Origin of the sequence: Candidatus Poriferisodalis sp., assembly GCF_965221945.1 — a bacterium.
GTDB lineage: Bacteria > Actinomycetota > Acidimicrobiia > Acidimicrobiales > Poriferisodalaceae > Poriferisodalis.
In genome coordinates this window covers 113867-229209 of the sequence record NZ_OZ244925.1, presented here as the reverse complement: position 1 = coordinate 229209, position 115343 = coordinate 113867, and the positions used below count along the sequence as shown (strand labels likewise).

General features: G+C 66.3%; 105 protein-coding genes, 2 pseudogenes and 1 riboswitch (2 of these 108 running past the window's edge). Of the genes and pseudogenes, 55 read left to right on the top strand and 52 right to left on the bottom strand.

Annotated elements, in window-relative coordinates:
* Both ACOQPH_RS01070 and thiD read right to left on the bottom strand, forming a co-directional pair.
* Positions 1-585 carry the 5' portion of an acyl-CoA mutase large subunit family protein gene (locus ACOQPH_RS01070; RefSeq protein WP_420622921.1) on the bottom strand. Its footprint begins 1059 nt before the window's first position, so 585 of the gene's 1644 nt are visible here — the first part of the coding sequence; its start codon is at positions 583-585; its stop codon lies beyond the left edge, outside the window.
* A gap of 107 nt (positions 586-692) precedes the next feature.
* Positions 693-1535 carry a bifunctional hydroxymethylpyrimidine kinase/phosphomethylpyrimidine kinase gene (thiD, locus tag ACOQPH_RS01065; RefSeq protein ID WP_420622920.1) on the bottom strand — a complete coding sequence of 281 codons (843 nt, stop codon included), beginning with the start codon at positions 1533-1535 and terminating at the stop codon, positions 693-695.
* A 69-nt stretch (positions 1536-1604) separates the two neighbouring features.
* Between thiD and ACOQPH_RS01060 the strand changes: the two genes are divergently transcribed.
* Positions 1605-2831 (top strand): NAD(+)/NADH kinase, encoded by a 1227-nt coding sequence (locus ACOQPH_RS01060; RefSeq protein WP_420622919.1) that lies wholly within the window; start codon positions 1605-1607, stop codon positions 2829-2831.
* A gap of 141 nt (positions 2832-2972) precedes the next feature.
* A complete protein-coding gene (locus ACOQPH_RS01055; protein WP_420622918.1) occupies positions 2973-3635 on the top strand; it encodes a peroxiredoxin in 663 nt (220 codons plus the stop codon).
* A 126-nt stretch (positions 3636-3761) separates the two neighbouring features.
* On the opposite strand, the gene pncB is transcribed toward ACOQPH_RS01055, so the two are convergent.
* Entirely contained in the window at positions 3762-5072 is a 1311-nt protein-coding gene (pncB, locus tag ACOQPH_RS01050; protein ID WP_420622917.1) for a nicotinate phosphoribosyltransferase, read from the bottom strand.
* A gap of 72 nt (positions 5073-5144) precedes the next feature.
* Between pncB and ACOQPH_RS01045 the strand changes: the two genes are divergently transcribed.
* The 7 genes from ACOQPH_RS01045 (at position 5145) to ACOQPH_RS01015 (ending at position 11136) form a co-directional block, all read left to right on the top strand.
* Complete coding sequence (locus ACOQPH_RS01045) at positions 5145-5549, top strand: DUF2784 domain-containing protein (protein WP_420622916.1); 405 nt, start codon at positions 5145-5147, stop codon at positions 5547-5549.
* A 31-nt stretch (positions 5550-5580) separates the two neighbouring features.
* Positions 5581-5724, top strand: a riboswitch (adenosylcobalamin (AdoCbl) riboswitch).
* Between the two features lie 64 nt (positions 5725-5788).
* Positions 5789-6673 (top strand): ABC transporter substrate-binding protein, encoded by an 885-nt coding sequence (locus tag ACOQPH_RS01040; RefSeq protein ID WP_420622915.1) that lies wholly within the window; start codon positions 5789-5791, stop codon positions 6671-6673.
* Positions 6674-6685: 12 nt separating this feature from the next.
* Positions 6686-7765 (top strand): FecCD family ABC transporter permease, encoded by a 1080-nt coding sequence (locus ACOQPH_RS01035; RefSeq protein WP_420622914.1) that lies wholly within the window; start codon positions 6686-6688, stop codon positions 7763-7765.
* Positions 7765-8712 carry an ABC transporter ATP-binding protein gene (locus tag ACOQPH_RS01030; RefSeq protein WP_420622913.1) on the top strand — a complete coding sequence of 316 codons (948 nt, stop codon included), beginning with the start codon at positions 7765-7767 and terminating at the stop codon, positions 8710-8712. Before ACOQPH_RS01035 ends, ACOQPH_RS01030 begins: the two co-directional genes overlap by 1 nt.
* Complete coding sequence (gene cobO / locus ACOQPH_RS01025) at positions 8709-9293, top strand: cob(I)yrinic acid a,c-diamide adenosyltransferase (RefSeq protein ID WP_420622912.1); 585 nt, start codon at positions 8709-8711, stop codon at positions 9291-9293. The genes ACOQPH_RS01030 and cobO overlap by 4 nt, the downstream gene beginning before the upstream one ends.
* A 284-nt stretch (positions 9294-9577) precedes the next feature.
* On the top strand, positions 9578-10735 hold the full coding sequence (locus ACOQPH_RS01020) for a pyridoxal phosphate-dependent aminotransferase (protein ID WP_420622911.1): 1158 nt from the start codon (positions 9578-9580) through the stop codon (positions 10733-10735).
* A 38-nt stretch (positions 10736-10773) separates the two neighbouring features.
* Complete coding sequence (locus tag ACOQPH_RS01015; protein ID WP_420622910.1) at positions 10774-11136, top strand: enoyl-CoA hydratase/isomerase family protein; 363 nt, start codon at positions 10774-10776, stop codon at positions 11134-11136.
* A 27-nt stretch (positions 11137-11163) separates the two neighbouring features.
* Here the strand turns inward: ACOQPH_RS01015 and ACOQPH_RS01010 are convergent, their stop codons facing one another.
* From ACOQPH_RS01010 to cysS, 10 genes are all read right to left on the bottom strand, one after another.
* Entirely contained in the window at positions 11164-12366 is a 1203-nt protein-coding gene (locus ACOQPH_RS01010) for an acyl-CoA dehydrogenase family protein (protein WP_420622909.1), read from the bottom strand.
* A gap of 304 nt (positions 12367-12670) precedes the next feature.
* Positions 12671-13591 (bottom strand): P1 family peptidase, encoded by a 921-nt coding sequence (locus ACOQPH_RS01005; protein ID WP_420622908.1) that lies wholly within the window; start codon positions 13589-13591, stop codon positions 12671-12673.
* Positions 13592-13666: 75 nt separating this feature from the next.
* Complete coding sequence (locus tag ACOQPH_RS01000) at positions 13667-14623, bottom strand: SPFH domain-containing protein (RefSeq protein ID WP_420622907.1); 957 nt, start codon at positions 14621-14623, stop codon at positions 13667-13669.
* Positions 14623-15201 (bottom strand): NfeD family protein, encoded by a 579-nt coding sequence (locus tag ACOQPH_RS00995; RefSeq protein WP_420622906.1) that lies wholly within the window; start codon positions 15199-15201, stop codon positions 14623-14625. Before ACOQPH_RS00995 ends, ACOQPH_RS01000 begins: the two co-directional genes overlap by 1 nt.
* A gap of 67 nt (positions 15202-15268) precedes the next feature.
* A complete protein-coding gene (gene mutM, locus ACOQPH_RS00990; RefSeq protein ID WP_420622905.1) occupies positions 15269-16207 on the bottom strand; it encodes a bifunctional DNA-formamidopyrimidine glycosylase/DNA-(apurinic or apyrimidinic site) lyase in 939 nt (312 codons plus the stop codon).
* A gap of 58 nt (positions 16208-16265) precedes the next feature.
* Entirely contained in the window at positions 16266-17069 is an 804-nt protein-coding gene (locus ACOQPH_RS00985; protein WP_420622904.1) for an enoyl-CoA hydratase/isomerase family protein, read from the bottom strand.
* 94 nt (positions 17070-17163) lie between these two features.
* Entirely contained in the window at positions 17164-18021 is an 858-nt protein-coding gene (locus ACOQPH_RS00980) for a RecB family exonuclease (RefSeq protein WP_420622903.1), read from the bottom strand.
* Between the two features lie 45 nt (positions 18022-18066).
* Complete coding sequence (locus tag ACOQPH_RS00975; protein WP_420622902.1) at positions 18067-18360, bottom strand: hypothetical protein; 294 nt, start codon at positions 18358-18360, stop codon at positions 18067-18069.
* Positions 18361-18395: 35 nt separating this feature from the next.
* A complete protein-coding gene (locus ACOQPH_RS00970) occupies positions 18396-19166 on the bottom strand; it encodes a ParA family protein (protein ID WP_420622901.1) in 771 nt (256 codons plus the stop codon).
* Between the two features lie 60 nt (positions 19167-19226).
* Entirely contained in the window at positions 19227-20459 is a 1233-nt protein-coding gene (gene cysS / locus ACOQPH_RS00965; RefSeq protein ID WP_420622900.1) for a cysteine--tRNA ligase, read from the bottom strand.
* A 212-nt stretch (positions 20460-20671) separates the two neighbouring features.
* Between cysS and ACOQPH_RS00960 the strand changes: the two genes are divergently transcribed.
* The 3 genes from ACOQPH_RS00960 to ACOQPH_RS00950 are packed head-to-tail and all read left to right on the top strand — an operon-like array spanning position 20672 to position 23612.
* Positions 20672-21850, top strand: a complete 1179-nt coding sequence (locus tag ACOQPH_RS00960; protein ID WP_420622899.1) for a hypothetical protein — start codon at positions 20672-20674, stop codon at positions 21848-21850.
* Between the two features lie 50 nt (positions 21851-21900).
* On the top strand, positions 21901-23082 hold the full coding sequence (locus ACOQPH_RS00955; protein WP_420622898.1) for a hypothetical protein: 1182 nt from the start codon (positions 21901-21903) through the stop codon (positions 23080-23082).
* A gap of 8 nt (positions 23083-23090) precedes the next feature.
* Entirely contained in the window at positions 23091-23612 is a 522-nt protein-coding gene (locus ACOQPH_RS00950) for a protein-tyrosine phosphatase family protein (RefSeq protein ID WP_420622897.1), read from the top strand.
* 7 nt (positions 23613-23619) lie between these two features.
* Here ACOQPH_RS00950 and ACOQPH_RS00945 read toward each other — a convergent pair whose 3' ends face one another.
* Both ACOQPH_RS00945 and ACOQPH_RS00940 read right to left on the bottom strand, forming a co-directional pair.
* The gene (locus ACOQPH_RS00945) at positions 23620-24417 is read right to left on the bottom strand and encodes an NUDIX hydrolase (protein WP_420622896.1); all 798 of its coding nucleotides are present in this window, start codon (positions 24415-24417) and stop codon (positions 23620-23622) included.
* 23 nt (positions 24418-24440) lie between these two features.
* The gene (locus ACOQPH_RS00940) at positions 24441-25091 is read right to left on the bottom strand and encodes a 5' nucleotidase, NT5C type (RefSeq protein WP_420622895.1); all 651 of its coding nucleotides are present in this window, start codon (positions 25089-25091) and stop codon (positions 24441-24443) included.
* Positions 25092-25216: 125 nt separating this feature from the next.
* Between ACOQPH_RS00940 and nthB the strand changes: the two genes are divergently transcribed.
* The 7 genes from nthB (at position 25217) to ACOQPH_RS00905 (ending at position 30272) form a co-directional block, all read left to right on the top strand.
* Entirely contained in the window at positions 25217-25969 is a 753-nt protein-coding gene (gene nthB, locus ACOQPH_RS00935; RefSeq protein ID WP_420622894.1) for a nitrile hydratase subunit beta, read from the top strand.
* Positions 25970-25990: 21 nt separating this feature from the next.
* Positions 25991-26623: a nitrile hydratase subunit alpha gene (gene nthA, locus ACOQPH_RS00930; RefSeq protein WP_420622893.1), complete on the top strand. Its 633-nt coding sequence runs from the start codon at positions 25991-25993 to the stop codon at positions 26621-26623.
* Positions 26624-26633: 10 nt separating this feature from the next.
* Positions 26634-26975, top strand: coding sequence for a nitrile hydratase accessory protein (locus ACOQPH_RS00925; protein WP_420622892.1), 342 nt, complete (start codon positions 26634-26636; stop codon positions 26973-26975).
* Between the two features lie 45 nt (positions 26976-27020).
* A complete protein-coding gene (locus ACOQPH_RS00920) occupies positions 27021-27560 on the top strand; it encodes a UGSC family (seleno)protein (protein ID WP_420622891.1) in 540 nt (179 codons plus the stop codon).
* A 7-nt stretch (positions 27561-27567) separates the two neighbouring features.
* Positions 27568-28695: a hypothetical protein gene (locus tag ACOQPH_RS00915; protein WP_420622890.1), complete on the top strand. Its 1128-nt coding sequence runs from the start codon at positions 27568-27570 to the stop codon at positions 28693-28695.
* Positions 28695-29186: a MaoC family dehydratase gene (locus ACOQPH_RS00910; protein WP_420622889.1), complete on the top strand. Its 492-nt coding sequence runs from the start codon at positions 28695-28697 to the stop codon at positions 29184-29186. The genes ACOQPH_RS00915 and ACOQPH_RS00910 overlap by 1 nt, the downstream gene beginning before the upstream one ends.
* Before the next feature lie 66 nt (positions 29187-29252).
* A complete protein-coding gene (locus ACOQPH_RS00905) occupies positions 29253-30272 on the top strand; it encodes an acyl-CoA dehydrogenase family protein (protein WP_420622888.1) in 1020 nt (339 codons plus the stop codon).
* A 10-nt stretch (positions 30273-30282) separates the two neighbouring features.
* Here ACOQPH_RS00905 and ACOQPH_RS00900 read toward each other — a convergent pair whose 3' ends face one another.
* Positions 30283-31125: an SMP-30/gluconolactonase/LRE family protein gene (locus ACOQPH_RS00900; RefSeq protein WP_420622887.1), complete on the bottom strand. Its 843-nt coding sequence runs from the start codon at positions 31123-31125 to the stop codon at positions 30283-30285.
* Positions 31126-31214: 89 nt separating this feature from the next.
* Positions 31215-32534, bottom strand: a complete 1320-nt coding sequence (locus ACOQPH_RS00895) for a cytochrome P450 (protein WP_420622886.1) — start codon at positions 32532-32534, stop codon at positions 31215-31217.
* A gap of 127 nt (positions 32535-32661) precedes the next feature.
* Between ACOQPH_RS00895 and ACOQPH_RS00890 the strand changes: the two genes are divergently transcribed.
* Together ACOQPH_RS00890 and ACOQPH_RS00885 are read left to right on the top strand one after the other, a co-directional pair.
* Positions 32662-33645, top strand: coding sequence for an NAD(P)-dependent oxidoreductase (locus tag ACOQPH_RS00890; RefSeq protein WP_420622885.1), 984 nt, complete (start codon positions 32662-32664; stop codon positions 33643-33645).
* 60 nt (positions 33646-33705) lie between these two features.
* A pseudogene (locus ACOQPH_RS00885) lies at positions 33706-35826 on the top strand (DEAD/DEAH box helicase); the annotation flags it as partial.
* A gap of 14 nt (positions 35827-35840) precedes the next feature.
* Here the strand turns inward: ACOQPH_RS00885 and guaB are convergent.
* Positions 35841-37352: an IMP dehydrogenase gene (gene guaB / locus ACOQPH_RS00880; RefSeq protein ID WP_420624389.1), complete on the bottom strand. Its 1512-nt coding sequence runs from the start codon at positions 37350-37352 to the stop codon at positions 35841-35843.
* An 89-nt stretch (positions 37353-37441) separates the two neighbouring features.
* Here guaB and ACOQPH_RS00875 point away from each other — a divergent pair, with 89 nt between their 5' ends.
* The 6 genes from ACOQPH_RS00875 (at position 37442) to ACOQPH_RS00850 (ending at position 41858) form a co-directional block, all read left to right on the top strand.
* Positions 37442-38683: a glycosyl transferase gene (locus tag ACOQPH_RS00875; RefSeq protein ID WP_420622883.1), complete on the top strand. Its 1242-nt coding sequence runs from the start codon at positions 37442-37444 to the stop codon at positions 38681-38683.
* A 177-nt stretch (positions 38684-38860) separates the two neighbouring features.
* Entirely contained in the window at positions 38861-40156 is a 1296-nt protein-coding gene (locus ACOQPH_RS00870) for an ATP-binding protein (protein WP_420622882.1), read from the top strand.
* A 113-nt stretch (positions 40157-40269) separates the two neighbouring features.
* Positions 40270-40524, top strand: a complete 255-nt coding sequence (locus ACOQPH_RS00865; protein WP_420622881.1) for a hypothetical protein — start codon at positions 40270-40272, stop codon at positions 40522-40524.
* Complete coding sequence (locus ACOQPH_RS00860; RefSeq protein ID WP_420622880.1) at positions 40518-40835, top strand: type II toxin-antitoxin system PemK/MazF family toxin; 318 nt, start codon at positions 40518-40520, stop codon at positions 40833-40835. The genes ACOQPH_RS00865 and ACOQPH_RS00860 overlap by 7 nt, the downstream gene beginning before the upstream one ends.
* Before the next feature lie 460 nt (positions 40836-41295).
* A complete protein-coding gene (locus tag ACOQPH_RS00855; protein WP_420622879.1) occupies positions 41296-41580 on the top strand; it encodes a hypothetical protein in 285 nt (94 codons plus the stop codon).
* Between the two features lie 95 nt (positions 41581-41675).
* The gene (locus ACOQPH_RS00850) at positions 41676-41858 is read left to right on the top strand and encodes a hypothetical protein (protein ID WP_420622878.1); all 183 of its coding nucleotides are present in this window, start codon (positions 41676-41678) and stop codon (positions 41856-41858) included.
* Here the strand turns inward: ACOQPH_RS00850 and ACOQPH_RS00845 are convergent.
* From ACOQPH_RS00845 to ACOQPH_RS00835, 3 genes are all read right to left on the bottom strand, one after another.
* On the bottom strand, positions 41842-42096 hold the full coding sequence (locus ACOQPH_RS00845) for a hypothetical protein (protein WP_420622877.1): 255 nt from the start codon (positions 42094-42096) through the stop codon (positions 41842-41844). The two genes, ACOQPH_RS00850 and ACOQPH_RS00845, sit on opposite strands and share 17 nt — an antisense overlap.
* 286 nt (positions 42097-42382) lie before the next feature.
* Positions 42383-43357, bottom strand: coding sequence for a tyrosine-type recombinase/integrase (locus ACOQPH_RS00840; RefSeq protein ID WP_420622876.1), 975 nt, complete (start codon positions 43355-43357; stop codon positions 42383-42385).
* Positions 43358-43528: 171 nt separating this feature from the next.
* Positions 43529-45355 (bottom strand): alpha-amylase family glycosyl hydrolase, encoded by a 1827-nt coding sequence (locus ACOQPH_RS00835; RefSeq protein ID WP_420622875.1) that lies wholly within the window; start codon positions 45353-45355, stop codon positions 43529-43531.
* A 123-nt stretch (positions 45356-45478) separates the two neighbouring features.
* Between ACOQPH_RS00835 and ACOQPH_RS00830 the strand changes: the two genes are divergently transcribed.
* From ACOQPH_RS00830 to ACOQPH_RS00800, 7 genes are all read left to right on the top strand, one after another.
* Positions 45479-47422: a primary-amine oxidase gene (locus ACOQPH_RS00830; protein ID WP_420622874.1), complete on the top strand. Its 1944-nt coding sequence runs from the start codon at positions 45479-45481 to the stop codon at positions 47420-47422.
* 41 nt (positions 47423-47463) lie between these two features.
* Positions 47464-48720, top strand: coding sequence for an acyl-CoA dehydrogenase family protein (locus ACOQPH_RS00825; RefSeq protein WP_420622873.1), 1257 nt, complete (start codon positions 47464-47466; stop codon positions 48718-48720).
* A 109-nt stretch (positions 48721-48829) separates the two neighbouring features.
* Positions 48830-49924: a BMP family ABC transporter substrate-binding protein gene (locus ACOQPH_RS00820; RefSeq protein ID WP_420622872.1), complete on the top strand. Its 1095-nt coding sequence runs from the start codon at positions 48830-48832 to the stop codon at positions 49922-49924.
* 126 nt (positions 49925-50050) lie between these two features.
* Positions 50051-51604, top strand: coding sequence for an ABC transporter ATP-binding protein (locus ACOQPH_RS00815; protein ID WP_420622871.1), 1554 nt, complete (start codon positions 50051-50053; stop codon positions 51602-51604).
* Positions 51601-52788, top strand: coding sequence for an ABC transporter permease (locus ACOQPH_RS00810; protein ID WP_420622870.1), 1188 nt, complete (start codon positions 51601-51603; stop codon positions 52786-52788). Before ACOQPH_RS00815 ends, ACOQPH_RS00810 begins: the two co-directional genes overlap by 4 nt.
* Positions 52781-53737 carry an ABC transporter permease gene (locus ACOQPH_RS00805; protein ID WP_420622869.1) on the top strand — a complete coding sequence of 319 codons (957 nt, stop codon included), beginning with the start codon at positions 52781-52783 and terminating at the stop codon, positions 53735-53737. Before ACOQPH_RS00810 ends, ACOQPH_RS00805 begins: the two co-directional genes overlap by 8 nt.
* Positions 53738-53804: 67 nt before the next feature.
* On the top strand, positions 53805-54131 hold the full coding sequence (locus tag ACOQPH_RS00800) for a DUF3467 domain-containing protein (RefSeq protein ID WP_420622868.1): 327 nt from the start codon (positions 53805-53807) through the stop codon (positions 54129-54131).
* A 6-nt stretch (positions 54132-54137) separates the two neighbouring features.
* Here ACOQPH_RS00800 and ACOQPH_RS00795 read toward each other — a convergent pair whose 3' ends face one another.
* The 7 genes from ACOQPH_RS00795 to ACOQPH_RS00765 form a co-directional block, all read right to left on the bottom strand.
* A complete protein-coding gene (locus ACOQPH_RS00795; protein WP_420622867.1) occupies positions 54138-55526 on the bottom strand; it encodes a DEAD/DEAH box helicase in 1389 nt (462 codons plus the stop codon).
* Between the two features lie 358 nt (positions 55527-55884).
* Positions 55885-56082, bottom strand: a complete 198-nt coding sequence (locus tag ACOQPH_RS00790) for a cold shock domain-containing protein (protein ID WP_419552062.1) — start codon at positions 56080-56082, stop codon at positions 55885-55887.
* Positions 56083-56147: 65 nt separating this feature from the next.
* A complete protein-coding gene (locus ACOQPH_RS00785; RefSeq protein WP_420622866.1) occupies positions 56148-56660 on the bottom strand; it encodes an alpha/beta fold hydrolase in 513 nt (170 codons plus the stop codon).
* A gap of 20 nt (positions 56661-56680) precedes the next feature.
* On the bottom strand, positions 56681-57142 hold the full coding sequence (locus ACOQPH_RS00780; RefSeq protein ID WP_420622865.1) for an alpha/beta fold hydrolase: 462 nt from the start codon (positions 57140-57142) through the stop codon (positions 56681-56683).
* Positions 57143-57199: 57 nt separating this feature from the next.
* Positions 57200-57580: a hypothetical protein gene (locus ACOQPH_RS00775; RefSeq protein WP_420622864.1), complete on the bottom strand. Its 381-nt coding sequence runs from the start codon at positions 57578-57580 to the stop codon at positions 57200-57202.
* Positions 57581-57598: 18 nt separating this feature from the next.
* The gene (locus ACOQPH_RS00770; RefSeq protein WP_420622863.1) at positions 57599-58135 is read right to left on the bottom strand and encodes a hypothetical protein; all 537 of its coding nucleotides are present in this window, start codon (positions 58133-58135) and stop codon (positions 57599-57601) included.
* A 115-nt stretch (positions 58136-58250) separates the two neighbouring features.
* The gene (locus ACOQPH_RS00765) at positions 58251-59228 is read right to left on the bottom strand and encodes an LLM class flavin-dependent oxidoreductase (protein ID WP_420622862.1); all 978 of its coding nucleotides are present in this window, start codon (positions 59226-59228) and stop codon (positions 58251-58253) included.
* 40 nt (positions 59229-59268) lie between these two features.
* On the opposite strand from ACOQPH_RS00765, the gene ACOQPH_RS00760 reads away from it, so the two are divergent.
* A complete protein-coding gene (locus ACOQPH_RS00760; RefSeq protein ID WP_420622861.1) occupies positions 59269-59760 on the top strand; it encodes a globin in 492 nt (163 codons plus the stop codon).
* Positions 59761-59789: 29 nt separating this feature from the next.
* Here the strand turns inward: ACOQPH_RS00760 and ACOQPH_RS00755 are convergent, their stop codons facing one another.
* Together ACOQPH_RS00755 and ACOQPH_RS00750 are read right to left on the bottom strand one after the other, a co-directional pair.
* Entirely contained in the window at positions 59790-60134 is a 345-nt protein-coding gene (locus ACOQPH_RS00755) for a type II toxin-antitoxin system PemK/MazF family toxin (RefSeq protein WP_420622860.1), read from the bottom strand.
* Positions 60131-60325: a hypothetical protein gene (locus ACOQPH_RS00750; protein WP_420622859.1), complete on the bottom strand. Its 195-nt coding sequence runs from the start codon at positions 60323-60325 to the stop codon at positions 60131-60133. Before ACOQPH_RS00750 ends, ACOQPH_RS00755 begins: the two co-directional genes overlap by 4 nt.
* Before the next feature lie 157 nt (positions 60326-60482).
* Between ACOQPH_RS00750 and ACOQPH_RS00745 the strand changes: the two genes are divergently transcribed.
* Together ACOQPH_RS00745 and ACOQPH_RS00740 are read left to right on the top strand one after the other, a co-directional pair.
* The gene (locus ACOQPH_RS00745) at positions 60483-61358 is read left to right on the top strand and encodes an SCO6745 family protein (protein ID WP_420622858.1); all 876 of its coding nucleotides are present in this window, start codon (positions 60483-60485) and stop codon (positions 61356-61358) included.
* A 66-nt stretch (positions 61359-61424) separates the two neighbouring features.
* Positions 61425-61925 (top strand): SRPBCC family protein, encoded by a 501-nt coding sequence (locus ACOQPH_RS00740; RefSeq protein ID WP_420622857.1) that lies wholly within the window; start codon positions 61425-61427, stop codon positions 61923-61925.
* Here the strand turns inward: ACOQPH_RS00740 and ACOQPH_RS00735 are convergent.
* Together ACOQPH_RS00735 and ACOQPH_RS00730 are read right to left on the bottom strand one after the other, a co-directional pair.
* Positions 61922-62659 carry an EthD domain-containing protein gene (locus ACOQPH_RS00735; protein WP_420622856.1) on the bottom strand — a complete coding sequence of 246 codons (738 nt, stop codon included), beginning with the start codon at positions 62657-62659 and terminating at the stop codon, positions 61922-61924. The two genes, ACOQPH_RS00740 and ACOQPH_RS00735, sit on opposite strands and share 4 nt — an antisense overlap.
* A gap of 107 nt (positions 62660-62766) precedes the next feature.
* Positions 62767-63939 (bottom strand): aminotransferase class V-fold PLP-dependent enzyme, encoded by a 1173-nt coding sequence (locus tag ACOQPH_RS00730; RefSeq protein ID WP_420622855.1) that lies wholly within the window; start codon positions 63937-63939, stop codon positions 62767-62769.
* A gap of 175 nt (positions 63940-64114) precedes the next feature.
* On the opposite strand from ACOQPH_RS00730, the gene ACOQPH_RS00725 reads away from it, so the two are divergent.
* The 5 genes and pseudogenes from ACOQPH_RS00725 to ACOQPH_RS00705 all read left to right on the top strand — a co-directional run bounded on the left by ACOQPH_RS00725 (position 64115) and on the right by ACOQPH_RS00705 (position 74448).
* The gene (locus ACOQPH_RS00725; RefSeq protein ID WP_420622854.1) at positions 64115-67534 is read left to right on the top strand and encodes a pyruvate carboxylase; all 3420 of its coding nucleotides are present in this window, start codon (positions 64115-64117) and stop codon (positions 67532-67534) included.
* A gap of 29 nt (positions 67535-67563) precedes the next feature.
* A complete protein-coding gene (locus tag ACOQPH_RS00720; RefSeq protein WP_420622853.1) occupies positions 67564-69153 on the top strand; it encodes a class I adenylate-forming enzyme family protein in 1590 nt (529 codons plus the stop codon).
* A 52-nt stretch (positions 69154-69205) separates the two neighbouring features.
* The gene (locus tag ACOQPH_RS00715) at positions 69206-70528 is read left to right on the top strand and encodes an aromatic ring-hydroxylating oxygenase subunit alpha (protein ID WP_420622852.1); all 1323 of its coding nucleotides are present in this window, start codon (positions 69206-69208) and stop codon (positions 70526-70528) included.
* Positions 70525-72979: pseudogene (locus tag ACOQPH_RS00710) on the top strand (FAD-dependent oxidoreductase). The gene ACOQPH_RS00715 and the pseudogene ACOQPH_RS00710 overlap by 4 nt, the downstream one beginning before the upstream one ends.
* A 560-nt stretch (positions 72980-73539) precedes the next feature.
* Positions 73540-74448: a LysR family transcriptional regulator gene (locus tag ACOQPH_RS00705; RefSeq protein ID WP_420622851.1), complete on the top strand. Its 909-nt coding sequence runs from the start codon at positions 73540-73542 to the stop codon at positions 74446-74448.
* Positions 74449-74560: 112 nt separating this feature from the next.
* Here ACOQPH_RS00705 and ACOQPH_RS00700 read toward each other — a convergent pair whose 3' ends face one another.
* The 3 genes from ACOQPH_RS00700 to ACOQPH_RS00690 all read right to left on the bottom strand — a co-directional run bounded on the left by ACOQPH_RS00700 (position 74561) and on the right by ACOQPH_RS00690 (position 78074).
* Positions 74561-75754, bottom strand: a complete 1194-nt coding sequence (locus ACOQPH_RS00700) for a M24 family metallopeptidase (RefSeq protein WP_420622850.1) — start codon at positions 75752-75754, stop codon at positions 74561-74563.
* Complete coding sequence (locus tag ACOQPH_RS00695) at positions 75751-76662, bottom strand: HalD/BesD family halogenase (protein WP_420622849.1); 912 nt, start codon at positions 76660-76662, stop codon at positions 75751-75753. Before ACOQPH_RS00695 ends, ACOQPH_RS00700 begins: the two co-directional genes overlap by 4 nt.
* A gap of 203 nt (positions 76663-76865) precedes the next feature.
* On the bottom strand, positions 76866-78074 hold the full coding sequence (locus ACOQPH_RS00690; RefSeq protein ID WP_420622848.1) for an acyl-CoA dehydrogenase family protein: 1209 nt from the start codon (positions 78072-78074) through the stop codon (positions 76866-76868).
* 106 nt (positions 78075-78180) lie between these two features.
* On the opposite strand from ACOQPH_RS00690, the gene ACOQPH_RS00685 reads away from it, so the two are divergent.
* Positions 78181-79485, top strand: coding sequence for an acetyl-CoA hydrolase/transferase family protein (locus ACOQPH_RS00685; protein ID WP_420622847.1), 1305 nt, complete (start codon positions 78181-78183; stop codon positions 79483-79485).
* 16 nt (positions 79486-79501) lie between these two features.
* Here the strand turns inward: ACOQPH_RS00685 and ACOQPH_RS00680 are convergent, their stop codons facing one another.
* Positions 79502-80389 carry an SDR family NAD(P)-dependent oxidoreductase gene (locus ACOQPH_RS00680; protein ID WP_420622846.1) on the bottom strand — a complete coding sequence of 296 codons (888 nt, stop codon included), beginning with the start codon at positions 80387-80389 and terminating at the stop codon, positions 79502-79504.
* Positions 80390-80565: 176 nt separating this feature from the next.
* On the opposite strand from ACOQPH_RS00680, the gene ACOQPH_RS00675 reads away from it, so the two are divergent.
* Positions 80566-81780: an amidohydrolase family protein gene (locus tag ACOQPH_RS00675; protein WP_420622845.1), complete on the top strand. Its 1215-nt coding sequence runs from the start codon at positions 80566-80568 to the stop codon at positions 81778-81780.
* Between the two features lie 54 nt (positions 81781-81834).
* Here the strand turns inward: ACOQPH_RS00675 and ACOQPH_RS00670 are convergent, their stop codons facing one another.
* The 4 genes from ACOQPH_RS00670 to ACOQPH_RS00655 all read right to left on the bottom strand — a co-directional run bounded on the left by ACOQPH_RS00670 (position 81835) and on the right by ACOQPH_RS00655 (position 87284).
* A complete protein-coding gene (locus ACOQPH_RS00670; protein ID WP_420622844.1) occupies positions 81835-83010 on the bottom strand; it encodes a DUF1015 family protein in 1176 nt (391 codons plus the stop codon).
* A gap of 119 nt (positions 83011-83129) precedes the next feature.
* Complete coding sequence (locus ACOQPH_RS00665; RefSeq protein ID WP_420622843.1) at positions 83130-84326, bottom strand: CaiB/BaiF CoA transferase family protein; 1197 nt, start codon at positions 84324-84326, stop codon at positions 83130-83132.
* Positions 84327-84412: 86 nt separating this feature from the next.
* Entirely contained in the window at positions 84413-85663 is a 1251-nt protein-coding gene (locus ACOQPH_RS00660; protein WP_420622842.1) for an amidohydrolase family protein, read from the bottom strand.
* Between the two features lie 46 nt (positions 85664-85709).
* A complete protein-coding gene (locus ACOQPH_RS00655; protein WP_420622841.1) occupies positions 85710-87284 on the bottom strand; it encodes a class I adenylate-forming enzyme family protein in 1575 nt (524 codons plus the stop codon).
* A gap of 176 nt (positions 87285-87460) precedes the next feature.
* Between ACOQPH_RS00655 and ACOQPH_RS00650 the strand changes: the two genes are divergently transcribed.
* From ACOQPH_RS00650 to ACOQPH_RS00635, 4 genes are all read left to right on the top strand, one after another.
* A complete protein-coding gene (locus ACOQPH_RS00650) occupies positions 87461-88834 on the top strand; it encodes a serine hydrolase domain-containing protein (protein WP_420622840.1) in 1374 nt (457 codons plus the stop codon).
* 89 nt (positions 88835-88923) lie between these two features.
* On the top strand, positions 88924-91593 hold the full coding sequence (locus ACOQPH_RS00645) for a CaiB/BaiF CoA transferase family protein (RefSeq protein WP_420622839.1): 2670 nt from the start codon (positions 88924-88926) through the stop codon (positions 91591-91593).
* A gap of 150 nt (positions 91594-91743) precedes the next feature.
* The gene (locus ACOQPH_RS00640; protein ID WP_420622838.1) at positions 91744-92334 is read left to right on the top strand and encodes a disulfide bond formation protein DsbA; all 591 of its coding nucleotides are present in this window, start codon (positions 91744-91746) and stop codon (positions 92332-92334) included.
* A gap of 28 nt (positions 92335-92362) precedes the next feature.
* Positions 92363-93535, top strand: a complete 1173-nt coding sequence (locus ACOQPH_RS00635) for an amidohydrolase family protein (RefSeq protein ID WP_420622837.1) — start codon at positions 92363-92365, stop codon at positions 93533-93535.
* 73 nt (positions 93536-93608) lie between these two features.
* Here ACOQPH_RS00635 and ACOQPH_RS00630 read toward each other — a convergent pair whose 3' ends face one another.
* On the bottom strand, positions 93609-98762 hold the full coding sequence (locus tag ACOQPH_RS00630) for a cadherin-like beta sandwich domain-containing protein (protein ID WP_420622836.1): 5154 nt from the start codon (positions 98760-98762) through the stop codon (positions 93609-93611).
* Between the two features lie 199 nt (positions 98763-98961).
* Positions 98962-99465, bottom strand: a complete 504-nt coding sequence (locus tag ACOQPH_RS00625; protein WP_420622835.1) for a hypothetical protein — start codon at positions 99463-99465, stop codon at positions 98962-98964.
* A 68-nt stretch (positions 99466-99533) separates the two neighbouring features.
* On the opposite strand from ACOQPH_RS00625, the gene ACOQPH_RS00620 reads away from it, so the two are divergent.
* The 3 genes from ACOQPH_RS00620 to ACOQPH_RS00610 are packed head-to-tail and all read left to right on the top strand — an operon-like array spanning position 99534 to position 101949.
* Positions 99534-100739: an LLM class flavin-dependent oxidoreductase gene (locus ACOQPH_RS00620; protein ID WP_420622834.1), complete on the top strand. Its 1206-nt coding sequence runs from the start codon at positions 99534-99536 to the stop codon at positions 100737-100739.
* Positions 100736-101509, top strand: coding sequence for a hypothetical protein (locus ACOQPH_RS00615; RefSeq protein ID WP_420622833.1), 774 nt, complete (start codon positions 100736-100738; stop codon positions 101507-101509). The genes ACOQPH_RS00620 and ACOQPH_RS00615 overlap by 4 nt, the downstream gene beginning before the upstream one ends.
* 11 nt (positions 101510-101520) lie before the next feature.
* Entirely contained in the window at positions 101521-101949 is a 429-nt protein-coding gene (locus ACOQPH_RS00610; protein WP_420622832.1) for a VOC family protein, read from the top strand.
* A gap of 42 nt (positions 101950-101991) precedes the next feature.
* On the opposite strand, the gene ACOQPH_RS00605 is transcribed toward ACOQPH_RS00610, so the two are convergent.
* The 6 genes from ACOQPH_RS00605 to ACOQPH_RS00580 form a co-directional block, all read right to left on the bottom strand.
* Positions 101992-102390, bottom strand: coding sequence for a type II toxin-antitoxin system death-on-curing family toxin (locus tag ACOQPH_RS00605; protein ID WP_420622831.1), 399 nt, complete (start codon positions 102388-102390; stop codon positions 101992-101994).
* Positions 102387-102596 (bottom strand): hypothetical protein, encoded by a 210-nt coding sequence (locus ACOQPH_RS00600; protein WP_419551964.1) that lies wholly within the window; start codon positions 102594-102596, stop codon positions 102387-102389. Before ACOQPH_RS00600 ends, ACOQPH_RS00605 begins: the two co-directional genes overlap by 4 nt.
* 134 nt (positions 102597-102730) lie before the next feature.
* Positions 102731-103453, bottom strand: a complete 723-nt coding sequence (locus tag ACOQPH_RS00595; protein ID WP_420622830.1) for an enoyl-CoA hydratase/isomerase family protein — start codon at positions 103451-103453, stop codon at positions 102731-102733.
* Positions 103446-104441 carry a CoA transferase gene (locus ACOQPH_RS00590; RefSeq protein WP_420622829.1) on the bottom strand — a complete coding sequence of 332 codons (996 nt, stop codon included), beginning with the start codon at positions 104439-104441 and terminating at the stop codon, positions 103446-103448. Before ACOQPH_RS00590 ends, ACOQPH_RS00595 begins: the two co-directional genes overlap by 8 nt.
* A 136-nt stretch (positions 104442-104577) precedes the next feature.
* On the bottom strand, positions 104578-105252 hold the full coding sequence (locus tag ACOQPH_RS00585; RefSeq protein ID WP_420622828.1) for an enoyl-CoA hydratase/isomerase family protein: 675 nt from the start codon (positions 105250-105252) through the stop codon (positions 104578-104580).
* Between the two features lie 108 nt (positions 105253-105360).
* The gene (locus tag ACOQPH_RS00580) at positions 105361-105603 is read right to left on the bottom strand and encodes a hypothetical protein (RefSeq protein ID WP_420622827.1); all 243 of its coding nucleotides are present in this window, start codon (positions 105601-105603) and stop codon (positions 105361-105363) included.
* Positions 105604-105821: 218 nt separating this feature from the next.
* Between ACOQPH_RS00580 and ACOQPH_RS00575 the strand changes: the two genes are divergently transcribed.
* Positions 105822-106985, top strand: coding sequence for a hypothetical protein (locus ACOQPH_RS00575; protein WP_420622826.1), 1164 nt, complete (start codon positions 105822-105824; stop codon positions 106983-106985).
* Positions 106986-107002: 17 nt separating this feature from the next.
* On the opposite strand, the gene ACOQPH_RS00570 is transcribed toward ACOQPH_RS00575, so the two are convergent.
* Positions 107003-108721 (bottom strand): N-acyl-D-amino-acid deacylase family protein, encoded by a 1719-nt coding sequence (locus ACOQPH_RS00570; RefSeq protein ID WP_420622825.1) that lies wholly within the window; start codon positions 108719-108721, stop codon positions 107003-107005.
* A 141-nt stretch (positions 108722-108862) separates the two neighbouring features.
* On the opposite strand from ACOQPH_RS00570, the gene ACOQPH_RS00565 reads away from it, so the two are divergent.
* Positions 108863-109843 (top strand): alpha/beta hydrolase, encoded by a 981-nt coding sequence (locus ACOQPH_RS00565; protein WP_420622824.1) that lies wholly within the window; start codon positions 108863-108865, stop codon positions 109841-109843.
* A 4-nt stretch (positions 109844-109847) separates the two neighbouring features.
* Positions 109848-110642 (top strand): VOC family protein, encoded by a 795-nt coding sequence (locus ACOQPH_RS00560; RefSeq protein ID WP_420622823.1) that lies wholly within the window; start codon positions 109848-109850, stop codon positions 110640-110642.
* 54 nt (positions 110643-110696) lie between these two features.
* On the opposite strand, the gene ACOQPH_RS00555 is transcribed toward ACOQPH_RS00560, so the two are convergent.
* The 3 genes from ACOQPH_RS00555 to ACOQPH_RS00545 all read right to left on the bottom strand — a co-directional run bounded on the left by ACOQPH_RS00555 (position 110697) and on the right by ACOQPH_RS00545 (position 114876).
* A complete protein-coding gene (locus ACOQPH_RS00555; RefSeq protein WP_420622822.1) occupies positions 110697-111941 on the bottom strand; it encodes an ATP-binding protein in 1245 nt (414 codons plus the stop codon).
* Between the two features lie 192 nt (positions 111942-112133).
* Entirely contained in the window at positions 112134-114566 is a 2433-nt protein-coding gene (locus ACOQPH_RS00550; protein WP_420622821.1) for a CaiB/BaiF CoA transferase family protein, read from the bottom strand.
* Between the two features lie 100 nt (positions 114567-114666).
* Complete coding sequence (locus tag ACOQPH_RS00545; RefSeq protein WP_420622820.1) at positions 114667-114876, bottom strand: dodecin family protein; 210 nt, start codon at positions 114874-114876, stop codon at positions 114667-114669.
* 203 nt (positions 114877-115079) lie between these two features.
* On the opposite strand from ACOQPH_RS00545, the gene ACOQPH_RS00540 reads away from it, so the two are divergent.
* Positions 115080-115343, top strand: the 5' end (the start) of a protein-coding gene (locus ACOQPH_RS00540; RefSeq protein WP_420622819.1) for a dodecin family protein. 501 nt of this gene lie beyond the right edge of the window; only the first 264 of its 765 coding nucleotides appear in the window; it begins with the start codon at positions 115080-115082; the stop codon falls past the right edge of the window.

Below are 115343 nucleotides of genomic sequence, written 5' to 3'. Positions count from 1 at the left end.
TGGCGGATACACCCATTCCTTCTGGGCTTGATACTCCTTGAGAATGTCGTTCTGCAGCGTCCCGCCGAGATTGCGGCGGTGCGCGCCGTGTTCTTCGGCGTTGGCCACGAACATCGCCCAGATGGTGGCGGCCGGTGCGTTGATGGTCATCGACGTGGTGGTCGCCTCGAGATCGATGCCGTCGTAGAGGGTCGCCATGTCTTCGATGGTGTCGACGGCGACGCCGCAGCGACCCACCTCGCCCAGCGACATCACGTCGTCGGAGTCGAGGCCCATGAGGGTGGGCATGTCGAATGCCGTGGACAGTCCTCCTCCGCCTGCGGCCAGGATTTCGTGGAATCGCTTGTTCGTGTCCTCCGGAGTGCCGAAGCCTGCGAACATGCGCATCGTCCAGAGCCGGCCGCGGTAGCCGCTGGCATGCACGCCGCGCGTGTAGGGGAACTGGCCAGGCCAGCCGACGTCTGAATCGGGTTCGTCGTTCGCAGGCCCGTAGAGCGGCTCGAGTTCGATACCGCTCATCGTCTCGAAGTCGGCGTCGCGCACCTGCGTGGCCTCGAACTCCGTTTGCCAGCGCTCGCGTGTCACCGGGTGCCTCCTGGGGTGTGCGGCCTCGCCGCCGCTGAGACGAGCTCAAGAACGACGTCACGTACAGCGTTCGCAGTGTACGCAGACGGGTCTGAACCGGTCCGGCCTCACACAGCGAACGGGTCGACAGGTCCTTGGCCGCCGCCGAGCTGGCGAGTCGCTGAAGCTGCGATAGCGCGTGTCGTCAGGGTGTGAGCGCGATCGATAGCTGAATCAAGGTCAGTACCCTTCGCCAGCTCAGCGCAGATTGCGGCCGAGAAGATGTCGCCCGACCCTCGGACATTGCGGGTCTCGATGCGCGGGGCCGACAGCAGCCGGACGCTGCCGTTGAGGACCACAACGTCGGTGACGGTGGCCCCATCTCGGAGACGGCCGCCGGTGACGATGACGGCTTCGGGACCCGCAGCCGCGAGCTCGTGGGCCGCTTCGATCCACGCCTCAGGCTCGCCGGGAAGATCTTTCCCCACCAGCCGCCCCGCCTCGAGATGGTTGGGTGTCACAACACGCGCGCACGGCAGGAGCCGAGTTACCACCGATCGTTCAGCATCGGGGGTGAGCATCGGCTCGCCGGCCCCATTGACGAGCACCGGATCCACTACCAATTGAGGTAGGCGCCGGGCGGCGATTGATGCCACAACCGCGATCGTCTCGGCAGTGAGCAAGAGGCCCGTCTTGGACGCCGCTATCGGCATGTCGTCGAGCACTGTGTGAATCTGCGTCGCCACCAACTCGGCATCGACGGGCTGTGCCGCTCGAAACTCTGCGGTGTTCTGTGCCGAGACCAGCGTCAGGGCGAACGCTCCGTGCACGCCCGACGCCGCGAACGCCCGCAGATCGGCCGCGAGGCCCGCACCGCCGGAGGAATCTGCACCCGCGATGGTCAGTGCTGCGGGCGACCACGTGCGCTGTCCGGGTGGACTGTGGCTCTCATTCTCGATTCCACCGGCCATGACCCAAGTACAACAGTTCGGAGCGCCGCGCGGCAGTCAGGCAGCGCGGGTGGTTAGCGTCGGCAGGCGATGGCGCCCGAACCCGACCTCGAACGCTTCACCCTGCCGATCCCCTTCGCCACCGGCGCCGACGGGGAGCGGCTCGCTCGCGCGTGGGAGGAAGTAGACCGGACCGGCGACATCACCCCGGTCCTAGAGCACTATGCCCGCAGGGGCCGAGGCTCGGTTAACGGCACGGTCGGGATCATCGCAAACCCGGTTTCGGGGCGCGACGTTCGCCGCGTGGCGGCGCGCGGGGCCGTGTCGACGACCGAGGACAAGCGCAACCGGATCGCCCGGGCGGTGATCGGCGCAGTGACCGCCGGGGCCACGCGCATCGTGGCCATGGCCGAGCCGTTCGGAATCGCCACCGGGGCCCTCGCTGACCTGCGCATCGATGCCGAAATCGAGATCGTGGACGTGGGCGCGACCGTCTCGCCGTCCGACACCGTGCGTGCCGTCGAGGCAATGCGAGCCCGCGACGTCGGCGTGCTGGTGACGCTGGGCGGTGACGGGACGAATCGCACCGTCTCGGCGGTGTGGCCCGAGGCAACGCTCGTGCCGATGTCCACCGGCACCAACAATGTGTTCCCCAGCCTCACCGAGCCGACGGTCGCTGGGGCCGCCGCGGGGCTCGTCGCGAGCGGCGTCGTGGATGCCGCCGACTGTGCCCCCCGCTCAAAGCTCATTGCCATCGAACTCTCGGGAAGCTCGACGGACATCGCGCTCATTGACGCGGTGACGCTGGCCGACGACTTCGTCGGCAACCGGATGCCCGCCGACGGAGCGCTGATCCGGCAGGTGCTGGTGTCGCGTGCCCACCCTGCGAGCATCGGCCTGAGCTCGCTCGCAGGGCTGCTGCGGCCGTGTTCATTTGATGAAGACGCCGGCGTGCTGGTGGAGTGCGGTCCAGGTGGACAGCCGATGCGGGTGGCGCTGGCGCCCGGGCTGTACCGCACGGTTTCTGTGCTCGACCATCGTGAGGTCCCCCTGGGAGTTCCGGTGGAGCTTCGCGGGCCGACCGTCCTTTCGCTCGACGGCGACCGGGAGCACACGATCGACGCCGATGACGTTGCATCTGCGGAGGTGCGGCGCTGCGGGCCCCGGGTCGTGGACGTGGAACGCGCACTGGAACTGGGTGCAGCCGCCGGGGTCTTCACAACGACGCAAGCGCCGACAGGCAACCGGGCGCTCAACGAACGACCCACTGTCCACTACCACCACGCCGACGGCACCCCGATACGGGACTGCTGCTGAGCGGAGGCACTCGGGTCGACGGCGGACGGCTGATCGCCCGATGAATTCCTGACTAATCAGGTCGGATTTGTCGCCTAAGACGGCTAACCTGTGCCCAACGGTTCGTGCCGTCGGAGGCACGCCTTTTGCCGGAGGAAAAACATGGCACTACGCCTCAATGACACTGCTCCTGATTTCACCGCCAGCACCACCGATGGGGAGATCAAATTCCACGACTGGATCGGCGATGGATGGGCGCTGCTCTTTTCCCATCCGAAGGACTTCACCCCGGTGTGCACAACCGAGTTGGGCGCCGTCGCCGGCCTGAACGACGACTTCGCCGCACGCAACTGCAAGATCATCGGCATCAGCGTCGACGGTGTGAGCGATCACCAGGGTTGGAAGGCCGACATCGCATCGGCCACTGGCCACGAGGTCAACTACCCGCTGATCGGCGATCCCGAGCTCAGTGTGGTGAAGCTCTATGACATGCTTCCCGCCGATTCCGGCGATACCTCCAAGGGCCGCACGGCTGCCGACAACGCCACGGCTCGCACGGTGTTCATCATCGGTCCGGACAAGAAGATCAAGGCGTCGCTCACCTACCCGATGACGACCGGTCGCAACTTCGCTGAGATCCTGCGTCTGCTCGACTCGTGCCAGCTCACTGCTGCCGAGCAGGTCGCCACGCCTGCCAACTGGCAGCAGGGCGAGAACGTCATCATCGTTCCCGCTGTATCGAACGAAGCCGCCGCCGAGAAGTACCCCGACGGCTGGGAGGCACCGCTTCCGTACCTGCGCCTGGTGCCGCAGCCAGGCACCTGACCTGGGGGACGCTCCTTCTTTGCGCAGATTTGCCGTCTGAGGCGGCATTTCTGCGCACAGAATCGAGACCGACCGGCTCGGTCAGCAGATTCGCTGCCTGCTCGCTTGGTCCGTGAGGTCTCGCCGCTAGTTCAGGCCCGTTTCGGCGACGACTTCGGCCTCGAAAGCTGGAGCGCCGTCGAGGCTGCGCATCGATTCCGGCAGTTCGGCACGCACTCGCTGGTGGAAGGGGCGGTCCCGACTGAGCGAGTAGGGATAGACAGCCCGCCCATCCCGCACGAGCGGCACATGCAATGGCCGGCTGTCGGCCGGGCCCGGACGGTCACGCTCAACCAGTACCTCAGCTGTCGCAATGCCGTCCTGCAGCACGCGGTACGGCCGCACCACCCCGCCGCGGGTGGCCTTTCCCTCTGACTCCTTGTGCACCGGCACGACCGGTTCGAAGGTACCCGAGTGCCGAGCAATGGCGACCGCCTTGTACACCATGCCGGCGGTGGCATGTCCGGAACCCACCACGAGCTGGGTGCCTACGCCGTAGCCGTCAACCGGCAGATCCGCCAGGGCGGCGATGCGGTACTCGTCGAGGTCGCCCGAGACCACGATGCGGGTCGCTTCGGCACCTGCATCGTCAAGCCAGTGCCGGACTCGCGGCACCTCCACGGTCAGGTCGCCCGAGTCGATCCGCACGGCACCGGGCACCCCGCCGAGCCGTTTCGCCGCAGCCAGACCACGCTCCAGGCCTGTGCGCAGGTCATAGGTGTCGATGAGCAGCGTTGTCTCGAGTCCGTGAGCGCGCATCTGCGCATCGAATGCGGCTTCCTCGTCGTGGTGCGCAAGAGTGAAAGCGTGCGCCGCCGTGCCAGCGGTCGGGATACCGAACTGCGTGCCGGCCAACAGGTTGGAGGTGGCGTCGAAGCCGACCAGCCAGGCGGCGCGTGCAGCCGCCACCGCTGCCAGCTCGTGCGTACGGCGGCCACCCATCTCGATGAGGTGACGTCCGACCGCTGCATCGTGCATCCGGGCCGCCGCCGAGGCCACAGCGCAGTCGTGATTCAGCACCGACAGCACCAGCGTCTCCACCAACAACGCTGCACCGAAAGAAGCGTCCACCCGCAGCACCGGGCTGCCGGGCACGTAGAAGTCGCCCTCGCGGTAGCTCCAGACGTCGCCATCGAAGCGGAGAGTGGCGAGGTGGTTGAGCAGGCCGTCGCTGAAGCGTCCCAGGCCCGCCAGGTAGTCCAGATCGTCAGGCTCGAATCGGTAGTCGGCCAGCAGCTTGGCCAGGCGCCCCGGGCCAGCCACAACACCGTAGCCACGGCCGGGGGGCAGTCGCCGGGCGAATACTTCAAAGCACGCGCGTCGTGACGCAACCCCCGACTGCAGGGCCGCATCGAGCATGGTCAGCTCGTACAGGTCGGTCATCATTGCCGTGCCCATTCGGTAAGTCTGCCTTCTCGAGCCCCAGCCGCACTCGCTGACACTGCGCGGCCGGCTGCGAGGCGCGAGAGCATGCGGGGTAGCGTCGCGGTGATGGTCGCTGTCGGGCTGGCGCGCCTCGTGGCCTCGTCGCACTTGGCCTACATCGTGTTCTTGCTGGTCGGCGGGTTGGGGGCCAGGCGCTGGCCAAAGCTGATGAAGTGGCACCTGGGGGCAATCGGCGCGGCGAGCGTGGTCAATATCACCGGCTCGGAATGCCCGTTGACCGCGTGGGAGAAATGGTTCCTGCGCCGAGCCGGACGGGAGCCGTACGAGACCGGCTTCATCTCGCACTATCTCGTGGAGCCGGTGTACCCGTCTGGCATCGACGGCCGTGTCAACTTCGTGATGCTGCTGGCCTTGACGGTCCCGAATGCGGTGAGTTACTGGCGTCTGTTGCGCTCCACGCCGCCGAAGTCGCCGAGCCCGTCCCGCTAGTCCGACCCTCAAGCCAGCGCCCCGGCGGGCGCTAGGCTTCCGCCTGGTTGTCGTGAGCGAAGCCGGTGAGATCCCGGCACTGTCCCGCAACGGTGATGCCCCTTCGGGGGACGAGTCCGATCGCCTCCCGACCGCCATCTCGCGAACCGATTCCTCGAGGAAGGAGCGGCTCGTGCGGTGGGTGCTCCCGCTGCTCGGCGCCGAACTCGAGCAGAAGGGAGAACACCTTGAACCGCCCTGTGACCAAACGAGCCTCGCTGCCGCGGAGGCTGTTGTCGGCAGTGCTCGCGCTCGCCACCGTTGCGGCCGCTTGCACCGGCAGCGACACGGAATCTGAAGAGGACCGCGAATTCCTGCGAATCGTCTCGATCTCGCCCGTGGGCACCGAGATCCTGTTTGCCATCGGCGCCGGCGACCGCGTCGTGGCCGTCGACCAGTTCTCGTACTACCCGCCTGAGGCCCCGGTGACCGACCTGGATGGCTGGAACCCGAACGTCGAGGCCATTGCCGCGTACGAGCCTGATCTCGTGGTGCTGCAGACCAACGGCGATCTCATCGCCGGTCTCGAAGCGCTGGGCATTGCCGTGCTCGCGCATGACGCGCCGTTCGTATTCGACGACGTGTACGCCCAGATTGCCGAGTTCGGCGAAGTCACCGGTCAGGTCGACGAGGCGGCTCAGCTCGCCGCCGACATGGGGGCTCAGATCGCAGACTTGGTTGCAGCTGCGCCTGACGCATCGGGTCTGAGCTACTACCACGAGCTCGACAACACCCTCTACACCGTCACGAGCGGCACGTTCATCGGCCAGGTCTATGGATTGTTCGGGCTTGAGAACGTCGCCGATCGGGCAGACGCCGACGGCACCTCCTACGGCTACCCACAGCTCAGCGACGAGTACCTGGTGGATGCCAACCCCGACGTGATCTTCCTGGCCGACACGCTGTGCTGCGACCAGAACGCTGCGACCGTCGCTGCACGCCCCGGCTGGGACGAACTCACAGCCGTGCAGACGGGCAGGGTTGTGGAACTCAGCGACGACATTGCCTCGAGGTGGGGACCCCGCCTGGTGGACTTCATCGCCGCCATCTCCGACGTGCTCCGAGATATCGGCGCGGCGAGCTGATTGGTACTGGACATGGCCGGCTCACCCATGTCGCTCGCCCCTGAGGTGACCGAGGCAACGCTTCGGCCGTCGGGTCTGCGGCCCGCAGCGCTCATCGCGGGGCTTGCGGCGGTTGCGATTGCCGTGACCGCGGGACTGACGATTGGCCCGGCCGGAATCCCTGTTCACCGGGCGGTACTGGAGCTGTTCGACGCGCTGCCCGGCCTCACGTTCGACTCTGGGCTGAGCTCGGCACACGCAGCGATCGTGCGGGAGATTCGCCTTCCCCGTGTTGTGCTCGGCCTGCTCGTAGGCGCCACGCTTTCGATGAGCGGCGCGACCTACCAGGCCGCGTTCCGCAACCCGCTCGCTGACCCGTACCTGCTGGGCATCGCTGCAGGCGCTGGCCTCGGCGCGACCATTGCCATCACCAACAACCTCGGCGACGGCGCCGGCGCTCTGGACCCAGTGCCGCTCGCCGCATTCGCCGGAGGGCTCATCGCCGTGACGGTGTCCTACGCCGCAGGACACCTCGGCGGCCGCTCGACGGCGTCGCTGATCCTGGCCGGAATCGCCGTAGCCAGCTTCCTGACGGCATGCCAGACCTACGTCTTGCAGGCCAACAGCGATGCCTTTCGCAAGATCTTCGCCTGGATCCTGGGCCGCATCGCGACCTCGGGATGGTCGGAACCGGCACTGATGCTCCCGTACTTCGTGCTGACCACCGCGGTCGTGCTCCGTTACCGCCGGGCGCTCGACGTGCTCGCGGTCGGGGACGAGGAGGCTGCCGCACTCGGCATCGAACCCCGAAAGGTGCGCTTGATCGTGGTGCTCGCGGCCTCACTGGCCGCAGCTGCGGCTGTGTCGGTCAGCGGCTTGATCGGATTCGTCGGCATCATCGTGCCCCACACGGTGCGGCTCGCGTTCGGGGCCAGCAACCGCGTCGTACTGCCGCTCTCGGTGCTGTTCGGAGGGGCGTTCATGGTGCTCGCCGACCTGGGGGCACGCACGGTGCTGTCGCCGTCGGAATTGCCGATCGGGGTCGTCACTGCCTTCCTGGGAGCGCCGTTCTTCGTGCTCGTCTTGCGCACGACGCGTCGGGAGGTCTGGTGATGGACGCCGCTGCTGCGCCTCCCGCTACTGCGCCAGCCACGGCACCCGTCGCCGCGGCCCCCGCCGACGGTGCCGTACCCACTGCTGCACCGGGCCCCGCCGAGGGCGTCGTGGGTGATGCTGCACCGGGCCACGCCGTCAGGATCCAAGCGCTGGAAGTCAACCTCGATGGCGCGCAGGTGCTCGACGGTGTCGATCTGACCGTTACAGCAGGCGAGTGGGTGAACATCATCGGGCCCAATGGCGCCGGCAAGACCACGATGCTTCGAGCGGTGTTGGGCCTGGTGCCGTTCCGCGGGAAGATCCAGATCAACGGAATTGGAGAACGTCGCCGCGCCGCGCGTGCTCGCCATGTGGCTTACGTTCCCCAGACGCCGGTGATCCCTCCGGGAATGCTCGTCGCCGATTACGTACTCCTCGGACGCACACCTCACCGAAGCGTGTTCTCCGCGGAGACCGCCGGCGACCGCCGGATCGTTGCCGAAGTCCTGGAACGGCTCGATCTAGGTGGCTTCGGCGAGCGCACTGTCCAGTCGCTCTCGGGAGGTGAACGTCAGCGGGCCGTGCTTGCGAGGGCGCTCGCCCAGCAGACCGGCGTTCTGCTGCTGGACGAACCGACCACAGCGTTGGACCTCGGACATCAGCAGGACGTGCTCGAACTCGTCGAGGCGTTGCGGTGCGAGCACGGGCTGACCGTCATTGCAACGCTGCACGACCTCACGCTCGCAGCCCGATACGGCGACCGGGTCGCGATCCTCTCGGACGGCCGGATCGCGCAGTGCGGATCACCGGCCGAGGTGCTTACCGTTGCGAACATCTCCGAGCACTTCAATGCGAAGGTTCGCATCCTCGACGACCCTGACGGCCCCGTGATCGTCCCGAGCGCGACCAACTCGACCCCGAACTCGACGATCGAAGGGGTACCCACCAATGGAGGCACCCGATGACCGATTCCCCGACATCCGCCGACACGCCGCCCACCGACGACCCCCGGCCCGATGGCCTGCGCACCGCTCGCAGTCTCGTTGTGGTGAATACCGGCAACGGCAAGGGCAAGTCCTCGGCCGCGTTCGGCACAGCAATGAGAGCTCGCGCCCGTGGCTGGCCAGTCGCTGTGGTGCAGTTCCTCAAGTCCGATGACTGGGTGACCGGAGAGCAGATGATGGCCGAACCGCTCGGCATCGACTTCTGGTCGCTAGGTGAGGGATTCACCTGGGACAGCGACGACCTCACCCGCGATGAGGCTGAGGCTCGCGAGGCGTGGCAGCACGGCAAGGCGCTTGTGGCAGCGGGCGATCACCGGCTGGTCGTCTTCGACGAAATCACCTACCCGCTCAACTGGGGCTGGATCGACGCAGCCGACGTGGAGGCCACGTTCCGCAGCCGGCCCACCCACGTGTCCCTGGTGCTGACGGGGCGCGACGCGCCCAGCTGGATGATTGACCTCGCCGACACCGTGACCGAGATGCGCAAGACCAAGCACGCCTACGACGCAGGGATCCGGGCCAAGAAGGGCATCGACTACTGAACTACGAGTGGTGCCCGCTGCAGCATCTGTACCCATCGTCTCCGGCTCTTGGAGGCTGCGCGGATAGGTGGCATCTCTGAAAGCTGCTGCCACGCGTTCTTTGTGCAAATTTGCCGTCTGTGGCGGCATTTCTGCACAAAGTCCGATGCCAAGCAATTCTCTGTGCAAAATTGCCGCCTGCAGCGGCATTTCTGCGCAAAATCCAGGCCGTCGGAGCTGCCGGGCATCTGTGCCCAACCTCTCGGGCTCTTAGCATCTGGCGCCATGCGGGGACAGACCCGAGCGTGAGTGGACTCAAGGTTTCCGGGCGCGCAGACATTGCGCCGTTCTTCGTCATGGAGATGATGCGCGCCGCCGCGCAGCGAGAAGCTGCGGGCGGCGACGTGGTGCACATGGAGGTCGGCCAGCCATCCACGCCCGCGCCGGCAGGAGCGCGTGCGGCCGCAAAGGCCGCCATCGACAACGACGTACTGGGCTACACCGCAGCGGTCGGGATCGAGCCCCTGCGTGCCCGGCTGGTCCAGCACTACGCCGATTGGTACGACCACGAGGCCGACCCTGGCCGCATCGTCATCACCCAGGGCGCTAGCGGTGCGTTCACGCTCGCGTTCCTCTCGTGTTTCGAGGCGGGCGACCGCGTGGCAGTGACGGCTCCGGGTTATCCGTGCTACCGCAACACGCTCGAAGCGCTGGACATTGACGTCGTCGAGATCGCAGTCACACCCGAGACGGGATTCCGGCTCACGGCCGACATGGTTGAAGGTGCCGGCCCGCTCGATGGATTGGTGGTGGCCAGCCCCGCCAATCCGACCGGCACCATGCTCATCGCCGACGAGTTGGGTCGGCTCGCTCGTTGGTGCCACAGCGCCGGCGTGCGGCTCATCTCCGATGAGATCTACCACGGCATCTCCTACGGCAGCGAAGCAGCCACTGCGACGGCGTACAGCCCAAGCGCTGTCGTGGTGAACAGCTTCTCCAAGTACTTCTCGATGACCGGCTGGCGCCTCGGCTGGCTGCTGCTGCCAGCCGAACTGGCTGCGCCCGTCGAGCGCCTCGCCCAGAACGCCACCATCGCCGCTGCCACGGTCTCTCAGCACGCAGCGTTGGGGGCCTTCGACAGCATCGGTGAGCTCGAAGCCAACGTGGCCCGCTACGCCGCAAACCGACAGATCCTGCTCGACGGTCTGCCGGGCGCCGGGATTGATCGCATCGCTCCACCCGACGGGGCGTTCTACATCTACGCCAACGTCGATCACCTCACCGACGACAGCGCCGAGCTGGCAGCTGTCTGGCTTGGGGAACTGGGCATCGCCACCACACCCGGCATCGACTTCGACCCGGCTGAAGGCCACCGCTACATTCGCTTCTCGTTTGCCGGCAGCAATGACGACATGGAACAGACCGTCGAGCGGCTCACCGCCTGGGCCACACAGCGAAGCTGAGCCATCGGGCGCAGCGCGAGACCCACCGCGGCCTCTCGGTGAACTTCGGAGGCACGTGGATGCTGCCTCGGCTCATCGGCCTGCACCGCGTCAAAGAGCTGACCTTCTTCGCAGACGTCATCGACGCCAAGCAGGCGGAGGACTTCGGCATCGTCAACAAGGTGCTGCCCCACGGCGAGCTCGACGCCTTCGTCGACGACTGGGCCGACCGCCTCGCCGCGGGACCGCCCATCGCCGTCGCGATGACCAAGCGTCTGCTCACGCTCAACGCCAGCGCCGACTTCGCCACCGCGCTCGAAGATGAGGGCATGGCGCAGTCGCTCAACTTCACCACCGAGGACACCAAAGAGGCCGTCAAAGCCTTCCTCGAGAAGCGGCCCCCGACGTTCGCTGGTCGATAGCTGCGGCCCGCCCGTCAGGGGGGCGGATCAGGCGAGCGACGCGCGGGACTCCGCCCAGGTCTTGCCGGACTCCACGTCGACATCGTGAGGGAGGCCCAGCACTCGCTCGGCGATGATGTTTCGCTGCACCTCCGAGGTGCCGCCGCCGATCGTCAACGCAGGGCTGAACAGGTAGCCGCCGTGCCAGCCGTTCCAGCCTTCCACGACGGCTTGAGCCTTCGGGAACTCCGGCGACGTGCCGAGCGGGCCCGTGTGCGCCAGCAGCCCATGGGTCCCGGCGAGATCCTTCGCCAGCGTCATCACGTGTTGGCCGTGATCGTCGGCGAGCGCCTTGCGCACGCTGGCCTCGGGACCAGGCTGGCGCCCGTGCAGGCGCGCGCTCAGCGTCCGCAGCCGGATGAGACGCAGCACCTCACCCTCGATATGCAACTGCGCTGCGCGGTCACGCATGACCGGGTCGGTTAGGCCACCAGCGGAACGGACGATGTCGAGCAGGTCGGCAGCACTGGGACCGCTGCCCCACAGCGCGCCCTCGCCCGAGAGCGACACCCGTTCATTGCCGAGGGTGATCTTCGCGAGGCGCCACCCGTCGTTCTCGTCCCCGATGCGGTTCTCGACCGGCAATTCCATGTCGGTGAAGAACGTCTGGTTGAACGAGTAGGCCGTCGTCATGTCGATGATCGGGCGCAGCTCGAGGCCCGGCGCGTCCATCGGGCAGATGAAATACGACACGCCGCGGTGCTTGGGCACGTCGGGATCGGTGCGGGCAATGAGGATGCCGAACTTGCTGCGGTGCGCTCCTGACGACCAGATCTTCGAGCCGTTTACGATGTAGCGATCGCCGTCGCGCACAGCTCGCGTGGCCAGGTTGGCGAGATCCGAGCCGCTGTCTGGCTCGGAGAACAGCTGGCACCACACCTCCGCGCCGGTCAGGATCGGCCACAGGTAGCGCTCCTTTTGCGCATCCGTACCGCCGTACAGAATCGTCGGGCCGGCCCAGCCCAGACCGATGCCACCGGCCAGGCGGCGGATACCAGCGCTGGCCAGCTCCTCGTCGATCAGCAGCTGGGTGATTGGGTCGGCTTCGAGGCCGTAAGGCTTGGGCCAGTGCGGTGCCACGTAGCCGGCGTGCGCCAGTGCCTCCTGGCTGGGCGCACGGTCGTGGTCGTCGAGCCAGTCGCGCACTGCAACACGGCGAGGATCATCATCGTCCGGCCAGTCGAAATCCATGAGCGGACCCTAGTAGTGGCTCGTCAGGCGCGAACAGGCCCCGGCATCTCTGCCGGGGCCTGTGCTTACCCGAAGATCGTTGTCGCGCCTCCGCTGCTTGGCGGGGCTGCAGCCGCGTGAGGACCAACACGCGGATCTTGTGGGGTTCGGTGGTCCGGGTTGGAGTCGCCACCTGAAGGAAGCGGCCCCTCTTCGGAAGCGGGCCGCCTCAGCGCCCGGCCACCTCCAGAGTCCTCTTGCGTTTCGCCATTGTGTGGACCACCCCCTTTCACTGGTGCGCCCAGATTGCCACAGCCGCAAGCCCTTAGGTGGCAATGGCGACTCTGATGGCTGAAGCCACCGCCCGCGCGCCGAGCATTGCGATCAGGTCGGCTCTGGTCTCGACCTCGCCAGTTGCCAGCAGGAAGAGGGCATCGCCGTCGAAATTGGTGTGCGGCGGCTCGATGGCTCGTGCGATGCCAGTGTGTGCCAAGTCGGCCGCTCGGCACGCCTCGGGCTTGGTGAGCCGGGCATTGGTGACCAAGCAGCCGATCGTGGTATTGCATCGCTCGAGCTGTTCGGGCTCTTCGGAGCCGCGACCGGTGAAGCCCGGAATCGCTTCGATGGCGGCATCCGGGTAGCGCGCCGCCGACGACGGTGCCGTGCAGCCAGCCAGCACGGAGCCATCGTGGTCGATGACATCACCCAGGGCATTCACAGCCACGACCGCACCGACGATCACGTCGCCGGAGCGTTCGACGGCGCTACCCAGCCCTCCAGGCACGGAATGGTCCCGCCCTGCCGTCTTGCCGATCGTGCAGCCTCGCCCCACACCGATCCGGCCCGTGGCGGGCTCGTCGACGGAGGCAGCCTCGCAGGCAGCCCATCCCGCTTCCGCGGTGGGTCGTGTGCTCTGGGGTGAGGCGATGTCGTACACCACAGCGGCGCCCACGACCGGAACGATGCTGTCTCGGATGTTCAGGCCGCGGCCCTGCTCGGCGCACCACCTCACGACGCCGTCGGCAGCGGCAAGACCGAACACGCTGTTGCCGCACAGCACGATGCCGTGGCATTCGGTTCCCGCGCCGGTTGGTCCCAGCGCCGCTGCCTCACGAGTGCCCGGCGCGCCGCCGCGCACTGCAATCGCGCCCAAGGTTCCCGCCGGCGGCAACACCACCGTCACGCCGGTGCCGGCGTCATCGTCCGTCCAGGAGCCCACCAGCACCGACGGCAGCCCCAACGCCATAGCCGCGCACCCTACGCGCTGCGTTGCCCACCCGCCGGGTCGCCGGCGGGGGCTTGGCAGCGGTGAGACTGGGTACTACTCGTCGGCCTGGGCGCCGTTCGAACCGCTTGCCGACGTGCTGCTCTCGCGGAACATCTCGCCCATGGCTGCGACGGCGCCGAGCACTCCGCTGGTGTCGAGCGGCAGGAAGATCTTGGTGGCTTGACCGTCGGCGATGCCCTGCAGTGCTTCCAGGTACTTGATGGCGATCAGGTCGTCGGTCGGATCGCCATTGTGAATGGCCAAGAACACGCGCTCGATGGCTTGGCCCTCGCCTTCGGCGACGGTGAGCTTCTGGTACTTGTCAGCGTCCGCCACCCGCATGATGGCCTCAGCCTCGCCCTCGGCACGCAGGATCTGGGACTGCTTGACGCCCTCGGCCTGCAGGATCGCAGAGCGCTTCTCGCCCTCGGCCTCGGTTACCACGGCACGGCGGTCGCGTTCCGCCTTCATCTGGCGGTGCATCGCTTGGGTGACGTCGGGCGGTGGCTCGATCCGCTGGATCTCGACGCGCACCACCCGGGTGCCCCACTTGTCGGTGGCGTCGTCGAGGATCTGGCGCAGCTTGGAGTTGATGACCTCGCGTGACACCAGCGCATCGTCAAGCTGCAGGTCACCAATCACGTTGCGGAGATTGGTCTGCGCCAGCTTCGTCACGGCGACGATGAAGCTGCCCACTGCGTACTTCAGCTTCACCGGGTCGGTCGGCTCGTAGTAGATAACAGCGTCGACGGTCACCGCCACGTTGTCCTTGGTGATGACCTCCTGGGGCGGCACGTCCACCACTTGCTCGCGCATATCCACCTTGAGCATGCGCTGGATGAATGGGATCACGAAGCGCAGACCGGGATCGACCGTCGTGCGGTACTTGCCAAGATTCTCGATGAGACCCTGTTCGAATGGCCGCACGATGCGCAGGCCCTTCGCAGCAATGACGAATATCGCCAGTGCGACAATTGCCAGGAGGATCACTCCTGCGTCGATATTGTCCATCACTCGCTCCTTGGAGACGGGGTGTCGTCGTCTTGTGTGCCTTCGGCGGCGTCTACATCACTCACGTCGCCTTCCGAAGCTGGCTCGGCAACCGAAGCCGGCTCCGGGGGCGCACCGTGCGGCACATAGCCGGGCGGCGGTGACTCGGCGAATTCGACCAGGAGCTTGGTGCCTCGAACCGCGGTGACTCGCACCAGGGATCCCTCTTTCACCGGGCCGGAATCGGTGACCGCTCGCCATTCGTCGGACTCGACTCGGACGCGGCCCGTGTTCTCGACGATGTCGATGTCTTCGATGACCCGAGCCTCCATGCCGACATAGCGGTACGCGCCGACCGGAAGATCGTCAGGGCTGTCCTGGTGGCCCATGAATCGTCGCAGCACCAGCATCGCCACACCGGTGCCGCCGAAGAAGAGCACCCACTGAACAGCACCGGGAAGATCGAGCCACGCTGCGGCTGCAGCCAGCATGCCGCCGAACGCGAACGGCAGCAGAAAGAAGCCGGCGGTAAAGATCTCGCCGATGCCCATGACCATCGCCACCGCGACCCAGACCCATCGCCACAGTTCGTTGTCCACGCTGACCCCCGATCGCACGATGGGCGTGCCGCCAGTATGCACCTAAGACGCAGCCCTGCATGGCGCGTCAGCGGCGCTGGCAGCTGGGGCACCAGGTGCTGGAGCGCTGATCCAGCACCCGGCGGCGCATTTCGGTGCCGCAGCGCACGCACGGTTCGCCTGCTCGGCCGTAGCAGACGAAGTACTTCTGATTGTCGCCAGCGCCGTCGAGGCTGTAGTAGTCGCGCAACGTGCTGCCGCCGCGCTCGATGCTGGCGACGAGCACGTCCCGCAGTGCCGCCAGCAGCCGTCCGGCTTGCGGCTTCGAAATCGTGCGCGCTGAGGGGTTGATGCGGGCCAGAAACAGCGCTTCGTCGGCGTAGATGTTGCCGATGCCGGCGACCAGCCGCTGGTTCAGCAGTTGCGTCTTGATGCGCAGGCTGGATCGCCTGCTGGCCCGCCAGAACGCTCCCGCATCGAAGCTAGGATCGAGTGGCTCGGGACCCATCGCCGCAAGCGTGGGCAGATCGCGGTAGTCGCCCCGGTCGCAGACCGCTACCCGGCCGAATCGCCGGACGTCGTGCAGGCACAGGACCTCGCCGTTGTCGAGGCGCCACCAGGCGCGCACATGCGGATCGCTCCGACCGATGGCGTATCGCTCCGCGAGCTTGCCGGCTGCCGTGACGTCGCCGATGGCATCGCCCATCACGTCGGCTGCAGGCCCATCGAGGGGGCGGACCGCCAAGGTCTGAGGGGAACTGTCGTGTGGGGCACCCGCAGCGTCGGCGCGCCAGGCGAAACAGAGCCGGCCCGTCATGCCGAGATGCACGACCAGGTCGCGCCCGCAGTCCAGCTCTGCGATCAGGTACTTGCCGCGCCGTCGCAGCGCCTCCACCTCGCTGCCGACCGCATCGGGACCGGAGACGAACTTGGGCGATGGGTGTGCCCAGGCCTCGGCGATCTGACGCCCGAGCAGCGGCCGTTCCAGCTGTCGCCGGACGACCTCGACCTCCGGCAGCTCAGGCATAGGTCTGGAGGCTCAGCGTTCCGGTACTGCTGGGGGCCGGAGACCTGTCAATGTCGGCTCACCGGAATTTGGGCGGGCGCTTCTCGAGGAACGCAGCGACGGCCTCACGATGGTCGTCAGACGCGCGAGCCACGTTGAGCGCCTCCAGCTCCCGCCGCTGCACCGCATGCAGATCGGTGTCGGATCCGTTGTCGGAGAGCAGCTGCTTCGTCAACTGCAGCATGGTGGGCGGATTCTCCGCGTAGCTGCGCGCACGTGCGAGCGCCGCGTCAAACACATCTCCATCGGTGACTTCGTCGACAAGGCCCATCTCGGCAGCCTCGGCTCCGGTGACAATCCGACCGGACAAAGCGAGATCTGACGCCGCGCCCCAGCCGCAGCGCTGAATGAGGATGTGCGACGACGCCAGCTCAGGCGTGACGCCCATCTTCACGAACCGGCACGACAGCTTTGCCTCGCTGTGAGCAACCAGGAAATCCATCGACAGGACCATGGTGAGGCCGATACCGATTGAGGCGCCGTTGATGGCCGCCACCATGGGCTTGGATGCGCGCACCAGCTGGACCCAGTCGTCGGCAGCGGCATCACCTTCGGCAGCTGCTTCACCCACGCTGCTGCCGGCTTCGTCGGCGGCATCGATCCGGGCGGCAAAGACCTCAGCGATGTCCGCGCCGGCACAGAAGCCGCGACCTGCTCCCGTGACGACGAACGCGCCGACAGACGGGTCGTCGTTGCCGGCCTGCACGGCGTGGGTCAGCTCGGCATGCATGCGCGGTGTCCACGCGTTCAGCTTCTCGGGCCGATTCAGCGTCAGCACCCGCACGTCGTCGCGGTCGGTGACGGTGATCTGCTCGTAATCCATCTCGATGCTCCCCGGTTCGCAAGGTCCGCCTACAGCATGGCGCGAACGAACCGGGCGTGGCTCACGCAGCCAGCCGAGCTTGATGCGGGCTGGCTCACGCAGCCAGCCCGTGCCTCCGCTGATGCTCGAGTTGGCCTTCGGGGCAGTCGTCGCGGTAGGGGCACCAACTACACAGCGGGCCCGGAGTGGGTTCGAAGCGGCCGGAGGCTGTGGCCTCGGCGATCCGATCCCAGGTGCTGCTGTGCTCGTTGACGGCCGCTGAGACTGCATCCGGATCAAATGGACGAGCGATCTCGGTGGGCTTCCGGTCGTCGCGGCCCGAGCCTGTCTCACCCAGGTAGAGAAGCCGCACCTCACTGACGTCGTTGCCCACTGTCTCAAGCGCAGCTGCATACAGCCAGACCTGCGACAGCCGGCTGTCGACGAAGCGCTGCCCGGGCGGACGGCCCGTCTTGTAGTCGGTGACGCGCACCCCATCGGGCACCCGGTCCACGAGATCCACGATGCCCCGGAAGGGCACCCCTTCCAGCGACGTCTGGACGTCGCGCTCGCGATCCACCACGTCGACCTGTGTGGGATCGACCAGCTGGAAGTAGCCCTCGATATCGCGCCACGCATTCCACCGAAAAGCGCGTTCGTTCTCCGCCGGCAGTTCCAGCGCCGCAAAGTCGGGGTCGTCTGCCAACTGTGGCCACAGGTCCCGGCAGATGGCACGCGCGCGTTCGAGCGTGCGCTGCAAGGGTGCGGCCGCGAGCAACTCCTCAAGCACGTGATGCACGAAGGTGCCGCGCAGCGCTGGCTCGCCGGGCGGGTCCGGCAGCTTGTCGATGTAGCGGAGCTTCCAGCGCCTCGCGCACTGCCGAAACGTCGACGCGCCTGAAGGGCTCAAGCTGTGGGGAGCCTCGACGTCACGGGCAACATCGGCAGTGACGCTGCCTGCGTGGGGTTCCACATTCACAGCGTGGCCCATCTGATCATTGCGAGCGTGGATGGTTTCTCAGCGTCGACGCCAGCGTCGCCACAGCCACCATGCGACAACCGCTGTGATCAGCCATCCAACTGCAACAGCGCCTCCGAAGGCCGCAAGCAGGCGGCGGTCGACGGGCTCGGCGTGCCGCGGCAGGAGGTGCGACGCAGGGGCGGGAGCCGGATCAGCATCGGAATCGGTGTCAAGGGGGTGCGCAGACGCAGCCGGCGGCATCTCTTGAGCCTCATCGGGCAGTGCGTCGCCTGGAAGCGCGGCCGACCCGTCAATGCTCGGCCGCGGTCGGTTCGGGTCATAGTTGGCCATGGTGAAGCCTCACGCCTGAGCGTACCGTTGGCCCCTCAGCCCAACCGGCGCTGGAGGTCTGCCCACAATTCGTCAAATGCCTGCACCGCCTCGGGCGCGCCGGGCCGGCGTCCGAGCGCCCGCAGCGGTCGTGATTGCCCCGAGGCCTCGGCAATGGCGGCTCGCTGCGGGATCGGTGGCATGAGCTCGGTGACGAAGCGCTCGGCAAGCTGCTGAGCCCAGTACGCGTTGTCGCGTGTGCGCCCCACTCGGTTCAACACGACGCCGGCGACCGTCGGAGTGCCCTGACGCTGGGCAACCCGATTGATCGTGGACCGCATCAGGTCGACGCCATCGGCCGCCCAGGCTGCCGGTTCGGTCACGACGAGAGCCCGATCGGCTGCGAACAGCCCATTGATGCACAGCAGTCCCAGCGACGGGGGGCAGTCGATGAGCACGAGATCATGGTTCACGCCAGCCAGGGCAATCCGCAGACGATCCTGAGCACCGACAAGGTCGGCGGCCATCTGAGGCTCGCGGCTTGCCAGCGCGTAGCTGCCAGGCACCAGCTGCGGGCACGGCCCATCGGGCGGCCAACTACTGCTCACGACTGTCGCCAGAGCCGCACCGGGCGTCGCGTCCGCCAGCACGCCGTCGATGTTCGGGGAGGCATTCCACACACCGAGGCCGGCAGATGCGTTGGACTGAGGATCCAGATCGACGACGAGCACGCTGTGGCCCGCAGCGCAAGCGGCTTCAGCGATGCCGAGTGCGACCGTTGTCTTGCCCACGCCGCCCTTTTGGTTGACCACAGCCAGCGTCACCATCGCTACTGCCTTACACCGGATTTGGGGCGCACTGTGTCATGGCGCTGCGGTTGCATCGTGTCACTTCGCTGCAGTTGCAGGCGGCCTGTTGAGGTCGATGCCACACAGCGCCGCAGCAGCCACCAACTCGCCCCGCAGCGCAGCGCCCCCAGCCCCACGTTCGACCGCTGCAGCGGCACCGAGCAACGCATCGCGGGCCGTCGGAGCATTGAGATCGTCATCGAGCACAGCCTGCACCTCAGCGAACAGGCCCGATGACCCGCCGGCTGAACCGGTGGCTGTTGCTGCCCCACCCGCCGCACCAACCAATGTGTCGAGGTCGCGCTGAGCAGTGAGGCCTTCCGAATCGAACCACTCCCATTCGGTTCGATAATGGTGCGCCATCAGCGCCAGCCTGATGGCCCTCGGGTCGATGCGGGCGCGCAGATCCGAGATGAACACGAGGTTGCCGAGCGATTTCGACATCTTGTGGCCCCGGTAGGAGACGAGGCCCGCGTGCACCCAGTAGCGGGAAAGCGGTGCGCTGTGAATCGCCTCGCTCTGGGCGATCTCGCACTCGTGGTGCGGGAAGACCAAGTCATCGCCTCCCCCATGAATATCGATGGTCTCGCCGAGCGCTGCGTGGCCCATCGCGGAGCACTCGATGTGCCAGCCGGGCCGCCCCGGACCGAACGGAGACGGCCACGAGGGCTCGCCATCTGCGCTGGCCTGCCACAGCACGAAATCAAGAGGGTTGCGCTGGCGGGGATCGTCGGGAGTGCCCCCACGCTCGGCCGCAAGCGCCGTCATGTGCTCGGCGCTATAGCCCGACAGCTTCCCGAAACCGGGAAAGGTTGCCACGTCAAAGAGGACTCGATCGGCCGAGACGTAGGCGTGACCGGCGTCAAGCAGCTTGGCGATCATGGTGATCATGGCGTCGATAGATCGAGTGGCCCGAGGCTCGTACGCAGCAGGCCGCGTCCCCAGCGCCGCCATGTCTGCTGCAAAGCGGTCGATCTCGCGCTCGGCCAGCGACAGGTAGTGCTCGCCCAGCTCGGACGCCTTGGGCAGGATGCTGTCGTCGACATCGGTGTAGTTGCGCACCAGCGTGACGGTGTGGCCCATGTCTTCGAGCCGGCGGATGATCAGGTCGTATGCCAGGTAGGTGGCGGCGTGTCCGAGGTGTGTGGCGTCATAGGGCGTGATGCCGCACACGTACATGCCGACGTGATCGCCGAGCTCCAGCTCGACGACCGTCTTCTGCGCGGTGTCGTACAGGCGCATTCCCACGTCGGTGTCGCGCTCCCGTCTCATTTCTGCGCCTGCGGCGCGGATTCGTCGCCGTGCTCGCACCCAGATTCAAGCGGGCTCGGATCGGCGACCACCATACGCGGCGTTGCCGCGGCCAACCCGTCTCGGTGAGTCCTGCGCCGTTCGACGTCGGTCCTCAGCCTCTCTGCGACGGCACTGGCTCCGGAGTTCCAAAGGCTGGTTCGACGATCACCTGCCCGGTACTGTCGGAGCGGGTGGACGAGCGTCGAGGTGACCGCGCGCTGCTCGAGCGAATTGCCCTGTACCGGAACCGCCGCGAGCTGCCGCCGATACAGCCAGTGCTGATCGACGAGCTTGCCGACTGGCTGAGAGCCCACGGCACCGACCCGCTCACCTATGTGAGCGATCTCTTCGAACGTCACCAGGTCGTGTTCGTGGGTCACCACACCCCGACGCGACGTGCCGGATTGTTCCTGCAAGACCTCGTTGCCGCTGCATACCGATCCGGCGTGGGCATCGTGGCAATCGAGTACGCATGCGTCGACGACCAAGCGCGGCTCGATGCGGTGGTCACTGGCACGACCTTCGACGAGCCACTCGCACGCGAGGCGTTACTGCGCTGGGGTATCCGGCACAACTTCGCCTACCGCGAGTACCTGGACGTGCTGAGCGCGGTCTGGGAAGTGAACCGCCGCTTCGTCGGCAGCGGTGCGCCGATGCGCGTGCTGGGGCTCGACTACGACTTGGACCTCGATGCCGTCACCGACACAGCAGACCTGCGCACGTCGTACGCATGGCCGCACCTGCGCAGTCGCGGCCCGGTGTCTGCCCACATGTGCGAGGTGCTGCTCGCAGAGGTGATCGAGCCGGGACATCGTGCACTCGTGCTGACACGCACAGCCCATGCGCTCACGCGAGCGCGACGGCTACCGCACCGGGTGTGGGATGCCATCGATGCCGAGGTCGTCGGCGGGTACGTGGTCGGCGCGGCGAACCGTCTGTACGAGGTGGTGGCTGACCGTGCGGTCACGGTGCTGATCCACGAGCCGCTCCCCGCCGATGGCGAGCTGTGCGACTACGCGCTGGTTGCCGACGGCGTACTCGACGCGACGTTCGCCATGAACGACGACCTCGCCGTGCCGCTTGCCTTCGACGTTGACCGGGGTCCGCCGGCACGGCTCGGGTGCACCACGAGTCTCGACCGCGAGCCGCTCGGCAGCCTTGCCACCGGCTGGATCTATCTCGAACGGGACTTCGAGCGTCGGGCGCCCACGCCGCTGCCCGAACCCGTGCCAGCGGTACACGTGGAGCACGCTCGGCGGTACGCCCTCGACCCGGTGCTGCGGGACCGCCAGTCGACCGCAGGCGACTTCGCTGCGGCGGTGTCCGAATCGGCCTCGGCGGCCGAGCTGGCCTGGACACAGGTGCTCTAGGGCAACCGTACTGTCAGGTTCCGGTCGGATTCCGGGCAGACTCATTGGCAGTGCCGCCCGATGCCCCCACCGACGACGAGCGGCCGCCTTCCGCGATCGCATCGCCCGAGGAGTACCTCGGCGACATTTGCGGTCGACACCAGGTCGTCCTGCTGGGCGACCAGATCGGGGTTCGCCAGCATCTGCGCTTCTTGGCGGGCACGCTCGGCGAGCTGGCCGACAACGGAGTCTCCAACCTCGCCTGGGAGTTCACCAATTCGCGCCGTCAGGCCGAACTCGATGCCCTGACCGAAGCGTCAGCTTGGGACGATCGCGCCTGCGTCGACCTCTTTGTCGACCTGCTCGGCGCTGGATTCGGCTACCAGGAGTACGCCGACGTGCTACACGCCGTCTGGAAACACAATCAAGCAGAACGCCGTCGAGACTCGGACCGGCGGCCCATCCGTGTGATCGCGCTCGGCCTGCCGACCTACGTGGAAGACCCGGATCTGCTTGACGGTCGCTCAGCCGCCGAGCTCGGGCTTCGCAATTGGTGGCTCGGCGGGCACTACCGCGACATGTCGGCGTTCCATGCCGCCAGCGTGCTCACCGCGGAGGTGCTGCGCCGGGGAGAGCGGGCGATCGTGTACATGAACATCGCCTCCACCACCACTGGCCTCGTCGAGTGGGCTGACGGCACACCCACAACCTCCGCGGGAAACCTCCTGTGGCGCTGGATGAGCGACGGCTGTCGGCGAGTCGTCTTCCACGGAGCAGTGGCCGACTCCACTGCGACGGAGCGCGTTGAGGAGCTGGTCTCTCGCTCTCCCGAGGGGCGTGGCAGCACCGACATCCGCTTCGGATTGGATCTCGTGGCCTCGTCGCTCGGCAGCGTCGCGATGACTGAGGTACGCGGCTCGGTCGACGGTGCCGAGACCTCGCTGCGGCTGCGCGATGTTGCTGATGGGTACGTGTATCTCGGACCTCGCGCCGACTGGGAGCCGTGCACGCTAATCGACGACCTGCTCACCGAGGTGAACTTTGCGAGCGCCGAGGCTCGCTACCGGGCACTCGATCCCCGGCCAGAGCCCTACAGCCGCGACGAGCTCGAAGAGTTGCGCCGCACCGGCCAGCAGGAGCTGTCTGATGCGTGGCCGCCGTTGCCAGAGCCTCCCGAAGAGCCGAAGCCCCGCTTTGCGCGCTTCTCGAAGCGCGACAGCAGCTCAGTCCGATTCCGCAAGAACGACGCGTAGCGGGCGCCGTGCTGCACCGCATTGACGAGATCCCGCTCAAGGCCGCCCAGGACACGGGCCGGTTGTTCGTGACGAACTTCTCCGCGGTCGGGCCGGACGCGCAGGCGGCGCTCGACCGCGTAGGTGCATCGGTTTTGGTGTGCATGCTGACAAGCCGCGAGATCGAGCTGCGCTATCCGGAGTACGGCGTGTGGCTTGAATCGCACAGCGACGAAACCGGCAACCCTCGTGCCCTATGGCTGCCGACGCCGGACGGCAGCGTGACGAGTGATGAGCCGGTCCTCAAGGTTGTGGCCTCCGTCGTCGCAGCAATGGAGCGCGGCGACAGCGTGCTCGTGCACTGCGGCGCAGGTATGGCCCGCACGGCGGTCATCGGCATTCTGACGATGGTCGCATTCGGCGCCGATCCGGCGACAGCCGCCTTCGACTTCCGGGCTGCCCGCCCCGGCGGCGGCCCCGACGGCCCGCCCCAAGAACACCAAATCGCCCGCCTCAGGGGCGCCGCCCGGCAATTGCAAGCGAGCAGCTGAGGCGGCTTCAGCGTGTGGCGGCGGCGGTGCCGTCGTGTTCTTCCCAGCGCCAGCCAGAACGGACCATGGTGCAGCGACGACGCGGACCGGGCGTGTCGAGGTCGCCGTCGGGAAAGGCAACGTCGCCGACATAGACCGCGACATGGCCCGGGTCGGACTCGGGTGACTGGATGATCTCGGTGTGGAAGCAGGTATGTCCGCTCACGGAGGCCAGAACGTCTGCGGTGCGGCTGAAGCCCGACAGCCACGTCAAGGTCACAAACGTGGGCGTGACGAACTCGATCTCTCCCCCTGCCCTGCGGGCGAGCGCAGCAGCAGGCGAGACCCAAGCGTGGTCGAGGATCTCGCTGCCGTCGACGGTCACGGCGTCCAGTTCGGCGGGGGCCGCGCAGATGAAGAACTGGGTCGAGAAGCGCTTGGGCCGGATTGGCGGCGGCAGCCAGTGGGCCAAATGCACCAAACCGGCACTTGAGAGGTCGATGCCTGCCTCCTCGTGCGCCTCTCGGATCGCCGCCGTGCAAAAGCCGCGGGCGTCGCCGTTGTGAAGTCCTGCTGCACCATCCACCGTGCGGGGATCGCAGGGACTCACGATGTCGCCGGGACTTTCCCTGTCGGGCGGATCGACCCGGCCCCCGGGAAACACCCACATGCCGCCGAAGAAACCGCGTGAGTTTCGGCGCAGCATGAGCACTTCGATGTGCGCGCCGACGTCGCTCGCCGCAAGGTCGAAGCCGTGCCCGGGCGCCGCAGCCGGCTCAGCGTCTCGCAAGACGACCACCGTTGCCGCGTCGATCGGTGGCGACATTGCTGATGCACTTGGAGTGCTGCTCATGTCGTGTCCCGGGTGCGCAACTCGAGCCGGTCCGAGCCCGCATCCATGCCAGGCAGCGGGCGCGCCACAGCACTTCCGGCCGCCGCCATCAGCTCCACGATCATCTCCTCCACCTCGGTCCAGTCGTGGGCACGTGGGCCGTCAACGTGAGCGTTGTACGGCTGGTCGAATGCGATGACATGACCGCCGGCAGCTCGGATGGCCTCGATGTTGTGCGGCGCATCCTCGATGTGAGCGTCGGCGTTCACCACCGACTTGTCGGCGAGGAAGCAGATATCCCGGTAGGGAATGCGCTGCCGGTCAAGCCATTCCACCGTGTCGCTCACGGTGACCCGGTGGCCCCAGCTGGTGTATAGCCGGTGCGTCACGATTCGGATCCAGACCCCGGCATCGGACAGCCGCCACAGCGCCTCCGAGCATCCTGCCATTGGCTCGATGTCGCGAAACATGCGGTACTCGAGGACCGCCACCTTGTGCAGCTCTTCGAAGTCGCCCTCACTGAAGCCCCACTCGGAGAAGCTCCAGCTGCGCACCAGTGGCAAGGTGTCTTCACTGACGTTCCGCTCTCGCGCGACAACTCGCCGGAACGCCTCGGTGTGCTGCGCGCACACCCCGTCGAGGTCGACTGCCAGCACGAATTCAGGCATTCACGCAACCTAACAACACGGCCCCCCCCAGACACCGGCGATATCGCCCAACTGCAGCGAACGCCGAATGACCGCCGTTGTCTCAAACTGCGGCGACGATCGCCGCAGGTGCGAAGCTGTGGCCGATGCAACCCAATTCCCATGAGCGCCGTGTTCACGACCTCGGCGGCGCCCCCGGATACGGACCGGTGCCCCACGATCTGCACGAGCCGCCGTTTCACGCCGACTGGGAACGGCGCGTCTTCGGTCTGCTCGGCACCGTGACTGCCTCCACGGCTCGCCGGCCCGGGGAGTTCCGTTACGTACTGGAACGTCTGGGGCCCGATGACTACTTCAGCCACGGCTACTACGGACGCTGGCTCGCGGGCTTCGAGGTGCTGCTCGCTGAGTACGGCGTGATCAGTCCTGATGAGATGGCGAGCCGGGTGGCCGAACGCACCGATCTGCCCGCTGCAGAGGCCACTGCGTCATCCCCGGTCCAGCGCGTGGCCCTGGTCGCCGCTCTGGACCCGGATCTGCTGCCAGCGGATCGGCTCACGCCGGCACCGGAACGCCGCACGGTTCGGCGCGAACTTGACGATGCTCCCCGTTTCAGCGTCGGAGATCGGGTGGTGGCACCGGCACCGGCACCGGCACCGGCACAAATTGGCCATACTCGGCTGCCGGGGTACGTCGTGGGCAAGCGGGGCACGGTTGTCAAGCTGCATCCCGCCGAGGTGCTGCCCGACAGCACGGCGCATGACATGGGCGAACGGCCCCAGCACGTGTACTGCGTGGGCTACGACTCCCAAACGCTCTGGGGCGAAGACGCTGAGCAGGACGCCACCATTCACGTCGACCTCTACGAGTGCTATTTCACGGCAGCAGACGACGACTGAGGCGCGGCGACGGGGGAACAAATGCACGACGAACACGGCCACGGCCACGATCACGGCCACGATCATCACGACGCCTCATCGCCGGAGATCCGCGTCGAGGCGCTCGAAGACCTGTTGGTCGAGAAGGGTCTGGCCGATCGGGAGAGGATCGACGCGACGATCCGACGATTCGAGCACGACATCGGCCCGATGATCGGCGCCGATCTGGTGGCCCGCGCCTGGGCCGACCCGGCACTGCGCAAGCGCCTGCTCGACGACGCCGACGCAGTCGTGGCCGAGATGGGTATGCGCGGTCCCGAGATCGAACACATCGAGGTGAAGGCCAACGAGCCCGGAGTGCACAATGTTGTGGTCTGCACGCTGTGCTCGTGCTACCCGTGGGCGCTGCTGGGGCTGCCGCCGAACTGGTACAAGAGCCCCGAGTACCGGGCCCGCGTGGTGCGCGAACCGCGGGCGGTTCTTGCCGAAATGGGCCTGGAACTTGAGCCCGAGACGAAGGTGCGCATCTGGGATTCCAGCTCAGAGACCCGGTTCTTGGTGCTGCCCGAGCGGCCATCGGGCACTGACGGCTGGCTGGTCGAGCGCTTGGCGGACCTGGTGACACGGGACTCGATGATCGGTGTGGCTCGAGCTACCGATCCCGACCCTCAGTGACGCTTCGCTCATGACTATCGAGCTGCTGGAAGGCACCGATGCCGCGCCGCCGCGTGACAACGGCGAACTGGTCTTCTCCGAGCCCTGGCAAGCCCGGGCATTCGGTCTCGCGGCCGACCTCGTCGACGGTGGTCATTTCACGTGGGATGAGTTCCGGGAGCACCTCATCGAGACCATCGCCACATGGGAGGCGAGCTCTCACAGCGACGAGACACCCGAGGCCTGGAACTACTACCGCTGCTGGCTGATTGCACTCGAACATGCAGTAGCCGACCACGGGCTGTTGGCCGCTCGGGCGCTCGCCAACCGCGCCGAGCGGTACGCGGCCCGGCCGCCCGGTCACGACCACTGATCCCCACAGCACGCGCGCCTGCGGCGCGGGTGTCAGACTGGACCCATGAGCACCCTCACCTTCCATGATCCGCGGGGCGAGGCCAAGACTGCGCCCGAGCCGTACAGCTTGAGCACACGGCTCGATCAGCCGATCACCATCGGCCTGGTCGCCAATGGCTTCCCTGACAGCGTCCGCTTCCTCGACCATGTTGAGAAGGCGCTTGCCGAGCGGCTTCCGGCTGCGTCGTTCTACCGCTACGACAAGGGCGACGCCTCGTCGGTTGTCGGCGAAGGAATGCTCGCCGACATCCGCTCCGAATGCGGTGCGATGATCGCGGCGTACGGCCATTGAGGCAGTTGCACTTCTGGCACCGTGCGTGACAGCATCTCCGTCGCCCGGCAGGGCATTCCCGCCATCGCACTCGTCACCGATGCTTTCTGGCCCCAAGGCGACTTCGTGGCCGCCGCCACCGGCATGCCGGCTGTTCCCCGCATCCGGCTGCCGCATCCGGTCGCCGGCAGCGGCGAGGACAACATGGCTCGGGTGGCAGCCGACATCGCGCCACAGATCGTGGCGATCCTGAGCGGCGCCGTCACGAACTGATCAGGCCGTGACGCTCTTGGAGGCCCGGAGCGAGGCCGACGCACTCGAAGAACTGCACGCGCTCGGGCTCACTGACGGTCTGCCGGTCGTCATCCCGACTCCTGAACGAGTGGCCGCGATGGTGCTCGCGACTGGGCTCGATACCGACGTTGAGTTGGGTGTCATGGGTCCCGCGCACGGCGTGGCGAGCGTTGAGAAGGTGGCCACGGCGGCCGTCATGGCGGGCTGCTTGACCGACCACGTGCCGGTTGTCGTCGCCGCAGTGCGAGCCGTGTGCAAACCCGAGTTCGACCTGACCGAGATGCAGAGCACCACCCACTGCACCGCGCCGCTCATCGTGGTGTGCGGGCCCGCTCGGCACCAATGCGGAGAGGTTGCCTCGGGTTTCGGGGCGCTGGGTCCGGGTCACCGGGCCAATGCCTCCATCGGTCGGGCGCTGAGACTGGCGATGATGAATATCGGCGGCGCTCGCCCCGGCGTCTCCGACATGGCACTGCACGGCCATCCGGGCAAGTTCACCTACTGCATTGCAGAGGACACCGAGAATAGTCCGTTCGCGCCACTGCATACGTCGTTCGGCTACGAACCCGACCAGAGCGCCGTGATCGTGACAGGCGCCGAGGCGCCCCACTCGACGTTCTTCACCGGCGACGCCGACGATCCCGAGTCGGCCAACCGCCTGCTGAACGTGATCGCCACCGTGATGGCGAATCCAGGCAGCAACAACGCACACCTTCGCCACGGCTCGCTCGTGGTGATCATGAATCCGGACCACACGGCCGTGCTGGCCCAGGCAGGATTGAGCCGTGAGGACGTCCAGGCCGAACTCGCTGCTCGGGCCGCCAACTCGACGTCCATGCTCGTCCGCATGGGGTCCGTGTTCCATCTTGGGAACGACTCGCCGCCCGACGAGATGGTGCCGATTCTCAAGGACCCGAGTCGGATCGTGGTGTTCCAAGCGGGCGGCAAGGGCCTGTACACGATGGTGATGCCCTCGTGGTGCGCCGGCCCGCACCAGAACCCGGTGGTCCACACCGAGATCGAACTCGACCAGGCCTGCGAGGTGCCCGGCATCGCCGACGCTCTCGGCGTCGGCGCATCGGACACTTCAACTAAAGGACAAGGAGCTGCCTGATGAGCAATGCTCCACGCCCGCACGGCGGCTTGTGGTTCGAAGAACTGACACCGGGGCTGGTGATCCACCATCGGCTGCGGCGGTCCATCACCGAAGCCGACAACGTCATGTTCACGACCATGACGATGAACCCGGCAGCCCTGCACCTCGACTTCGAGTACGCCCGCACGGAGACCCAGTTCGGCAAGCCGCTCGTGAACTCGATGTTCACTGCCGCAGTCGTCGTCGGCATTTCGGTGCACGAGACCACGCACGGCACCACCGTCGCCAACCTGGGCTTCGAACGCATGGACTTCCCCGCACCGGTGTTCCACGGCGACACGCTGCGTGTCGAGAGCGAGGTCGTGTCAGCTCGGGGTTCGAAGAGCAAGCCCGATCAGGGCATCGTGCTGTTCGAGCACCGCGCCTACAACCAGGACGACACCCTCGTCGCCATCATGCGGCGCAATGCCCTCATGTGGCGCAAGCCTGCCGAGGGGACAGACGCCTGAGAGCGCTGGTTCGTCGTTCCGATTGACCCGAGGCATGTTGCTGTCGCCGGTGCATCCTTGAGCTACATGGATCCCGAGGCACCGCCTGACGCAAACGCGTTGCTGCACACAGCACGGCAGCTCGCGGACGACGTACTTCTGGGTCGCTCGCTCGATGTGGACGCAGCCGGAACGGTGCCCGAAGACAATCTGGACTTGCTGCGCGACGCCGGTTTCTACGGCTTGTGGACCCCACGCGAGGTCGGTGGCTGCGGCTTCGATGAACTCGAACGGCTCGCGATTCTCGAGGCTCTCGCTGGTGGCTGCCTCACCACGGCATTCGTCTGGGCGCAGCACGGCGGCGGGTCGGCGGCCGCTGCGCGTATGTCTGCGGGTTCGCCGCTACACGATCACTGGGCCCGTGCCCTTGCTACCGGCAAGTCCCGCAGCGGCGTGGCGTTCGCGCATGTGCTGCGGCCTGAGCCTTGCCTGTTCGCGGAACGTTCCGGCGACGGCTGGTCACTGCGTGGCGTGGCGCCCTTCGTGACCGGGTGGGGCCACATCGACGCCGTGCTGACCGCTGCCCACACCGCGGACCGTCTGGTTTGGATGCTGATCCCGGCGACCGAGGCGCCCACGTTGCAGTCGCGCCGTCTGAGTCTGGCCGCGGTGGACTCGTCGGTCACCGTGGAGCTGCATTGCGACGGCCACATCGTCGGCGACGACTCTGTCGTCGAGGTGATTGGTTACGACGAGTGGCTGGCTGGCTACCGCCTGGGACTGCGAACCAACGGGGCGCTCATGCTGGGGGTTGCCTCGCGAGCCTTGGCATTGCTAGGTCCATCACCGCTTGACGCGGAACTCGACACGGCCCGCCGGGCCCTGCACGCCGCCGAGGTGGACGACATGCCAGAACGCCGTGCACAGGTCGGTTACGTGGGCATCCGCGCGACGAGCGCGCTCGTGTCATCGGTCGGTGGGCGTGCCATCACGCTCGGCCATCACGCGCAACGCCTCGCCCGCGAGGCCTTGTTCCTGCTCGTCCAAGGCCAGACCGCCGAGATCCGTGCCGGGCACCTGCGCCGCCTCGGCGCTGCAGACGGCTAGAGAACGCTGGCTAGGGCAGGCCAGCTCCGGGAATGTCGACCCGCACGGTCTCGATGCGACCCCGCGGGGGTTGATCTGCGGGTGGCCGCGATGTCGGTGCGGTGACCATGTAGAGGGTGTGTCGATCGTCGTCGCCGAGCATGCAGGCGAAGCAGTTCAGCTCTAGCTCAATGACGTCGGTGACCTCGCCGCCGTCCACCACCCGGAAGCAGCTCGCATTCAGGGGATCTGCCACCCAGATGCCCCCGGCCTCGTCCAAGCAGATGCCGTCGGGCACCCGTTCGCCGAGCTCGGCGAATGTGCGCCGGCCGCTGAGCGAGCCATCGGGCTCGATGTCGAATGCGGTCATGCGGCGGCCGTAGCTCTCGGCAACCACCATGTGTCGCCCCGTGGGATCGATGACCGTGCCGTTGGGGAAGTCGAAGCCATCTGGTCCTGGCCGCGCCGTCCCGTCAGGGGCCACGATGGCCAAGGTGGCCTGCGCAAAAGTCTCCCCCGCGCTGTCGTCAAAGCCGAAGTTGCCGACATACGCGGTGCCGTCGGCAGCTACCACCATGTCGTTGCAGGGCCCGCCGGCGATGTGCGACAGGTCGGCATGAAGCGACTCATTGCCACCGGCGTCGAGTCGCCGGAGCTGCCGGTCGAGCATCGACACGAACAGCAGGTCCCCGTTCGGCAGCCAGCCCAGTCCCGATGGCTGGGTCGGCACGCTGTGCACCAACTCCTCGTGGCCGTCGGGCGTCACGGTGAAGATGCCGTGGCGGTAGAAGTCGCTGTACCACAGCTTGCGGTCTCGCCAGCGGGGGCCTTCACCGAACCTGAGTCCGGTCACCACTACGTCGGTCGTCGTCATGCGTGCCGACGCTAGTGCCGGACCTCGCGCCGGACTCTGGTAGATCGGCGGTCCTACGTGCGCGGCGAGGCGTTCACAAACCCGGACCCTCAGGTGCGCGGAACGACCATCTGGTGCTTGATCGGGCCGACGTGGAGGTGGCCGATGCGCGACTGGCCGCCCTCGAGCTTCAACCCGTCGAGCAGCGGCGCCACCACGCGGAAGAACGCCCGCAGCTCCCAGCGGGCCAGGTGCACGCCCAAGCAGAAGTGGGCGCCGTGGCCGAACGCGAGGTGGTCGTTCGGGGTGCGCTGAATGTCGAAGCAGTACGGATCGGGGAATTGGCGCTCGTCACGGTTAGCTGACGGATACCACACGCCGACGTGCTCGCCCGCTTTGATCTTCTGGCCTCCCAATTCAGTGTCGACCGTGCAGGTGCGTGCGAACTGGATCACCGGTGACGTCCAGCGCAGGATCTCCTCCACCGCTGCCTCGACCGCCCCGCCGGCGTCGCCGGCGTCAGTACGCCGGTCGTCGTCGATCCGCTCGTTGAGCAGGTCGAGCTGGTCGCGATGCTCCAGCAGTGCGATCGTCCCGCCGCTGGCGGCGTTGCGGGTCGTCTCATTCCCGGCGGCGATCATCAGACGCAGGTAGCCGACGAGCTGCTGGGGCGTGAGCGGGCACGACTCGATCTCCGAGCGCAACAGGATGCTCACCAGATCCCGGCCGCCCGCGCCAACGCTGCGTCGTTGCCTGATCAGGTCGCCGATCCACGTGTCGAACTCGCGGATCATGCGTGCCCGCATGTCGTCGTGAGCCTCGCCGGGCTGGCAGAACCGGTCCAGATCGGGATCGTCGAACAGCACGGCAGTCCAAGCGTGCACCTGGGACCAATCGTCGGCGGAGACGCCAACCATCTCGCAGATCGCTGCCAGCGGCAGCTTTACTGCCAAGTCTTCGACCAAGTCCGCTGTGCCCTCAGTCGCGACGCGGGCCATGAACTCATCGGCGAATCGCTGGGCGTGGCGCTCCAAGGACTCGGACCGGCTGCGCATCGCCTTCGGCGTGAACTCCGGCACCACCAGGCGACGCAGATCCCAATGGTCGGGACGGTCCTTGAAAATGAAGTCCGGCGGCTCGTCGGGGTCCCAGCCGATCTCGATCATCCGTTGGCGGTACTTCGTCCAGAAACGCAGGTCGCGGTCGGCGTCAGCCAGACGCAGGCGCCCGCCTCCGTTGATGAACGTGCGGTTCTGACCCGAGACCCACTTCACGTCGGAGTAGCGGGTGATCGCCCAGAACGGGACGATGTTGTCGCGCACATACCAGTAGACCGGAGCCTCCTCGCGCAGCAGGTCCCACTCGGCCCACGGATAGCCCTCGGCCGCATATTGCTCGGTGTCGTGAATCACCACGTCGTCGACTTGCATGGGGTTCGCCTCACTCGGGTGCGGATGCTCGCCAGCAACAACCGGGACAACGGTAGCGAGCCGCTCAGCGGCGTCGCTGAGTTGGATGGGCCTGCTGCCGCCGCAGATGCAGCGCAATACTGGCGCCATGGAACACGAGTCGGCCGAGCTGCCGATTGTCTGGTTTGACCGTCCTGCGGGCGGTCTGCTGCGCGAGCTGCTCGACGGGAAGGCCCGCATTGTTGATGTGCGTGGCGATGACCCGCTGGAGGGCATCGAACGCGCCCACGGCGCCATCGTCGGCGCCGCGATCCGCTACAACCGCAGCGTCTACGAACGTGCGCCGAACCTGCGTGTGATTGCACGTGCGGGGATCGGCTACGACAACTTGGATCTCGACGACGCCACCACTTACGGCATCGCAGCGTGCAACACGCCCGACGGTCCGACCGTCTCCACGGCTGAGCACGCAGTGGCGTTGATCTTCGCCGCAACCAAGGGCGTCCGCGAATCGGTCGATCGGCACGAAGCCGGCGACGGCAACTACTGGGCGCGCCACAGCCACTTGGAACTGGACGGTTCGACGCTCGCGCTGCTCGGGCTCGGACGCATCGGCGGTTACGTCGCCCGCGTGATGTCAGCGGTCGGCATGAACATTGTGGCCTACGACCCCTACGCCAGCGACGAGCGCTTCGCCGAGTTCGGTGTACGGCGCGCGACCGCACCCGCCGCCGCAGTCGCCGATGCTCACGTCGTGTCGGTGCACGCTCCGCTGAGCGACGCGACCCGGCATCTGGTGAATGCCGACTTGCTCGCGGCGATGCGCGAAGGCGTCTACGTCGTCAACACCTCACGCGGCGGCTTAGTGGATCAGGATGCGCTCTTGGCGGCTCTTGACTCGGGACGAGTCCGTGCAGCGGCACTCGATGTCAGCGAGCCCGAGCCGCTGCCGCCCGATCACCCCCTGCTGGGTCGCCCCGACGTGGTGGTCACACCACATGTGGCCTCTGCCACCAATGCCGGTCGTCGCCGCATCTTCACTCACGCAGTGACCGAGGTGATGACAGCCCTTGGAGGCGACCAGCCGCCGAACATGCTCAACCCCGAAGCTTGGCCTGGCCGCAGCGCCTGAAGTGCGGTTACGCCCCCGCACACACCGGCACCACAACCCCGGACATAGCCTCCGATACCAATGACAGACGCGGCATCGGCGGCACGACTGCTGGCGACGTTCCTGCCCCGCGAGCCCGATCCCGACTCGCTGCTGGACGCGTTTCTGGCCTACACCGACGAAATCGGCCTGGAGCTGTATCCGGCTCAGGAAGACGCGATCCTCGAGATCTTCGGCGGCAACCACGTCATCATCACCACGCCAACCGGCTCCGGGAAGTCACTGGTCGGACTTGCGGCGCACTTCGAAGCGGTCGCCCGCGGCCATCGCAGCTATTACACAGCGCCGGTCAAGGCGCTGGTATCGGAGAAGTTCTTCGCCCTGTGCGGTGAGTTGGGTACGGCCAGCGTCGGCATGGTGACCGGCGACGGCGCGGTGAATCCCGACGCGCCGGTGGTGTGCTGCACACAAGAGATCCTTGCCAATCTCGCGCTGAGCCACGGTGCCGACGCCCCGGTCGACAGCGTCGTCATGGACGAGTTTCACTTCTATTCCGATCGGGATCGGGGCTGGGCCTGGCAGGTGCCCTTGCTGGAATTGACCCGCTCACAGATGGTGCTCATGAGCGCGACGCTGGGGCCGACGACACGTTTCGCCAAGGACCTGCGGCGTCGCTCGGGCCGCGAGGTCGCCACGGTGACGGGGGCAGAGCGTCCGGTGCCGCTCACCTTCACCTACCGCGAGACGACCCTGCACCAGTCGCTTGAAGAGCTGCTGGAACTACGGCGTGTACCCGCCTACATCGTTCACTTCACCCAGAGGGCCGCCAACGAGCGTGCCCAGGCGCTGACCAGCATGAACGTGCTTACGAAGGACGAGAAGGCTGCAGTTGCCGCCGAGATCGTCGGCTTCGGCTTCGATTCGCCTTTCGGCCGCGACGTTCAACGATTCGTCAAGGCCGGCATCGGTGTGCACCATGCGGGGCTCCTTCCCAAGTACCGGCTGCTCGTCGAACGGCTGGCCGGCATGGGCCTGCTCAAGCTGATCTGCGGCACCGACACGCTCGGCGTCGGCGTGAACGTCCCGATCCGAACGGTCGTGTTCACACAGCTCTGCAAGTACGACGGGCGCGACACCCGCGTCCTGACGGTGCGCGAATTCCAGCAGATCGCCGGACGGGCCGGCAGACGAGGCTTTGACCACGACGGCTTCGTGTGGTGCCAGGCCCCAGAGCACGAAGTGGAATACGCCATCGCTCTTGAAAAGGCTCGCGAGAAGTTCGGCGACGACCCTGCCAAGCTCCGCAAGGTCCGCCGCCCATCGGCTCCCAAGCGCGGTTATGTGGCGTGGAACGCCGACACCTTCGAAAGGCTGGCATCAGGCCAACCTGAAGCCCTGCAATCCCGCTTTGACGTCTCGCACTCGATGCTCATGCACGTGCTGGACCGGCCCGGTGACGGCCGTGCCGCAATGAAGCGGCTGCTCACCGACAACCACGAGACACGCAAGTCCAATCGCAACCACATCCGTCGTGCGATCTCGATCTACCGGGCGCTGGTGGCTGCGAGTGTCGTCGAGCAGCTCGACGAGCCCGATGATGAGGACCGGCTCGTGCGCGTCAACGTCGATCTGCAGCTGGAGTTCGACTTGACCCACCCGCTGTCGCCATTCGCACTCGACGCGATCGAGTTTCTCGACCGGGACGAGCCGACCTACGCGCTGGATGTGCTCAGCGTGCTGGAGTCAACGCTCGAGAATCCGACCGTCGTGCTGGAGCGTCAGCGGGACATGGCCCGCACCGACCTGCTGGCTGAGATGAAGGCCGAAGGCATCGAATACGAAGAGCGCATGGAGCGCCTCGAAGAGGTCGAATGGCCCAAGCCGCTGCGCGACTGGCTCTACGACAGCTTCAACGCCTGGTCGACGAACCACCCCTGGCTTGGCAACGAGAACGTCCGCCCCAAATCAGTCGCCCGTGACATGTACGAGCGCGTCATGACGTTCCGCGAGTACGTCAACCACTACGGCATCAAAGGCTCCGAAGGAGTGCTCCTCCGCTACCTCAGCGACGCTTACAAAGCACTCTCGCGAAACATCCCCGAACATCACCGCAGCGACGACATCGTGGAGCTGACCCGATGGCTCGGCGACACAGTCCGTAAGACCGACAGCAGCCTCATCGACGAATGGGAACGCCTCCAGGCACTCGCTGCGGGCTAGTTCGGAGCGCTGTAGTTGGGTGCCTCTTTGGTGATGATGATGTCGTGGGGGTGGCTCTCTCGCAGGGCCGCCGCGGTGACACGGACGAATCGGGTGTGCATGCGCATGTGGTCGATCGTCGAGGCGCCGCAGTAGCCCATGGCCTGGCGCAGGCCGCCAACGAGTTGGTGCAGCACGCCTGACAGCGGGCCCTTGTAGGCCACACGTCCCTCGATGCCCTCGGGGACCAGTTCGTCGGCGCCTCGGCCGTCCTGGAAATAGCGGTCCTTCGAGAAGCTGCGGCCCTTCATGGCGCCGACCGAGCCCATGCCTCGATACTCCTTGAAGCGCTCGCCCTGGTACAGCACGACCTCGCCGGGCGACTCGTCGGTGCCGGCGAGCAGGCTCCCGACCATCGCGCAATCGGCGCCCGCTGCGATCGCCTTGGCCAAGTCGCCCGAGAATTGCATGCCGCCGTCGGCGATGACCGGTACACCGGATTCCGACGCCGCTGCCGCGCAGTCAAACACCGCAGAGACTTGTGGCACGCCGACCCCGGCAACGACCCGCGTCGTGCAGATCGAGCCTGGTCCGATGCCGACCTTGATCGCGTCCGCGCCGGCATCGATGAGTGCCCGGGCCGCATCGCCAGTTGCCACATTGCCGGCCACGACTTCGGTGCCGTGATTGGCCTTGATCTTCGCGACCATCTCGATGACATCACGGCTGTGACCGTGGGCAGTGTCGACCACGATGGCGTCGACGTCTCGTTCGACCAGCGCCGCGACCCGATCAAACGTGTCAGGTCCCGTGCCGACGGCTGCGGCGACGAGCAGCCGCCCGAGCTTGTCCTTGGACGCGTTCGGGAACTGGATCCGCTTCTGGATGTCCTTCACCGTGATCAGCCCGACGAGGCGAAAGTTGTCGTCGACGATCGGGAGCTTCTCGATGCGGTGGCGTGCCAGCACGACTTGGGCGTCTTCGAGCGTGGTCGGTGCTTTCGCCGTGACCAGCCCAACAGAGGTCATCACTTCGTGAATCGGGCGCGACCAGTCGGTCTCGAAGCGGAGGTCTCGGTTTGTGAGGATTCCCACCAGCTTCCCCGCTGGGTCGGTGATGGGCACGCCGCTGATCTTGAAGCGCGCCATCAGCGCTTCTGCATCCGAGACCAGATCGTGGGGCCCGAGCGTGATCGGCTCAACGATCATCCCGGACTCCGAGCGCTTCACCCGGTCCACTTCCGCTGCCTGGTCGGCAAGACCTAGGTTCCGGTGGATGACTCCGATGCCCCCGTGGCGGGCCATGGCGATCGCCAGCCGGGCCTCGGTCACGGTGTCCATGGCGGCGCTGACGAGGGGCACCGCGAGCGTGATCCTGCGGCTGAAACGGGTCGCTGTGTCCACCGTGTCGGGCAGCACGTCGGATGCTGCGGGCACCAGCAGCACATCGTCGAACGTAAGGCCGTCGGCGGCGAATTTGGCCTCCAGAGACGGGAAACCGACCGGCGGTTGCTGCGGTGTCGAGACCATGGCGCACGATACCGCGCGACCCTCCGCGATCTGGCGACCGGCAACGGCGGGCACGGTAGGTTGCACGCGGTCAACCGACGGGGCACGATGTGGCCGATTTCCAGCAGCACGAGTCGATCGCGACGCTCCACCGGCTGAGCGATCGCCCCGTCGAGAGCTTCGAAGCCGACTTGTTCGAGCGGTCGCGCCGTAGTCCCATCGCCCTCATCATTCCGGCGCTGTACAGCGAGCTCGGCGGACCGGCGCTCGGCCACATCATCGACGAGATCGCCAAGATCACGTACCTCGACGAGATCATCATCGGCATCGACCGAGCGAACGCGGAGGAGTTTGCCGAGGCAAAGCAGTTCTTCTCCCGCCTGCCGCAGCGCACCCGACTGCTGTGGAATGACGGACCTCGGCTGCGAAACATCGACGAACAGCTGGCCGATCAAGTGCTCGCCCCTGACGAGCCGGGCAAGGGCCGCAACGTCTGGTACTGCCTCGGCTACTTCCTGGCGTCAGGCCGTTGCGAGAACGTGGCCCTGCACGACGCCGACATTCTCACCTACGACCGCGGGATGCTGGCCCGACTGCTGTACCCGATCCTGCATCCCACCTTCGGGTACTCGTTCTCGAAGGGCTACTACTACCGAGCCAGCGGCGATGTATCCGCAGACGGCCTCGGCTCGAACGGGCGGATGAACGGGCGGGTGGTACGCCTGCTGGTCACGCCGTTGTTGAGAGCACTGCGCGCCACCATTGGCGAGCACCACTACCTGCGCTATCTCGATGGGTTCCGCTACCCGCTTGCCGGCGAATTCGCGATGAAGCTCGACATGACGCGCAGCATCCGCATCCCCAGCGACTGGGGGCTCGAGATCGGCGTGCTGTCGGAGGTGTACCGCATCTATCAGGGGCGCCGGATCTGCCAGGTCGACATCGCCGATCGGTACGACCACAAGCATCAGGAGCTGTCGGTGGAGAATGCGAACGCCGGGCTCCACAAGATGAGCCGCGACATCGCAAAGGCCATCTATCGCAAACTGGCGATCGACGGCACAGTGCTGGGCACCGAGACCTTCCGCACCGTGAAAGCCGTCTACTACCGCAACGCTTTGGACCTCGTCAGCCACTACCGCAACGATGCCTCGTTCAACGGCTTCGACTTCGATCTCCATGCCGAGGAGACCGCCGTGGAGCTGTTCGCGGCAGCGATCATGGAAGCAGGCGACGAGTTCCTGAACGATCCGATGGAAACACCGTTCATCCCGAACTGGTCCCGGATTCAGAGCGCCGTGCCCGACGTGCTCGACCAGCTCTACGACGCTGTCGAGTTGGACAACGCCTGAGAGTACCGCGGGCAGTCGGCAATCTACACACCGGTTGTGCAGCCTGCTGTCGGCGTAGGTGCGGCGGGAGGGCAGGCTTGCGCTGCCAGGCATCGCCGTAACCGTCTGTCAAATTCCAGCATTGAAGGCCGTCAAATTTCAGCATTGAAGGCCGTCAAGATTCGGTAGTCTGGCGCGGTGGCGGAAGCGATGCCGTACGTGCCGCGCTTGGCAGATGCCCTCATCAGGGACTTGCTCGCGGAGCTGCCGGCTCTTGCCATCGTCGGACCAAGGGCGTCGGGCAAGACGACGACTGCGGTGCGCCATGCGCGCACCACCATCCATCTGGATCGGCCAGCGGAGGCGATTGCGGTTGCAGCCGATCCCGACGCTGCATTACGCGGCCTCGACGAGCCGATCCTGCTGGACGAGTGGCAGGAGGTCCCCCAGGTCCTCGGTGCGGTCAAACGGGCGTGCGACACCGAACCGCGGCCTGGCAGGTTCATCCTCACAGGATCGGTGCGAGCCGAGACCGAGACTCAGACGTGGCCGGGAACCGGGCGCGTGACACGCTTGGAGATGTACCCGCTGACAGCGGGTGAGCAGTACGGCTCGACAGCGGCACCCCTCGTGGACCGGATCGCTGAAGCGCTGGGAGACGGACCCGCATCCGGGCAGCCGAATCGGCAGAATCCGGCCCCCGATCCTAAGCAATCCGGCCTCGATCCGTGGACTGGGCTGCGGGTTGATGCACCGTCGCTGCCGGACTACGTGAACCTGGCGATACGAGGAGGCTTTCCGCAAGCGGCGCTGACCGTGGGCGAGCGTGCTCGACGCCACTGGCTGAACAGCTACGTCGATGAGATCGTGACGCGTGATGCATCCGCGGCCGGAGCATCGGCAGACGCCTCGAAGCTGCGGCGCTACTTCGAGGCGTGCTGCCTCAACTCATCGGGAGTCACCGACGATGCCACCATCTACGGCGCCGCGGGCATCGACCGTCGCACTGCGCTCGCCTACCGCGAACTGCTCGATCGCCTATATGTCATTGGAGATCTCCCTGCATGGTCGTCGAACCGGCTCAAGCGCCTTTCACGCATGCCGAAACGGCTGATGATCGACTCGTCGCTGCTGGCAACTGTGACGGGCGCAAACGAGCGCTCTGTGATGCGCGACGGCGACCTGCTCGGTCGCCTGCTCGAGACGTTCGTCGTCGCGCAGCTGCGGGCGCAGGCGACCATCAGCGAGCACCGCTGCTCGCTGTACCACCTCCGGCAGCATCACGGTCGCCACGAGATCGATGTCATCGCCGAACTCGACGCCCACGCTGTGATCGCATTGGAGATCAAGGCCACGGCGTCGCCCACGGCGGATGATGCCAAGCACCTGGCCTGGTTCCGCGACGAAACGGGCGACCGCTTCCTGGCGGGAATCGTGCTGCACAGCGGCGCAGCGACCGTCCGACTCGGAACGGGCATCTGGGCGCTCCCCTAGCTGAGTTCCTGTACCAAGAGTTCCGCTCCCGGTGCGAGCAAAGCCGAAGATCAGGCCCGAGCCTGTGGTCCTAGCCTTGCATGTCATTTTCCATACCAACATAGAATGCAGTCATGACAACAGAGCAAATCGCCGTGCGACTTCCCGAGAGCCTGTTGAGCGAACTCGACGAGCTCGTCGACAGCGGTGCGTACCGGAGCCGGGCGGCGGCAGTGCGGGCCGGCATCGAGACCATTGCCGAACTCAAACGCCGACAACTGGTCGACCAGTCGATCGTCGACGGCTACGAGCGCTGCCCGCCGACTGAAGCCGAAGATCAGGCAGCGTGGAACTCCTTGAAGGCCTCGATCCTCGAAGAGCCATGGTGACGCCACTTCGGGGCGAGATCTGGTGGGGCGAAATCGAGTCGATCGGTCGGCGCCCGTACTTGGTGATGACCCGCTCGGCGGCAATTGAAGTGCTGAACAGCGTCGTCGCAGCGCCCGTGACGCGCACCGTCCGGCGCATCCCAACCGAGCTTCCGCTCGGTCCGCCCGACGGCATGCCGGCGGACTGTGTCGCGACGTTCGACAACCTGACGACGGTGCCGCGCGCGAATCTGGCCGAGCGGATCTGCACGCTCAGCGGACGGCGGCTGGCCGACGCCTGCGCCGCCCTTCACCTCGCACTGGACTGTTAGCAGCGCCAGGTGCCCGCCATGGGGGACCAGCTCTACGACGCCGTGGAGCTGGACAACGCCTAGCGCGATCTCCAAATAGGCCGCAAGCGGTCATCAGGCGGCGCAGGCGACGTCACTGAGCATTCTCGACCTGCAGCTCAACTGCCCGCTTGGCAGCACAGCAGCGGGTCCGCCAACAGCCGCTATTGGCATCTACCGGCAGCTATTCGAGTCAGTTCGCCGACGAAGCGGACAACGCTTCGTGCGTCCTTCTGCGGTTCAGCCCCGGCGTTGCCAGCAACAGCAACCCGACTCCCACAAGAAGGGAACTATCATGAACCAACGGCTAGCCAAACGACTCGCCGCGCTCGCCGCAGCGACCCTGATGTGCGTCGTATCGCTCGGGGTGTTCGCACCGACCGCGAGCGCACACACCGCCACAAAACCCGGGCGAGTACAAGAGTGCAGTCTCGAAATGCAAATGACGAGAGTCGTTGCACGCGACAGCGGTGACTCGTGGGTCGAGGGCACCGTGACCTACAAGCCGGAATATGTCAGCGTCTGCAGATGGGTGACCAAGCAAGTACCCAGACCGCACATTCATGTCAGCCATGAGGTTTGCACGATTGTGCTTAGTGCCGGGGCAGGTGCGGCGACGGCGGCTACCGGTGTAGGCATCGCTGCCAGCGGCGTTGTTGCCGGTGCCACGGTTCCGGTCACCAATCGAGTCTGCAGGTACGTCCCGAGGGTGATCTATTACGGCTAATCGAAATCATGTGCTTTCCAGCCCCTCGGTTGCTATTGGCCGCAATGTGCGCCACGGCAATCTCGTGCTCATCGCCTATGGCAACATGCGACGAGATGGCGTTCGCCCAGGCTGAGGCTGAGGAAGTATGGGCGGCCGCACTGGCGCAGCACGCCGAAGCTGACGCGGCCCTCGATGGTGTCGCTCATGATCACGGCCACCCTGAACATGACGAGCTGCTGAGCGCTCGTGCCGAGGTGATTGCAGCTTCGGCACGGGCGTTCAGCGCATGTGGTTAGCAACGCGCCTTCGGACCAGCAGTGCGCCTCCGACGGCGAGCGCAGCGCCGATCACATAGCCCTCACCAACGCCGACACTTACCAGCGAGTACGCGGCCGCGGACCCGATCAGGTAACCACCAAGCGACCTGTCTTGGGGTCGCACTAGAGCCAAGGCGGCCCCAAAGATGACGAAGGCAGCAGCGAACGCAATGCCCATCGCCGTGGAGGCGGCGAACGCAAACACAAGGAGCGTCACTGTCGCCGCTGCGCCAATGCCTGCCAAAGTGCTCGCCCTAACCCTTTCGCTCACATCTCCTCGATTCGCAAGTTCTAGGGTCTCGCACTTCGCGATCGCCATGCTACATGCACGACGATATGCGGGCGCTGCTGACGCAGCGACCCTGGCAGAGCACCAAGCGCATCACGAACGTGTGCTCGAAGCACGTGTCGCAGTCATCATCGCGACCGCCAAAGCAGCCGAAGCCTGCACATAGCGCGGTTCGGCATCGCTCACTGGTCGCAGCGCCCTGGCCCCTTGCCTCTCAGCCAGCGGAGCCGTGACGCAACCGGGCAACGGCACCCCGGGCTGCGATCTCGCAGCGGGCGTAGTGAGCTGGCATTGTCGGGCTCGCCCAGCGTCCTGCCTGTTGCGTTTCGACCAGTGACGCGCCGGCGCGCACGAGCGACACCGCGCTGCCGACGCGCAGGCTGTGGCCGGATGCGCCTTCGACGCCAATCACTCTGGCCGTCCTGCGCACGATCTCTCGGACACTGCGGGGCGAGAGCGGGTCCGCAGTCACACGCTGACCCCGACGGATGCGCCGGTACAGCGGCCCGCAGGTCATATCGGCGCCTGCGGAGTTGGCTGCGTCGATCCATGCATCGACGCGGCGCACCGTCGGCGCGCCGAGATACAACGAGGCTCCCTCGCCGTCCTGATCTGTCTTGCTGAAACGCACAGTCAATGTCGCGGAGTTGCCGTTCCTCCGCTCGATATCGTCGGTTCGAAGCGCCGCAGCTTCGCTGACGCGCAGCAGGGCGTCGCTCATCACACTGATGAGTGCTGCGTTACGTAATCCGATGGCGGTGCCTTCAGAGGCGGCAGCGGCGGCAGCAGCATCCGCATCTGCCCAGTCGACCGCAGCGACTTGGCGCGCCGCAGGCGTCGAGCGCCGGTGCGCTCTCAGCACGGCATCGCACGATGGACCCACCGGATCGGGCAATCCGCCAAGACGAGCGCTGAAGCGCACTGCGGCGACGATCTGGCCCAGCTTGGAGCGCCCCGCGCCATCGGCTGCCAGTTCGGCTAGCGCCTCGCTCAGGCTGTGGTCATCAATCGGCCGGCCAGCGAGCTGCTGGGAAACCTGACGCAGCGCCCGGCTGTATGCCCGGTGCGTCTCAGTGCTGATCGCAGTCGCCGTCGCAGCTGCGGCTGCACCAAACAGCGATCCAGCGTGCGAAGCAGGATCGATTGCGGAAGCACGTGAAGTCGTCTCGATGGCCAGCGCATCGCTCATCTTGACCTCTACCGGACCAGTATAGTTCCGGTAAATGCCATTACCAGAAATATAGCGCTTCACGTATGAGTATGCAAGTGCTTTCGCAAGATCGTCGACGCACGGTGACTTAAGGACCTACCGGCGACACTCTCGAGATCGCTGCTGCCCGCCGCGGCTTATGCAACCCTGCTACTGCAGTCCTGCTCTCGTACGGCCGAGAATCGGTGCCCGGCGCTCGGCCTCCAGGCACAGCCACATCGTCTGGCCCGCAGTCAGGGAGGCAGGTGAGCCTGGGCCGTAGACCCGGTCGTCGAGCAGATCCACGCAACCTTCGTCGCCGAAGCGCGCCCCCGCACTGCCGGGCGGGCACAACCCGGACAGCACGTCGAAGTCGATGGTGAGCTGACTGTGCGAGACGTTGGTGATCGACACCACCGTCTGGTCCCATTGCGGCCCGCCCCGGATTACGCCGAACGTCCGGGAGCCCAAGTCCAGCGACACCTGCGCGCCGTCCGGATGGAACGCCGGCTGGCCGCGCCGCACCAGCATCCGCCGCACCAATTCCACCAGCACCCTGCGACGAACGCCGTCCTGTGAGCCGAGCAGGTCGACTGCCTCGTCGAGCGTCAGCTTGCGCCGGTTGATGGTGCGCTTGTTCTGCTCGACAGGCGGAAGGCCGTGCTCGGTGACGATCCGCGGCGGCCCGCTGATCGGCGCCCAGTAGCTGGGGGTGCCGAGCAGCGCATGCACGTACACCGCAGGAATGCCGGCGAGGCTCAGCATGACCGTGTGCGCGGCAAGGAACTGCGCGACGCCGAGCGCGTCCCGGTCGCCGGCGAACAGATCCCACAGCGAGACGTTCAGCTCGTACGCCTTGGGTCCAGCAGGGGTGTCGAACTCCGAGTGAGTGCCGCCCGCGCTGTGGGCCGCCGCGATGAGCCGGAAGATTTGTGCATCCGTCAACAATCCCTCTACCGGACGCAGCCCGATCCCGTCGTGGCTGGCGATGAAGTTGAAGTACGACGCTCCCGCTGGCGGCGGCTCCAGTCGAGTGAGCCACTGCTGCAACGCGACGGCGGACCCCGACAGCATCGTGTGGGCGACCAACGGGGGGAGGCTGAAGTTGTAGACGAGGTGGGCTTCATCGCCTGAGCCCCAATAGGCCACGTTCTGGTCGTGAGGCACATTGGTCTCGGTGATGATGACCGAGCCAGGACAGCATGCATCCAGCAGCGTTCGCAGCAGCTTGACGATCTCGTGGGTCTGGGGCAGGTTCACGCATGAGGTGCCCGGCTCTTTCCAGAGATAGGCGATGGCGTCGAGGCGGAACCAGCGCACACCGGCGTCAACGAGGCATGCGACAGTGCGCAACAGGTCCAGCAGGACTTCGGGTTCGGCAAAGTTCAGGTCGATCTGGTCATGGCTGAAGGTGCACCACAGCAGCCGGGGGCCGTCGGGGGTTTCGACCTCGCGCAGCAGTGGGGTTGTTCGTGGTCGCACCACGCTCGAGGTGTCATCCTCGGGCTCCGCGGTGAGCAGGTTGCGACTGCCCGGCATCTCCCCCCCGCAGAACTGATCCATCCACCGGTGATCGGCGCTGACATGGTTCACGACGAGGTCAGCCATCACCGTGTAGGTGTCGCTGAGCGCTGTGATGTCCTCCCAGCTGCCGAGCCGGGGGTCGACCGCTCGGTGGTCGGTGACAGCGAAGCCGCCATCGGAGCTCGCCGGGTAGAACGGCAGCACGTGCACGACGGTCACGACATCGCCCGTCAGGTCGTCGAGCATCTCACCCAGGGTGTGCATCGGAACCCTGCCCGCCTCGGTTATCGAGTCGGCATAGGTGATTATTGCGATGTCTCGCTGATCCCAACGCGGCCCGGCGTCGGGCACCTCATCGGCCGGGTCCCCGCCGATGGCTGCGAGCACATCGTCGACGATCCCGTCTGCGGGCAGCGCGGGGTAAACGATCTCGAGGTGGCGTCGGACACGGCTGCGAAGATCCCCATCCGTCACAACCTGAGGACCCCCATCACCAGCCCGTCTGCCTGCCCGTCGAGCCCGGAGCCGTAGCGAGCGACACTACCGATCGCATCCGGAGAGTCCGCGTACCAGCCGGCCGCCACGTAGCGTGATCCCATGACCGAGACCTTGCTCGAACGGCCCAGCGATGATGCGGCCACGCCACCGCGTCATCCGCTGTCGATGATGACCGAAGCGGAAGCCCATGCTGCCATCGAGGTGCTGCGTCGCAGCGGGCGCATCAGCGACAACGCACGTTTCCACGGATTCTGCATCTGGGAGCCGCCCAAGGCCGAGGTCGCGGCCTGGACGCCCGAAGCCGACACCGATCGCCGCTTCGAGGTCGTGGTACGCGAGAACGGCGAGGTGTACACCGCCGTGGTCTCGGTGACCCGCGGCGAGGTCGACTCCTGGGAGCACCATCCTGGCGTCGTGCCGCGGGTTGGCATGGCGGAACTGTTCGCCGTGATGGACGCCTGCCGGACCGACCCGGGATTCGCAGCGGCGATCGCCAAGCGGGGCATCACTGATCCGTCCCAAGTCCAGATCGACCCGTGGCCGACCGGCGACTACGGCTTCGACTTCGAGACGGGCCGGCGGGTGCAGCGCTGCATAGCCTTCTGGCGCCCGAACCCTGCCGACAACGGCTACGCCTACCCGCTCGACGGTCTGATGGTGCACGTCGACGTCGACACGCTGGAGGTGCTGCACATCGAAGACTTCGACCAGTGGCCGGTGAGCTCGGAGCGGGGCAACTACGACGTTGACGCCGTCACCGAAGATTTCGGGCCGATGCGCACCGACCTGCGCCCGATCGAGATCACCCAGCCCGAGGGAACCAGCTTCACGCTCGACGATAACGAGCTGCGCTGGCAGCAGTGGTCGATGCGCGTCGTCATGGACGACACCGAAGGCTTGGTGCTGCACCGGATCGCGTATGACGACGGCGGCCGGGTCCGCCCGATCATCGACCGGGCATCGTTGGCCGAGATGGTGGTGCCCTACGGCGACACCAGGCCGTCGCAGTCGTTTAAGCACGCGCTCGACTCCGGAGAATTCGGCCTCGGCCTGATGAACAACTCACTCGAGTTGGGCTGCGACTGTCTCGGCGAGATCACATATCTCGACTCCGCCCAGGTGTTTGACGATGGTTCAGTTGTCACCACGCCGAACGCGATCTGCATCCACGAGGAGGACTTCGGCATCGGCTGGAAGCACTTCGACTGGAATGCCGACACCACCGAGGTGCGCCGATCTCGCCGGTTGGTGGTGAGCGCCATCCACACGGTCGGGAACTACGAGTACGGGTTCTTCTGGTACTTCTACCTCGACGGCTCGATTCGGTATGAGGTGAAGCTGACCGGCATCCTCACCACTCGTTCGCACCGCGACGGCGACGACATGACGTTCGCCCGGCAGGTTGCCCCGCACGTGTCCGCCCCGATTCACCAGCACATCTTCTGCGTGCGATTGGACATGGCGATCGACGGCACTGCGAACACGGTGGTCGAAGTGAACACCGAAGCGCTGCCGCCGGGCACCGACAATCCGCATGGCACTGCGTTCGCCGCTCGTGAGACAGTGCTGGAGTGCGAGTTGGCTGCTCGCCGCGACACCAACTCGTCGTCCAGCCGGTACTGGCGGATCGAGAGCGCCGACCACATCAACCGGCTCGGGCGCCCGACGGCATTCCGGCTCTTGCCACCACCCACCGCGACGATGTTTGCTGCCCACGACAGCCCGCATTCAGAACGCGCCACCTTCGGCCGGCACAACTTGTGGGTGTCGCCGACCGATCCCGACGAGCGATATGCCGCTGGCCGGTTCCCGACGCAGCGCAACGCCGGCGACGGATTGGAGCGCTATACGGCGGGTGACCGGTCGATCGTCGGCACCGACGTCACGGTGTGGCACACGTTCGGCATCACCCACGATGCCCGTCCCGAGGACTTCCCGGTGATGCCCACCGAGTACATCAGCTTCGGACTGGTGCCCGACGGTTTCTTCGACCGCAACCCGATGCTCGACGTGCCGCCATCATCGAACGGCCACTGCGGCTGAGTCACTCGGCGGCGGAGCCCGCCGCGGCCTACTGTGGCCGCATGGCTGGAGGACCGGACCTTGACGAGACGGGCGTGGACCGCCCGTCAGGGATCGGACATGTCATCTCGCTCTTGCCAGCTCTTACCGATGGGCTGCGCATCGCCCCGTTCCTTGACAAGATCGAAGCGCAGGCAGAAACGGCAGACCGGACCCGGTCGGTGTCTTCGGAGGTCATCGAGGCGATTCGCGGCACCGATTTCATGCGGATGTCCGCGACTCGAAACATTGGCGGCATTGAAGAGACGATGCTGCACATGGGGCGCGAACTCGAAGCAGTGGCCGCTCGCTGCCCGAGCTTGGCGTGGTGCCTTTGGAACCACCTGTGCGTGTTCCACCTGTTCGTCGGAGCCATGGGTCCACAGCAGCAGGACTTCCTCACAGACATCGTGACCAAGGGCCATTGGGTGTCGTTCCCCGGCGGCGCGCGCAGTTCGGTGTATGGGCGCATCGAGGGCGACGTGGCCGTGCTGAACGGGACTGGCCGCTGGGGTACCGGCGCCCGCTACGCCGACTACTGCGGCGTGGCGTTCGCCGTCACCGGCCCCGACGGCAAGCCCGTTCGGCCCATGGACATCCGCTTTACGATCGTTTCCACCAAGACTGAGGGCTTGAAGATCGACCCGTCGTGGGATGGCTCGGGTCTGCGGGCATCAGCCACCGACGACGTCCACTTCACCGACGTGCCGGTGCGCCTCGACGACTGTGTTCCGTGGTACGGCGTCAACCGCGCCGAATCGCTGCGGACCATTCCGGTGGTGCACCACCGCTACCGCGAGGACTGGGTGGGCATCTCGGACCTGTGGCTTGCTTGGATGGCCGTGGGTCTGGTTCGGCGGGCACTGCTCGAAGCCGTCGAGCAAGCGGCGGGGCGCAGGGTGATCATCGGCGGCGAGATGGTCGAGCGGCCGACCGTGCAGATCAACTTCGGCCGCGCTGCCTCGCTGGTGGCGGCTGCCGCGGCTGCCACCGAGGCCGGATGCAACGACGTGGACAGCAGGATCGAAGCCGGTATCACCCCCGACGAGAGCGACTACCTGCGGCAGATGGCCGTGACCACCATGGCAGTGGAGCAACTGGACGAGGCGATGGCCCTGTTGAACCGGGCCCAGGGCGGCACCGCGCTGCGCGAGGGCGGCACGTTCGAGCGCCGCTACCGGGACTTCCGAGCCATGCCGGTGCACATCAACGTGCACTACGACCGCATCACCCACCAAGTAGGCCGGTACGTCCTCGGCCTCGAACTCAACCCATTCTGAGCCGCTTGGCGATGTCTGCGGCCGGTGGCCGCGGGCACAGATGCGCAAGATTAGGCTCGATGTCGACCGCCCCGGGGTTGCCTCGCGGGCGCGAACGGAGAGGGAAATCATGCGTTCGAGGACTCTGACACGACTCGCCATTGCTCTGACCGGCGTGGCGCTGCTAGGAGCAGCGTGCGGCGGCGGCGATGGCGATCCCGAGGACGTCACGGCGGCATTCGTGCTGGTGGGACCCGTCGGTGACGCTGGCTGGAACTGGGCACACGACCAAGGTCGCCAGTACGCGGAAGACCAAACCGGTGCGGCGACGCTGTTCGTCGAGAGCGTCCCGGAGAACGCTGAAGACTTCAAGGCGGTCGCCGTCGACTTCATCGAGAACGAGGGCGCAGACGTCATCTTCGGCACCTCGTTCGGCTACATGGACCCGATGCTCGAGCTGTCCGAGGAGTACCCCGACATCGTGTTCGAGCACGCCTCGGGCTTCAAGATGAACGAGGCCAACTTCGGCAACTTCTTCGGCCGCATGTACCAGCCGCGGTACCTGTCGGGCATGGCGGCAGGTGCGATGACCGAAAGCGGGCAGTTGGGCTACGTGGCTGCGTTCCCCATCCCTGAGGTGATCCGAGGCATCAACGCCTTCACCCTCGGCGTGCTCGAGACCAACCCGTCAGCCGAGGTCCACGTAATCTGGACCTTTACTTGGTTCGACCCGGCGGTTGAGGGCGACTCGGCCAAGGCCTTGCTGGAAGCCGGCGCCGATGTCATCGCCATGCACCAGGACTCCACGGCAGCGGGTGTCGCTGCGCAGGAAGCTGGGGCGCGATGGGTCGCCTACAACTCCGACATGCGCGACTTCGCACCCGACGCGTTCATCACCGCACCTGTGTGGAACTGGGGCCCGCGCTACACCGCGATCATCGAGGCAGTCGCTGCGGGCACATACGAGCCGGGTTCGTACTGGGGCGGCATGGACGACGGCATTGTCGACCTGGCGCCGCTGGCTGACGACGTGCCGGGCGATATCGCCGACCAGATCAGCGACGTTGCCGAGCAGATCCGTGAAGGCGAGTGGGACGTGTTCACCGGCGAGATCCGCGACCAGGAAGGCAACGTCCGCGTCGCCGCCGGCGAGACCCTGGATGACGGCTCGATGCTGGGCATGGACTGGTTCGTCGAAGGCGTCGTGGGTGACGCCAGCCCCTGATCCGACTGATCGAATCGCAGTAGCACCGCCGTTGGATCTGGGGGACTCCGAGATGTCCCCCACATCCGGCGGCGGTGCCGCGCGCCGCTGCAGCAGCAGGCCGCGGGCTTCTGACACCGGTACGGCGTGAACGTTCAAGATCTCTCGGAGTCCAGCGCCGGCAGCGGCGACGCCGCGCCCTTGGCCGTAGACCTGCGCGGCATCCGCAAGGAATTCCCCGGAGTGGTCGCCTGCGACGGCGCCGACTTGTCAGTGCGGGCGGGCACCATCCACGCGCTGCTCGGAGAGAACGGCGCTGGCAAGACCTCACTCGTCAACGTACTCGGGGGCGTGTACCTGCCCGACGGAGGCGAGATCTGGGTGCACGGCACCCAGCAGCAGTTCCACTCGCCCGCCGATGCGATCGCCGCGGGAATCGGAATGGTCCACCAGGAGTTTCGCTTGGTGCCCACGCTCACGGTCGCGGAAAACGTCGTGCTCGGCTCGGCACCGCGATACCTGAACATGACCCAGATCACCGAACGCGTCGCTCACCTGGCAGCGACCTACTCGCTCGACACCGATCCCACCCGGCCTGTCTGGCAGCTCTCGGTCGGCGAACGGCAACGCGTGGAAATCCTGAAGGCACTCTGGCGCGACGCAGACGTGCTGGTGCTGGACGAACCGACGGCGGTGCTCACACCTGCCGAGGCTGCCGACTTGGGTCTCACGCTGCGTGCCATGGCTGACCGCGGCCGCTCAGTGATCTACATCAGTCACAAGCTCGACGAGGTGCTGACGGTGTGTGACGAAGCCACCGTGCTACGCGGTGGACTCACCGTTGCGCAGCCGGGCAGCCTCGCCGGAGTCGACCGATCGGACTTGGCCCAGATGATGGTCGGAGAAGCCGCAGCCGAAGTTCAGCGTCCCGCGGGACAGCCGAGCGGTGACGTCGTGCTCGCGTTGGACGGCATCGCGGCATTGAGCGACCGGGGGTTTCCCGCACTGCACTCGGTCGACCTCTACCTACACGCCGGCGAGATCGTGGGTGTTGCCGGCGTCTCGGGAAACGGCCAGAAGGAGCTGGCCGAGGCCATCGCCGGATTGCGTCCCGTCACCTCCGGAAGTGTCCGCTTGTTGGGCGCCGACATCACCGGTGCTTCGCCGAGAGCGCGTTCTCGCGGCGGGCTGGCCTACGTGCCCGAGGATCGCCTCGGCGTCGGTCTCGCCCCCCATATGTCCGTCGTCGACAACGCCGTCGTGCGTTCGTACCGGGCCATGCGCCGCGGGGTCATGCTGGACCTGCGGCGCTGCGAGGACTTCTGCAAAGGCCTCGTCGAGAGGTTCGGCGTGCAGGTCGGACGTTTGCACTCAGATGTGAGCGCCCTGTCAGGGGGCAACCTTCAACGCCTGCTGCTCGGCCGCGAGCTGACTGGAGAGCCCATAGTGCTCGTGGCAGCCCAGCCCACCCGTGGTCTTGACGTGGCGGGCATCGCCGCCATCCAGGAACACATCGTCGCGCAGCGCAGCGCCGGCGTTGGAGTTCTGCTGATCTCTGAAGACCTTGACGAGCTGCTCGCGCTGTCAGACCGGCTGATCGTGATGTACGAGGGACGCATCGCGGCCCGTCTGGATCCGACGACATCCTCGAGAGCCGAGGTAGGCGCCGCGATGGCCGGAGGCGGAGGCGGCGGCACATGAGCGACCCGACGCACGCCCCGCTGCACACCGTCTCGCGCGGGCGAGCTCGCTGGCATCGCGGCCTGGTACGGCCTGTGCTGCAGCGACGTTCAGACGTGGTGCTTGCGGCCCAGGCCTTCGCCTTCGTGATCGGAATTGCAGCGGCTCTGATCGCGGGAGCGCTCCTGCTGCTCGCCGCGGGCAACAACCCGGCCGAGGTGTACGGCCGGATGATCGATTCGTCGCTTGGCGGCATCAATTCCATCTCACGGACGTTGCTGCGAGCGACACCGCTTGCGCTGGCCGGTCTTGCGATTGCCGTTGCGGGATCGATGGGACTGTGGAACATCGGCGCCGAAGGTCAGATAATGGCGGGCGCGACGGTCGCAGCAGGTTTCGCCATGTCGGCGGGCGACTTGCCGGGTCCCCTCCTCATCATCTCGATGCTGATCGCCGGCGCGGTAGGCGGCGTCATCCTCATGCTGGGGCCGGCGCTCGCGCGTGCATACCTGGGTGTCAGCGAGATCATCACGACGCTGATGCTCGTCGAGGTCTCGATCCGGATCGTGGAATGGCTCGAGACCGGTCCGTGGAAGGATCCCGAGTCGCAAGGCTTTGCGTTGATCGAGCCCCTGCCCGACCAGGCGTCGCTGCCGGGACTGTTCGGCCGCGCCCACATCGGCGCAGTGTTCGCCGTCGCGCTGCTGGTGGCCTTCTGGCTGGCCGTCTCGCGCACAGCGTGGGGATACGAGCTGCGCATGGCGGGATCGTCGCCGGCCACAGCTCGCTATGCCGGCATCTCGCTGCAACGCAAAGTGCTGACGGCCTTGCTGCTGTCGGGCGGACTGGCCGGCCTCGCCGGCGCCATCGAGCTGACCGGAACTGCAACGCGACTCGATCCCGGCTTGTCGAACGGCTATGGCTTCGCCGGGATCATCGTGGCGGCGCTCGCGCTGATGCGGCCGTCGGGCGTGGCGGCGGTGGCGTTCGTGTTCGGCGCAGTGCAGGTGGGCGGCCAGTCCATCCAGACGCTTGGCGTGACGAGCTCGATCGCCACGATCCTGCAGGCCATGATCCTCATCGGTGCCCTGGTGGCCGCGGTGCTGCTCAACTACCGCGTCCGATGGGTGCGACCCGTCGGGCACCCCACAGATGCAGCCCCACAACCAGACGGCGCCGCCACTCCGGGAGCTTCGGGTGTCTGAGGCAGCCATCATCGGGCTGCTCGTGGCGACCGTGCAGTTCGCCACCCTCGTGTACTTGGCTGGGCTGGGCGAGCTCATCGCCGAACGATCCGGCGTGCTGAACCTCGGCGTCGAGGGAATGATGGCGATGGGGGCCGTGAGCGGATTCATGATGGCGCTCGCCACCGGCCGACCCTGGATCGGCTTCGCATTCGCTGCGCTCGTCGGCATGGCGGTCGCAGGGGTCCACGCTGTGGTCAGCGTGGTGATGGGCGCCGGCCAGGTGGTATCCGGCTTGGCGATCACCATCGGCGGATTGGGATTCGCCGCCTTCATCGGACAAGACGCAGTGCGCCAACGTGCCGATGCCGTGTTCACCGATCTGGGCATCGCCGGACTTGCCGACATCCGCTGGGTCGGTCCGATCCTCTTCGACCAGCCCCCGGTTGTCTACCTCGCAGGTCTTCTAGGCATCGCAGTCTGGTTCGTGCTGAATAGGACCCGGCTCGGCCTCGCACTGCGTGCGGTCGGGGAATCTGCCTCGACGACGGACTCCGTGGGCCACTCGGTGACACTGCTGCGTTCCGGAGCTGTGCTGATCGGCGGTGCCTTCGCGGGCGCTGCCGGCGCCTTCTTGTCGCTGTACATGGCCGCCGGCTGGACCGAGGGCCTCATCGCCGGCCGCGGCTGGATCGCCGTGGCACTGGTCATCTTCGGGGCGTGGCGGCCCGGGCGGCTTGCCGCTGGCTCGCTGTTATTCGGATTCACGCTTGCGCTGCAGCCCCGTGTCCAAACGTTCGACCTGAGCCTCTTCGGCCTCGAGGTCAACACGATCTCGCCAGCGCTGCTCGGCATCCTGCCGTTCCTGCTGACTGTTATGGTCCTCATCGCCATCAGCTTCCGGGCCCGGCATCGACCGAGCCCAGCACCCGCCGCCCTGACGCTCCCCTACCGACGCGAGGAACGCTGACAGCGCCGCTGAACGCCGCAGATGCCGCCGCCGGCCGCGTGACAGGGGCGGGCTAGCGTCTTCGCCGATGGCCGAGAGCAACCCGCACGAATCGCTACCCGACGGCACGAAGCTGCAGATTCGCCTCCCACCAGAGCTTGAAGGCGGCGTGTGGTCCAACTTCGCCGTAGTACGCCACTCGCCGTATGAGTTCACGCTCGACTTCATCCGGCTGGACTTCAGCGGCAAGCAGTCACCCCGGCGAGGCGTCGTCGTGCAGCGCGTCAACATGTCGCCGCAATTCGTGGAGCAGCTCATCAGCGCCCTGAGCGACAATATGTCCAAGTTCGCCTCGAACCTTGCGCCGTCCAGCCTCGAATCGCTGAATGAGCCGCAGGACGACCCAGACGATTGATCGTGCTCAGCGCTGCGACGAGCGCTGATGACCCTTGGACCTGGAACGGTTGTTGTTGCTTCGACGATGCCGGGATTGATTCTTGGCCGCCGGGCGCTCGAGCGTGCGACGCCGGGTCTGCGAGCCCTTGCGGTGCCAGTCCGCGTCGGCACTCGCCTTGCGGGGCTCAGAGCGGGGCTGACCTGATACGGCGTTCGCCTTGTGGGTCTTCGAGCCCTTCGGGCCGGAATGGTTGGCGAATCCGCTGGCGTCGGTGCCGCTCCTGCGTGGGCTGGCTGACCGGATCGCAGCCACGTCGACTTCGGTGATGGGCTGCTCCAGGCCCATCTTGCGCTGCATGGACTTGAGTTCCTTGACCTGCTCGGGCTGGATGAACGAGACCACCACGCCACCCTGACCGGCCCGAGCGGTGCGGCCCGATCGGTGAAGGTAAGTCTTGTGGTCGGCCGCGACGTCGTAGTGAACGACAGCGCCGACACCTTCGACATGGATGCCGCGCGCAGCAACGTCAGTCGCGACCAGCGCCTGGACCTTGCCGGCGGCAAACTCGGCCAGCGCCCTGGTGCGCTGGCTCTGGCTACGTCCGCCGTGAAGTGCCGCAGTGCGGATCCCTCGGCGATCCAGCTGCCGGGCCACGCGATCGCAGCCATGCCGGGTTCGACAGAACACGACCGTCGATCCTGCGGCGTCGATTGCTTCCGCGCAGATGTCGGTGCGGTCAGTCCTGGCCACGCTCCAAAACACGTGGTCGGCAGCGCTGACGTCGGGGGTCTCGTCACCGACCTCGTGACGCACAGGATCGCGCTGGTAGTCGCGTGTCAGTGTTGCCACATCGCCGTCGAGCGTGGCCGAGAACAACATGGTCTGGCGTTTTGCGGCGGTCTGGTCGAGCAAGCGCCGCACGGCCGGGATGAATCCCATGTCGGCCATGCGGTCGGCCTCGTCGATGACGACCTTGTCAACAGCGGACAGGTCGACTTGGCCCTGTTCGATGAGGTCTTCGAGGCGACCTGGGCACGCCACGAGAATGTCGACCCCGCGACGCAGGGACCCGATCTGGGCGCCATAGCCCACGCCGCCATAGGCGACGCTGACCCGGCGCTTGCCTGCAAAGGTGCGCAGCTCGGTCATGATCTGGTCGGCGAGTTCACGGGTCGGCGCGAGCACGAGTGCTCGGGGCTTGTGTGGCTGGGCGCTGCCGACGCTGGCTACGAGCGGAATCCCGAACGCCAGCGTCTTGCCGGATCCGGTTGGCGCTCGGCCGCAGACATCGCGTCCGGCCAGGGCATCGGCCACGGTGGCCGCCTGGATGGCGAACGGCTGGCTGATGCCACGTTGAGCGAGGGCGCTGACGATGAAGTCAGGGGCGCCCAACTGGGCAAAGGTGGGGGGCATGTGTCTCCTGGCCCGCTGCGCGCGGGCTCTGGGTGGGTTCGGTGGCGCCTCAACAGGGGGTGAAGAGGTCGGCGATAACAGGGGTTTGGTCCACGTTGACAGGAAGAACCAAGACCGGCCTGCGAACCCGTCGGCCGAACATGCCGGCCAGACGACGGGAGGGTACCGGCGCACGCTGCTCAATACTCGCGGAGCAGAACGCGGCCGAGTGGCCCGAGATGTGTTGACACAGGTGGCGTGTGACGCCGCCCGCGCCCGATGCGATTGCCGACGGAACTCTGGCGGACGAGATGTCTAGCGCCCAAAGCTCCGAACGTCGCCAGCCTGTTGGGCTAGCGACCGTCAGTGACGAGTGCGCTCAGACGGGCTTGACGTTCTGAGCCTCGTCGCCCTTGCGGCCGGGTCCGATATCGAACTCGACCTCTTGTCCTGCCTCCAGCGTTCGGTAGTTCTCACCGACAATGTTGGAGAAGTGGACGAAGACGTCGTCCGCCCCGTCACGGGAGATAAAGCCGAAGCCCTTCTCGCTGTTGAAGAACTTGACTGTTCCACGCATGTCTTGCCTCTCGAAGCCCGGCCTAGCCGGTCAAAGACCGCAAGGCTACGGCGGAAACTTCGCGTTCAGGCCCGGACTTGTGCGGAGGGTACGAATTCGGCCAGGAAACGGAGGGTTGCCTCAACGAAAATGTCGTTGCGATCACCGGCCACCATGTGCGCCGCGCCGCCCACATTGGCGTAGTGGGCGTGGGGAACAGCGTCGAGGAACGACTGTGCGCCCTCCTCGGACAACACATCGCTGAGCCCACCGCGGACGAGCAGCGTCGGAAGCGTCAGGTTCTCAGCGGCCGCCTGCTGACGCGGGATTCGTTCAGCGAAGCTGCGCGGCCGGTGCATGAACGCCGGGTCCCAATGCCAGCGATAGCGACCGTCGGGCCAGAGGCGAACGTTCTTTGCGAGACCGTCGAGATTGCGCGGCCGCTTGCGGTGAGGCTGGTAGTTCGCGATGGCCTCGGCGACCTCTTCGAGTGATGCGAACCCGTCGGCGCCTTGAGCCATGAAGTCTCGAATCTTGCGCACACCAGCCGCTTCGATCTGCGGCGCTGTATCGACGAGAACCAGAGCGAGTGCGTCCACTGCGCCTTCCCCGACGGCGGTCAGCGAGGTGCCCCCGCCATCAAGGCGCCGACCAGCACCGGTCGTTCGCCGAAGTGCTCCACGATCGCCACCAGATCGGCCACAGACGCCTCGGTCGTGTAGTCGCCGTCAGGCGCCCAGTCCGAATCACCGTGGCCCCGGGCGTCGAGGCTCACTGCGCGGTAGCCGCCGTCGGCGAGAGCCTGCCCCGCTCCCTTCCAAGCGTGACGGGTCTGGCCGCCGCCGTGCTGAAGCAGGACGAGCGGACCGCTGTCGCCGTATACGTCGGCGGCAACCTTCACGCCGCATGACGCTTCGATCAGCAGGTCAGGGTCCAGTGCGCCAGTGATGCGCTCCCCGTGCTCGGAGGGATGCGAGTACACATCCGCACCAGCCGGCTCGGAGGGCACGAAGTCGGGAGCATCGGCGTCGGCTGGGTCGACCAGGGGCCGGCGTTGCTGGCCAGGCGATCGCTGCGTCATGTGCTGCCTTTCGTACGCGCTGGCGCCGACTGCTCCAGCCGCCGATCCCCAGATTGCTCAGGCTTTCCGTGCGCGGCCGTCGGCCTTGGCGGCGGCCTGATCGCGTCGACGGGCTTCGCCCGCTGCAGCCAGGGCGGCCCGGTTCGAGTCGTCGACGCGCATGAAGTGTTCGCGCCAGCCGTCATTGTCGTCGGCATCCCATACATAGGACGTTTGCACGGTCGTGCGCGGCAGCCAGGCGCGCTCGAGCAGGTCGAGTGCGGTGCCCGCAATGTCGCGTTGCATCGCCACGTCGCCCGGCTTGCCGGTGGGATTGCCCAGCGGGAAGTCGGTGAACACGAAGCGCGCGACGCCACATTCTTCGACGATGTCACGGGCACTGCCAGCGACCACTGTCGGTATTCCGGCCTCTTCCAGGTGTCGTGCGACCAGACCCACGGTCTGGTGGCAGACGGGTCAGAGGGGGACCAACAGCGCAACGTCGACGCCGTCTTCGCGCATCCACTCCTCGATGCGGGGTGAGTCGTTGCGCTGCGTACGGCGCTGGCTGTAATCGGTGGGAATGCCGTAGAAGCGCTCTGACACCGCACCGATGCGTCCTTTGGCGGCAAATTCGCGCAGCCGGTTGATCGGCAAGTACGTGTCGAGATCTTCGGTGTGGGTGTTGTCCTTGTCCCAGAACAGGTCATTGTTGTAGAGGCCCTCGAGGGCGTCGTCGCAGCGCGCGGCGTAGGGCTGCTTCGGCCGGGCCGAGGGCACGCCGGCAGGCTCGCTGCCTGCCCGGAAGAACGATGTCGTGACCAAGCCGACTGTGCTCTGCGACAGCGGCTTGGACAGTGGGGTGAAAGCCACCTCGTGGCTGTATGCCCATTGGTACGGCTGCGGATAGCCGTTCGCCGCGTAGTACTCGCGCGACTTGTCGATGTAGCTCAGATACGACCGGCGTGCCCGCCGTCCGCTCGTCCGCCGCTGCGAACGTTGCGTCAACGCCATCGTCTCTCCCCTGCCTGCCGCTGGGTTCTTGCCAGCCTCACCACTGTGCGCCGACCCTGCGAGCCGGCGCACCAAGACTGTACGCGCCTCGCCCTGCGGGATGCCCGGTGCCGCCTCAGGCCGTCTCGCGCTGAACGGTCGGAATGACCTCTTCGAGATAGGCGTCAAGCGCGTCGTGGAGGATCGGCGCCCTCAACGCCACGTTGAGTCCCTGTGCGCCGGCCGCCCGGTATTCCAAGATCCGCTCGACCGCCATCTCGGGCGTGCCGACGAGCGCGCCTTCATCGAACCGGTTTGCGAGATCGCCCCACGGAGCGCGCCCGCGCCCGCGCTCGGCCTCCACTTCCGCGGGGTCGGTCACAAGATGAAACATCACGTTGATCGTTCGCTCGATTTCGGCCGGGTCGCGCCCGGCTGCGGTGGCATGTGAGTCGAGGAGCGCCGAGAGATGGGCAAACCGCTCCGGCGTGATGTAGGCGGCATTCCAGCCATCAGCAAGGCGCGCGGCCATCGGGATCGTGCGCCGCTCGCCGATCCCGCCGAGCCAGATCGGCAGCCGCTCCTGCACGGGAGCGGGCAGGCACGAAGCGTCGTCAGCACGAACCCAGCGGCCGTCGTAGCTCGTGCGCTCCTGGGTGAGCAGCGAACGGATGAGCTCGAACGACTCCTCCAGCATGTCGAAGCGCTCACCCAGCGACGGGAAGTCGTAGCCGAACGCGGCGGCTTCGGTTTCGTGCCGGCCGGAACCGAGACCCAGCGTGAAACGTCCTCCGCTGAAGTGATCCAGCGTGGTGGCGGCCTTGGCCAGCAAACCCGCGTTGCGATATCCGACGTAGAAGACGAGGCAGCCGATGCGGGCGTTGTGAGTGTCGGCCACCAGCGTTCCCAAGGTGGAAAGCGCCTCAAAGTGAGGCACCGTTCCGCCCTGCGGCGGTGCCTCGTACAGGTGGTCCCAGATGGAGATCCAGTCGGCACCTCCGGCGTCGAGTCGCTTCCACAGGTCACGCATCTGGGCGGCGGTCATGTTCTGTTGCCCGATGTGTGCGCCTAGCTGCATCGGCCCATCGCCGTGGGGGTGTTGTGTCGTAGTCACCCGCGCAAGCTAACCCGATGGCGCTCTTAGCCTGATTGCCGTGACCGAAGCTGACGCCATCCCGCCGAGCGAGACCGAAGGGTCCACATGGGGAGCGGGCGGACTGACGCTGGGCGGCAAGCTGGCCGATGCTGTGGAGCAGCCGCCCACGGTCTACGCCGCGGTCGGCGGGCAGCGGTTCTTTGACCAGTTGGTGGACCGGTTCTACGACGCCGTCGAGTCGGACCCGCTGCTGCGCCCCATGTATCCCCCCGACATGGGACCCTCTCGGCACCGACTGGCGGGATTCTTGGCCCAGTACTGGGGCGGGCCCGCCGACTACAGCGCCGAGCGCGGCCACCCGCGGCTGCGGATGCGTCACATGCCGTTCGCTATCGGCCAGGCCGAGCGGGATACCTGGATGCGCCACATGCTGGCATCGCTCGAGGCCGCAAAGCTGCCCGACGGGTCACCGCTCGACCCCGAGATCGCGAACGCCATGTTCGCCCACTTCGACAACGCCGCCACCCACCTCATCAACCAGCCCGACTGAACGTCGACGTGGCGGGCGTAAAGCACACGTCAAGGGACGTCGAGTAAGAGGGCGATGACCTCGCGGATCTGGGCCAGCGCGACTCCGCCGACGTTCCCACGTGGTTCCTGCAACCGTGCTGTAGCCACCGCGCGGACGTGCTGACACTGAGCGGCTGAGCGCTCGTCTAGACCATTGCTCGGATCGGCCGCTATCTCGATCTCCGAAGCGAACCTGCGAAACCGTGATGTCAGGGGCACAACATGGACGATGGCCGGGTTGGCATCGAGGACACGCTGCGCAGTGACGACGATCGCTGGGTGCGGGAAGCCTGCTTCGTGCCCAATGGGCGTACTGAGGTCAACGTTGACAACGTCGCCTGCGCTGAACGTCATCCCAAGTCGGCGTCGAGCCACGCGGACTCGACTTCGTCGAGATCTGCACGAAGCTCTGCGCCGATCTGATCTTGTCGAAGGCGACGCACCGCCAACGACACGGTTTCGCCCACAGTCATGGCCATCGCTGCGGCGAGATGTTTGAGTTCGCGATGCGTCGCAACGTCGATACGCACACTCGTGCTCTGCATGTCGGGAGGATAGCGCCGCATGCAGATATATATGCATATCTGCATGCAGTTTTGGCGGCATACGCCGCTCCAGCGGACCGTCGACGATGTGCACGCTCTTTCACTCAGATCAACTGAGCGTTACGCCGCGGGCAGAGGCGGGATAGAACATCGGGCGATGGCTGAGACAACCAGAATGCGAGCACGGCAGATGTGGGAGTGCGTGGAGCGCTATCACCAGCTCTGCTACTGGGCTCCCGAAGTGCGTGAGACGGGCTCTGCGGCGGGGTTGCGGGGGTTCTGGATGAACTACTTCGCGACGCGGGTGGCGCCGCTCGGCCCGGTGCCCGCCAGCGTCGTGGAGTCGCTGTTCTTCTACTACGCACCGGCGCGAGTTCGGCGGGCGATCCCGGATGCTTGGGCGTATTCGTCACCTCCAGCAGTGCTGGCGGCGCGCTACGAAGGCATGGACGCTGCACTGAGACGTGAGCTGGGCCAGTTGGTCGACAGCGAGGAGGTGCGTCGCTGCGTCGACGTCGTGCGCGCAGCCTGCGATGCAGCCGACCCGGTCGGGCGCGTGCTGTTCGCGGGCTGGGCTTCGCTGGACTGGCCTGATGAGCCCCACCTGGCGCTGTGGCACGGAAGCACGCTGCTGCGCGAGTACCGCAGCGGGTGCCACTTGGTGGCGCTCGCGGCAGCTGGTCTGGGGGGCTGTGAGTCAGTGGTTTCCCAGGTCGCCGTCGATGAGGCGCCGCACGAGTGGATCAGCCAAGAAGCCGGCTGGACCCCCGAAGAGGCTGCCGAGGCGTACGCGAGCCTGCGAGCACGCGGCTGGGTGGACGCGGACGGCTGGGCCACACAAGCTGGACGCGAAGGCCGTACCGAGATCGAAGCAATGACCGATCGGCTCGACGGCGCCCACTGGGCCGCGGTGGGAGACGGGCCGGCCGACGCCTTGCTCGCAGACATGGCACCCATCAATGCGGTGCTGCCGCCCGACGACCAGATCGACTGGCGCGAGCTCTATCTGGCGAACGAGACCCGCACCGACTGAGGCACGCCCGCCCAAGCCGCAGGAGAACAAGGCGGGTGGGCGGCGACATCTGCAAGGCTGCGGCTCATGAGCGAGCAACTGATAGGACACGTCGACAACCCGGTCATGGAGCACGCGGACTCCATCGACATCGATGCTCCCCCGTCGAAGGTGTGGGGAATGGTGACTGCGCTGGATCGCTACGGCGAGTGGAGCAGCGAGAACACCGGCGGCTACTGGCGCAAGGGTCCTGACGGCGAGCCCGGGACCGGCCAGGTCGGCGACATGTTCGTAGGCATCAACCGGCGTGACGGCGAGGAATGGAAGGCACCCGTCGAGATCATTCGCCGGGTCGACAACGAAGACTTTGCGTTCGTCACGGGCGGTCTCGAATACAACATCGTTCTGTGGCGCTACCAGCTGGTACCCAAAGGCGACGGCACGATGCTGACCGAGACCTGGACGCTGCGAAAGCTGTCGCCCCGCATGGTCGAGCACGGTCAAGGTGAGGTCGACCAGCGGGCCCACAATGCGCGCACGAGCATCCGAGCGACGCTCGAAGCGATGAAGGCGGCCGCAGAGGCCTAGCCGGGAATGCCGATCATCTGCGTGCGTGAACGCAGGACCACCATGCGCTTGATGTCGACGAAGGCGCCAAAGCCGTCTTCGGTGACCGTCGACTTGTACGCCTCCCAGCCGTCCGGGTCGGCGAAATAGAGCTCGGCCATGCCCATGTAGGGCTCGTCGGCCGGGTTGACGCTGTGGTTGACCACGTAGCGCAATCCGCCGATCTCTCCCATAACGCCGCGCACGTTCGGCGCATGTGCCTCCAGCCAGTGCCGGAACGCCTCGTCGACGTCGACGCCGTCGCGGGCGGGCACCAGGAACGTCACCTTGTAGAAGCCCGAACGCGTCGCCGGGAACGGCTCGTTCAGCGTGTTGGGGACGACAGGCAGGCTGCCGTCGAGCACCACGTACTCCGTCACCGGCCACTGCACATACGGTTCGGCCTTTTCCTGGAACGTGTCGGCCGGCGTGGTCCCGTGCGGCGCGTCTGGGGGCGGGAACGGCCGCTCGAACCACAGCTGGGCCATGCCGTCCCACGCGGCATCGCTGCCATCATCACGACGCTCGAACAGCGTGGCGATGTATTTCTGGGCGTGGAGCTTGCCCGCCGCGGCCTGCCGCTGCTGGCCCTCGATCACGTTCGGCATGTGGTTCTTGAACCAGTTCGCCACCAGCTCGTCGCGTGAGGCTTCGGGACGCCGCTTGATCAGGTAGATCATCTTCGCCGCCGGGTTGGCTGTGATTTCGCCTGACATGGATGCCTCCTCGACAAGGGCGGTCGGGCCGCAGCCGACCTGCGTGCCGCGATCCTGCCACTTGTCCCCGGTCGTCGCAGCGCCGCAGTCGCGCCGGCGCTCGGAAGTCAGGTGCCCAATTCCGCCACAAGTGCCTCGGCCAGGCGGTCGTAGTCGCCTTGTTGGTTGTAGAGGTGGGCAGAGATCCGCAGGACTCGTTCCGGCGGGGCAGGCCACGTGAACACTGGCACCTCGATGCCGTGCCGGTCCCGCAGCGCCCCCATGAGCGGGTCAAAGATTGCAGAACCCGAATTGTCGGCGGGCGGCAACGGCACGCTCGCGATCGCGCCAATCATGTCGCCAGGTGCTGGCGACTCGATGCTGAGGGCTTCGACCAGCCGCTCCCGTCCCTGTAAGCACCGCTCACGGATGACGTTGCGCACACCCGGCCAGCCGTCGGGGTGCATCGCCTCCACAGTGGTCAGCGCATCGGGGACAGTCAGCCACGCGCTCGGGTCATGAGTTCCCGTCCAGTCGAACTGGGCGTGGAGGTGGCCTCCTTCAGACGGCCATCCGCCGTTGTACCCATGGCTGATAACCGCCGGGTACACGTCATCACGCCGATCGGGCCGCACCCACAAGAACGCGGCGCCCTTGGCCGAGCACATCCACTTGTGGCAGTTGGCCGTGACGTAGGACGCACCCAACCGGGACACGTCGAAGTCGATCATGCCGGGGGCGTGCGCAGCATCGACCAGAACCCGCACGTCGGGCTCTAGCCGTGCCACAAGCTCGGCCACCGGCAGCACTAGCCCTGTTGCCGAAGTCACTGCGTCGATCAGCAAGATGCGGGTGCGTTCGGTCACGGCGGCGACCACGGCATCGACCACTTCGCGCTCGTGCTCAAGCGGGAACGGCACTGCCGCGGTGGTGACCACCGCCCCAGCCCGCGACGCCGACACGATTGCGGCGTTGGTGCACGCGTTGTACTCGTGGTCGGTTACCAAGATCTCGTCGCCGGGTTCCAGGCTCGGCTCTAGCGATCGGAACACGGCGTTGACGCCGGCCGTGGCATTCGTGACAAACACCAGGCCCGCCTCGTCGGCACCGACGAAGTGGGCCACAGCTCGCCGTGCCTGGTCCAGCCGTTCCTGGTACTCGCCTTCCAGGAAGAACCGTGTGGGATTCAGCTCGATGCGCTCCCGGATGCCTTGCTGTGCCTCGAGTACCGCCGCAGGGGTTGCGCCGAACGAACCGTGATTGAGGTGCAGTACTCCCGGGTCCAATAGCCACGCAGTCACGCAGCGCACGCTAGGTCAGCGAAAACAGAGGCGGCGCGGAGAACGGCTGCCACGCTTTCTATGTGCAAATTTGCCGCCTGAGGCGGCATTTCTGCGCAGAGTCGAGGCAAACGGGGCTGACAGGTACCACCACCTCTCCGCCGACGCTCATAATGTCTGAGCACCGGAGGTCGTCATGAAGAAACTCCTGGTGGCCAACCGAGGCGAGATCGCCATCCGTGCCTTCCGGGCGGCAACTCAACTCGGCATCCGCACGGTCGCGATCCTCCCCGTCGAGGAAGAACGCAGCGGCGCCTTGCACCGCATCAAGGCAGACGAGGCGTACGTCATCGGCGAACCGGGTCGGCCAGTTCGGGCTTATCTCGACCACGCCGCCATCGTCGCGAAGGCGGTCGAGGTGGGTGCCGATGCCGTCTATCCGGGGTACGGATTCTTGTCGGAGAGTCCTGATCTTGCCGAAGCCTGCGCATCGGCGGGCATCGTGTTCGTCGGGCCCAGCGCGGCGGTGCTGCGGCTGACCGGCAACAAGATGCGGGCGCGGCAAGCCGCCGACGAAGCCGGCTTGCCGGTGCCGCGCCAGTCGGCACCCATCGACGACGCCGACGCCGACATCATCGCCACTGCACACGAGATCGGCTTTCCGCTGTTCGTGAAGGCTGCCTCCGGCGGCGGCGGGCGAGGCATGCGGCGGGTGGAAAAGCCTGCGGATTTAGCGGGGGCCGTCGACGCTGCTCGGCGGGAAGCCCACAGCGCGTTCGGGGACGGCACGGTCTTTCTCGAAGAAGCAATGACCGATGTCCGCCACATTGAGGCACAGGTTCTCGCCGATGCCGGCGGCAGCGTCGTACATCTGTACGAACGGGACTGCTCGGTGCAGCGGCGCTTCCAAAAGGTCGTCGAGATGGCGCCTGCGCGCGACCTCGACGAGGCCGTGCGTGCACAGTTGCTGGACGACGCCGTGCGGTTTGCCCGGTCGATCAGCTACGTCAACGCCGGCACGGTGGAGTTCTTGGTGGACCGCAGCGGTCGTCACGTATTCATCGAGATGAATCCCCGCATCCAGGTCGAGCACACCGTGACCGAGGAGGTCACCGACGTCGACCTGGTGGAATCGCAGCTGCGGATCGCGGCGGGTGCTTCGCTGGCGGACCTCGGCCTGCGCCAGGATCGCATAGCGCTGCGCGGCTACGCCATGCAGTGCCGGGTGACCGCCGAGGACCCATCGAACGACTTTCGACCCGACACGGGCCGAATCGTGGCCTACCGGCCCGCTAGCGGTGCGGGGGTTCGTCTTGACGGGTGCGTGTACCAGGGCGTCGAGATCACGCCGCACTTCGATTCGATGATCGAGAAGATCACCTGCCGGGGCCCCGACTTCGACACCGTGGTGCGCCGCATGCAGCGCACGCTTGCGGAGTACCGGGTTCGGGGAGTGTCCACCAATCAGCCGTATCTGCAGGCGATCCTCGCTGACGAGCAGTTCCGCAGCGGGCCGGTCACGACGACGTTCATTGACGATCGGCCCGAGCTGACAGCTGCCTCCGTCGGGGCTGACCGAGCCACGCGCCTGCTGCGCTACCTGGCTGATGTCACCGTGCACCTGCCGAACGGCCCGGCGCCGACACGTGTCAGTCCGGTGTTGAAACTGCCGCCCAGGCAGTCGGGCGCGCCGCCTGTGGGATCGCGGCAGCGGCTCGTCGAGCTGGGCCCGGAGAAGTTCGCAGCCGATCTGCGGGCTTCGGTAACGGTGGCGGTCACTGACACGACGTTGCGCGACGCCCACCAGTCGATCCTGGCGACCCGGCTGCGCACGATCGACCTCGTCGCGGGTGCTCGCCAGATGGCCCACGCGATGCCGCAGCTGCTCAGCATGGAGTGCTGGGGCGGCGCCACGTTCGACGTCGCGTTGCGGTTCCTTCACGAGGACCCGTGGCAGCGGCTCGCGCAGATTCGTGCTGGGGCGCCGAACATCTGCACCCAGATGCTGCTGCGCGGTCGCAACACCGTGGGGTACTCGCCGTATCCCGATTCGGTGGTTGGCCATTTCGTGGCGGAAGCGGCGGCGACGGGCATGGACATCTTCCGAGTCTTCGACGCGTTCAACGCCATCGACCAGATGCGGCCCGCTATCGACGCCGTTCTGGATGCGGGTGCCGTCGCTGAAGGCACGATCTGCTACTCGGGAAACCTCTCGAGCCAGTCCGAGGACCTGTATACCCTCGACTACTACTTAGATGTTGCAGAGCAGCTGTCGAATACCGGCGTCCACATCCTGTGCATCAAGGACATGGCCGGGCTGTTGCGGCCTGCTGCCGCTGCGACGCTGGTGACGGCGCTGCGGGAACGCTTCAGCCAGCCGGTGCACCTGCACACCCACGACACCGCCGGTGGCCAGCTAGCGACGTATCTCGCTGCGGTCGACGCGGGCGTGGATGCCATTGACGCCGCCGCGCCGCCACTGTCGGGCATGACGTCGCAGCCGTCGATCGCCTCGGTGGTGGCCATGACCGACGACACCGACCGGGCAACCGGGCTGAGTCTCGACGCGATCGGCGATCTCGAGCCGTATTGGGAGGCAGTGCGGCGTATCTACGCACCATTCGAGGCGGGGCTGCCGTCGCCTACGGGCACCGTGTACCGCCATGAGATACCCGGCGGGCAGCTGTCGAACCTGCGGTCTCAGGCGCGTGCACTCGGGATCGGCCACCGCTTCGAAGAGGTGGAGCGGCTCTACGCAGCGTGCAACGAGCTGCTCGGGCGCCCCATCAAGGTGACGCCGTCGTCAAAGGTCGTGGGCGACTTGGCCCTGCATCTCGTGGCGTCAGGCGTCACGCCGGCTCAGCTCGCCGACGATCCCGCAAGCGTGGATTTGCCTGACAGCGTCATCGGTTTCCTGCACGGCGAGCTCGGCACTCCCCCGGGAGGATTCCCCGAACCGTTCCGCTCGCGTGCGACTGCGGAGCGTCATTGGTCGCCGAAGACCAAGGATCTCACCGCGGACGACGAGGCGGGCCTTGCGGATGATCGCCGGGTCACGCTGAACCGGCTGCTGTTTCCCACACCCTCGGCGGCCCAAGCTGAGAACGAGCACCGCTACGGCGATCTCTCGGTGCTGCCGTCGCTGCTGTTCTGGTACGGGCTCGACGCCCACGAAGACGACACCGCCGTCGTGCTCGGCCCCGGCGTGCGGTTGCTGCTGGGCCTGCGGTCGATCAGCGAGCCGAACGGCGAAGGCACCCGGATCATCAGCTTCAGGGTCAACGGACAGCCCCGCGACATCGACACCGTTGACCGCACGGTGGCCTCGGATCGTCCCGAGCACGCACGCGCCGATCCGGACCGGCCAGGCCACGTCGCGGCACCGTTCCGCGGCGCCGTCAACGTCTCGGTCTCCGTCGGCGACCGCGTGACTGCCGGCGACACGATTGCCGTGATCGAAGCCATGAAGATGGAATCGTCGATCTCGGCGCCAGTGACCGGCACCGTCGAATCCATTGCCGCGGAGCCAGGCGCCCTCCTCGAACCCGGTGATCTCATCGCCGAGATCCGTCCCGCCGGCCGCTCTGGAAGTCCCGAGACCGAGCACGACGCGTAGCTGGCATCGCCGCTAATTTCGGCAGCATCATGCTGCAGCCGTTCACCATTGCCGATTGCGTCGCAACGAACGCCCGGTCCTATCCGGACCGGTGCGCGATCGAAGTGCTCGACCCACGCCTAACCGGAGGCCTCGAGCCCGTCGAGACGTGGACGTACGGCCAGCTCTGGGCCCGAACCGAGGCCATCACAGATGCGCTGGGGCCAGTCGAGCTGGGGCCTCATGGGCAGATGGCTGGGCTCCTGCTTCCCAATGGCGCCGACTACGCCGCTGCGTATCTGGCATGCCAGCTCGTCGGCGCAGCTGCAGTCCCGGTCAACAGCCGACTTGCCGAACCCGAGATCCACTACGTGCTCGAAGACTCGGGCGCCTCGGTGCTTCTGGCCGCGGAGCCGTTCATCGACATCGCCCAGCGGGTCACGGCCGATCTCGGAATCAGGCTGATCGACGCCACCGCGATTGGGGCCTCGGCGCCAACGAGGTGGTCGCGGCCCATCGGGCCGTATGCCGACATCGATCCCAGCACGGGTCGGCTGGTGCCAAGCGTCACGCCGAGCGACACCACCACCGATGAGCGCACCGCCATGATCGCGTATACCTCAGGGACGACCGGTTTCCCGAAGGGGAGCATCAACACCAACACCGGATTCCTGATGCGCCTGATGCACTGGAGCTGGACGTTCGGGCTGACCGGCCGCGAAGTCGTGTCCACGCCAGGTCCGATGTTCCACCTCTCCTATGGCGGCCTGACGCTGGCGCAACTGGTGGCTGGCGGTCGGGTCCGGGTGATGACCGCATTCGAACCGCAGGCATCCCTCGACGAGTACGCCCAGCACAGCACATGGGCGTTCCTGGTGCCCTCCATGACCGCTGCAATCGCCGAGGCGTGGCGGGGGGCCGGGCGGCCGCCATTGAACGCTTTGAGGTATCTGCTCTCAGCAGGGGCGCCGGGACCGATGTCCCTGCTCGACGAGGCATTCGACATCTTTCCGAACGCCGAGATCACCGACGGCTACGGCTGGACCGAAGCCGGCTGGGTGACCTACGACATCAAGGACCGTGCCGCTCTCGTGCCTCATTGCGTGGGGGGGCCGACGCCAGGCTCAGTCGTCAAGGTCGTCGACCCTGATACCTGCGAGGAGGTTCCCGTCGGCATCGCCGGCGAGGTGGTCGCCACGTCGGTGGTGCCATTCGAGGGCTACCTGGGTCGGCCCGAAGCCACCGAGGCGGCCTACACACCTGACGGATTCGCCCGCTCGGGCGACGTAGGCATCATGTCGGCCGACGGCCGTCTGGCGATCGTGGACCGGGTCAAGGACATGATCATCAGCGGCGGAGAGAACGTGTACTGCGCCGAGGTCGAACGGATCCTCGTCTCCCATCCGCAGGTCGCCGAGGCAGCCGTGGTCGGACTGCCGGACGAACAGTGGGGAGAGCGGGTCGCGGCAACGGTGGTCCCACACGACGGCGAAGAGCCCGACCCGGCTGGCGTCATCGCCTTTGTGCGAGAACGGCTCGCCCACTACAAGTGCCCCCGGGAGGTGATGATCGTGTCCGAACTGCCTCGCAACGCCATGGGAAAGGTGCTCAAGCCGCGGCTGACCGAGCAGTTCTGCTGACGTCCGCGCACTGCTGTTCGGAGAGTTGGCGAGAACGGGCTAGAACTACGAAATGACGACTCCACTGGCACGGCCGAAGGCCGAATGGACACAATCGGCGTCTGAATTCTGGGCTCCGAATCGCAAGCCGGTCGAAGCCGCGTTCGCGATGCAGCCCGCGGTCTACGCCGACGAGGAGTTCTTTGCTGCTGAGCAGGAGCGGCTGTTCGGCCGGGCGTGGGTTGGGGTGGCCCTGGCTTGTGAGGTGGCGCGCCCAGGTCGGCTGCTGGTGCGTTCGGTCGGCGGACGCTCCGTTCTGCTGACCCGAACGGAAACGGGACTGCACGGCTTCTTGAACTCCTGCAGACACCGTGGCACCGAGCTCGCCGAGGCCGATTGTGACATCGCAAACACGATCCGCTGCCCCTATCACCGCTGGCACTACAGCGCGGACGGCCATCTCGTGTCCGCACCGATGTTCGACACGGTGCCGCGAGATGGCTTCGACTTGGCGGACTACGGACTGATTCGGGTGAGAGTGGATACCTGGGGTCCGCTCGTGTTCGCATGTCTCGACAACGACTCCCCGCCGTTGAGCGCGTGGCTCGGCGATCTGGGTGACCGCATGGCCGCCTACGACTTCGAGAAGTGGCGTCCCGCCCAGCTCGATGGAGCGACGTGCACCTTCGACGTGGCCACCAACTGGAAGCTCATTGTCGAGAACTTTGCCGAGTACTACCACCTGCCCTGGGTGCATCCGGAGCTGGCCAAGGTGTCGCGTGTCGCCGATCACTATCGCTACCAGGGGCCAGGCATGTACTGCGGGCAAACCACCACGCCGGTGTCGGGGGACGAGCGTGACGATTGGCTGAAACTGCCTGCAGCGACCGGCCTCCACAACTCTGATGCCGCCAGTGGCAGATTCGTTGCGCTCTTTCCCAACGTCTTGCTGGCCGTGCTGCCGAGCCACATGTTCCTGATGACGCTGCAGCCGCTGGGCGCAGGCCGCACCCTTGAACACTGCACGTTTCTGTTCCCACCCGGTCCGATGACTGGGCCCGAGCCGCCGGCCGCGTTGCGCGAGTCGTTCGAGATCACGCGCCGCTTCTGGATCGAAGTGAACGACGAGGACATCGACATCTGCGAGCGGGCCCAGCGCGGCATCTCGTTGGGCGGTGCGCCTCCGGGACCACTGGCCCCTCGGTTCGAGGAACCGCTGAATCGCTTCCACAAGATGACGGCGGACCTGATGACGCTCCCCTGTGTGGCCGACTTGACGGTGCCTGCGGGCGACCGTCCCGGAAACGCCGACCACTACGGCAGTGAGCCGAACCCCTTGCCGCCAGCCACAGAACTCGACGCAACGGCCTCATCGGTGCAAACTTCGTCGTCGTGACCGACCGGGTACAGGCCGTCGTGATCGGCGGCGGCGTCGTTGGCGCTCTTTCACCTGACTCGCGCCGGCTGGACCGACGTGGTGCTGCTCGAGCGTTCTGAGCTGACGGCGGGTTCCACGTGGCACGCCGCCGGCGGAATGCATCCGATCAATTCTGACCCGACTGTGGCGAAGCTGTAGAAGTACACGATCGATCTGTACGGCGAAATCGAAGCACTCTCGGGCCAGGACTGCGGCATCCATGTGGCCGGCGCGATCTCGCTGGCCGACACGCCTGAACGTCTCGACTGGCTTCGGATGACCGACGCACGCGGACGATATCTCGGCATTACCTCCGAGATGATCTCGGCGGACGAGGCCGCGGCGCTTATGCCCATCGTCGATCCGAGCCAATTCGTCGGAGCGATGTTCGATGCCGACCACGGCCATGTCGATCCGACGGGCGTGACCTACGCCTATACCAGTGCGGCGATGGCGGCCGGGGCACAGGTCCGCCGCCATACATGGGCTCGCCGCATCGAGCGCACACCCGACGGGGCTTGGCGGATAGGGCTCTACGACACAGCCCGCGGCGACCGCGGCGGCGCATCAAACACCGCCGACTGCGACGACTGAATCGAAGCGTTGCATGTCGTAAACGCGGGTGGCCTGTGGGCTCGCGAGGTCGGGCGCATGGTGGGACTCGAGATGCCCGTGCTCGCCATGGAGCACACCTACGTGATCACCGAGCCCGTCTCCGAGATCGTCGTCCACAACGAGCGCACCGGCGAAGAACTCATGGGCGCGATCGATTTTGGCGGTGAGATCTACACGCGCCAAGAGGGTCAGGGCCTGCTGGTCGGAACTTATGAGCAGGCGGCTGTGGCTTGGCAGCGCCAGCAGACGCCGTGGGACTTCGACAAGCGCCTGCTGACGCCCGACCTCGATCGCATCGCCCCGTCGCTGGAAACCGCCTTCAAGCATTTTCCGGTGCTTGCCGATGTCGGCATCGCACGGGTCGTCAACGGGCCGTTCACCTTTGCGCCTGATGGGAATCCTCTCGTTGGTCCGATCCGCGGTTTGCCGGGCTTCTGGTCGGCTTGCGCGGTGATGGCTGGACTCTCGCAGGGAGGCGGGGTTGGGCTCGCGCTCGCCAACTGGATGACGTCCGGGGATCCCGGTTTCGACGTGTGGGCCATGGACGTCGCCAGGTTCGGCGACTGGGCAACTCGCTCCTACACCGCCGCCATGGTGTGCGAGAACTACCAACGACGCTTCAGCATCCGCTTCCCGAACGAATTCTTCGGTGAGGGTCGTCCGCTCGCGACCACCCCGATTTACGAGGACCAGCGCCAGGCCGGGGCAGTCTTCGGCGACGCCTTCGGCTTGGAGGTGCCGCTGTGGTTCGCGCCCAAGGTGGGGAACGTCGAGGACGTCACCTTCGGACGCTCCAACGCATGGCCCCATGTGAGAGCCGAAGTTCACGCCGTTCGCAACGACCTCGGGCTCATGGAGGTGTCGGGGTTCGCCAAGTTCCTCGTCGAAGGGCCCGGTGCGCGGGCGTGGCTCACGCACCTCACCGCGGGCAGGTTGCCGCGACCGGGTCGAATCGCTCTCGCACCGATGTGCAATGAGCAGGGGAATCTCACCGGCGACCTCACCATCGCCTGCCTGCCTCCAGCGATCGGGAGCACCGATGGACCTGCACAGACGGTGACAGCAGGCGCCACGGCGAGTACATCGAGCAGCGAGTGCTTCATGATCTTCGGTTCGGGCGTTGCCGAGCGTTACTACGAGCGCTGGTTCGACGAGGATCTCGCCCGCTGAAGGGGCACAGCGCCGGATGGACCGGCGTCAAGGGGCACAGCGCCGGATGGACCGGCGTCAAGGGAACCCGTGTGGTACCGCACGCTTGGCACGCAACTGTGCGGCGTGGCCATCGCAGGACCGAAATCGAGGACGCTGCTGGCCGAAGTCACTGACGCTGATGTTTCGCGCGAAGCCCTGGGCTTCGGCAGCTTGGCACGCGAGTACCGACCCACCTATGACCCCCTCGAGGCTGGTCTGGGCCGCTTCATCCGGTTCGCGAGATCCAACGACGATGGCACAGACTTCGTCGGCCGGTCAGCACTCATCGCCAAGTACGGACCTCAGGGACCTGGAGCTGGTGTCAACCCAGCGCCGCAGGGTTCGATGGCGCTGCGCACGTGAACCATCCCGGGCGTGAGGGGTCGCTCCGGCTTCGATGCCGAGGCCGATGAACCCATCTTCTGCAATGGCGACCCGGTCGGCTGGGTTACTTCAGGTGGCTATGCCCACTACAGCGATGTATCGGTCGCCATGGGCTATGTGCCGGTCGAGTTTGCCAACGACGATGTCGAATTCGAAGTAGAGATCGTGGGCAAGCGGCGTCGTGCCCAGCTTGCGGACGGCTGCCTCTGGGACCCAGGCGGCGCTGCAATGCGCTGCTGAGCGCCGCCCGAGGTCGTTCATCGACAATTCCGCCTATTGGCACACGCTTGGCTCAGCATTTTCGTGGCGTGACGGTGGCGCTTTGTATCGATCACCTCTATTGGTGTCAAGACATGCATCCCATTGTCTCTGGTATCCCGATAGTCCCGGACGCATCGTGCGCTTGACATTCATGCATCGCGCGGGAGGAAATGCGCCGGTGTCACAGACAGGTGTGTATGGAAGCCCAGGTGTGCAATGTGCAAGATTCTTACGAGATACGAGTGAAGTGATACATATTGCATATACCAAGCCGTGATGACCAATCCCACCGCAGTGGTGCCGTTTAGTATGGACGTATACTTCATAGTTTCCTGTTTTCGGCAGAGGAATAGCGGCAATCTCATTCTTATGGTCACACTAATGGCGAGCCAGATATCGACACAGAACGCATGTGAACCGTGCTCCAGCACGAAAATCGCCGCTCGATACGACAAAATTCATACGAAACAATTGTACGTTCTTAATAACGTCTATTATATCTACTCATATATCTCATCCAGGCTGGCGATCTTGTAGCTATGTCTTCACGTTTGGAAATGCACCACTACGAGACCATCGTGGCGGTTTCGGACACCGGATCAGTCACCGCGGCGGCTGGCCGACTCCATGTCAGCCAATCTGCCGTCAGCCATCGATTGGCAGAGGCCGAACGGCGGCTCGGCGGGCGCTTATTCGAACGCCGCCCGTCTCGTGGCATGCAGCCGACGCCCGCTGCGCTCGCTCTGTGCCAAGCCGCCCATCGCGCGATGCCGGACTTGGGCCGCGCCGAACGGGATTTCATGCGCAGTGTCGGTGGGACGACCGCCACCGTTCGCATCGGAGTCGGCTCTTACGACTGCTACCACTGGCTGGCGCCATTCGCCGCGGCAGCGAACGAGCGATTGGAAGGACTGCTGCTGGAACTCGTCGTCATTGGTGACGCGCCAGCACAGCGACTCGCTGACGGTACGGCTGACCTCGTACTTGCTCCTGGTCCCGCTCAGGGAACAAATGAAGCACTGCACGTGTTCACAGACGAACTCGTGCTCGTCACCCACCCGGGGCATCGCCTTGCGAGCCGTTCATGGATCGGACCCGAGGCGTTAGCCGAAGAGGACTACTTCACCTACAACCGTCAACCATCGCCGGGCTTCGAGTACGAACGCTTTCTTCGACCCTCTGGAGTTTCGCCTCGCACGATTACGGTGCTTGAGCAAACGGGTGCGATCGCCGAAATGATCGCAGCCGATTTTGGAGTATCGATTCTCAGCCGGTGGGCGATGTCGCCGTGGATGGACACAGGACGACTCACAGCCGTGCGTTGCGGCCGCTCCGGCCTCGAACTGGAGTGGTCGGCACTCATGCGTGCAGAGACCGACGACGACGCGCCGGAGCGTCAAGTCGCCAATGCCATCGTCGCGTGGCTCGGAGATCCAAAGCACAGCTGAGCCCGAGCGCGGCCAGTAGGCCGTCAGGAGAAACTGACGCGCGTGTGGGCGCTCGTGCGCAACACAGACTCCTGGTCGAACCGCTGGCGATACTCCCGGGCGATCTCACCAGTTAGCTCAGCAGGGCCTCACAAACCGGCGACTTCGACAGCAACTCAGGACCTGTCGGGGTGATGAGCACCTGTTCCTCGAGCTTGACAGCCTCGGGCCAACCGACAGGGGCCACCAAGCTCTCGACGCACAGCACCATCCCGGCTTCGAGCACGCCGTCATAGCCATCGTTCCCGAAGAGCTCGCGGTTGAGCACCAGCGGGTACTCATTGCACAGACCCATGCCAGGGGCAACGCACGCATTCGCCTCCGAGTGCAGCTCGCCGGGTGGCAGGTAGGCGCGCTCAGAGAGCTCTGCGAAGGTCACCCCTGGCTGCAGCAGCTCGGTATTGCGCTGCACCTGCTCGCATGCGGCGGCATACATGGTGCGCTGCTCGGGCGTGCGCTTGGCGTCGCCCGCGAGCCAAGTGCGTGACACGTCCACGGTGTATCCGCCCAGGCCCACGTGATCAGTGTCGAAAGCGACGAGGTCGCCTTCGCGGATCACCCGATCCGAGCACTCCTGGTACCACGGGTTCGTACGAGGCCCAGATGTGAGCAAACGGGTCTCGAACCACTCTCCGCCGCCAGCGATGGGGACTTGGTGCATGACCGACCAGAGCTCCTGCTCGGTGATGCCGGGCCGGCAGGCTGCTTCCATCGCCGCTATTGCCCGCTCGCACACCTCGACGGCCGAACGGATGGCTGCGATTTCCCCCGGGCACTTGACCGCACGGGCCAGACCAACGATCTCGCCGCCATCGGTCACCTCGACCCCACAGCGACCGAGGGCCCACAGGCCCAGCGGGTCCAGCCGATCCACGGCAAGCCTGGGCTGGGTGCCCCGCCGCCGGAACGGACTCGAACCGAGCAGTGAAGCGATTTCTGCGGCCCAGCGATCGGCGAATTCACCAGTACGCGGCCCGGTGATGAAGTGGTACCAACTCACCGCATTTCGCACCTCACCCACGGCGGGATGCTCCTCGGAGAGGTGTTCGCACGTCTTGAACTCGAACAAAGTGACCGGACCCTCCGCGGGTACGAGTGCGTAACGGCAGGGGTGGTGCAGCGAGTACACCGCCATGTTCGTCGTGCCGGTGGCGTACCTGACGTTGAGCGGGTCATAGAGCAGGAGCGCGTCGCAGTCCGTGGCGACGAGGTGCTGCTGAAGCCTCGCGAGACGTTGTAGCTCGAGGCCCCCCTCGGGCTCGCTCACAAGATGAGCCCGTCGCCCGAACTGCGTGCAAACTCGGCTGCCAGCAGGTGCGCTTCAGTGACGCGGCCGTATACCGACCTGGTCCGATCCACCGGACCGATGACGCCAGGCCGGTTCGCATAGCTGAGTACTCCGACACAACGCGTGGTCTGGCCCTCCACTTTGGTCACTCGGTGCAAGGAGTACCGGCCCAAGAAGATCTGCAGGTCGCCGGCGCGCAGACGGCGGCGGCGCACCACATCAGGTGCTTCGCCGCGCAGCACCCGGCCGAGTCCGTCGAAGTTCTCGTTGCCAGGACTGCGCAGCCCCGGGCAATACTCGAAGTCGCCGCCGGAATCAGGTTCGGCCACCATGAGCGTGACGACAAACTCGTTGGTGTCGTAGTGCCAGTGGAGCTCGCCGCCCGGGGGCGTCACCGTGACAACAAGCCCCGCCAGCGGGTCGGCGTATTCGAACGCCCGGACTTCGCCGACGCACGCCGCCACGAATTGCTTGACGCCAGGTGCGGCATACACGCGCGCCAGCACCACGTCGGGCGGGATCTGGTCGCGGGTGAGGTGACCGATCAGGCGTGACATCTGGATCTGGCGAGGATCGTCCGGCGCGAGACCCACTTCGAGATCGGAGCGCGCGTAGACGCTCGAGGTCTCATGACGCAGCGGTGCCTTCGGCATCAGTGAGGAGATTTCGCTGCGTGCTCGCCGTAACCCCTCGTCGGTCAAGAATCCCGGCAGCGTTGCGCACCCGTCGGCTGCCAGGGCCCGCCTCGTCGTGGCCACCATGTCCGCCCAACTCTCGTTGACTGAACCTCCGGCGTTCTGGGCGTTGCCAACCGGATATTGGCTGACGTTCACAATGTCCTCGAGGGCGTCGCCCTCGGGGTTCGCATACAGCAGAGCCGAACCCACTCTTACCCCCTCTCGAAATGTTGTGTTCGAGGTGGTCCCCGGGACAGTCCGAACGAGCTGTGGACCGAGTTGTGATCACCTTTGAAGACAGTTAACACCCGTGGGGTACATGAACCACGCTCAGTGTTCACACGTCATCCGTGAGCAATGTGCATCGACCGTCGCGGCCTGTCGCCGGCCCGATATCCGGCCAGCAGGTGTGTTCAGTCGAGCAGCGCCCTGCTGATCACGACATCTTGGATTTCGGTCGCACCGTCGACGTAGTGCGTCAGCCGCGAAGCTGCCAGGTGGCGGGGCAGCGGGTGATCCCGACGTGCGCCGACGGCGCCCATCACCTGCATGCAGTCCGCCAGCCGTCGCTCTGCTGCGCGAGTCGCGAACTTCTTGGCATGCGCGGCCATCACGGCCGCCGGGCGGCCCTCCGCCACTGCGAGTGCTGCCCGGTACGCCAGCAGGCGCGACGCTTCGAGGTCTGTGGCCACGTCGGCCAGCCGGAACCGCACACCTTGCAGGTCGGCGATGCGACCGCCGAAGGCCTGACGTTGGCGCACGTATTCGATGGCCGTCGCCAATCCGGTGCGCATCATGCCGCAGCACATCGCCGCGACCAGGACGCGGGCGATGTCGATGCCCTCCATTGCCGCAACGAAGCCCTCGCCCACGGGCACCATCACATCGGCGTCGGACACTCGGCAATTCTCGAAGCTGATGCCGTTGGTTCCGAGGCCGTGTGCGCCGCTCAATTCGTACCCCTCGGAGCGTTCGACGCCGTCGGTACTGCCATCGATGAGAAAGGTCACAATGCCTCGATGGCCGGCTGCGGGATCGGTCTGCGCGTACACCGACAGCAGCTCCGCAGAGGTGCCGTTACTGACCCAAGCCTTCTCGCCGTCGAGAACCCATTCGTCGCCGTCACGGCGTGCCGAGGTGGTGATCTTGGCGGCGTCGCTGCCCACGCCGGGCTCGGTGAGCAGGAAAGCGCCAAGCCGTTCACCCGAAACGAGCGGCGGCAGCGCTCGGGCACGAAGCTCCGCAGGGGCTCGCCGGCTCACTGCCCCCGCCAGGTTGTTGTGACACACCAGCGAGAAGGCGATGGCAAAGTCCGCAGCGGCGATCTCCTCAAGCACGCGTGCGAGACCGATCTGGCTCATGCCGGACCCGCCGTCGGCCACGGGCACCAACAGCCCGCAGAGCTCTTCGCCGGCGGCACTCGCAAATGCCTCAGTCGCGAAGCGGCGATCTCGCTCCCACGACTCGGCCCGCGGCGCGACATAGTCGCGAGCCCACGACGCGGCACGTTCGATGACTGCTTGATCACCCGAGCCCACCGCGGCGTCGGCGACATCTGGCGTGAGTTCGGATACCAGATCCGGTGCGGGCATGGCGTTGAGGTCGGTCTCTTGAGAGCTCATGACCGGGAATATTGCCATTGCGGGTCCCGTACAGTTCGCCCGGACGTGCAGGCGACCCGTCGGCACCTCCGGTAGCTGGACCCTCAACACGAGGAGCACCGCATCGATGAGTCCCGACGGCCGCACACCTCACAACGGCAACCGTGCCGGAACCCAGGTGAGCCTCGACACTGCCGTCGAGCGCATCGGGCGCCGGGCACGCGTCTATGCAGCGCAGGGCTCAGCAACCCCATACGGCTTGCTGAGCGGGATTGACGCTGCACACGATCGCTTCGAGCAACTCGAGTTCGTGAGCGCATTCCTGCTCAGCAGGCCTGCACCGCTCGACCATCTCGGTAACCCATTCCGCTGGACCTCGCTGCAGCCCAGCGGCGCATTGCGCGATGCGCACGGCAGCCCGCACTTCGACGTCGCACCCGCCCGCTACTCAGACATCACCGGCCTCGTGGGCCCCAACGGCGGGCTCGAAGCCGATGTCGTGGCGTGCCAGGCCAGCCCGCCCGATGCGCAGGGGCGCATGAGCCTCGGCACTGGCGTCGGTGGCCATGTCCAGCTGTTGCGATCGACGCCGCTGGTGATCGCGCAGGTGAACCCGCAGATGCCCTACGTGGGTGGGGAAGGCGAATGCCACCGGACCGACTTTGATGCGCTGGTCGAGATCGATGAGCCGCTGGCCGAGCTGGCGCCGGCCGTCGTCGATGACACCGCCCGGGCCATCGCAACTCACGTCGGCCAGTACATCGGCGATGGGACCACGCTGCAGTTCGGGATCGGGTCGATTCCCGACGCCGTGCTGTCCAGCCTCGGAGACCGTCGCCACCTCGGACTCCACGGCGGCATGATCAACGACGCTTGCATCGACCTCATCGCCAGCGGTGCGGTGGACAACCGCCACAAGGGGCCGCTGGGCGATGGCGTGAGCGTCGCCGCAGAAGTGATGGGCACACGCCGGCTCTACGACTGGGTCGACCGCAATCCGGCAGTGCAGTTGGTGCGTGGCTCGCTGAGCCACGGCATCGAGGGCATCGCCCAGGTACGCAACTTCGTGGCGCTGCAGTCCACCGTGCAGATGGCGCTCGACGGCTCGGCGAACTCCGAGGTCGTCGGCGGCCGCTATATCTCCGGACCCGGCGGCGCCCCCGACTTCGCGTTCGGCGCCTGCGTGGCAACCGGAGGCCGAGCCATCGTCGCGATGCCGTCGACGGCTGCGGGCGGGCGTATCTCGCGCATCGTTCCAACCCTCGAAGAGGGCGCACCCACGACGCTGCCGGCGTATGTGGCAGACATCGTCGCAACCGAGTTCGGCGTGGTGGAGCTACGGGGTCGCACGCTCGCCGAGCGGGCCGAGCTGCTCACCTCGATTGCACACCCCGACCACCGGGACGCGCTGAACGAAGCCCGCTCCCGCTAATCGCTCCGGAAGGGCGCTAGAGGCGGCGAACCGAAGCGGCCTTGCCGGTCGTGCCGTACGCCATCCCGGCCATGCGATGCAAGTTGCGCGTGTTGTGCATTTTGCCGTGGATGCGCGGACCCGCAGCCAGCATGGCGCCGTCCACCACGAGCTGCTGACCGCTCACGAACTTGCTGTCGTCGCTGGCCAAGAACAGCGCCGTCGACGCAATATCGCTGCCCTCGCCCCGTTGCGGCCAAGGCTGCAACTCCGACATCACCTCCTCGGCTTGGGCCTCATTCCCGCTGTGCATCAGCGGGGTGAAGATCAGCCCTGGGCAGATCGCATTGACCCGGATGCGGTGGGGTGCCAACTCCAGCGCCGTTGTCTGAGCCAGGCTGATGACGGCGGCTTTGGCTGCCGAATACGCCTGCGGGCCAGCTCCGCCGCCGACACCGGCAATCGATGCGGTGTTGATGATCGAGCCGCCGGTGCCCTGGGGGATCATGACCCTGGCGGCGTGCTTGGTGCCCAGCATCACGGAGCGCACCAGGATGGCGAACGTCTCGTCCCAGGCGTCGGTGTCCAGTTCGGTGATCGGGCCGAAGGCCCCGCCGATGCCGGCGTTGTTGAAGACCACGTCCAGCCGGCCGAAGGCCTCGACCGCCAGCTCAGTCATGGCAGCCACGTCGTCCTCTACCGATACGTCCGTGCGGGTGAAGCGAGCACGCTCGCCGTGGCCAGCCGCGGTCAGTTCCTCCACGAATGCGTGTCCTGCGTCGGCGTTGAGGTCGCCGATCACTACTGAGGCACCTTCGGACAGGAACCGCTCGACTGTGGACCGTCCCATGCCGCTCGCGCCGCCAGTGATCACCGCTGCCTTGCCAGCTAGACGGCCTGTTGTATTTCCGTTGCCCTCGCTCATGTCATCGTCCTCTGCAGGGGTATTCGGTCAGGGTCAGATTGTCCCCCATGGCGCGTGTTCGTGCGCCGGTACCGCTCGGCAGACACTTCGGCGGGACGCTTCCGCTGACATCGGATGTACACCGTGCGAGAATGCTGGCGGAATCATTGGGGCGAATCGGACGCATCGGGGGAATCATGAGCACGACCATCCAGAGAGACCTGTCCGTTCACGGCGATCAGCGCCACATGCACGAGGTGCACAAGATCGCGCACGCTGGCGCTGTGGACGCCGACGGACACATTCTCGAGCCACCCGACCTGTGGGAGGAATACCTCGAGGAGCGCTACAAGGACCTGGCATTGCGCATCGAGATCGAGCCTGAACGCGGTCTCGAAGTGCTCATGATCGACAACCAACTGAGCAAACTGGCGCGCCCTGGCATGGTCTCCACGCTGGGTGCAATGGGCGCAGCCGACTTGCCTGACATCATGTTCAACCCCGAACGCACATATCTGGGCGAGATCCCCTTCGGCGCCATGGATCCCCATCAACGGATCGAGTTGCTCGACGCTGAAGGCCTCGACATCGCGGTCCTCTTGCCGACGATGGGGCTGTTGTGGGAAGCCGAACTCACCGACCCTGAGCTCAGCCAGGCCTACACCCGCGCTTACAACCGATGGATCTGCGAATTCTGCCGCGATCATTCGGACCGGCTCGTTCCTATCGCGCACTTGTCGCTCACCGATCCCGTCGCTGCGGCGGCTGAGCTGCGGCGCGCTGTTGCCGACGGAGTGCGAGGAGCCTTCGTCGCACCGTTCACACACAGTTCGCGCCCGCTCGGTCATCCCGATCACGACCCGGTGTTCGAAGCAGCGCAGGATCTGGGCGTCCCGTTTGCGATTCACCCCACCTTCGAACCGCAATGGACCAAGGGCACTCGCATGGGCACCTGGGAACACGTGCGCGACCTGCGGCTCACAGCGTCTATGACCGCGTCGGACGGCGTGCGTCACCAATTCGTGTCGCTGTTCGACTACGGGGTCTTCGACCGATTCCCCGAACTCAAGGTGCTAGTGCTCGAATCGGGCGGCGGATGGCTCGGCTATTGCCTGGACCGCATCGACGCGGTCTTCGCCCACACCTACACCGGCACCCGGGTGCCGCTGGAAATGAAGCCGAGCGAGTACTTCATGCGTCAGGTGTGGATCTCCTGCGACCCCGACGAGCGCACGATTCCGGCGCTCGCGAAGCGCTTCGGGCACGATCGGTTCATGTGGGCCAGCGACTTTCCCCACGCCGACCACACCCCGGAGTATGTCCTCGACCTCGACGAACTCGTCGACATGTTCCCCGCCGACAAGCAGCGTGACTTCATCGGCGACAACGTCCGCCGGCTGTTCGAGCTGTAGCCGAGGCCATCGCCGTGACCGCCAGCGAGGGCGATCGGCATTGCTGAGGCGGCATCAGCAGCGGACGAGCAGCAATCCGGAGCGGGCCTTCGGCAAGAAGTAGGTGGTCTTCGGTGGCATCACACCACCAAAGTCGGCCACGTCGAAGACCGCCTCGAGGGGAACCGGCGCCAGCATGATCGTGACGGGCGTGTCGGCCGTGGCAACGGTCGTGGGCCGGTAAGTGAGCCTCGGGTCGGATGCGCTCGTGACACCGAAGATCTCGCTGAGCATGAAGTCGTGCACGAAGGCGGCATCGAGCCCGCTCACCGGGTCGATGCCCGGCGGCGCCCCACGTGAAGCGTCGGCGTCACGACGGCGAGCGCGGTACCAATGATCGGCCACGCCGACACCGATCCATCCGGGCTCGGTGGGGCGTGCTGCAACGGCATCGGACACTTCCGTCACCTCACAGCGGGTCGATATCAGGTCCGCCACCCGTCTCGGCATTATGTCGAGCTCGCTCAGCTCGCGGTCGAAACTGCCGAGGTACAGCTCGGCCGTGGGTACCAACGCCACGAGCACTTGGCTGAAGCCGGCTTGATAGGCCGCAGCGACCCGGTGATGTCCGTCCACGATGTACAGCGGGCCATCGAATCCGACACCTTCCGATTCGCCGCCCGGCAAGACCGCAGGCCACAGCGTGACGCGCGCGCCGTCGGCAGTCTTGGTATCGAGCAACGGCTCGTGTGGGGTGGACGCCTCGGACGCTGCGATCGTGGCCTCGATGACCTCGGCGACGGGCGCCATGTCGGGCGCGGTGACGACCACGGGGCTCGACATACGGCCGACCTCGGTGAAGTGCATCGCCAATCCGTGGACCCGGCCAGGCTGGGTGTCCTCGTGCGGCCGCAATTCATGCGAGGCGAGGCTCACACCTCCGAGGAGCGCGTGCTGAACATGGCCGTCGGCCTCGACGCACTGCACGTACAGACTCGGCGAGCGGGTGGAGCCAAATGTACCCAGCCCGATCAACCGGTCCAGTGCTTGTGTGCTGCGCGTGGCGTGCTGCAGGTGTTCGCTGGGATGGCCGAAGCTCTCCGGCGGCGACCCGGCGACATGGGCGAACGAATCAGGATTCTCGGCGAGCTGCTGAGCGCGCTCCGAAGGGGTGAGCGAGTCATAGGGCGCGGGTATCACAGTCGGCGCCCATTCGGGCGTCAGAACACGAGCGCTGACCGGCTCGATCATCCGCTCTCCTTCCCCGCCGCCCCATCTCGTTCGCCTGTGTTGATGAGCTCGGTACGCACAGCGACGCGGCGGATCGAAGTTATCTCACGGTCGGCAGTTGTTTCGACGCGCGGCGCCTGTCAGGGAATGACACCGGTCTGTTTCAACTGCTCGATTGCATCCCAGTCGTAGCCGTGCTCAAGCAGGATCAACTCAGTGTGCTGGCCCAGTTCGGGCGACGGTCCACTGGGATTCCAAGCAGTCGCGGAGAAGTCGACGGGCGTCGCGACCATCTCGGTCGTGCCGCCGCCGGGTGCTGGCACCTCGACCCAGCAACCGGCGGCCTGAGCCTGCGGGTCGGATCGAAACTCCAGGGTGGACTGCACCGGTGACCACCACACATCGTTTGCATCGAAGATCTCACCCCAGGCGGCTCGCGTCCGTGTGGCCATGACCGCATCCATCTCCGCCGTAAGAGCTGCCGTGTTCTCCCTGCGGAGCACGATGTCGCCAAAGCGTGGATCGTCGCTCCAGTCGGGCCGATCCATCGCGCGAACGACGTTGGGCCAGTGCCGATCGCCTTCGAGGCCCAGCATCCAGAGCCACTCGCCGTCGCCGCACCGGTAGCAGTTGATGAGCGGGTTGGGCGGATTATCGCGACCCCAGGCCACGGTCTCGGCGCCGGTCATCGCGGTGATGTTGTGATCCCAGCCCAGCATGTAGGCGCCCAGGCGCATCAGGGAGGATTCGACGAGCTGGCCCTTGCCGCTGCTGGTGCGGTGATAGAGCGCTGCGGCCACCCCGGCTGCCGCCGCCAGTCCAGTCATGTGGTCGCCCATGCCGCCACGCTGGTAAGGGAGGTCGGCACCTTCTGGGGTGAGTGAGCGGGCGATGCCGGCACGCGACCAGAACGTGCCGACGTCATAGGTGTGGCGATCTCGTTCATCGCCCTGCAGCGATAGCCCCGTCACGCTCGCGTAGATCAGCTGCGGGTAGCGCTCCGACAGCGACGGGTAGTCGAGGCCCATCCGTTCGAGCCCGCCGGGCCGGATGTTCGACAAGAAGACGTCGGCGGTTGCCAGCAGTGAGTGCAGAGCGTCGAGGCCCTCCGGTTGTCGCAGGTCCAAGGCGATACTGCGCTTGCCCCGATTGTCCAGATCGAAGGGGGGGTTGCCGACTCCCGGGAACAGCCATTCCAATGAACGGAACGGGTCGCCGTCCGGTGTTTCAACCTTGATGACGTCGGCACCCCAATCGGCGAGTATCCCGCCGCAGGCTGGTCCGGCGACCCACACGCCCAGCTCGACGACACGGACACCTTCCATCGGCCCAGCCATCCGTCCTCCCCTAACTCAACGAGCCAATCGCGATGCGCCAGCCAACCCGGTCATGCGGCCGACGCAGCGGCAACGCGGCAGGGTACTCAACCCCACTGGCACAGTCGCAAAGCGGTCTGCGAGTCGATGCGCTCGGCCGGGGCGAGGGTGCGGCTGGTTGCGGCTTCGATCCACTCAGAGGGATCCGGGGGCACGGTTGGGGCATCGGAAGACAATGTGACCCTGATCCCACGGCGCAGCAGGCTGGCGAGCGGCCACAACCAGCTCTGCTCAGTGATCGAGAGCTGATCGCGGTACTTCTGCTCACGACGGGTCACGAAGCTGGGTTGCGTAACCACGGCGACGCCAAGGCGGGCGATGCGGTCCAGCTGCTCTGGCAGCGCAAGCGCACAGTGTTCGATGCGATCGGGCTCAATCCGATTGGGCTCAATCCGCTCAGATTCGGCGGACCGGGCCGTGTCGAGGATCGGCGGATGCGCTTCGAGGGCATCGAGAGATGCTTGCAACGTGTCGATGTCCATTGCGTGGATGGCGACGGGAAATCGGCAGGCGCGAGCAGTCGCGACCAGTTCGGCGATCACGCTGTCGTCGTCGTGTGGCGGCATCACCTTCGCGTGACCGATACGCACCCCAACTTCCTCGGTCATAGCCGACAGTCCCGGCACGGTCATGCCAAAGGTCAGGTCTTCGAGAGAGTCGAGCCGATCGGCACCCACCATCGCCGTGACGTCCACAGACGGCGCGCCCGCTGCCGCTTCAGCCAGCAGTTCCAATGCGGCGAGGTCGTTCGTGTGCGTCGCATCGGTGCATGCGCTGATGCCCGCGGTGGCCAGTTCGGTCAGCACATCTGTGACAGTTGCCACCGTCGCAGCGCGGTCGGGCCGCGGCACCGCCGCTAGCACATCGTGGCGCTCGACGAGCACATCGCCGGACGCGAGGCCGAGTGCCCGACCCGCGGCGGTGTTGACGACGGCCACATGACCGGTGATGTGATGAAGCACGGCGGGATAGCCGGCGGCGACTGAGTCCAGCTCGGCAACCGTGGGATGGCGCCGCTCATCGAGCAGCGCATCGTCGTAGCCCCAGACCCGCAGCCACGAGTGCGAGGCATCACCCGCCGACACGGCGCCGCCTTGGCGGCGCGCAACCGATCCAGCGCCGCCTTGGCGGCGCGCAGCCAACGCAGCGGCGCAGCGGCGCCGTACGGCTTGCCGCACTGTGGCCAGCAACTCTTCTATGGACGTAGCGGCACTTACGTCCGCTGATCGGCGTGCTGCGGCGCACGCCAGCAGATGCAAGTGATCGTCGCGATACCCCAGAGCCGGGGTGGTGCTCACGGACCGAGCGAGCCCGGCGCGTTCACGCCCAGCCTCAGATCGAGCCTCAGATTCCCAGCTCTTCAAGCATCGGTATGAGGTCGCGGCGCAGCAGCTTGCCGGTGGAGGTCCGCGGAAGCTCGTCCATCAGGTACACGAATTCGGGACGCTTGAAAGGCGCCAGGCGCTCGCGCGCATGGGCAACGAGATCGTCGCCGGTAGTGCCGCTGCCGGGCCGCACGACCGCCGCGGCCGTGACGCGTTCGCCCCATTCCTCGCTGGGCAGACCCACCACCGCGGCTTCGAGCACCGACGGATGGTCGTACAGCATGGCCTCGACCTCATCAGGCAGCACGTTCTCGCCACCCCGGATGATCATGTCGCCCGTACGGCCGGCAAGGAACAGGTAGTCGTCGTCGTCGAGGTAGCCGAGGTCGCCCGTGTGCACCCAGCCCTGGTCGTCGATCGTCACGCGGGTCTTCTCGTCATTGCCCCAGTAGCCGTCCATCGCGCGAAACGTCTGCAGCTGCACTTCGCCGATCCGGCCCGGTGCGACTGGCTCGCCGCTGTCGGCATCGACGATGCGGACCTGCACGTCCTCGAGCACCTGCCCGACCGAGGACAGCCGGTGCAGCTTGCGCTCCTGCTCCTCGGACGTTCCGGAGATGCGGTGATCGTCGGGATCGAGGACCGCCACTGTGGAGGTTGTCTCGGTCTGACCGTATGCCCCGGCGAACGCGACGTTCGGCGGGAACAGATCAATGGCTCGCCGGATCACCGACGGCGGCATCGGCGCCGCGCCATAGGTGATCGCCTCGAGGCCGCCGAACGCCTCGGCAGCAAAATTGGGCGCCTCGAGCACCCGAGCGAGCATCGTCGGCACCAGGAAAGCACGTGTCACCGCGTGCGCCTGCACGCAGTCGATCCACGACGAGGCCTCGAATTGGGGCAGCAGCACCACGACACGCCCGCTGTACAGCGCGTTCAGCATCGAGGTCAGACCAGCGATGTGGTACAGCGGCGCTGCGACTGCCATCCGACCCATGTCTTCGCCGGTGGCGGCGTCGTTGGTGCCCATCACGTAGCCGGTGATGGCGCCGTTGGTGAGCTTCACGCCCTTGGGCATGGCCGTGGTGCCGCTGGTGTACAGCAATGCGCACAGGCCGTCGGAGTCGACATCTTCGGGCACGGGCAGCTCGAATGCCTCGTCTCGTGCTGATGCATACGAATCGGAATCGTCGAGCACGTAGACATGCTCGAGGTCGGCGGGCTTGTTCTGCTCGATCAGGTCGCCATAGCGAGACTCGGTGAACAGCACGCTGATGCCGCTGTCGCTCAGCAGGTGAGCCGTCTCCTCGGCGCCGGCGCGGAAGTTCATCGGCACCACGGTGGCGCCGACGAACGCTCCACCGAAGATGGCTTCCACGCACTCGACGCTGTTGGTGGCGAAGATGCCGACACGGTCGCCAACACCGACGCCGAGCATCGTCAACATTCCCGCGGTGCGTGACACGTTGTCGAGCAGATCCTGGTAGGTGACTGCGCGTGCGGTGCCGCCGCCGGCCTCCGACGCTGAGCCGTCGCTCGACTCCGTCGAGGTGTCGATCAAGATGACCTGTTCGCCAGCAATCGTCGCTGGCATGAAGAGCAGCATTCCGAGATTCACAACAGCCCCCTGTGGCCCGCGCGGACAGAGATCACGGCAGATACTCGCAGGTGTCGTTGCCGCGCGCCAGAACGGGCACAAGGAGCGACACAGTCGCCTACCGCTGGCGCCAATGACTCGCCCGCTCTGCGCTGGATCCGTACGCTTCACGCATGAAGCGACTCGCGTCCGCCCTGCTGGGTCTCGTCCTGCTGGCAGCCGCGTGCAGCAGCGCCGGTGACACCACACCGGACACGGCGAGTGACGCAACAGCGGTGGCGCCAGCCACCGAGGCAGCGGCTCCAACCACTACTGCCGCTCCGGCGACTGAGGCCGCGCCGGAGACCACCGCGGCGCCGGCACCCACTACGCAAGCCCCGGCACCGGCGGCAACGGCCGCGTCGACGCCTGAAACCACCGAGGCCGCGGAGCCTGCAGCTGACCCCGTCAACCCGCTCAGTGCTGCCGTCCTGGAGTGGATGGACGAGACCGGCGCCCCCGGCGTTGTGCTCGCCGTCACCCGGGGAGGTGCTGAGCCGCTCACGTTCGCCTGGGGTGTCAGCGATCTCGCCACTGACATGCCGATGACCCCCGATCACCACGTCCGCATCGGGTCAGTAACCAAGTCCGTCACCGCGGCGGTCGTCTTGCAGCTCGTCGCCGAGGGACTGGTTGACCTCGACGCACCGGTCGCGCAGTACCTGGGCGAAGACTGGGCACCCGGATACGAGCACGCCGCGGCGGTCACCGTGCGCGACCTGCTCGGGCACACCTCAGGCTTCGTGGAGTTCGCCGTCAACACGAAGTTCTACCAACTTGCGGCGTCACGGCTGGATGTGCCGATAACGCCCGAAGAGATCCTGGAGTTCGCTGCGGCGTACGGACCAGTGGCCGATTTGGGCACGGAGTACCGCTACAACACCACCGGCTACGTCGCTGCGGGCTTGCTCATCGAAGCCGTCACCGGCAACACAGCGGCCGATGAGATGCGTGCCCGGGTGTTTGATCGGCTTGGCCTGTCGCACACTTACCTGACGCCCAGCGAGTTCCCGCCCGAGCCCACCGCGAACGGGTACGTCGGCGGCACGTTCGCCTACGTGCTGGGCCCGGTCCTCGGGCTCACCGGCGACAACAAGATCTCCCTCCGAGGCGCCATCTACGTCGACATCGGCACTATGCCCCAGGAGCTCGCCCGTTCCGCCGGGTGGACCGGCGGCGGCATCGAAGCGCGCATCGGTGACGTGGCGCTGCTGATGCGAGGCCTTTTTGCAGGCGACATCCTCGATGCGAGCCAAGTCGTCCTTATGACGACTGGGCATCCCGACCCCGCCGACAGCCACGGCTTGGGCATCAGCACCGAAGAGCTGTCGAGACTGCCTGTCTTCGCACACGGGGGCGGCGTGCCGGGCTTCCGCACCATGGCTGCCTACATGCCCGCGTTCGACACCGGCATCGCTGTGACGGCAAACCTGCTCGGCATCGACTCCGACAACGACGTGGACGACCTGCTCGTCAGCCTGGCACCAATCCTGGCCACTCTGGGCTGACAAGGCTGGCGGACCAGCAAGCGAATCCGGGTCATCGGCCATACTTGCCCCGTCGGGACTGGCCCTCGGGGCCAGACAAGGGGGCAGCGGTGAGCCAGTTGTTGGCCGGCATTCGAGTGCTGGAACTGGCGACGGGAATCTCAGGTCCGTACCTGGGCAAGCTCTTCGCTGACCACGGCGCCGACGTCATCAAGGTGGAGCCGCCCGGTGGCGACCCCGCACGGCGGCATGGCCCCTGGGGCGACGCTGAGTCTGCGCCGCACGACGCAGACGGCTTGGAACGATCACCGCTGTTCCTGCATCTCAACACCAACAAGCGCAGCGTGGTCGCAGACGTGGGCAGCCCGTCGCCCGGCGCGAGCGATCTCGATGTCGTCCGGGGCCTCGTCGCAGGTTCGGACGTCGTGATCGAGTCCTTCGCTCCCGGTCACCTCGCCTCCGTCGGGCTGGGCTACGACGCCTTGTGCCGTTTGCAGCCCGGCATCGTGCTGACCTCGATCACACCGTTCGGCCAGACCGGCCCCTATGTGCAGGCCGGCTATCGAGGCAGCGACATCGTCACCTACGCGATGGGCGGCCCGATGTGGGGCACCGGCATCGACGAGCGTGAGCCGGTGAAGCTGAGCGGCGACGTCACCTCGTACCAGGTCGGCAATCTCGCAGCAGTCCCGACGCTGGCTGCGTTCCAGATCAGCCAGCGCAGCGGCCGGCCCGCGCATGTGGACGTGTCAGCGTTCGAGGCGCAAGCCGGCACGATCGACCGGCGCACGTCATACCTCATCTACCAGGCGTACACGGGTACCGACGTGGCCCGCGAGCCCCGTCAGCCGCAGCGGGCGTCCCCGGTCGGCTTCTACCCGGTGTCGGACGGCTGGGCGCTCGTGTTCACGCTCCCCAACTGGACGCCCCGCATGGTGCACACACTGGCTGCGGCCGGACTCGGGCTCGGCGACGGCGACGGGGAGGATTCGCTGGCCGATCGATTCGCGAATCCCGGGTGGGTCTTCGATCCCGACCTGCCCGACATGGTCGAGACCGCTCTGTACCCGTGGCTCTTCAGTCACACGAAGGCAAGCGTGGCTGCAGCGGCGCAGGTGCACAAGTGGGGGGTGACGCCACTGAATGCGCCGGTCGACGTGCTGGACGACGAGCACTTTGCAGCCCGCGGTGTCTTCGTCCCGGTCGCCCATCCCGTGGCTGGGACCGTGACCCAGCTGACCGCGCCATTCCGCTTGCACTCGGGCTCGAATTCACTGTCGGATGGGCGGCCCGACGTGCCGGCGCGGGCGCCGTTGCTCGGTGAGCACGACGCTGCGATACGTGCCCGTGCCGCTGAAGGTTCCTCCAACGGTGCCCCAGCACGTTCCGATCACCCCGATGGTCAGGCCCATCGCGAGCCTCCCCGCCTTCCGCTGGACGGCATCCGGGTACTGGATCTCACGGTGGTGTGGGCCGGTCCTGGCTGCACGATGTACCTGTCGGATCTCGGCGCCGAAGTGATCCGGGTCGACAATCCGTTTGTCTTCCCGACAGCCACCAGGGGCCTGATGGCGCGCCCGCCTGCCGAAGTCGTGCCCGAGCTGGGGCCGCTGTCGGGATATCCGGACAACGACCCGGGACCACGACCGTGGAACCGGCAGAACATGTTCAACTCCCACGGTCGGGGCAAGCTGAGCTGCACGCTGGACCCGCGCACGGAGCTGGGTCGCGAGACGCTCTTGCGACTCGTGGACCAGGTCGACGTGATCGTGGAGAACAACTCCCTCGGCGTGCTGCCGAAGCTGGGCCTGGACTGGGAGACGGTCCACGCGGCAAACCCACGGGTGATCATGCTGCGGATGCCGCCGATGGGCCTCGACGGCCCGTCGGCCGATTGGCTGGGGTTCGGGGCCAACTTCGAGGCGATGTGCGGGCTGACCGGTCTGCGGGGCTACGCCGACGACGACCCCAAGAGCCTGACGTCGGTGTTCCACATGGACCCCGCCAGCGCCGCGACCGCTGCTTTTGCCGTGCTGGCAGTGCTGGGTCAGCGCGATGGTATTGACGACGCCGGCGGAACTGGCATCGGCGAGCTGATCGAGTTCTCTCAATCGGAGAACGTGATGCAGCACATCGGCGAGTACTTCATCGACGCTGCGGCCAACCGAACCCGCCATCATCCGCTCGGCAATCGGTCCGTCGCACGTGCGCCCCAAGGTTGCTACCGCTGCGCTGGGGACCCCGCCCGCCCGGAACAGGACGACGAGTGGGCGGTCATCGCGTGCGAGAACGACGCCGACTGGCGGGCGCTCGCCGGTCTGCTCGACCGGGACCGACCTCGCGGTGCTCCGGCGCTTGGAGACAATGAGCGGTTGGCGAGGTTCGATGGCCGCATGGGGCACCACGACGAGATCGACGCTCGCATCAGCGCCTGGACGCAGCAGCTCACCTCAGCCGAGGTCTTCCACCGGTGCCAGCGAGCTGGGGTGCCGGCCGGGCCAGTGCTGCGTGAGTCGCAATTGCGGTCCGATGCGCAGATGGCAGACCGCTGCTGGTTCCGCCAGAACGGCTCAACCGAGCAGGGCTGGCACAGCTTCCCGGGGCGCCAATGGCGCTGGGACGGCCCTGAGATGCCGTGGCGTCCCATCGGGATCCTGGGCGACGCCAACGAGTACGTCTTCCGGCAGATCCTGGGCCTCGACGACGCCGGATGGCAGGCGCTGTGCGACGAGGGCCACATCACCCGGGACTACCTGCACCCCGACGGCACCCCGCTGTAGTGGCCTCGCCGCTCGCCGCTTCGGCAACCCCGGAAATGTGCCGCACGCCACAGGTAGATTGCGGCCATGGCAACTGACACGGGCACGGACGCGCAGGCCACGGCCGCCGACATTGAATTCTGGGTGGACCCCATCTGACCTTGGTGCTGGGTGACGGCCAGGTGGGTCGTCGATGAAGTCGCCTCCGAGCGCAACCTGAAGATCAAGTGGCAGCCGATCAGTCTGCTGTTCAAGAACGAGCCGCCGACGGACAGCCCGTACTACGACGCCGTAGTGGGCACCCACGGGCATCTGCGGGTGATGGAGTCGATCCGTGCCGCCGAGGGCGACGATGCCGTGTTCGGCGTGTACTGGGATTTTGCGAGCCGCATCCACCACGACGGCGACCGCGATTTCGACATCGCGAAGGCCCTCGAAGAACTCGGCATCGATCCCGAGCACGCCAAGGCAGCAACCGACGAGTCGTGGGACGGCGAGATCCGCACGCGCATGGACGAAGGCTTGGCGCTGGTCGGCACCGATGTGGGCACGCCGATCATCGCCCTCGACCGCAGCGACGGCGAGCGAATCGGGATCTTCGGCCCGGTGATCACGCGGGCGCCCCAGGGCAAAGAAGCCCTGAAGCTGTGGGACGGCATGATCGCCATGATGGATGTGGACGGCTTCTGGGAGCTGAAGAAGACCCGCACCGAGCGCCCCGAGTTCGGCAGCCGCCCGGTGACTGTCCCCGCAGTGAGCTGACCGGCATTCGACAACGGCGCACCAAGCGATGAGCGGCACGATCCTCGACGATCTGAAGATCATCGACATCGACAGCCACTGGTCCGAGCCGTATGACCTGTGGACGTCACGAGCGCCTGCGAAATACCGCGACCGTGTCCCGCGGATGACCGAGCGCGACGGCAAGCGCCGCTGGTGGTTCGACGACGCCATCCCCATCGGGCTGCCCATCGCATCGTCGGTCGTCGATCCCGACGGCCAGAAGGTCACCGGCACGGTGTTCTTCGACTTCGACAACGAGATGGTCCACCGCGCCAGCTACGACGCGCAGGCTCGGGTTGCCATGCTCGATGAGCTCGGTCTCGAAGCGCAGATCATGTACCCGAACGTGGCCGGCTTCGGGAATCAGAACTTCCTGAAGTCGCCCGACGATGCGCTGCGACTCATCTCGGTTGAGATCTACAACGACGCCCTCGCCGAGTTCCAAGAGGCCAGCGGCCAGCGAGTGTTCGGCATGGCGTTGCTGCCGTGGTGGGATCTCGACGCCGCAGTGAGAGAGATCGAGCGCTGCCACGCAAACGGCCTGCGAGGCATCGTGACGTGCTCGAATCCCGAGGAGGCGGGCCTGCCCGACATGGCGATGCCGCATTGGGACCCTGTGTGGCAGGTCTGCTCGGACCTGCGGATGCCGGTCAACTTCCACATCGGCTCGTCCAAGGGGAACCTCGACTACTACGGCAAGGCACCGTGGCCGTCGTTCGGACCCGAGCGGCGCCTGGCGGTGGGTTCGGCCAACCTGTTCATGGGCAACGCCCGAGTCGTCGGCAACATGATCTACACCGGCGTGCCCGAGCGCTACCCAGAAGTGAAGTTCGTGTCCGTCGAGAGCGGAGTGGGCGGGCTGCCGTTCTTCCTCGAAGTGCTCGACCATCAGATGCACGAAACGGCCCCCAACGAGCTGGCCGAGTTGTCGATGCTGCCCTCCGACTACTTCCGGCGGCAGTTCTACGGCTGCTTCTGGTTCGAGCGCTCCACGGTCCGGCCGACGCTCGAGTACGTCGGCGCCCAATCGCTGATGTTCGAAACCGACTTCCCCCACCCCACCTGCCTGTACCCCCGCGACGACCACGACCTGGTCAAGGCGCTGGAAGGCATTCCTCTCGACGACGTCGAGCGCATCATGTCCCTCAACGCGGCCGAGCTCTACCGCATCGACATCTGACGCAGCTCACTGCCACGACCCTTCTCGACGGCACGGCCCGGCGCTCGCAAACCGACCACAACAGCGAGGACGCTCATTCTTCCTCGGCGGCGTCTATCAGGTCTTGAGACAGGCCAGCCGCCACCGCTAGGGCGTCTATGGCGTTTCGCAGTCTATCTTCGCCATCGTGGGCGGCCGGGTCAGGCAGCGAGTTGGGGCTGGTCTCGCCTAGCGGAATGTCCGGATGGAGGCCGTGCACCTGCCGCAACTCGTCCGCGAAACGCTTGTAGAGATACGCATAGAAACGCGACCCGTACCCCGACCCGGACGGATACCCGGCCGGGCCCGCCATTTCAACAGCAAGCTCTTCCCGTATTGCGACGTACGCGGCAGCGTCAGCCGCAGAGAACGACGACGGGTCGTCGTCGGTGACGGTCACCGCGACGTCTGCTGTCACGGTGTCGTAATCGCCGCCGGTGGCGGTAAGCGTGATGGTGGTGCTGTCGTCGCTGGTGTTGGTGTCGTCGGTACCGGCGATGGTGACGGTGCGAGCGGTGCTCCAGCTGGTGGTGCCGAAGGTCAGGGTTGCGGGGCTGGCGGTCGCTACGGCGGTGTCAGCGGATGCGATGGTCATCGTCACTGCTGCCGATGGTTCCGTAGCCAATCTCACCTCAATGGTGGCGGTGCCGTCCTCGTGCACCTTCACCGAAGTCTCTGACAGAACCAGGCCGGGCGGGGTGATGGGTTTCGGCTCAGGCGGCGCGGCGCGGGTGACCGTCACGGTGTAGGTGCGGGTGGTCTGGCCGTCGGCGGCGGTGACCTCCACCGCAATCACGTTGCTGCCCACCGCCAGCGACACCGTCCCGTCACCGTCGGGCGCGCCGTCCAGCTCGACCACATAGGACGCCCCGTCGTCGCTCACCGTGGGTGTCACCGTCGTTTCCGAGACATCGTTGGCGACGTCGGCGGAGTACCGCGTGGCGGCCGGGTCGAAAACACCGATGTCCACCCCGCTGAGTGCCAGCCCGCTCAGAGTGGCGTCCGTGGACAGAGGCGGCGGCTGCTTTTCCGCCGGGACGCCGACTGTGAAGTCGGCAGTTGCCGACGCCAGTTCCACGTTGTCAGGCGAGGAGATGCTCGCCCGGACGGTGTAGTCGCCCGCCGGGCAGTCGGCAGAGACGGCGCCCGTTCGGATTTCCGGATCATCGTCCACCCTGTACATGTAGCGATCGACGCCCAGGCCATAGCCTCCGTCCCGAACCTCGCACTCGTCGGCCCCGACCACGTCAGCCCGGAAGACGTAATCGATGTCGGAGCCGTCGGAATCCGCCTCCAAGCCCGCGAACGACATCGTGACGGCGACCTCCGTGCCCGGTTCCACCGTGCCCGACGGCGAAAGGCCGATCGCTACCTCTGGCCCTGTGGAGGCAGGCGCGGCGCGGGTGACCGTGACGGTGTAGGTGCGGGTGGTCTGGCCGTCGGCGGCGGTGACCTCCACCGCGATCGCGTTGCTGCCCACCGCCAGCGACACCGTCCCGTCAGCGTCGGGCGCGCCGTCCAGCTTGACCACATGGACGGCTCCGCCGTCATTCGTCGTGGCCGTGACGGTGGTCTCCTCCACGTCGTTGGCGACGCTGGCGGAGTACCCGGTGGTGGCCGGGTCAAACCCGCCGAAATCCACGTCGCTCAATGACAGACCGCTCAGCGCCGCATCCTCCGACAGCGGCTCAGGCGGCGGCTGCTTTTCCGCCGGGACGCCGACTGTGAAGTCGGCAGTTGCCGACGCCAGTTCCACGTTGTCAGGCGAGGAGATGCTCGCCCGGACGGTGTAGTCGCCCGCCGGACAGTCGGCAGAGACGGCACCCGTTCGGATTTCCGGATCGTCGTCCACCCTGTACATGTAGCGATCGACGCCTAGGCCATAGCCTCCGTCGCGAACCTCGCACTCGTCGGCCCCGACCACGTCAGCCCGGAAGACGTAATCGATGTCGGAGCCGTCGGAATCCGCCTCCAAGCCCGCGAACGACATCGTGACGGCGACCTCCGTGCCCGGTTCCACCGTGCCCGACGGCGAAAGGCCGATCGCTACCTCTGGCCCTGTGGAGGCAGGCGCAGCGCGGGCGGAGGCAGACCAGGCACCATCGCCGTCGGCGAATACCTCCCGCACCTGCACGTCATAGCTGACGCCGTTGGTCAGGCCGGTCACGGTGTGCTCAAGGCTGCCCGAGCCGGAAGTCCAGACGTCCTCCACCACTGTCCAGTTGCCGTCGTCCTTGTCGGCGGAGGACTCGATGTGGCGCAAGTCGTAAGCAGTGATGGCGGCGGCAGTCGACGACGGAGCGGTCCAGGCAACGGTGAGCGAGCCGTCGCCAGCGGTCACCGAGTCGATAGTGACCACGGGCAGCCCCTGCACCACATTGTCCGATACGCGTTCTGCGCTCTTGCTGTTGCCTTGCCCGTCGGTGTAGGAGGCGGTGGCCCTCAGATAGCTGCCAACATCGGCCGTCACCGGTGTATAGGCGGCCGACGTCGCGCCGTCGATGAGCACCCAGCCAACCTGGCCGTACGGAGAGCGGTGCCATTCCCAGGCGGCGACGCCCGCGACGCTGTCCGGGTCGGTGAGGGCGGCGCTCAGGACGGCACCGACCCGGGGCTGCGCCAACGACAGGGCCACAGTTCCCGAGCTGCCGGACGCCTCGGCTGGGCCGAACACCCACGGGCGGGCCTGCTTGATCGCCAGGATGTTCGCGCTGGTGATCTTGAACTCGATCTCCATGGCGAACGACTCACCGGATGCCGGGTTGTACAGATTGTCGAACTTATTGTGGATCGTGGTGAGGTGCCGGCGCAACTGATCCAGTTGGACTTGGGTCATGAGGAGTTGCCCTGGTTCCGCCTGGTTGGAGATCGCCAGGATGGTGAACCCTCCCCCGGAATACAGCAATACCTCCTCTGGCGTCGAGTGTGCCTCGGGATTAGTGACCAGATCCTCGCCGATCTGAGTGTTGACGTAATATCTGTCGGACCTGCCGCGGACGGGGTCGAAGCTGACGGCGACGCCGTTGGCCAACTCGTCGGAATAGTTGGGATGGACCAGGACCCCCATCGCCGCCGCCAGGTGATCGACGCGATGGAAATCGCGTTCGACGAAGGCCCGGAAGTTCCACAGGCTGGCGTACACCTGCTTGAGGGACTTGTCGATGCCATCTTCTTCGGTCTCGTCGGCATGCTGGGTCTTGGAGTCATACAGCCCTGCGCCGTTGAACCCGGGTAGGTCCTCGTTATTGGTGCTGGATCGGTAGCGCAGCGAGGTCCCCGCGGGAAACTCCGCGTGCATGTCGGTCAGAGCGTCGACGATCCATTGGGGCGTCTCCCCCTTCTTGATGGCTTTGCGCAGCTTCTTGAGCTTGGACTCCTGGGTGGCGTAGTCCGTTTGGAAATCGGAGTCGGCCAGCATCTCTTCGATGTCGTCGTAGAAGCCGTTGTGCTTCATGAACTCGTCGTAGAAATAGAATGGGACCGCAAAGCCATCGGGGACCGTTCCCGCCGGAAAGCCCAGCGTCCCCAGCACGGCCACATTGGCCGCCTTGACGCCGAAGGCCTCCCAGTCGTCGAAGCCGACCGCACTGAGAGGCTTGATCTCAGTGACCGACAAGTCCCGTTGCGGCGACTGCTTCACGGCGGGTCGCGAGGACGCGAAGTGAGCATCGACCTCCGCGCGGGTGGCCTTGCGGATCGAGTATCCGTCCGCAGTCACCTCATAGCGGACGTAGCCGCCGATGAGACCCTTGATGTCGTTGTCTTCGAGGACTCCGCGCACGTAGGCGTTGGGAACGCCGTGCTGAACGGCGCGTAGGTTCACATGCGACAAGGGCGTCTGGGGGACGGTGGTGATGATGCCGGCGACGCGGGGAAGCTCGTTGGGCAGTGCCTTGTAGATCACCACATCGCGGGGATTGGGACGCTGGCCGGGTTCCATCACCCGCAGATAGCCATACCCTTCACCCGGGTTCAACGAGAGCAAGCGCGACGGGTAGATGTCTCGTTCGAACACTCGCCCGATTCGGGACGCCTCATAGGACGCCAACTCGTGCTGAACGTTCACCAGTGCGTGGTTCGACATGTAATGGACCAGATCGTCCTCAAGCAGCGGCATGTTGGCCGCGAGGATCGTATGAATGCGATCCACAACGCTGAAGGGTTGCCTGGGAACCAGGAAGTAGCTGTAGACGCCGGGACTGCCATGAGGACCAACGACTTCCGAGTGATGTGAGATCAAGCCGCCGACAAACCCGCTGCCCTCCTCGAGGCCTAACGTACTCAGGAACGAACCATGCAGCGGATGCGTCCTGCTGTTCATGAAGTAGAGACGCGGGTTGTCGGTGTCCATGCCGAGCAGAATGAACTTGAGGTACTGGCCGGCGATCCTCTCGAGTGTGCTCCGATCGGGAACGATCACGGCGCCGTCGTTGAATCCGACAGCGGCGGCGGGGTTCACCGGGTTCATGCCCACTGGGTCTGCGAGTTCGGTGATGTCGTCGATGCAGTCGCCGTCGACGTCGGCCGGGTCGGCGACGAAGAACTTCCTGACCCGGTAGCGCTCCTTGGGAAGCGCCGCGATGTTCTCGGCGAGGGTGGTCGTGCCCGCCGCCCCGCGCGTCACCGAGACCGGAACCTCCACCTCGCTGCCGTCCAGATCGTGCAGCACGTAGAGCACGAAGTACTCCTGCGCGGTGGACTCGACCACTATGGGAACGGCCTCAACCTCCACTGTCGTCGGCGTTGGGCCATCGCCGCTCTCAGAACACGCCTCGCCCTCAGGGGGGGGGGGGGCTTCCTCATCAGCGGCGGTCTCGCCAATGGTGAAGCTCGCGCTGGCCGATGCCAGTTCCACGTTCGCCGCCGACGCTATGACAGCCTTGATGGCGTAGTCGCCGGCCGGGCAGTCGGCGGAGACAGTCCCGGTGCGGACTTCGGGGTCCTCGTCCACCTTGTACATGTAGCGGTCGACGCCCAGTCCTTGGCCTCCGGCCTGGTCCTCGCACTCGTCGGCCCCGACCACGTCAACCCGGAAGACGTAGTCGATGTCGGAGCCGTCGGAATCAGCCTCCAAGCCCGCGAACGACATCGTGACGGCGATGGCCGTGCCCGGCGCCGCTTGGCTGGACGAGAGGGTGAGCGCTACCGACGGCGACGACTGAGCGCTTGCCGGGTGGGGCAACAGGACGCCGACGAGAACGACGGCCACAAACGCGCCCTTGACCGCAAGAGCGGCAGACGAGGTCGTGCGTCCTGCGAGGCCGGACCTAGACCTCCCGGTGCAACCCTCACCTAGGCCGCGCACACGATGCCTCACACTTCCTCCAAACCGAAGAACGGTTCCCCGTGAATACGGCTACTCGATGAGCGGCGACAGTCCTTAGAGCAGATTCAAACTGTAGCAACTGCTACCAAAGATCGCCGCACATACCACAACGATGCGGCTGCCATGTTCTCGATGAGGTGGCCGGCCTCACGCGGATATCGCAACGGTGCCAAGCCGCGCTGCAGCACTGTGCTAATGCAGTCACGCTTCGCACCAGGTCGCCGAGAGCGACATCCATCAGCAGCGGATGACCGAGACGCAGCCACCAGATGCGATACCGCTCGATGCCAGCGGCAAGCAGTCGAGCAACTGTCTGGTACATCACCGTGGTCTTGCCGACGCGGCGCGGGCCCAAGATGACATGCCATCGCAGCAAGCCGTCTTCGATCGTCCGGCGCCACAGCACCCGCGCCAGCGGGCGTTCTGTCGGCGGAGCGAGCACCGCTGGCACCGAGCCGGATTCGTGCCACGGGTTCTGATTGCTGAGCAATCGCAGCCGTTGACCCCTTGCGTGGGCGCCGTTGATGATCTCGTTGACATAGTTCTCGTCACCGAGAACTCGAGCGGCTCGGCAGGCAACGGCCACGACGACGCGCTCGCCGAGTCGGCCACAGGCCCCGACGGCGACCGACGTTGGTGGGCTAGAACTGCGCGATGAAGTTCGGGATCTTCTACGAGCTGTCGGTGCCGCGCCCGTTCAGCCGAGCCAATGAGTGGTTGACGTACCACAACGCGCTGGAGCAGTGCCGTCTGGCCGACGAGCTGGGCTTCGACCACGTCTGGGCAGTGGAGCACCACTTCTTGGAGGAGTATTCCCACTGCCCTGCTCCGGAGGTGTTCCTCACCGCGGTGGCGGCACAGACGCAACGCATCCGAGTCGGCCATGGCGCTGTGGTCTGCGTGCCGGAGATGAACAGCCCGATTCGCGTCGCCGAACGGGCGGCGGCGCTCGACATCATCTCGAACGGCCGCCTCGAGCTGGGAACCGCCCGATCGAGCACGTGGACCGAGCTGGGCGGATTCTGTGCCGACCCCGACGACACCAAGAAGACCTGGGACGAGTTCGTGCGGGTGATCCCGCAGATGTGGACCAGCGATGACTTCGGCTGGGAGGGCGCACGCTTCGAGATGCCGGCGCGCAACGTCATCCCCAAGCCGTTCCAGGAGCCGCACCCGCCGATGTGGATGACGGTCACGACTCCCGGCACCGAGCTGGACGCGGCTGAGCGCGGCTTGGGCTGTCTCGGCGTGAGCGCCGCACCGTTCGCGGAACAGGAGCGCCGCACCGTCGAGTACTACCGCCGGGTTGCCAACTGCGATCCGGTCGGCAGCTTCGTGAACGACCAGGTCCACACGCTCAACTTCCTGTACTGCCACGAGGACTACCGGCAGGCCGCCGCGCTAGGCCTCCCGATGGTGGGCGCGTTCAGCATGTCCAACGCGCACCTGTATTTCACGAGGGAGGCGTACCCGACGAGGGCCTACCAGACACTCGGTAACGCGGGCGCTGCGCTGCGCAGCCGCGCTGCCCCGAACAACGCCGCTGCGGCCGACGACCCGAGCGCAGCCAAGGGCCTGCCCGAAGGCGTCGGCATCGGCGATCCCGACCACCTCGTACGGACCATCCGCAAGTGGGAGGACGTCGGCGTGACCGGCATCAACTTCCTGCTCAACGCCATGGAAATGATCCCCCAAGAGCAGGTACTCGACAGCCTGCGACTGTTCGCGACCGAGGTCATCCCGCAGTTCCAAACCCCGGCCGAACGGGCACAGCCAGTGTTGACGCCGACCACCGTTCCCGTCGTCGGCCAATCGAATGCGGCCACCTCGTCAACGACCTCCACCGGGGCGAGCCGATGATCTCGGGAACTGCGTCGGTCGACGAGTTGGCTGCAGACGCAGCGGAAATCGAGTCGTTCGGCAGCGAACCCATCACGCTGGGCGGTGTCACCGGTCTCTCGCTGGTCGCCGAGTTGCGGCGCGGCGCCCGCGAGGAAGTCCTGCCGCCAGCACTGCACCCCATCGTGCCGCCCGCAATGTCACTGCTCGCCTGGGATGTGGGCGACTCACCATGGGGGGCGTTCAGTGCCGTATCCGTTCGGGTCGTGTGCCGCAGCGGTGCCCGCGCCCGAACGTTCTGTATCGGTGCAGCAGCTACCACGGACGACGCCGTCGCAGGCTTGCGGTCTCAACTCGGATTCCCCGCACAGCGCGCCGAAGTGGCGTTGCGGCGCCACTACGACGGAGTCGACCTGACGGTGGCCTCGAGCGGCGGCGCGGGTGACGGCGCGGCACGTCGAAACGGCGCTGGGCCGATGCTCGCGGTGAGCGCCCTCGATCCCGATCCGCTGTCGGTTGGCGACCTTCAGCACGTCGGTTCGATGAACTTGGCGCACACCCCGCTGGGGCTGCGGCTCGTCCAGGTCGAGACACATCACATGCCGTCCCGCGTGGAGCGACTGGCCGCCCGTATCGATGCATTCGATGCTGAGGCCTGGGGTCAGCGGCTGCTCGATCCGTACTGGGTCGTGAGCTGTTCGGTGTCGCTTGAGGACATCGAGATTCCCGCGATCCGATTCGTCTGCGACCCCGCCAAGCCGGCCGCGGACGGCACCGAACGCGTCCAGTAGCGTCCGCGGCCATGAGCGAATCGGCCCCCGATACCACCGACAACGCCACTGAAACGGGCTCGCAGCTGCGGGCCATTGGCGTGACGATTGACTGCGCCGATCCGGAGCGAATCGCCGACTTCTGGCAGGCCGCCCTTGGATTCGCGCAACGCGTCGGCAACGGCCGTCCCTACATCACCCTGTCCGACGGAGGCGGGAGCGCTCGCATGCTCAACCACCTGACGATCCAGCGGGTGCCCGAGGCCAAGACGGCGAAACTGCGGGCGCATCTGGACCTGTTCACCGGTGACATGGACAGCGAGGTGGCCCGCCTGGTGGTGCTCGGCGCGACCGTGCTGGTACCGGCCAGCACCGAGACCGAACCTGACGGTCACCTCGGCTTCCGCGCCACCGTCATGGCCGACCCGGAAGGCTCCGAGTTCTGCATCGTCTCCCGCTGAGCGCAGCGCCCATCTCGCACTCCGTGACCCCCGCGCAGCCCCTTAGGAGAATGTGACTCGCTCGCGGAGCCATGCAGCGAGGGAGTCTTCGTCGATGTCCCCAGCTGCCACGGCGAGCATTGTCTGTTCTGCGTCGTCGACATCGGGTGGATCGGGATCCCAGCGACCGCCATTGAGATCGATGAACATGACAAGTGCTGCCCAAGCTGCTCGCTTGTTGCCATCTGGCAGCGGATGGTTGCGTGCCAAGCGCCAGCAGAGCACCGCTGCTTTGTTCATCAAGTCCGGGTAGAAATCCGTCCCGCCGAAGCTCGCTTGCGGGGCGTGCAGCGCCGAATCCGCCAATTCGATGCGGGCAGACCTGGATAGCTCTTCAGCCTGAATTCCAGTGACCTGCTCGGCGAGCCAGAGGTACTCAGCGATGCTGAGATACCGGGTCACCTTGCGAGCCGCTCAAGCAGCTCGCGATCTCTCTCAAGCAGACGTTTCGCCGTGGAAGTGAAATCGTCGTCTGCGCGTACGCGGCCAATCTCGGCGCGCAACGAGTCGACAATGAGCTGATTCATGCTCGAACCCTGGACGCGGGCGACGACCTCAGCTTCCTGCGCCAGATCGTCCGGCAGCCGGACCGTCGTCTGTCTTGTCATGAGATCATGATATCGCGATACTACTCATGAGCCCTCGCACGCGCCTGGAAGCAGGCATCCATGCAGGCTGCCTCGCGCGCTCAGGTGGCGTGACGATGAGCGGCAGTCAAGAGCACTAGCAGGGTTATTGTCCCTCAGGCGTCTGTGCCAGCGGCAACGAGGCGGGCCCAGCGGCGCTCGGTGGCGAGGCCGTGATCGAGCGGAAGATCGTTGGCGGCGCGTAGGCAGCGACGGAGTGCCCGTGCAGTGAGAGGGTCGAGGCGCGCAAGCTCGCTCGCCAATTCAGCGGTCCGACCATTGAGATCGTCGGGCGGCACGACCTCGCAGACGATGCCGAGACGATGAGCCTCGACGGCGTCGATGTTTCGGCCGCTGAGCACCAGCGGCAGTGCTGCAGCCGGTCCGATCGCGGTGGTCAGGCTTTGGGTGCCCCCCGCCGCGGGGAGCATGCCGAACTTCACCTCCGGCAAGCCCAAGACCGTGTCGGCGCTAGCAATGCGAAGGTCGCAGAGCAGCGACATCTCCAAGCCCGAGCCGAGCGCGTAGCCATGCAGAGCACACAGCGTCGGCACCGGCAGATGCAGCAGCAGCAGCCACGGATCGCGGTCCCAACGGATTCTTCTTGCGTCAAGGATGGACTCTGCCGTGCCGAACTCAGACAGGTCGGCACCGACGCTGAAGTGCTTGCCCTCGGCGGCGAGCACCACGCAGCGCACATCTGGCACGTCGCGAACAGCCGAGATCGCCTCGATCAGCCCGTCTCGCATCTCGAGGTCGTAAATGTTGAGCGGCGGATGGCACAGCGTGATCGTGGCCACACCGTCATGGCCGAAGACCAGCCGGACCCCTTCAGCCATGACTGTTCCCATCGGTCCGGGCGTCCCTGGTCAGGGCGCACGCTGCCCGGGCCGCCAGCGGTGCCACCGCACCTGCGAGCGACACCCGCTGGTGCGGTGGTGCGGTGCCGGCTAGCTGATCCACCGCGCGTGCTGCGGCGTGAAGTCCGGCGAGCGGATCGGGATAGGAGTACGCGGGCGCCCGCGGCTCGTCGTCCAGCCAGCCCAGACCCGCCGAGGCATGCACACCTGTGCCGTACGCAATCCAGTCACATTCAGGCGCGTCCGGCTCGAATGCGGTGATTGCCATGGTGCGCAAGCGGGAGTGCCGGACACAGAGCTGCTCGGGCAGCAGGTCGAGATTGGCAAGCGCCCGCGGCGACAGCGAGGTAACCAGCAGCTCGGCGGACGCCAGCAACTGGTCGAGGGAGCGTCGGTCTGCTGCGAGCCGCAGATCCAGGTCAACCACGGTCTTGTGGGCGTTCAGCTCTGCGTGCATCGGTGTGCCTGCCAAGCCATCGGGTCGGGCTGCGGAAGTGACCTTGTGGACCTCAGCACCCGCGCGACCGAGAAGCTCGGTGCACAGCGGGCCAGCCCACATCGAGGTCAGATCCACCACCTTCGCTCCGTCGATGCTGGTCGTGCCAATTGGCTCGTTGACAGCGGGGGCCGCGAGCTGGCCGCTAGATGCTGCGTGCAACCGGCGATAGGGCGTGACCGGCAAGCGCCATTCCTGCGCGGCAACGGCTACGGCTTCGGGGTCAGGCTCGTCCCGGTGCACCTCGGCAAAGCCTTCCCATGTCTCGACGTCGTCGGGACCGAGGTCGACGCAAAGTGCCCCACCGCCCCATGGCACGGGGACGCTCGGCACATCGGCAGTACGGAGCCGGCGAGGCAGGTCGATCCACGCTTGCCCGTCTCCCACCATCGTGCGACCCAGTCGGCCGTCAATGGCCGCGGCCAACTCAGATCCGTACGCGAACAGACCCGGTGGCAGCCAGTCGCTCATCGCCCTGCGCTGAGTCTGATGCATCGCATGGCTAACGCCCTGCACTGAGTCTGATGCTTCGCATGGCTAACGCCCTGCACTGAGTCTGATGCTTCGCATGGCTAACGCCCTGCACTGAGTCTGATGCTTCGCGTGGCTAACGCCCGGCGAAGTCGGGCGGGCGTTTGTCGAAGAATGCGGCGAGGCCCTCGGCCCGGTCTTCGGTAGCGGCCAGTTGGTGATTCAGGTCGCCTTCGAGACGGAGGCCGTCGGCGAGGGGAAGCTCCGAACCCCGGTGGACGGCTTCCTTGGCGAATTCGAGCGCCAGCGGGCCTGCACCCGCCAGCTCGTCAAGCCAGCGCTCGACGGCTCCGTCCAGATCTTCTTCCACCGCATGCGTCAGGCCCCACGTCAGCGCCGTCGGTGCGTCAATCTCGCTTCCCAGCAGCAACATCGCACTGGCCCGGGATCCCCCGACCGCGCGAGGCAGGCGCTGCGTGCCTCCCCAGGACGGGAGCCGGCCATCGACGGCGTCGCGCATTGTAAAGCGAGCGGTCTGATCGCACAGACGGATATCGCTGGCGAGCGCAATCTCGAGTCCGGGTCCGTAGCAAGCGCCGCTGATGGCGCAGATCACCGGGCTCCTCACTGCTGCCAGCGCTGCTGCCGGATCGAGCTGGGGTTCGAGCGGATCGAAGCTGATGCCCGAACAGAAGTCAGTGCCGGGTTCGTTGCGCAGGACCAGCACAGCCGGTTCACGTGCCTCACGCACCGACGCGCAGAGCTCGGCGAGCGCACGCGCTGCGACGCGGTCGAGTTTGCCGCCGTCCAAGGTGTGTTCGATGCGGTTCAGGGTGCCACCACCCCCTTGGGTGGCCGGCGCAGGTTGCCCGATACGGCCTCAGTCGGCCTCAGTCGGCCCCGCGTCCAACTATCGGCCTCAATCGGCCGACTTGGTCTTCTTCGGCTCCTGCAGCGCCATGTCCTTGCCATCGCACTGCAAGGTCACTGCGCCCGGCTTGGTGACGAGCACCTCGATACCGGAATCTTCGTCCTGGTAGCGCTTGCCGACCTTCAGTCCCTCGCCGCCGTCAGACGCGGATATCTCAGCCTCGCCACCCTTGGTGACGATGACCTGCACACCACCGTCGAAGTCCAGACGCTCTCCAGCCTTGGTCGCCACAACATCCCCCTGGTCTCATCGTGTCAATGCGGAATGTGGTCGGTACGAAGCTACACGTCGCGTAGCAGCATTACATCACCGAGAGGCTGAGCCGAGTAGCGGCGAAGCCGTGGCCCGAGCGGCCCGTGAGCGCAGCGAACAAGAGCGGGCAACAAGAGATGGAGCCGGTCGCTGCGTTGCCGCTGCACGTCGCTGCTGAGAACAGACACAATGACCCGGTGACCGCACGGCAGACAGCGCTCGTTGTGGGCGGCACCGGGCCCACCGGCCCGCTCGTCGTCAACGGGCTCATCGAACGCGGCTTCGAGGTGACCATCCTGCACACGGGCAGGCACGAGACCCCCTTGATCGGCCCCGAAGTCCGCCACATCCATACCGACCCGTTCGATGGCGAGGCTGTCCGCGATGCGGTGGACGGCGAGGATTTCGATCTGGCCGTCGTCATGTACGGGCGTCTGCGGGTGCTCGCATCGTTGCTTGCGGACCGCTGCGGCCACTTCGTGTCGATCGGCGGTGTGGGTGTGTACCGGGGCTTCGGCAGTCCAGACGACCTGTTCCCTCTCGGCATGACGGTGCCGTTGGCACATGATGCACCGCTGGTCGGCGATGGGGAGGAGTTCCGCAAGCTGCGGATGATTCGGGTCACTGAGGAGGCCGTCTTCGAGCACCATCCGCACGCCATTCACCTGCGCTACCCGCAGCTGTACGGGCCCCGCCAGCCGCTGCCGCGCGAGTGGCCGCTGGTGCGGCGGGCGCTCGACCGGCGGCCGTACCTGGTCGTGGCCGATGGCGGCCTGACGGTGAAAAGCCAGGGTTGGATCGGCAACGCCGCCCACGCCACGCTGCTGGCCTGCGACGCGCCTGCGGCCGCTCGCGGCGGCACCTACAACGTGGCTGATTCCTCTGCGTTGTCGATTGCACAGATCGCCGAGGTCGTCGCGGACGAACTCGGTCACAGCTGGGAGCTGGTGTCGCTGCCGTACAACCTCGCAGCGCCGGCACGGCCGCTGGTGGGCAGTTGGTCTACAACCCACCGAGTGCTCGACATCGGGCCGACCGTGCGGGATCTCGGCTACCGGGACGTGCTGGCACCGGTGGAGGCTTGGCGGGCAGCGGCACGGTGGCTGGCCGAGAACCCGCTCGAACGCGGCGGGACTCTCGAGCAGCGGTTGGGCGATCCGTTCGACTACGAGGCCGAGGACCGGCTCGTCGCCGCCTGGAAGGAGGCCCAGCAGGACCTCGTCGGCATCTTTGCCGGAATCGATTGGCTCAGCGAGCCCAACTATGGCAGCGCGTACGTCGGCAACCGTCCTAACCCCGGTGTCTTAGAGAAGCGAGAGAGCCTCAACTCGGCCGACTCGCGACCGAAACCGGCCGGCTGAGCTGCTAGCGGGACGGCTCAGCGAGCCAGTGGACCGCGCAGCAGGCGACCCGGCACGGCGCCCGTCACCTTGCCGTGCTCAGTGATGATCTCGCCGTTGACGATGGTGGCAGCAAATCCCGTGGCGGTCTGACGAAGGCGGGGCGCTCCCGCGGGCAGATCGTGCACCAGCTCGGGCATGTCCGGCGAGACCGTTTCGGGGTCGAACACGTTCACGTCTGCCGCCTTGCCGACGGCCAGCACGCCACGGTCATCGAAGCCCCAGGCCGCAGCGGGCAGCTGCGTGATGCGGCGCACCGCGTCGGTCAGCGTGAACTCCTGGCGGTCGCGAACCCAGTGGCCCAGCAGGTGGGTCTGCAGCGACGAGTCCATGATCTGGGTGACATGCGCCCCGCTGTCGGAGAAGGTGGGAATGGCTCTGGGGTGCTTCAGCAAACGCAGCACCAGGTCCTGGTCCTGGTTGGCTATTGCCTGGACGAAGAACAGCTCCAAGTCGCTGTCGAGAGCAAGGTCGACGAACGCATTCATCGGGGTCACGCCCCGTTCTGCTGCAATCACGTCAATCGTGCGGAACGGCGGCAACGGTCGCGTCAGCGGATAGATGTGCGACCAGACGGGCTTGCGGGCCTCCGGGCCGAGGGCCCTCCCGTAGTCACCATTCTCAGCCTCGTCGACGAGGCGAGTTCGAGTCTCGGGGTCTCGAAGCGCAGACCACTGCTCGCCCCGTGAGCCCGCGCGCATCTCTCGCCACAGCGGCAGCGCGTCGAACGGCAGCGTTGTGCGGAACGACAGCAGGGTGCCGAGGTGGCGGGTGTGCGCCTGACCCCACGAGATGCCGCCAGCAGCGTTGATGCCGTCCAGCAGCTTGATCACCGGCTTCCAGTGATGGTCCGCGCTCGAGGGGGCCAGCATGCCGTAGGTGATCGGGACACGGGTACGGGCACCCAGCTCGACGAGCTTGGCGACGTAGGCGTCGTTCCGCTCGGCATCTCGCGAGCGCAGGTCGCTATGGTTCGCCAGCTCGAAGATGCCAGCGCCCATGACGCCCATCTCGCTGACCAGCGCATCGATCTCCGACCATTCCGCCAACCGTGAGGCAACCGGGCGGTCGTCGGCGGTCTCGTGGTTGTACGAGATGGACGTGGTGAAGCCGATTGCGCCGGCACGCAACGAGTCACGCAACTGCTGCAGCATCAGCGCAAGCTCGTCATCGTCGGCGCCACGATCGAACGCCGCCTCGCCCATTGCCCAGGTCCGAAGCGCCGAGTGGCCCATGTAGCCGGCGTAGTTGATGCCCTTCGGTGTGGCCTCGACGAAGTCCAGGTACTCGGGGAAGGTCTCCCAGGTCCAGTCGATGCCCGCCGCCATGGCTTCGGCGGAGATGTCCTCGGCTCGTTCGAGGTTGCGCACGACGAGGTGACGGGCATCAGGCCGGGCAGGTGCCAGGGTGAAGCCGCAGTTGCCCATCACAGCAGTGGTGACGCCGTGGAAGCACGAACTCTCGCCCATCGGATCCCAGGCGATCTGCGCGTCCATGTGGGTGTGCACGTCGATGAACCCGGGCGTCACGGCGTGGCCTTCGGCGTCGACCGTGCGGTCGACACGGCGGCCGGCCAGCTCGCCGGGGCTCTCGCCGATCTCGGCGACCACGCCGTCGGAGATGAGCACGTCGGCCCGGCGCGGCTCGGCGCCTGTTCCGTCGATCAACGTTCCGCCCGAAATCAGCAGATCACCCATGCCGTGCCCCCGATGTTGCAGCCGCTCTAGCAGGCGACTGTGCCCGCTTCAGCGTACGCCAGCGGGGCACGGCGAACCTGCAGACGAATGCCGTTTCGCCACCGCTGCACGGCCGCGAACCGTACACATATGCTGCGCGCCGTGACTCTCGAACTTGAAGCTTCCCGTGTCATCGCCCAGCTCAACGCTCTGGACCGACCGACGTTTCAAGACGTCGGCCCCGAACGTGCCCGCAGGGGCTTCGAGGAGCTGCCGCCCTCTGGCGTCGAGGTCGACGTTGCAGCCACGCAGGATCGGACGATCCCCGGGCCTGACGGCAACGACATTGCGGTGCGCATCTACCGACCTGGTGACGGCGCCGAGACAGCGGGCGAGAACGGCACGCTTGGCTGCCTCGTGTACTTCCACGGGGGCGGCTGGGTCGTCGGCAGTATCGAGACCCACGACCTGACGTGCCGCTCCCTCACCATGCTGGCCGGGGTCGTGACCGTGTCGGTGGACTACCGCCTCGCTCCTGAGGATCCATTCCCGGCGGGACCGAATGACTGCTGCGCCGCCACGCAGTGGGTGATCGACAACGCTGCCGATCTGGGCGTCGACCCGCAGCGCGTCGCAATCGGCGGCGACAGCGCCGGGGGCAACCTCGCGGCAGCTGTGGCACTTATGTGCCGCGACGCCGCTGCGAACGGCGACGCCTGTGGCCAGCCTGCTCTGCAGGTGCTCATCTACCCCGTCACCGATTTCGACCGCGACACCCATTCGATGATCGCCAACGCCGAGGGCTACCTGCTGACCCGCGAAACGATGGCGTGGTTCGACGACCTCTATTGTCCATTGACGGAACGCCAGAATCCCTATGCGGCCCCGCTCGCGGTCGGCGACCCGTCTGGAGCAGCGCCGGCATTCGTCATCGTGGCCGGCCACGACCCGCTGCGCGACGAAGGGGTCAAATATGCCCAGAGGCTCGCTGAGGCGCAGGTGCCCACCACGCTCATCGAGTACCCGGGTCAGTTTCACGGTTTCTTCGGCATGACCCGCTTCCTAGAACAAGCCACCGAAGCCCAAGAACTCACGGCCCTCGCCATGCGCCGGGCACTTAGGCCGATTGCCGCAGGGGAGTAGCGACATGTCATTGCGAGACAGCCATCCGGTCGGGACGCCCTCGTGGGTTGATCTGGCCACGACCGATGTCGAGGGCGCGCTCGACTTTTACCGAGCGGTGCTCGGCTGGGAATACGAGCGAGATCCCACTGGCGAGATCAACTACGTCATGGCGGTCGTCGACGGGCATCCCGCCGCCGGTGTGTTCGACATGCCTCCCGAGATGCGCAACGAAGGCGTGCCGCCCTGCTGGAACGTCTACATCACCGTGGCCGATGCTGACGAGTTCGCTCAGCAAGTCACGGCCGCTGGCGGGGCGGTCATGGGACCGGCCGTCGACGTGCCAGAGCCCGGGCCGGACGCCGCTGGACGCATGGTGATCGCCGCCGACCCGACCGGTGCGGTGTTCTGCACCTGGAAGCCGCTGGCTGCCATCGGGGCCGGGATCGTGAACGCTCCCGGGGCGTTCACCTGGGCCGAGGTCTCCACGCACGACAACGATGCCGCCGAGGCGTTCTACTGCGAGCTGTTCGGCTGGGCTGCCGGAACGATGGAGGGCGTACCCGACTCGCCCACGATCTTCACGCTGGACGGAGCACCGGTCGCGAGCACCTCGGCATCCCTGCCGCCAGGGGTGCCGCCGCACTGGAAGGCGAGCTTCGGCGTGACCGACGTCGACGCCGCCTGCGAGGCCGCCACGGCGAACGGCGGCACAGTGCTCATGCCCCCCAACGACTGGGGTCCCGGTCGCGTGGCCACCGTGGCCGACCCTGCCGGCGCAGTCTTCGATCTCGTCGCCCTGTCCGACTGGCCGAAATAGCGCTTCACCGCAATTCGGAACCCGAACCACCAGATTCCCGGGCCAACGTCTGCGTCATGGTGCCAGTGCCGTGAGCGGCACTACCGCTATGCCGTCGGCGGTCTGGTAGCCGGGTCCGAACGCTGTCACGATGATCAGCCGCGCAGGTTCGCCACGGCGAGAGGTGTCGACACGCGACCGCACGGCCCTCAGCGATTCCATTGCCTCGCTCACGGCCGCAGCACCGCCGAGCTTGACCTCAATGGCGGCCCAGCGACCGTCGAGTCCTTCGACCACGGCATCGGCTTCGAGGCCGCCGTGATCGCCGTAGTAATAGACGTGTCCGCCTGCTGACTGCGCATAGACGCGAAGATCGCGGACCGCCATGGACTCGAACAGCAATCCCATCGACCTGAAGTCACGACTGACAGCAGCCGGCGACGATGCCAGCGCAGCAACGGCGAGCGCCGGGTCGGTGAAGTAGCGCTTCGGAGTGCGCCGCAGTCGATTCGACGACCGGAGATGCACCGACCACGCATCCAGTGGTTCAATGACGAAGAGCCGCGCCAACTCGTCGAGATACGCCCGCAGCGTCGAGTCGGCAGGTGCGCTGCCGCCCGCGGAGAGATCGGTCCGCAGCGTCGAGTAGGTGGCCGAGGTGGCTTCGTTGCGTGCGAGCGAGACGAGTAGACCAGCTGCCAATCTGGGATTACGTCTGATTCCCGCGACCCTCGAGATGTCGACGCGTGCGATGTTGCCGAGATAGTCACGCAGACGGGCTTGAGCTGCCTGAGGGGGCATTTGGACCATGCCAGGCCAACCGCCTCGACAGATCAATCCAGCGATGTCGGAGATGGTCAATCCAACATCAGCAGCTACGCAACGGCCACCGTCAAGCAGGTCCGCGAGGGATATCTGTCCTATCGAGTCACCTGACTCCCATAGCGAGAGTGGTCGCATCCGCACACGTGCGATGCGTCCTGCTCCGGAATGCTCGGTGCTGTCATCGGGTGGATTCTGAGACCCCGTGAGCAGGAAGTGCCCGAACCCCCCGCGTCGGTCGCACGCATGACGCATCGGGTTCCAGATGGCACGAACCAGCTGCCACTCGTCGAGCAGCCGGGGCTCGGGCCCCTCCAAGATCGAAGCCGGATCGACCTCCGCTGCCAAACGCATTGCCTCTGACCCGTCGAGAAACACCTCGCTGGCAGCGAATCGGCGGCCGGTCCTCGTCTTGCCACAGCCCCGTGGCCCCTCGACGAGCACCGCCGGCGAGTACGACAGCGCATCGGCGACCTCGCTGTCTACGACACGCTCCATGTATTCGTCGGCGTGTGAGTTTTCCGTGCTGCCACCGGATCATCTGCACTTGTAATCGGATTTTCAGTTGTTTGAGACTCTAATTTCAAGAGATCTGTACTCTGAATATCCTAAACAAATGCTATTGAGCAAAATTGCTCAATAGCGTTACAAGTAGCGGTGCTAGCGATTCGCGGTAATGAAACGGCTGGCTCAGCGGAGGGTGCCTGCCTTCTCGAGGGCATCAATCTCGGCTCCGCTGAGTCCGAGCACGTCGGTGAGCACTTCGTGCGTGTGCTGGCCCAGCGTCGGAGCGGGCGCTTGCACGCCGTTGGTGCCCTCAGTCAGGAGCCACGGGATGCCGATGTGGCTCATCTGGCCGACGGCAGGATGATCCAGACGTTCGATGAGTCCCCGCTCAGCCAGGTGCGGGTTCTCTTCGAGCGATCGGACGCTGAGTGACGGGAACGCGTGTACGCCAGCGGCCTGCAAGAGCTCGGTGACGTCCCACTGGTCACGCTCGCGAGTCCAAGCGCCGATGAGCTTGTCCAGCTCGGACTCATTGGCCTTGCGATCGACAGCTGTCGTGAAACGTTCGTCGGCGGGGTCGATGCCCGTGCGGGCCGTCAAAGCCGCCCACTCGGTCTCGTCGACACAGCAGATGGCGACCCAGTCATCGTCGCCGGCGCAGCGGTACAGGTTGTGCGGCGACCACAACGGATCCAGGTTGCCCATCGGTTCGGGCTGGGAGCCCCGCAGCACCCATTCCATCCAGCCCTCAGCGGTGCACGCCGTGGTGGCCTCCCACATGGAGGTGTCGATGAACTGCCCCTCGCCGGTGCGGCGCCGCGCCACCAGCGCTGCCACGAGCGCGTACGCGGTGGCGATGCCTGCTGCGGGGTCGCCGAGCGACACACCGAGCTCGTCTGCGTCACCGCCGGGATAACCGGTCATGGATGCCAGGCCTGACAGCGGTCCGGTCGTCGGCCCGTAACCCATGTACGACTTGTACGGCCCGTGGTGGCCGTACCCGCTGACGGCGCCCACGATCACATCCGGACGCTCCGCTGCAAGCGATTCGTAGCCGAGACCCCACTCGTCCATAACGCCGGTCGCGTAGTTCGACACCACGAGGTCACAGCTCAGCGCCAGACGCTTTGCCAACGCACGCCCCTGCGCCGTGCCCATGTCGATGGTGATGCTCTTCTTGCCCTGCCCGTACTGGTTGAAGTACCCGTTGGTGTCGAGCGTCGGATCGTGATGCACCGAATAGGTCGGGAGTCTGCGACCCAAGTCCGGCCGAGCCGACGATTCGATCTTGATGACGGTCGCGCCCAGATGCGCCAGGTGCAGCGTGCAATATGGCCCCGCCCAAACCCAGCTGAAATCCGCGACCGTGACGCCCTCGAGCGGACGGCCGGTCACCAAGGTGCCAGCCGCCGGGGAGCCATCGGCTCGAACCGCTGCTGCGGTCGTCTCGTCACGCCCGTTCGCAGCGAATTCGATGCCGTCGTGCTCGCCGAGCGCTGGAGCCGGTCGGCGGATCGACCACCACAGATTGGTGAGCCGCGATGGCGGGCCGGGCACCGTGATCGTCCCGAGACCGGGCTGGACGTACGTCACGAGGAAATCGCGGGCCGCCAGGTGCGGATCGGCGGCCATCTGCGCAACCGTGTTCACGGGCGCGAACGCCAGGCGCTCTCGCTGGCCCCGGTGGAACAGCTCCATCACCGACTGGTCGGCGATCCACTCGCCGAGCCACATGCGCAGCAGGTCTTCGTTCTCGAAGCGGCCCTCGACGGTGTCGAAGATGTCCATATCGGCCCACTCCGGCCGACCCATCAGATCCTTCAGCCGCTCCCACTGGTCGGATTCGACGCACACGAGGAAGATGTGCCCGTCGGTGGCCGGGAATATCCCCCAGGGATTGAGGATGCGGGCACCCAGACGGCTGGGGATCTCGCCCGTGTAGGACCAGATGATGAATGCCGCTTCCAGCATGCCGACGACGTAGGACATCTGGGCGAAGTCGATGTGCTCGCCGTGTCCGGTGCGCTGTGCCCGGTCGACGGCGGCAAGCGAGGCGCATGCCGCGGCGAAACCGGATTGGAACGCTGCCTGGTGGCCGTGCGGTTTCAGCGGGGGCAACTCAGGATCCTGCACGCAGCCGGGAGCGAGCCAGCCCCAGCCGCCGCCGTGGACGACCTGCAGTTCTTCGGCCCGCCAGTCGGCATACGGCCCGGTCTGCCCGAATGGCGTTATCGACGTCGTCACCAGCGACGGATGCTGTGCCCGCAGCGACTCTGGCATCAGGTCGAGCTCTGCTGCTGCGCGCGGGGCTAGGTCGTGGATGAACAGGTCTGCGTCCCCAAGCAATCTGTCGAGCGTCGAGCGGCCGTCGGGATGCGAGAGGTTGGCAACCACGCTGCGCTTGTTCGTGTTGATTGCTGCGAACAACCCGCCGATGTCACCTTGGTCGCCCGCGTCGGGGCGGTACGGCCCACGGCGGCGTGCGGGGTCGCCGTCCGGCGGCTCGACCTTGATGACATCGGCTCCGAGATCGGCGAGCAGCTTCGCAGTCCAGGGTGCCGCGACCATCTGCCCCAACTCGACGACTCGGATGCCGTCGAGGCCGCACGCGGTCATCGAACGATCGGGCGCTCGCTCGGCAATCGCACATGCGCGCCCTGCCCGCGCGCTCCCTTCGGGCCACGCGCGAAGTTCGACGTGGTGGAGGTGTTGTGGCTCAAGGCGACTCGTGCTTGAACGACAGCCGGACCTTGGTACGGAACGCTGAGATTGCGCCGCCCTCGATCACCACGTCTTGCTCGACGACCTCTGCGACCCGGAGATCTCGCAAGGTCTTGGAGGCCTCGGTAATCGCGTTCTGCGTGGCTTTCTCCCACGACTCGTCGCTGGTCCCGATCAGCTCGATCACGTTGTAGACGCTGCTCATTGGTTTCTCCTTGATGTCCGACATCCCGTCTCGACGTGATGCCAGGCCATTGGACTCGACGCCCGGCGGGCGCGACTGCCACTTCAGCACACCCGCAGGTGCGCGTTGTGCCGCACGAACGCGGTGTGCCCTACAGTCTGCCCCACCGAAGCGCATCGCTTCCCGCTCGCAGGAACGAGACGCACACCGAACAGGTCCGCATCTTGAACGAATCACCTCAGCGCAATCACAACGCTGTCGAGAAAGTCATCACGCTGGTCGCGGCAAGCCGGATCTCTTGGGAAGACGCGGCGCGTCGGGGAGTCGCCGAGGCCACCAAGACGATCCGCGATCTGTCGGTGGCACATGTGAAAGAACGCGACGTGATGATCGTGGAGGGCGAGATCGCCCTCTACCGGATCAAGCTCAGCATGGCGTTCCAAGTCGACCGCATGCGGCCGGGTCTGACGCCGGGCGCTCCCGATGTG

Coding starts and splice junctions, on each gene's coding strand:
- ACOQPH_RS01010 (WP_420622909.1), bottom strand. CDS start 12,366: ATGGATTTCGACTGGCCGGACGATGATGATCCTCGCCGTGTTGCAGTG.
- ACOQPH_RS00755 (WP_420622860.1), bottom strand. CDS start 60,134: ATGACGTTCAGCGCAGGCGACGTTGTCAACGTTGACCTCAGTACGCCC.
- ACOQPH_RS00985 (WP_420622904.1), bottom strand. CDS start 17,069: ATGGATTACGAGCAGATCACCGTCACCGACCGCGACGACGTGCGGGTG.
- ACOQPH_RS00650 (WP_420622840.1), top strand. CDS start 87,461: ATGAAGCGACTCGCGTCCGCCCTGCTGGGTCTCGTCCTGCTGGCAGCC.
- ACOQPH_RS01030 (WP_420622913.1), top strand. CDS start 7,765: ATGGACGCCGCTGCTGCGCCTCCCGCTACTGCGCCAGCCACGGCACCC.
- ACOQPH_RS01055 (WP_420622918.1), top strand. CDS start 2,973: ATGGCACTACGCCTCAATGACACTGCTCCTGATTTCACCGCCAGCACC.
- ACOQPH_RS00825 (WP_420622873.1), top strand. CDS start 47,464: ATGGCTGGAGGACCGGACCTTGACGAGACGGGCGTGGACCGCCCGTCA.
- ACOQPH_RS00860 (WP_420622880.1), top strand. CDS start 40,518: ATGGTGACGCCACTTCGGGGCGAGATCTGGTGGGGCGAAATCGAGTCG.
- ACOQPH_RS00800 (WP_420622868.1), top strand. CDS start 53,805: ATGGCCGAGAGCAACCCGCACGAATCGCTACCCGACGGCACGAAGCTG.
- thiD (WP_420622920.1), bottom strand. CDS start 1,535: ATGGCCGGTGGAATCGAGAATGAGAGCCACAGTCCACCCGGACAGCGC.
- ACOQPH_RS00690 (WP_420622848.1), bottom strand. CDS start 78,074: ATGAGCTCTCAAGAGACCGACCTCAACGCCATGCCCGCACCGGATCTG.
- ACOQPH_RS00715 (WP_420622852.1), top strand. CDS start 69,206: ATGACGACTCCACTGGCACGGCCGAAGGCCGAATGGACACAATCGGCG.
- ACOQPH_RS00750 (WP_420622859.1), bottom strand. CDS start 60,325: ATGCAGAGCACGAGTGTGCGTATCGACGTTGCGACGCATCGCGAACTC.
- ACOQPH_RS00685 (WP_420622847.1), top strand. CDS start 78,181: ATGAGTCCCGACGGCCGCACACCTCACAACGGCAACCGTGCCGGAACC.
- ACOQPH_RS01000 (WP_420622907.1), bottom strand. CDS start 14,623: ATGGACAATATCGACGCAGGAGTGATCCTCCTGGCAATTGTCGCACTG.
- ACOQPH_RS00795 (WP_420622867.1), bottom strand. CDS start 55,526: ATGCCCCCCACCTTTGCCCAGTTGGGCGCCCCTGACTTCATCGTCAGC.
- ACOQPH_RS00675 (WP_420622845.1), top strand. CDS start 80,566: ATGAGCACGACCATCCAGAGAGACCTGTCCGTTCACGGCGATCAGCGC.
- ACOQPH_RS00635 (WP_420622837.1), top strand. CDS start 92,363: ATGAGCGGCACGATCCTCGACGATCTGAAGATCATCGACATCGACAGC.
- ACOQPH_RS01035 (WP_420622914.1), top strand. CDS start 6,686: ATGGCCGGCTCACCCATGTCGCTCGCCCCTGAGGTGACCGAGGCAACG.
- ACOQPH_RS00735 (WP_420622856.1), bottom strand. CDS start 62,659: ATGTCAGGCGAAATCACAGCCAACCCGGCGGCGAAGATGATCTACCTG.
- ACOQPH_RS00595 (WP_420622830.1), bottom strand. CDS start 103,453: ATGGCTGAAGGGGTCCGGCTGGTCTTCGGCCATGACGGTGTGGCCACG.
- ACOQPH_RS00855 (WP_420622879.1), top strand. CDS start 41,296: ATGACGAGAGTCGTTGCACGCGACAGCGGTGACTCGTGGGTCGAGGGC.
- ACOQPH_RS00850 (WP_420622878.1), top strand. CDS start 41,676: ATGGCGTTCGCCCAGGCTGAGGCTGAGGAAGTATGGGCGGCCGCACTG.
- ACOQPH_RS00905 (WP_420622888.1), top strand. CDS start 29,253: ATGGATCCCGAGGCACCGCCTGACGCAAACGCGTTGCTGCACACAGCA.
- ACOQPH_RS00810 (WP_420622870.1), top strand. CDS start 51,601: ATGAGCGACCCGACGCACGCCCCGCTGCACACCGTCTCGCGCGGGCGA.
- ACOQPH_RS00570 (WP_420622825.1), bottom strand. CDS start 108,721: ATGGGTGATCTGCTGATTTCGGGCGGAACGTTGATCGACGGAACAGGC.
- ACOQPH_RS00945 (WP_420622896.1), bottom strand. CDS start 24,417: ATGTCGCCACCGATCGACGCGGCAACGGTGGTCGTCTTGCGAGACGCT.
- ACOQPH_RS00705 (WP_420622851.1), top strand. CDS start 73,540: ATGTCTTCACGTTTGGAAATGCACCACTACGAGACCATCGTGGCGGTT.
- ACOQPH_RS00655 (WP_420622841.1), bottom strand. CDS start 87,284: ATGCCAGCGACGATTGCTGGCGAACAGGTCATCTTGATCGACACCTCG.
- pncB (WP_420622917.1), bottom strand. CDS start 5,072: ATGGGCACGGCAATGATGACCGACCTGTACGAGCTGACCATGCTCGAT.
- ACOQPH_RS00590 (WP_420622829.1), bottom strand. CDS start 104,441: ATGAGCGACTGGCTGCCACCGGGTCTGTTCGCGTACGGATCTGAGTTG.
- ACOQPH_RS00670 (WP_420622844.1), bottom strand. CDS start 83,010: ATGATCGAGCCGGTCAGCGCTCGTGTTCTGACGCCCGAATGGGCGCCG.
- ACOQPH_RS00865 (WP_420622881.1), top strand. CDS start 40,270: ATGACAACAGAGCAAATCGCCGTGCGACTTCCCGAGAGCCTGTTGAGC.
- ACOQPH_RS00600 (WP_419551964.1), bottom strand. CDS start 102,596: ATGACAAGACAGACGACGGTCCGGCTGCCGGACGATCTGGCGCAGGAA.
- ACOQPH_RS00890 (WP_420622885.1), top strand. CDS start 32,662: ATGGAACACGAGTCGGCCGAGCTGCCGATTGTCTGGTTTGACCGTCCT.
- ACOQPH_RS00970 (WP_420622901.1), bottom strand. CDS start 19,166: ATGGTGACGCTGGCTGTGGTCAACCAAAAGGGCGGCGTGGGCAAGACA.
- ACOQPH_RS00740 (WP_420622857.1), top strand. CDS start 61,425: ATGAGCGAGCAACTGATAGGACACGTCGACAACCCGGTCATGGAGCAC.
- ACOQPH_RS00895 (WP_420622886.1), bottom strand. CDS start 32,534: ATGCAAGTCGACGACGTGGTGATTCACGACACCGAGCAATATGCGGCC.
- cysS (WP_420622900.1), bottom strand. CDS start 20,459: ATGAGACGGGAGCGCGACACCGACGTGGGAATGCGCCTGTACGACACC.
- ACOQPH_RS00940 (WP_420622895.1), bottom strand. CDS start 25,091: ATGCCTGAATTCGTGCTGGCAGTCGACCTCGACGGGGTGTGCGCGCAG.
- ACOQPH_RS00615 (WP_420622833.1), top strand. CDS start 100,736: ATGATCTCGGGAACTGCGTCGGTCGACGAGTTGGCTGCAGACGCAGCG.
- mutM (WP_420622905.1), bottom strand. CDS start 16,207: ATGCCTGAGCTGCCGGAGGTCGAGGTCGTCCGGCGACAGCTGGAACGG.
- ACOQPH_RS01005 (WP_420622908.1), bottom strand. CDS start 13,591: ATGGCGTTGGGGCTGCCGTCGGTGCTGGTGGGCTCCTGGACGGACGAT.
- ACOQPH_RS00555 (WP_420622822.1), bottom strand. CDS start 111,941: ATGGAGCGTGTCGTAGACAGCGAGGTCGCCGATGCGCTGTCGTACTCG.
- ACOQPH_RS00910 (WP_420622889.1), top strand. CDS start 28,695: ATGAGCAATGCTCCACGCCCGCACGGCGGCTTGTGGTTCGAAGAACTG.
- ACOQPH_RS00560 (WP_420622823.1), top strand. CDS start 109,848: ATGTCATTGCGAGACAGCCATCCGGTCGGGACGCCCTCGTGGGTTGAT.
- ACOQPH_RS00830 (WP_420622874.1), top strand. CDS start 45,479: ATGACCGAGACCTTGCTCGAACGGCCCAGCGATGATGCGGCCACGCCA.
- nthB (WP_420622894.1), top strand. CDS start 25,217: ATGCAACCCAATTCCCATGAGCGCCGTGTTCACGACCTCGGCGGCGCC.
- ACOQPH_RS00840 (WP_420622876.1), bottom strand. CDS start 43,357: ATGAGCGATGCGCTGGCCATCGAGACGACTTCACGTGCTTCCGCAATC.
- ACOQPH_RS00545 (WP_420622820.1), bottom strand. CDS start 114,876: ATGAGCAGCGTCTACAACGTGATCGAGCTGATCGGGACCAGCGACGAG.
- ACOQPH_RS00620 (WP_420622834.1), top strand. CDS start 99,534: ATGAAGTTCGGGATCTTCTACGAGCTGTCGGTGCCGCGCCCGTTCAGC.
- ACOQPH_RS00975 (WP_420622902.1), bottom strand. CDS start 18,360: ATGGCCAACTATGACCCGAACCGACCGCGGCCGAGCATTGACGGGTCG.
- ACOQPH_RS00770 (WP_420622863.1), bottom strand. CDS start 58,135: ATGGCGTTGACGCAACGTTCGCAGCGGCGGACGAGCGGACGGCGGGCA.
- ACOQPH_RS00925 (WP_420622892.1), top strand. CDS start 26,634: ATGACTATCGAGCTGCTGGAAGGCACCGATGCCGCGCCGCCGCGTGAC.
- ACOQPH_RS00665 (WP_420622843.1), bottom strand. CDS start 84,326: ATGGCTGGGCCGATGGAAGGTGTCCGTGTCGTCGAGCTGGGCGTGTGG.
- ACOQPH_RS00900 (WP_420622887.1), bottom strand. CDS start 31,125: ATGACGACGACCGACGTAGTGGTGACCGGACTCAGGTTCGGTGAAGGC.
- ACOQPH_RS01045 (WP_420622916.1), top strand. CDS start 5,145: ATGCGGGGTAGCGTCGCGGTGATGGTCGCTGTCGGGCTGGCGCGCCTC.
- ACOQPH_RS00610 (WP_420622832.1), top strand. CDS start 101,521: ATGAGCGAATCGGCCCCCGATACCACCGACAACGCCACTGAAACGGGC.
- guaB (WP_420624389.1), bottom strand. CDS start 37,352: ATGGTCTCGACACCGCAGCAACCGCCGGTCGGTTTCCCGTCTCTGGAG.
- ACOQPH_RS00550 (WP_420622821.1), bottom strand. CDS start 114,566: ATGACCGCGTGCGGCCTCGACGGCATCCGAGTCGTCGAGTTGGGGCAG.
- ACOQPH_RS01060 (WP_420622919.1), top strand. CDS start 1,605: ATGGCGCCCGAACCCGACCTCGAACGCTTCACCCTGCCGATCCCCTTC.
- cobO (WP_420622912.1), top strand. CDS start 8,709: ATGACCGATTCCCCGACATCCGCCGACACGCCGCCCACCGACGACCCC.
- ACOQPH_RS00680 (WP_420622846.1), bottom strand. CDS start 80,389: ATGAGCGAGGGCAACGGAAATACAACAGGCCGTCTAGCTGGCAAGGCA.
- ACOQPH_RS00820 (WP_420622872.1), top strand. CDS start 48,830: ATGCGTTCGAGGACTCTGACACGACTCGCCATTGCTCTGACCGGCGTG.
- ACOQPH_RS00780 (WP_420622865.1), bottom strand. CDS start 57,142: ATGACGCAGCGATCGCCTGGCCAGCAACGCCGGCCCCTGGTCGACCCA.
- ACOQPH_RS00745 (WP_420622858.1), top strand. CDS start 60,483: ATGGCTGAGACAACCAGAATGCGAGCACGGCAGATGTGGGAGTGCGTG.
- ACOQPH_RS00725 (WP_420622854.1), top strand. CDS start 64,115: ATGAAGAAACTCCTGGTGGCCAACCGAGGCGAGATCGCCATCCGTGCC.
- ACOQPH_RS00790 (WP_419552062.1), bottom strand. CDS start 56,082: ATGCGTGGAACAGTCAAGTTCTTCAACAGCGAGAAGGGCTTCGGCTTT.
- ACOQPH_RS00720 (WP_420622853.1), top strand. CDS start 67,564: ATGCTGCAGCCGTTCACCATTGCCGATTGCGTCGCAACGAACGCCCGG.
- nthA (WP_420622893.1), top strand. CDS start 25,991: ATGCACGACGAACACGGCCACGGCCACGATCACGGCCACGATCATCAC.